Genomic DNA, 111,864 nt, shown 5'->3' on the forward strand with positions numbered 1-111,864 from the left:
GGCGCTACTGCGGGTCGGCGCCTACGTCGCTCCGTGGTGAGTTCCGTACGGCATGCCGTTCCTGGCTGTCGGCCCAGCCGGGTTCGGCGGCCATGACGACGAAGCGGTGGATCGCCGCGAACGCCTCCTTCTCGTCGGCCACGTCGGCGACCGTCGGCCAGGCCTCCAGCAACCGGCCGCGGTAGAGGTCGAACGCGGTGCGCAGCTGCTCGCCGTACTCCTCGGCCGCGCTCAGCGACAGCCGGTAGAACGCGTACGCCACGACGCATCCGAGGGCCAGCACCCCCAGGAACAGCTCCGGGCCCTGCCTGGTCACCAGCAGCGTGCCCGCTGAAACGACCGTGGCCGCCGTCGCCTGGAAGGACACCACCAGCGGGAACTCGTAGGCGATGATGTACTCCTCGTACTCGCGCTGGAACTGCTCGGGCAGCATGGGGAACAGGCGCGGCCAGAAGATGATCGGATCGATCTGGTAGCGGGCCCGCGGGTAGCTCTCCGCGGCGAGCAGCACGTTGCCCAGCCGGGTCGGCATGAGCCGGTCCTCGTCCTCGCCGGTGGGGTACCTGTAGTAGACGTTCGCGTCCCGCTCGGCCATCGTCTCCATGCGGTCGGTGTGCCAGCGGATCCCCGGCGTGCGCCGCCCCATCACCCTGACCAGCGGGTACCCCTCGAAGAGGCGCACGATCCCGCGCCACTGGCTGGCCACCGCGGCCGCCACGAACCACACGGCCGCGAGGTAGGCGAGGACGGCCAGCACCTTGCTCGCCAGGTCGAGCGCCTTCCACCAGGACGACACCGCGGCGAACGACGACACGGACGCCACGACGACGGCGCCTGCCGCGGTGCAGAAGACCAGGGTGGGCAGCAGCGCGTTGAAGACGAACCGCCGGGTGAACAGGCCCGTGACGTGCTGGAAGAAGGAGTCGATCATGCCAGGCGGTCTCCGTCCCGATACTCCCTGACCTTGGCGCCGAACCCGGTGCACGGCCCGTGGTCGCGGCACGGGCAGCGATGCGGGATCCGCGTCCTGGGCACGGCGTGCCTGCAGACCTCGCAGTAGACCGTGATGCCCTGGCCGCGCACGTCCCCAGGCGGGCGCGCGCTACCTGGGCTCATCGATGACCTCACCGCCGGGGGAATGTAGTCCGATGATCGCTCCGGCTGTGGGGGTCCGCAATACCGGAGTGACTGGGGTTACAGTCGGAGGGTGACCGTCATCGAGGAAGGCGCCAAGAAGTCCGGTGTCCTCTGGCTCGGCCTTGACCGGCCGCGGCTGGCGTGGCACACGTGGCACGAGGGCGCGATCTACGTCGTCACCGGTCCCGGCGAGCAGCAACTGCCGGGCCTGGCCGAGCGTGACACCGTCGAGGTGACGCTGCGCAGCAAGGACAACGGGGCCAGGCTGGTCGTCTTTCCCGCTCGCGTCGAGGTCGTCGACCAGGCTTCCGCTCAGGAAGCGGTCGCAGCGCTGGCGAAGGACCGGCTCAACGCGCCCACCGGCCTGCCCGAGCGCTGGGCGGCCGAGGCGACCGTACTCAGACTGACACCGGCTGCCTGACCTCGTCCTCCTCGATGGCCTTCGCCCGGCCTGTCGCGGTCTGGGCGAGCAGCGCGCCGGTCAGCACGGTCAGCCCGCCAACCACCTGGAAGAACCCCAGGGTCTCCCCCACCAGCGCCCACGCGATGACCGCCCCGGCGATGACCTCCAGCGTCGCCACCGTGGCGCCCACGGCGGCCGACAGCCTGCGCACCGCCGTGACCCCCAGGATGTAGGCGAGGACGGTCGCCACCACGATCATCCACAGGAACGCGCCGACCACGGGCAGCGTGTGCCCGCCGAGCGTCGCGCTCGTGCCGAACACCTCCCACGGCATGTCCCACGGCCGCGCGAACGGCACCAGCAGGACGGCGGCGCCGACCAGCCCCCAGGCGATGAGCCCCAGCGGGTCGATCTCGTCGCCGAAGGAGTCGCTGAGCAGGAAGTAGGCGGCGCAGCAGGCACCGGCGACCAGGCCGAGCGCCAGCCCGAGCGGGTCGATGCGCAGCCCCTGCCAGAACTCGACCACGACGCCGAGCCCGACGAACGCGGTCACCGCGCCGACGAAGGCCGAGCGCGGCAGCCGTACCTTCCTGACGAACCGCACCCAGAAGACCACCATCACCGGAGCGGTGAACTCCAGCAGCAGCGCGATCCCGACGGGGAGCCTGGTGATGGCGATGAAGTAGACGGACTGCACCCCGGCGACGGCCACCAGGGCGTACAGGGCGAAGAACCCCAGCTTGCCGCGCGGGATGCGCAACGCCTTCGGCCGGACGACGACCAGCACGGAAAGCAGGAGCACCCCGGCGCCCGCCATCCGCAACCACACCGACTCAAGCGGCGCAAGCCCCGCCTGATTCAGAAATTTCGCCATCGGCCCGGAAAAGGCGAAACACCACGAGGACACGAAGGCGATCGCCAGTCCCGCATATCTCATGCCAACACCATCCACGTAATGACCGTCTAGTGAGTTTGATACTGACATGTCACGCCGGTCCCCCGCAATGGGGACATCGCACCGCTAGTCTCGCCTCGTGAGGATCTTCGTGGCCCGGCTGGCGGGAACCCCGGTGTTCGACCCGGCCGGAGACCAGATCGGCCGCGTCAGGGACGTGGTCGCCGGGCTGCGTCCCGGCCGCCCGCCGCGCGTGCACGGCATGGTCCTGGAAGTGCAGCCGCGCAGGCGCGTCTTCCTCCCCATCACCAGGATCAGCCGCATCGAGGCCGGGTCCGTGGTGTTCACCGGGCGGCTCAACCTGCGCAGGTTCGAGCAGCGCGCCACCGAGACACTCGCCATCGGCCAGATGCTCGACCTCAAGGTGATGGTCGACGGCGAGAGCATGACCGTCTACGACCTGGCCATGGAGGACGTCAACCCGTCCGAGTGGGCGATCACCAAGGTCGCCGTGCACCGGGGCAGGCGGCGCGAGGCCAGGACGGCCGACTGGAGCGAGGTGTCCGGCTTCGACGTGCTGCAGCCCGACCAGGGCGCCGCCGGGCTGATCGCCGCGTTCGAGTCGATGCGCGCCGCCGACCTCGCCAGCGCCATCCACGACCTGCCGCCAAAGCGCCGCGTCGAGGTGGCCGCCGCCCTCGACGACGAACGGCTGGCCGACGTGCTGGAGGAGCTGCCCTTCCCCGACCAGATGGGCATCCTGAGCACGCTCGTCCCTGAACGCGCCGCCGACGTCCTGGAGGAGATGGGCCCGGACGACGCGGCCGACCTGCTGCAGGACCTGCCGCCCGAGGAGGCCGCCCGGCTGCTCGCCCTGATGGAGCCGCAGGAGGCCGACCCGGTGCGCCGCCTGCTCACCTACGGCGAGGACACCGCGGGCGGCATCATGACCAGCGAGCCGGTGATCCTGCCGCCCAGCGCCACCGTCGCCGAGGCGCTCGCGCATATCAGGCAGCGCGACCTCTCCCCGGCCGTCGCGGCGCAGGTGTACGTGACGCGGGCGCCGACCGAGACGCCCACGGGCAAGTTCCTCGGCGTCACGCACTTCCAGCGCCTGCTGCGCGAGCCGCCGCACACGCTGCTCGGGGCGGTCATCGACGGCTCGATCGACGCCATCAAGCCCGAGCTCGCGCTGCGCGGGGTCACCTCGTTCCTGGCCACCTACAACCTGGTCGCCGCGCCGGTCGTCGACGAGCTCGGCAGGCTCGTCGGCGCCGTCACCGTCGACGACGTGCTCGACCACCTGCTGCCCGACGACTGGCGAGAGGCAACCGATGGCGCTTGACCGCCTGGACCAACCGCGCGACCTGCGACGGACGTTCCGCCCGCACTACGACCCCGAGGCGTTCGGGCGGCTGTCCGAGCGCATCGCGCGTTTCCTGGGTACGGCCCGCTTCCTGGTGTACATGACCGGGTTCGTCGCGGTGTGGATCGTCTGGAACATCTTCGCGCCGACCGCCATGAAGTTCGATCCTTACCCGTTCATCTTCCTCACGCTCATGCTGTCGCTGCAGGCGTCGTACGCGGCGCCGCTGATCCTGCTCGCGCAGAACAGGCAGGACGACAGGGACCGGGTGCAGTACGAGCAGGACCGGCTGGCCAGCGAGCGCATCCAGGCCTCGACGGAGTACCTGACCCGCGAGATCGCCGGGCTGCGCATCGCGCTCGGCGACGTGGTCACCCGCGACTACCTGCGCTCCGAGCTGCAGAAGCTTCTGGACGAGCGGTAATGGCCAGGGCTCGGCTGCCGTGGATGCTGGTGGTGCCCGCCGTGCTCGGCGTGGCCTTCCTGGTGCTCCCGCTCGCCGGGCTGCTGGTGCGCGCCCCCTGGTCCACCCTTCTGGTACGGCTGGCGGAACCGCAGGTCCTGGAGGCGCTCCGCCTGTCCCTGGTGACGGCGACGGTCGCCACGGTGGTGTGCCTGCTGTTCGGGGTGCCGCTGGCGTGGTTGCTGGCCAGGGTGACCTTTCCCGGGCGGCGCGTGGTCAGGGCGCTGGTGACCGTACCGCTGGTGTTGCCGCCTGTGGTCGGGGGTGTGGCGCTGCTGCTGGTGTTCGGGCGGCGCGGGCTCATCGGGGAGTGGCTGGGCTTCTCGCTGCCGTTCACGACGGCCGGGGTGATCGTGGCCGAGGCGTTCGTGGCGATGCCGTTCCTGGTGATCAGCGTCGAGGGGGCGCTCAGGGCTTCCGACCAGCGTTTCGAGGAGGCGGCTGCCACGCTGGGCGCGTCGCGCTGGACGATCTTCCGGCGGGTCACGCTGCCGCTCATCGCGCCGGGCGTCGTGGCGGGGGCGGTCCTGTGCTGGGCGCGGGCGCTGGGCGAGTTCGGGGCCACCATCACCTTCGCCGGGAACTTCCCGGGCAAGACCCAGACGATGCCGCTGGCCGTCTACCTCGCGCTGGAGACGGAACCCGAGGCGGCCATCGTGCTCAGCCTCGTCCTGCTGGCCGTCTCGGTGGTCATCCTGGCCAGCCTGCGCGACCGGTGGATCTCATGACCGAGCTCATCAATAGGAACAGCCCCCTTCTGGACGCCCACATCGTCGTCAGGAGGGCGGCCTTCACCCTCGACCTGTCGCTCCAGGTGGCGGCCGGGGAGGTCGTGGCGCTCCTCGGGCCCAACGGCGCGGGCAAGACCACCGCTCTCCGCGCCCTGGCCGGGCTCACCTCGTCCGAGGGCACGCTCGCCCTCCACGGTGAGCCCCTCCACCTGGTGCCCGCGGAGAGTCGCCCGATCGGCATGGTCTTCCAGGACTACCTGCTCTTCCCGCACCTGTCCGCGCTCGACAACGTCGCCTTCGGACCCCGCTGCCGTGGAGCGAACAAGGCCGACGCCCGCCGTACGGCTCTCGCCTGGCTGGAACGCGTCGGGCTCGGTTCCCAGGCCGCTTCCAAGCCCAGGCAGCTGTCCGGCGGGCAGGCGCAGCGGGTGGCCCTGGCGCGGGCGCTGGCCGTGGATCCCACGCTGCTGCTCCTGGACGAGCCTCTGGCCGCCCTGGACGCGCATACCCGTCTGGAGGTCCGGTCGCAGCTGCGCAGGCACCTGGCGGACTTCTCGGGCGCCACCGTGCTGGTCACCCACGACCCGCTGGACGCCATGGTGCTGGCCGACCGCCTCGTGGTGATCGAGGGCGGCGCGGTGGTGCAGCAGGGCACTCCGGCCGAGGTCGCCCGCCACCCGCGCACGGACTACGTGGCCAGGCTGGTCGGTCTGAACCTTTACCGGGGGCTCGCGTCGGGGCATCAGGTGGGGGTGGGCGAGCTGTCCTTCTCCACCGCGGAAACGCTGGACGGCCCTGCCTTCGTCGCCTTCCCTCCGTCGGCGGTCGCCCTTTACCGCACCCGGCCGGACGGGACTCCGCGCAACCTGTGGCAGGCCACGATCGAGGGCCTGGAACGGCACGGCGACAACATCCGCATCCACCTCGAAGGGCCCATCACCGCTTACGCCGACGTCACCCCGGTGGCCGTCGCCGACCTCGACCTGGCCCCCGGCCAGCAGATCTGGGCCTCCGTCAAAGCCACAGAAACCCACGCATACCCCGCCTAGCGGATCCACAGAACACCCATTCCGTTAGGCGCCAAAGCGCTCCTAACAGAATGACTTCCCCCACACAAGAAGACCCTTTTGTGGGGTTGTTAGAGGAGCTTGGCCAGCATGGCGCGGCAGCGTTCGATGTCCGCGGTATCCAGGGAGTCGAGGAACTGGGTCCTGATGCCGCGCAGGTACGTGGGCGTCGCCTCGGCCAGCCGGTCCACGCCCGCGTCCGTCAGCACCGCGAAGAGCCCGCGGGCGTCGCTGGCGCACGCCTCCCGCTCCACCAGCCCGTCGCGCTGCAACCGGTCGATGAGCCGCGTCAGCCCGCTCCTGGACAGCAGCACCCGGTCCGCCAGATCGTTCATCCGCAACCGCCGCTCGGGCGCCTCGGCCAGCTGCAGCAGCACGTCGTAGGATGCCAGGGGCAGATCGTGACCCAGGAGCAACTCCGCCTCCAGGTGCCTGGTGATCCGTACCTGCGCTCGCTGCAACATCCGCCAGACCACCAGCTCCTCGGTGGACAGGCCCTCACCGCTCAGAACAGTCACCCAGTAACCTTAGAACGTTGCACACACATCTAAATAGACTGCTCCGCATAGCATGGATCGAAAGCCGGGCCTCCGCCCGCAACACATAATGGACTAAGGAGGGACGGCACCCCCCGTCGCACGACGGCGTGCCGAGACTTCGATGGCACCTACCCAGGACCAGGTGACGGCCGCTCTGGCGACCGTGAACGACCCAGAGATCCGCCGTCCCATCACTGACCTCGACATGGTCAAAAGTGTGGACATCGCCGACGACGGCGCGGTGCGCGTCGACATCTTCCTCACGGTTGCCGGCTGTCCACTCAAAGACAAGATCACCAGCGACGTCACCAACGCCGTCTCCGCGCTCGACGGCGTGACGAGCGTCAAGGTCGTCCTCGACGTCATGAGCCAGGAGCAGCGCAAGGACCTCCAGACCAAGCTGCGCGGCAACCGGGCCCCGGAGAAGGAGATCCCCTTCAACCAGCCCGGCTCGCTGACCCGCATCTTCGCGGTCGCCAGCGGCAAGGGCGGCGTCGGCAAGTCCTCCGTCACGGTGAACCTCGCGGCGGCCATGGCGGCCAGCGGCCTCAAGGTGGGCGTCGTCGACGCCGACATCTACGGCCACAGCATCCCGCGCATGCTCGGCGCCGCCGAACGGCCGACCAAGGTCGAGGACATGATCATGCCGCCGGTGGCGCATGACATCAAGGTCATCTCGGTCGGCATGTTCAAGCCGGAGGGCAACTCGGCGGTCGTCTGGCGCGGGCCGATGCTCGACAGGGCTCTGCACCAGTTCCTGGCCGACGTCTACTGGGGCGACCTCGACGTCCTGCTGCTCGACCTGCCGCCGGGCACCGGCGACATCGCCATCTCGGTGGCGCAGCGGCTGCCCGGCGCGGAGATCCTCGTGGTCACCACGCCGCAGCAGGCCGCTGCCGAGGTGGCCGAGCGGGCGGGGTCCATCGCCGCGCAGACGCACCAGCAGATCGCCGGTGTCATCGAGAACATGTCGTGGCTGCCGTGCCCGCACTGCGACGAGCGGATCAGCGTGTTCGGCGAGGGCGGCGGCCAGTCGGTGGCCGACGCGCTGACCAGGACGCTGGGGACGCGGGTGCCGCTGCTCGGGCAGGTGCCGATCGACCTGCGGCTGCGGGAGGGCGGCGACGAGGGCAAGCCCCTGGTCCTCTCCGACCCCGAGTCTCCGGCGGCGGCCGAGCTGCTCAACATCGCGGCCGGCCTCTCCAAGCGCAACAGCAGCATGAAGGGCCTCCAACTGGGCCTCTCACCAGCAGGACGCTAAAGAGAAAAGGGCCCGCTGTGATGACAGCGGGCCCTTTTTCTGTACGCCTAAGTGGCTTCCGGGTCGTATGGGGGGATCTCGCCGTAGCCGAGCTCTTCGATCGGCTCGTCCAGCGCCGCCGCGGCACCTACCGGGGAAGCCGTGTGGTCCTGGCTGTTCCAGGCCTCGTCCACGTCGTCGATCAGGTGCTTGCGCACGAAGTTCTTCGGGTTGAGGTCCGCCGGGTCGAAGTCGGCGAACTCCGGGCCAAGCCCCGCGCGCAGGTCGTCCCTCGCGCTGTTGGCCATCCGCCGCAGGTTCCGCAGCGTCTTGCCGGCCTGAGCCGCCGCCTGGGGCAGCTTCTCAGGGCCGAAGACCAGTAGCGCGAGGATCACCAGCGCCACGATCTCCATCCAGCCGAGTCCGAACACCGTGAGCTCCTACCGCAGTCCTGACGCGCCGGGGACAACCCCGGTCACTCCCAGACTAAGGGTTCGTACGGCCATTATGACCGTGTGGGGGTCGGCGTGGCCTGGTCCTCTGCGACGACCGTCAGGCTCGTCGTCTTCTCCTGGCCGCCCCGCGAGTACTTGATATTGATCTTGGAGCCCGGGTTCTTGCTGCGGACCAGCGCGATCAGCTCGACGCCGTCCTGCAGGCGCAGGCCGTCCATCTCGAGGATCACGTCGCCCGCCTTGAGCCCCGCCTTGGCGGCCGGGCCGTCGGCGTCCACCGGCTGGCGGCCCTGCGCCGCCTCGGTGGCGATCTTCACGCCCTGGCCCTTGTACTCGGTGTCGAGCACGATGCCGATCTTCGGCTTCTTGGCCTTGCCGGTGGTGACGATCTCCTCGGTGACCCGCCTGGTCTGGTTGACCGGGATCGCGAAGCCCAGGCCGATGCTGCCGCTCTGGCTGCCCATCGACTTGCTCAGCGTGGCGATCGCGGAGTTGACGCCGACCACCTCGCCCTTGCCGTTGACCAGCGGGCCGCCCGAGTTGCCCGGGTTGATGGCAGCGTCGGTCTGGATGGCGCTGATGTAGGCCTGCTCCTCCTGCTGCTGCCCGCTCTCGTCACCGGCGACCACCGGGCGGTTGAGCGAGCTCACGATGCCGGTGGTGACCGTGCCGGTCAGGCCCAGCGGCGAGCCGATCGCGATCACCGGGTCGCCCACGACCACCTGGTCGGAGTTGCCCAGGACGATCTCCGGCGTGCCGAAGGTCTCCTCCGGCTTGACGACGGCCAGGTCGGAGCTGGGGTCGCGGCCGACGATGCGGCCGTTGGTGCTCTTGCGGTTGTTGAACAGGATGCGGATCTCGCCACCCTTGGCCGCCATCGCGACCACGTGGTTGTTGGTGACGATGTAGCCGCCCTTGATCAGGAAGCCCGAGCCCGTGGCACCTTCAAGGCCGGAGCCCACCTCCAGCGACACGACGCTGGGCAGGACGCGAGCGGCGACCATGGCCACCGAGGTCGAGTCCCTGGTGACGCTGCCGGTCGGGGCGGGGCCGAGGCTGTAGGCCGGGTCGGTGTCCGAGCCCGACCTGGTGAGCAGGAACGTGCCGAAGCTGCCGAGCGCCGAGGCGACGAGCGCGATGATGACGGCGAGCGCGACCAGCAGGCCGGTGCTCGGCCCGCGCCGCGGGGCCTCCGCCGCCATGCCGCCAGGACCGGGCGGCGGCGGAGGTGGAGCCCACCCGGCGCCCATGCCGGAGGCCTGCTGCGGTGGCGGCGGCAACTGCGGCGGGCCGTACGGGGCTGTGGCGTTGTACGGCGGGGCAGGCGAGCCGGCGTCGGAGGCGAAGTAGGCCTGCGGGCGGCCGGACGGGTCGCCCCAGGAAGACGTGGGACTGGCGAACGACGGAACGCCGCCTTCTGGAGTGGTGTCGGAACGCCAGACAAGCTGCTCGTCCGATACCTCCGCTACGGGGCCCTGCTCACCGGCGGGCAGGAACTCCGGCCGCTCAGACGGCTCTGGAAGGTCCGACGGCGTGCGTCCATCAGTGGGGCGCGTCTCGTCGGTCATCTAGTTCTCACCACTCCTTGCTCGGACACCGCAATCCTGGCGCGAGCGGCATACGAGGGATGTAAAGGCTTTCTAAGCCCAAAATAGCCAGTCCCGGAACCCAGATCGTATGCCCACGGTGCGACCCGCTAAGCCATGTCCATACGAGTATCCCAGGCCCGGGACCCAAAGGCGGCGGCAACCCCCTACGGCGAGGAAGAGGGTGCCACGGTGCCCTGCACGTGCTCGAACAGCTCCACCGGCGGAGGCGACGGCGCCTGGTTCTGCCCCGTGGCCACGAAGAAGGTGCCGAGCGCCACGGCGGCGGACACGACGCCCACCGCGACGACGGTCGTCCGCCGCCTACGCCCACGGCCTGGACCAGCGGTGCCATGGTCCCTGCGCGGGCGGTTGTCCAAAGGGGCGATGCTGTGCGGCCCCGGGATGGGCACCCCCCCGAACGTGTGAGGGAAAGGCCGCTCCCGCGGCGGCATCGGCCCGCCGGGCTCGGACATCCGGAGCAACGACATGGTCAGATCGGCCGGCATCGCGGGGCCGTCGAGCGACCGCAGGCGCGACTTCAGCGCCCGCATCGACTCGACCTCCGCCCTGCAGTCGGCGCAGAAGGTCAGGTGTGCAAGTGCCCGCTCGCGCTCGTGATGGTTCAGCTCACCGTCGACGAGCGCGGAAACGCGTTCTCCAAGATGCGACATATCAGACTTCCTCCCCACGGATTGAGGTCGGGGGGAGTTCAGGGTTGCGGGGGGCCCGATGGTCGAGCGCCTCTCGCAACTGCGCCCGGCCACGGTGAATCCGGCTTCGGACCGTACCCAGCTTCACGCCGAGCGTGGCCGCGATCTCCTCGTACGACAGGCCTTCGATGTCACACAACACGACGGCCGCCCTGAACTCGGGCGCCAGCGCGTCGAGCGCCGCCTGGATGTCAGGCTCGAGATGCGCGTCATCCCATGCCTGCTGGGGCGACGGCTCACGCCCGCGCAACCGCTCTGCCGCGTCGTCGGCCAGGCCCTCGAACCTGATGCGCTGCCTGCGCCGCGCCATGTCGAGGAACAGGTTCGTCGTGATCCTGTGCAGCCAACCCTCGAAAGTGCCAGGCGTGTAGCTCGACAGCGACCTGAAGACCCGGACGAAGACCTCCTGGGTCAGGTCTTCCGCATCGTGGATGTTCCCGGTCAGCCGGTAGGCCAGCCGGTAAACGCGTGCGGAGTGAGTCCGCACCACTTCCTCCCAAGTGGGAGGAGTCCACGTCGACACCTGGTGGTCGCTTTCGTCCACCAAGTCTCCTCTCATTGGGACCACCGCTACCGCCATAGTGCCTGGTTTCGTCCCTTCGTGCGCACTGCCTACCTTGAGGACGGCAAAGCCCGTTTAAACCTGCAACGCGTTGAGCGCGAGCAGAGTTCCCGAGAGGGCGTGTCTCCCCTAGGCTGCGATCGGTGACCAATTGCACGGAAGTGGGAGGGAGCGGCCGATGACCACTCCGGTAGAGGCCACTCTGGCCTATGCGGAGCAGTTCCATCACGAGGATGAGATTCTGCACGCGGCGCGGCTGCGCGGCCAGGAGATGGGCGCTCCGCCCATCCTTCCCGGGGGCGGTGCCGCCCTGTGCTTCCTCGCCACGGCGGTGAACGCCCGGTCGGTCGTGGAGATCGGCACGGGGTGCGGGGTTTCGGGCTTGTGGCTGCTGCGCGGGATGCGGCCCGACGGGACGCTGACCAGCGTGGACGTGGAGCCTGAGCACCAGCGGATGGCTCGGCAGACGTTCGCGGACGCGGGGTTCTCCGGGTCGCGGATCCGGTTGATCGTGGGGCGGGCGCTGGACGTGCTGCCGCGGTTGTCGGACGGCGGGTACGACCTGGTGTTCGCGGACGGGGCGAAGCAGGAGTACGCGGACTATCTCGCTGAGTCCGTACGGCTGCTCCGGGTCGGGGGCATCGTCGCTTTCGACAACGCCCTGTGGCACAACCGCGTCGCCGACCCCACGCAGCGGGACCCGGACACGGTGACGATCCGCGAGCTGGGGAAGCTGGTGCAGGCGGACGACCGGTTGCGGCCGCTGATGATCCCGCTGGGCGACGGCCTGCTCTGCGCCATCAAGACCACCAACTAACCCACACCCACCCAAGAACCCCCACAAACGGCGTTTCCCCCCGTTAGGGGACCTCTCCCCCGCTGGGGGACCTCTCCCCCGCTGGGGGACCTCTCCCCCGCTGGGGGACCTCTCCCCCGCTGGGGGACCTCTCCCCCGCTGGGGGACCTCTCCCCCGTTGAGGGACCTCTCCCCCGTTGAGGGACCTCTCCCCCGTTGGGGTTTGTCTTCCTGGGTTTTCAGGGGGTTTGGGTGAGCCATTCCAGGAGGACTCGGACGCCGAAGCCGGTCGCGCCCTTGGTGAGGATGCCGTCGTCGACCGTGCTGCGACCCACCCCCGCGATGTCCAGATGCGCCCAAGGCCGCTTACCGGCGAACTCGCGCAGGAACAGCGCCGCCGTAATAGAGCCGGCCCCGTAAGTGGAACCCGCCTCCACGTTCGCCAGATCCGCCACCGACGACTTCAACGCAGGCGTGTAGTCGTCGATCAAGGGCATCCGCCACAACCGGTCGTCACTCGCCTGCCCAGCCGCCACCAGCTCCTCAGCCAGCGCGTCAGAAGAGGCGTAAACCGCCCCGACATGACGCCCCAACGCCACCGTGACAGCCCCGGTCAGCGTAGCGATGTCCACCACCGCGTCGGGATCGAGCACAGCGTCCGCATAGGCCAGCGCGTCAGCCAGCACCAACCGCCCCTCGGCGTCGGTGTTGAGCACCTCGACAGTTCGCCCGCCAAAGTGCGTGATCACGTCGCTCGGCCGCTGCGCACTCCCGGAAGGCATGTTCTCCGCAGCCGCGATCAACCCCGTGACCTTCACCGGCGCCCCGAGCCGAGCCAGCGCCGCGATGACCGCGATCACCACCGCCCCGCCCGCCATGTCCGTCTTCTGGGTCTTCATGTTCTCGGTCGGCTTCAGCGACAACCCGCCGGAGTCGAACGTGATCCCCTTGCCCACCAGCACCACATGCTTCGTGGCCCCGGAAGGCGCATAGGACAGCTGGATCAGCCGAGGCGGGTTCACCGAACCCCGCCCGACCGCCAGGATGCCGCCGAACCCGTCGCCGGCCAGCGCCTCCTCGTCCCACACGCGCACCGGCACCCCGTGCTCAGCCGCCCGCTCGGCCAGCCAGGCCGGGTTCTTGACCGAGGCGGGCGTGTTGGCCAGGTCCCTGGCGAGCGCGACCGCCTGGGCGACCGTCTCGCCCCGCCGTACCGGAGCCTCGTCCCCACCGACCAGGACCAGCTCGCGGACGGACAGCTTGCCCGGCGCGCCGATCTTGAAGGTGTAGGCGGCCAGCAGAGCGGCCTCCACGAAGGCGGAGGACGAGCCGGACGGCAGCACGACGGTCAGTGACTGACGGCCCCTGGCCCTGCGGGTGAGCGCGGCGGCCGCCTTACGAAGGGCGCGCGGCGAGGAGTCGCCCACGCCGTACAGCAACACCCGGCCCACCGCGTCACCGCGGACGACGGGCACCTCGACGATCTCGCCCGCCTCCCCCTTCGCCTCGTAGTGGGCGAAGAGCGCGGCGACGGGCACGGGCAGGTCGGCTGCGAGCTGCGGGTCGAGTTCCGGGCTGTACGGCACGGCAAGCAGCTCGGCGTCGTGCGGCGCCGCTGCGACCACGGAGACGGTGGTCTCGATGGGCACGGGGAGTCATCCCTTCAAATGTGAGTGAGCGAAGCGAGTAAGCCGATGAACACAGCATCGCTCCGCGAGTATGAAGGGTGAGCGTCCAGCGAGGCCCTTCATACTCGCGGCCTCGGCGTGCGCGCCGAGGCCGTCGATCAAGTATGTGTTCGTGGGCCTCAGCCGACGACGTTCTTCAACGCCTCGCCGAGCGCCTTCGCCTCGTCGGCAGAGATCTCCACGACGAGCCGGCCGCCACCTTCCAGGGGGACCCGCATGACAATGCCGCGCCCTTCCTTCGTGACTTCGAGCGGACCATCGCCGGTCCGCGGCTTCATCGCCGCCATGCGTGCATCCCTTCCTGCCTGGGGCTCCCGCGGCCCGGCAATTCCGACCGCCCGTGAGGGTGGCCGACGCATTCACGTCTTCTGTGATGTCCTATTCTCCCGCATAGAGGGCCCTGATGGGTAACGATCTCCTCCCAGAATGCGTTGTCGAGGGTCGCGAAGGCGGCCAAACTGGTCCTCGTGAACGCACGCGCCGCGCTGTTCGACCTCTACGGGGACCACCTTCGTTCCCGTGGTGGAAGGGCGACGGTGGCCGCCCTGGTGAGGCTGCTCGCGCCCCTGGAAATCGCCGCTCCAGCCGTGCGTACAGCCGTTTCGCGCATGGTCAGGCAGGGCTGGCTGGACCCGATCCGGCTGCCCCAGGGAGCGGGTTATGGCCTGACTCCGAAGTGCGTCAGACGGTTGGACGAGGCGGCACTGAGAATTTACCGAGCTGGGACGATCGAGTGGGCCGGCCACTGGCATCTGATCGTTTTCGAGCCGGTCAGGGACCGTCCGAAACGGGAGCGGCTGAGGGCCGATCTGGCCTTCCTGGGGTACGCGCCGCTGTCGGAGACGACGTGGGTCGGCCCGCGTTCCTCGGTGGAGCTCGACAACCTGCTGGGGGCGGAGAACGTTCCAGCGGACCGGTTCGACGCGACCCTGGAGGGCGACCCGTGCGAGCTGGTGGCCAGGGCGTGGGATCTGGTCGCGATCGGGCAGGCCTACGAGCAGTGGCTGGCCGACGCGATGGAGCTCGTGGGGGCTCTGCCCGAGCGGGCCCCGGGCGATCAGGTGTTCGCCACCAGGAGCAGACTTGTTCACGGCTGGCGCAATTTCCTGTTCCGCGACCCAGGCCTGCCGAACGCGCTGCTGCCGCCAGGCTGGCCGGGTGAGAAGGCCAGAGCGTACTTCGAACAGGAGGCCGCCCGCCTGCTGCCCGCGGCGGCCGCCTTCGTCGACCGCAATCTCTACGAGGAGCGCCAGTGATCCGCTATGACGTGACGGACGCCGTCACCACCATCACTCTCGACCGTCCTGACGCGATGAACTCGCTGACGGTCGAGGTCAAGGCCGCGCTGCTGGAGGCGCTGCGGCGCGCGGCCGCCGACGAGACGATCCGCGCGGTGTTGCTGACCGGCTCAGGCCGGGCCTTCTGCGCCGGGCAGGACCTGCGCGAGCACGCGGAGAACCTGGAGGCGGGGCGCGGGCTGGCGGGAACGGTCCGCGAGCACTACAACCCGATCGTCGAGCTGATCACCACGATGGCCAAGCCGGTCATCGCCGCGGTCAACGGAGTCGCGGCGGGCGCGGGCGCGTCGCTGGCCTTCGCCTGCGACCTGCGGCTGGCCTCCGAGAGGGCGAAGTTCGCGATGGCCTTCTCCGGAATCGGCCTGGCACCGGACTCCGGCGCGTCGTGGACGCTGCAGCGCCTGGTCGGCCCGGCCCGCGCGACCGAGCTGCTGATCCTGGGCGAGCCGCTCGACGCCGCCCGCGCGCTGGAGCTGGGCGTGGTCTCCCGGGTGGTCCCGGCCGACGAGCTGCTCAAGACGGCGCACGAGCTGGCCGTACGGCTGGCGCAGGGCCCGACGCAGGCCTACGCGGCGACCAAGCGGGCGATCGCCTACGCGGCCACGCATTCGCTGACGGACTCGCTGGAGGTGGAGGCCAGGCTGCAGGACTCGCTGGCGGCGACCGGCGACCACCTCAACGCCACCCGGGCGTTCCTGTCCAAGAAGGCGCCGGTGTTCACCGGCAAGTGACGCCCTTCGACGGCGTGCGCCTGCGGGCCGCGTCCCTGCTGCGTTCCGGGGCCTCCCCCGGGCCGACGTATCCGCCAGGATCGAGTACGGCGTGCCGTACGGCCAGGGGGTGTGACGAGATCACCGACGCCTACCGGCGGCTCTGCTCGCTGGCGGTCACCGGGGGCGCGGTGGGCGAGGTCCTGGACGGGCTGGAGGCGCTGCACGGGGTCTACCACGAGGGCGCGGACGGCGCGGGCAACTGGTGGCACTGGGTGATCGGCGCGCCGATGGCGCTGCTGGAGACGTGCGTGCTCGTCCACGACCACCTGGCCCCCGACCGGCTGGCCGCCTATTTGCGCGCGGTGGACCGGTTCTGCCCCGAGCCGGAGGGAACCGGGGCCAACCTCGCGGACAAGGCGGCGATCGTCGCCCTGAGCGGCGTGCTCGGCGGGGACGCGGACCGCGTCGCGGGGGCCAGGGACGCGCTGTCCGCCCTGTTCCCCTACGTGACCAGCGGTGATGGCTTCTACGCCGACGGCTCGTTCATCCAGCACGACAACCTCCCCTACGCGGGCTCGTACGGCATAGCCCTGCTGACCTCCCTGGGCTGGACCCGCGCCCTGCTGGCCGGTTCGCCCTGGGAGATCACCGACCCTGGCCTGCGCAACGTGACCGAGGCCGTGGAGCGCGGTTTCCTGCCGTTCGTCCACAAGGGCCTGATGATGGCCCCGGTGCGCGGCCGGGCGATCTCCCGCGAGACCACCACGGACGCCGACGCGGGCCGCGACCTGGCCAAGGCGGTCGCGCTCCTCGTCGACCACCCCTCGGAGCCCGCGCTGGGCTGCCGCGTCTACGCGGCCCAGGACCGGGTGGTGCACCGGCGGCCGGGCTGGACGTTCGCGCTCAGCCTGTCGTCACGGCGCATCGCCCGCTACGAGTGCATCAACGGCGAGAACCTGCGCGCCTGGCACACGGCCGACGGAATGACGTACCTGTACGACGACGACCTCGGCCACTACGTGGATGGCTACTGGCCGACGGTCGACCCGTGCCTGCTGCCCGGCACGACCGTGTCCACGGCGCCGCACGAGCACCCCGGTCCGGGACCCGCTGGTGGATGGGCAGGCGGAGCCGTACTCGACGGGTGTGGGGTGGCCGGGCTGGAGCTGGCCGGTCCAGGGCCGACCGGGCGCAAGGCGTGGTTCTTCCTCGACGACGCCGTCGTCGCGCTGGGCGCGGGCATCAGCGGCCCGGGGCGGGTGGTCACCGTCGTCGAGAACCGCAAGACGGGCGCGCCGCTCACCCTGGGCGACGGGTGGGCGCACCTGGAGACCGTCGGAGGCTACGCGTTCCTCGACGGGCGGCCGCGGGCGTTCAGCGGCGAGCGGACGGGGAGCTGGCGGGACATCAACGCGGGCGACGAGCTGAACCGCGGCTCGACCACCCCGCTGACCAGGCACTACACCACGCTGCTCCTTGAGCACGACGCCACCTACGCCTACGCGATCCTGCCGGGACTGCGTCCCGAGCAGTGGCCGGGCGTCGAGATCGTGGCGAACACGCCAGAGGTGCAGGCGATCAGGGCGGGCGACCTGTTCGCCGCCATGGTCTGGGACCCCGAGCCGCGCGCGCAGCTCAGCCGCGCGCCACACACCCCTCGATATGGTCGTTGACCAGGCCGATCGCCTGCATGAGCGCATAGGCGGTGGTCGGCCCGACGAAGCGGAAGCCGTTCTTCTTCAGCTCCTTGGCCAGCGCCTTGGAGCCCGGCGTGATCGCCGGGACGTCGGCCATCGTCTTCGGCACCGGCGAGTCCGGGTCGTGGAAGCGCCAGACCAGCTCGTCGAGGGAGACCTCCTGGGCCGCCTTCGCGTTGTGGATGGTCGCCTCGATCTTGGCCCGGTTGCGCACGATGCCCTCGTCGGCGAGCAGCCGCTCGACGTCGGCCTCGGTGTAGGCGGCGACCTTCGCGATGGAGAAGCCGTCGAAGGCCTTCCTGAAGTTCTCGCGCTTGCGCAGGATCGTGATCCACGACAACCCCGACTGGAACGCCTCCAGCGCGACCCGCTCGAAGACCCGGTCGTCGCCGTGGACGGGACGGCCCCACTCCTCGTCGTGATAGGCGATGTAGAGCGGGGTCATCGTGCCCCACGAGCAACGGATCACCTCCGTCACTCGGGCTCCTCGGTCTTCAGCTCGACGCCCTTGGAGTCGACGGTCATCGTCTCCACGATCTCCTCCTCCAGCACCAGCGGCTGTTCCGGAGCCTCGGGCTCGTGCTCGGTGCGCGGGCCGCCGTTCGGGCCCGCGTAGACCTCCTGGCGCGCCTGCAACCGGCTCGCGAGCAGCTCGGAGACGCGTTGCTCCAGCACGGCGATCCTGGTGTCCCGCGCGCTCAGCGCGGTGGCCGCCCGGCGCAGCGTCTCGTCGACGCTCGCCGTGTGATAGCCGACCAGGTTGACCGGAAGCTGCAGCGCCATGAAGTCGGCCGCCGCGAGCTGCCCGGGTTCAGGCAGGTTGAGCGGCGGCACGTCGGGCGGGAACTCGGTCAGTTCACCGCCCCTGCCGAGGGAGACCAAGACCACGCAGGTGAGGATCGCCAGCGCGGCGATGGCGAGTACGACCAGCACATTGGCATCGTACTCATACGATTGCGACATGAGTCCCGCACTTGTCTCACCCGGCGCGCCCTCGACGCTCGCATGGACAGAGGCGCACTCGCCCGCCGAGGCCAGGACGCTGGTGCAGGACGGGGCTACCGTGCTGGTCAGCCTGCCACCGCAGCTCGACGCCGCCCTCGCGGCCGCGGCGATATACCGCTGGGAAGGTGTGACGGTATTCGTCACCGAACATACCGATCAGGTACGGCTGGCGCTGGACATGGCCGACTCGCTCGCCGGGCGCCGCCCGCCCGCGCTCACCCGGCGCGGCCTCGCCTGACGGAGCGACGCGAACGCGGTCAGCAGGAGCAGCCCAGCCCCGATGAGGGCGCTCTCCGTCAAACCGGCCGTGAACGACCCGAACACCGCGACCGCCAGCCCCGCTCCCGCCTGCCTGATGGCGTTGAACAGCCCGCCGGCCAGCCCGGCCCGCTCGGGCTCGACGCTGTCGAGCAGCACGGCCGTCAGGGTCGGTACGGCCAGCCCGCCGCCCACGCCGATCGGGATCATGAGCAGAGCCAGAACCGGCGTGTCGCGGCCCACGAGCACCATACCGAGCAGGCCCGCCATCATCGCGACCTGCCCGGCGACGATGGGCACCCGGTTGCCGAAGCGGGCGGCGATCCTGGAGCTGAGCAGGTTCGCCGTGGTGATGAACAGCGTCATCGGCACGAACATCAGCCCGGCGGCCAGCGGCGACATCCCCTTGACCTGCTGGAAGTAGAGGCCGAGCAGGAACACCATCCCGTAGAAGCCGACGTTCAGCGCGAAACCTGCGGCGATCGAGGTGGTGACGGCGCGCGACCGGAAGAGCGACAGCGGCACCACCGGCCGGGCGACGCGCGACTCGACGAGCACGAACGCCGCGCCCGCCGCCATCGCGACCACGGCGGCGAGTACGTTCCGCTCGATCACCGCGAAGGTCAGCGCGGCCAGGGCGACGGTCGCCGTCACCTGTCCCGGCAGGTCGAGCGGCGCCGCCCTGCGCTCCGAGGCAGGGGTACGGCGGAGCAGCCACCAGGCCAGCGCGCCGACGGGCACGTTGATCAGGAAGATCCCGCGCCAGCTCCACACGTCGGTCAGCAGGCCACCGGCGACCGGTCCAGCGGCGACGGCCGCCGCTCCGCCGGCCGTCCAGATGGAGATCGCCCTGGCGCGCTTGGCCGGGTCCGTGTAGGCCTGCCGTACCAGAGCAAGAGAGGCAGGCATGGTCAGAGCGGCCGCCGCGCCCTGCACGACGCGGGCGGCCACCAGCAGGGGCAGCGTGGGGGCGAGGCCGCAGGCCACGGACGCAAGGGTGAAGGCGGCCAGTCCGATGGCGAACGCGCGGCTGGCGCCGATCCGGTCGGACAGCGCGCCGGCCGAGAGCATCAGCGCGGCGAACATCAAGGTGTAGCCGTCGACCACCCATTGCAGCCAGGTCATGCCGCCTTGGAGGCCGGCGCCTATGGCGTCGAGGCCGATGTTGACGGCTGAGGCGTCCAGGATGATCAGGAAGAAGCCGAGCAGTGCGGCGATCAGGGTTCTGCGCATGGGATCGATCATTTGCTCGGGCTCGTGGCGGTGCCAGGGCGGGACACACCCCCCCACATTTCCCGACATTTAGGAATACTGGCTGCATGACGGACAGTACGGAGCTTGGGCGGTATCTGCGGGCGCGGCGGGAGCGGGTCAAGCCTGCCGACGTGGGACTTCCCGCTGGTACGGGACTCCGGCGGACGCCCGGGTTGCGGCGGGAGGAACTGGCCAGCCTGGCGGGGGTGAGCACCGACTACTACACGCGGCTGGAGCGGGGGCGGGAGGCGCATCCGAGCGCTGCCGTGCTGGACGCGCTGGCCAGGGTGTTGTTGCTGGACTCGGCGGAGACCGCTTATCTGCATACCTTGGTCGCGTCGCGGGTGTCGCCCGTACGACTGTCGCGGACGGTGCGGCCTACGGCGTTGTTGTTGCTGGAGAGCCTGCGGCCCAATCCGGCCTATGTGGTGAGCAGGACCAACGATCTGCTGGCTGCCAACCCGGGTGGGCTGGGGTTGCTGCCCGGGCTCGCCGACTGGCCTCCTCTCGAGCGGAACATCACGCGGTACGTGTTCCTGCATCCTGCGGCTCGGACGTTGTGGGAGGACTGGGAGCAGTTGGCTGTCGGTACGGTGGCCCATCTGCGTGCTGTGGCGGGGGCGGATCCTTCCGCGCCGGATCTGACGGCGTTGGTGGGTGAGTTGCTGGTGAAGAGCGAGGAGTTCGGGCGGTTGTGGGGGCGGTACGACGTCCGGCCGCGTAGTTCGGGGTCCAAGGCTTATCGGCATCCGGTGGTGGGGCGGATGCGGTTGGAGTACGAGGCGATGCCGTTGACGGACGCGGACGGGCAGCGGTTGATCGCGTACGTCGCCACGCCGGGGACGCCGGACCACGACGCGATGACCCTCCTCGACCTGGTCACCGTACCGACGCGGGACCCCCGGGAAGACCACGCCAACCACCCACCCACCGCATGACCCCCCATCCCACTGCGTGATCTTGTCACCCCACTGTGTGTCCTTGTCACCTCACAAGGACCATCCACCGCACGACCTCGCCACCCCACAAGACCCCCCGCTCGCGACCATCCGCCCCTTGGGGCCGCCCGACCCCCAAAGCCCGCACGGGGCGGGCGACCCTCAGGAGCCGCGGGCCCCTACCACCCCGCGACACACCCCTTTGGCCACACAGCGACGACATCACGTTGTGAGCGTTGTGGGGTTGTGGGGTTGAGAGAGGTGTGAGCGTTGAGAGAGGTGTGAGCGTTGTGGGGGTTGAGAGGGGTGTGGGGGTCAGGGGGTGGATTCGGTCAGGTCGGTGGCTGATGGGGTGAGGTGCGGGGCCTTGGACTCCAGGTGGGCGACGGCCTCGTCGAGCGTGCTGGTCCACGCGATCCCGTCGTACACGTTGGCCCTCGTGAACCCCGCCTCGTACATGTCGTCGATCAACTGCCGCAACGGCGCGTAAAGACCCCACGGGTCCAGGATCACCAGCGGACGGTCGTGGACGCCGAGGACCCGCGCGGTCCAGATCTCGAAGAGCTCCTCCAGCGTCCCGATCCCCCCGGGCAGCACGAGAAACGCGTCGGACCGCGCGTCCATGACGCCCTTACGCTCCCGCATGTCGGATGTAACGATCAGCTCGTCCGACTCCGTGTCGGCGATCTCGATGTCCACCAGCACCTGCGGGATCACCCCGATGGTCCGCCCACCGGCAGCCCTGGCCGCCCTGGTGACCGCGCCCATGCACGACACCGTGGCCCCGCCGCTCACCAGGGTGTGACCGCGCCCGGCGAGCTCGGCGCCGACCTGGGCGGCGAGGTCCAGGTACTTGGGGTCGATCTTCTGGCTGGAAGCGCAATACACACAGACATTCACGAAAAATCAGCTTATTGCGGCTCCACTTGGTGCTTCGAGGCGGCCTCCTGCTCCTCGCGTCGCGCCTTGTCCGCATCGACGATGATCCGTACGGCTTCGCCGACGTCGTCGGTCAGGTGGATCAGATCGAGGTCCTGCGGCGAGATCTTGCCGGAGCCGAGCAGCGAGCTCTTGATCCAGTCGACCATCCCACCCCAGAACTCGGTCCCCATCAGCACGACGGGGAACGAGGTGACCTTGCGCGTCTGCACCAGCGTGAGCGCCTCGAACAGCTCGTCCAGCGTGCCGAACCCGCCCGGCAGCGTGATGAACCCGCACGAGTACTTGACGAACATCGTCTTGCGCACGAAGAAGTAGCGGAACTCGATGCCGAGGTCCACGTACTCGTTCATCTGCTGCTCGAACGGCAGCTCGATGCCCAGCCCCACCGAGATCCCGTCGGCCTCGACCGCCCCGCGGTTGCCCGCCTCCATGACGCCGGGCCCACCGCCGGTGATCACCGCGTAGCCCGCCTCCGCCAGCGCCCTGCCGAGCTCGACGCCGAGCTGGTACTCCGGCGAGTCCACCTTGGTACGCGCCGAGCCGAACACGGTCACCGCGGGAGGCAGCTCGGCCAGCGCGCCGAAGCCCTCCACGAACTCCGCCTGGATCCGCAGCACCCGCCACGGATCCATGTGCACCCAGTCGGCCGGGCCCTGGCGGTCGAGCAGGCGCTGGTCGTGGGTGGACTTCGGCACCATGCTGCCGCGCACGACAGCCTGCCCCTGGCGCCGTTCTGGTCGTGTCTGTTTCATATGGATCACGCTAGTGCGCTTTGGCACCGCGCGCCTGACCATGGCCGGTGGCGTCGTGACCGTCACCGGCCATGGCGGCTTGTCGATCACTACTCGGTGAAGTCGGGTGCGGTCCAGACGAAGTCAGGTGCGTTCCACGTGAAGTCTCTGCGCATGTGATCACCTCCGTCCCACTGCGGTGCCTACGCCGCTCAGCATCCGCAGCACGGCCATATGCGCCCTATATTCGATCTTGACCACCGCGAAAGCGCAGGTCGGAGCGCAGGGGAACACGCGCTAAAGAATCTTGAAAAAGTTCCTGGAAACTAGGGAACCGAATTTCCACGAGCTTGCGTCTAACCGGCGAGGGTGCTGCTCGGGACTGAAAGTGGCTCTCCCCGCCAAATGGCCGGCGAGGAGAGCCACTTTCACGTATGTCAGCCCTTCAACCAGGCGAGCATCGCCGATTCGCTTTCCGCGATCTTGGTCAGCGACACGTACTCCCCCTGCTGGTGCGCGAGGTTCGGATCGCCCGGCCCGTAGTTCACCGCCGGAATCCCCAGTGTGGAGAACCGCGCCACGTCCGTCCACCCCAGCTTCGCCCTCGGCGTACCACCCACGGCCGCCGCGAACGCGGCGGCCACCGGATCGGTCAGCCCGGGACGCGCGGCGGGAGCGCCGTCGGTGAAGGCCACCTCGAACCCGGCGAACACCTCGCGCACGTGCTCCTCCGCCTGCTCCAGCGAAAGGTCGGGGGCGAAGCGGTAGTTGACGCTCACCACGCACGCGTCGGGGATCACGTTGCCCGCCACCCCGCCGCGCACCCCGACCGCGTTGAGCCCCTCGTGGTATTCCAGCCCGTCGACCACCGGCCTGCGCGCCTCGTAGGCGTTGAGCCTGGCCAGCACCGGCTCGATGCCGTGGATCGCGTTGACGCCCAGCCACGACCTGGCGCTGTGCGCCCGCTTGCCGGACACGCTGACGTCCGCGCGCAGCGTGCCCTGGCAGCCGCCCTCGATCACGCCGTCCGTCGGCTCCATGAGCACGGCGAAGTCGGCGTGCAGCCACTCGGCGTGGTCGCGGGCGAGCCTGGTCAGGGCGTTGCGCTCGGCCTCGACCTCCTCGCAGTCGTAGAAGACGTAGGTGACGTCGCGGTTGGGCTCGGGGACCGTGGCGGCGAGCTTGAGCGCGACGGCGACGCCCGCCTTCATGTCGGACGTGCCGCAGCCGTACAGCAGGTCGCCCTCCACCCGGCTGGGCAGGTTGTCCGCGACGGGCACGGTGTCGAGGTGCCCGGCGATCAGCACGCGTTCCGGCCTGCCGAGGAAGGTGCGGGCGATGACCGTCTCGCCGGACCGCTCCACCTTGAGGTGCTTCTGGGCGGTCAGCGCCTCCTCGACCGCGTCGGCCAGGGCCCGCTCGTCGCCGCTCACCGATTCGATGTCCACGATGCGCGCGGTCAGCGCGCCGACGTCCTGGGTCAGGTCGAGCATCAGGCATTCACTCCATGTTCGCGCAGCACGTCGTTGAGCGCTGCCTTGTCGTGCCGCTGACCGGGGTCGAGGCGCTTGAGCACCAGCACGCACGGCAGGCCGTACGTGCCGCCCGGGAACTCCTTCTGCCGCGTGCCGCCCACGGCGACGCACCAGTCGGGGATGCGGCCCCTGCTCAGTTCCTCGCCGGTCTGCACGTCGATCACCGGGATCGACGCGGAAAGGATCGTTCCCGCGCCCACGACGGCGCCGCGGCCCACCCGCGCGCCCTCGACGATCATCGCGCGGCTGCCGATGAGCGCGTCGTCCTCGATCACGACGGGCACCGCGTTCGGCGGTTCGAGCACGCCGCCGATGCCGGCCCCACCCGACAGATGGACATTTTTCCCGATCTGGGCGCATGAGCCGACCGTCGCCCAGGTGTCGATCATCGTGCCCGCGTCGACGAACGCCCCGATGTTGGTGAACGACGGCATCAGCACCACCCCGGGGGCCAGGTAGGCGCCCCAGCGGGCGATCGCCCCCGGCACCACGCGGACCCCTTCGAAGGTCGTCTTCAACGGCATGCGGTCGTGGTGCTGGAAGTCGCCCACCTGCGACCTCGCCATCCCGAGCACCTTGAAACTGAGCAGGATCGCCCGCTTGGCGCGCTCGTCGACCACCACCTCGTCGCCCTCTACCCGGGCGACCCTGGCCCGGCCCGCGTCGAGCTGGTCGATCGCGCCGACCACGACGCTCCGCGCCTCCGCGTCGCCGGGCGACAGGTCGGCGCGCCGCTCCCACAACGTGTCGATCGCGGCGGGGAGCGGGCTGGTGAAGGACTGGCTCATGGCCACGAAGCCTAGTGGGCCGGGTAGGTTCTTCAGAGTGCGTCTGCGCTTGTCCCGCGTGGCCTTGACGATCACGGCCATAGTCGTCGTCCTCGGTGTGGCTATCGCCGTGGGCCTCTACAACCTGCTCAAACGGGCCGAACCGTTCACCGCGGTGACGGCCGGCTGCACCGTGAGCACGCCCACGGGCAACCTCGACCTCGGCGTCGAGCAGGCCCAGGTCGCCGCCACGATCGCGGCCGTCGGCGCGCGCAGGAAGCTGCCGGAACGTGCCATCGTCATCGCGTACGCCACGGCCATCCAGGAGTCGAAGCTCTCCAACCTCGACTACGGCGACCGCGACTCGGTGGGCGTCTTCCAGCAGCGGCCGTCCCAGGGGTGGGGCAAGCCCGCGCAGCTGATGGACCCGGTCTACGCGACCAACAAGTTCTTCGCCGCGCTGGTCAAGGTCAAGAACTACCGCAAGCTCCCGCTGGAGGAGGCGGCGCAGGCCGTCCAGCGCTCCGCCGGGGGCTACGCCTATGCCGCGCACGAGGGCGACGCCAAGATCCTCGCCGCGGCCTTCACCGGCCGCGTCCCGAAGTCCGTGCACTGCCGCTACCCGCCGCCCAGGACCACGCCGACGCCCGCGCCCAAGGCGCAGACCGACGAGGCCAGGAAGCAGCTCAGGCGGGCTCTGGGCGACACGTCGATCGTGACGCAGAAGCGGGGATGGCTGGTGGCGTCGTGGTCGGTGGCGCACGCCCAGAAGTACGGCCTGCGCCGGGTGGGCTTCAACGGCGCCGCCTGGTCGGCCGACACGCCGCGCTCCGACGAGTGGAAGGCCGACCCCAAGGCGGGCGACTCAGCGGTCGAGCTGTCCTAGGCCTGGCGGGTGGGCAGGATCACGATCTGGCGCAGGTTGACGTGGCGCGGGCGGCTGGTGACGTAGCCGACCAGGTCGGCGATCTCGTCGGCCGACAGGGCGCCGATGGCGTCGACCATCTGGCCGAGCTGGCCCTGGAGTCCGTCGTTGTCGATGTGCCCGCCGAGCTCGGTGTCGGTCAGGCCGGGCTCGATGTTGGTCACCCGGACGTCGCGCGGGCCGTACTCGCTGCGCAGTGAGGCGGACAGGTGGGTCAGCGCCGCCTTGGTCGCGCCGTACACCGCGTAGTTGGGGAACGTCACGTGCGCGCCGATCGAGGAGATGTTCACCAGATCGGCGGTACGGCCCGCGGCGGCGGCCTCGACCAGGTCCGCGCCGAACGCCCCGATCACCCGGAGCGCGCCGGTGACGTTGGTGTCGATCATCCGCACCCACTCGTCCTCCCGGCCGTCGTCGATCGGGTTGGGCAACATGACCCCCGCGCTGTTGACCACGAGGTCCACCGGTCCGAACGCGTCGTGCACCTGCCGGACGGCATTGTCCACGCTCTCCCTGGAGGTCACGTCGGCGGTGACCGGCAGCGCCCGGTCGCCCAGCTCCTCGGCCAGCTCCCCCAGCCTGTCCGTACGGCGAGCCAGCAGCGCCACGCGGTCGCCCTGCTTGACGAGGTGGCGCGCGATCGCCTCGCCCATACCGCTGGCGGCGCCGGTGATGACTGCAGTCCTGTTCGACATGGTGTTTCTCCCGTTTCTTGGTGATGTCGTCAAGCTTGCCCGGCCTGGTGGCGGCCACCCAGGGCAGAGCTTTTCCTGGGTCCGGCAGTACTACCTTTAGGGACATGGATGGCGAATTGGGGGAGTTCCTCCGGTCACGGCGGGCGCGGATCAGGCCCTCCGACGTGGGCCTGAAGGACTACGGCCGCCGACGGGTCCCGGGGTTGCGGCGCGAGGAGGTGGCGCAGCTCGCCGGGGTGAGCGTCGACTACTACATCCGCCTGGAACAGGGCCGGGGACAGCACGTCTCCGACGCCATCCTGGACGCGGTCGCCAACGTCCTGCGCCTGGACCCGACGGAACGCGACCACCTGCGCAACCTGGTCCGCCCGTCGGTCCTGTCCCCGTCCAGCGGATCGGTACGCGAGGGCGTCAGGACGATGCTGGCCGGCATGGGCCCGGCCTTCGTCCTGGGCCGGCGCATGGACGTGCTCGCCTGGAACGCCGCCATGGACGCCGTCACCGGCCTGTCCGGCCTCCCCTCCCCCAACATGGCGAGACTGACCTTCCTGGACCCCGCCGCCCGCACGCTGTATCGGGACTGGGCCACGGTGGCCGCGGAAACGGTCGCCCACCTGCGCCTGGACGCGGGCCGCCACCCCGGCGACCCGTTGATGGAGGAGCTGGTGGACGAGCTGTCGGCGGACCCGACGTTCACGGCGCTGTGGTCCGAGCACCAGGTGAAGGCGAAGACGTACGGCGTGAAGCGGCTCCGTCACCCGGTGCTGGGCGATCTCGACGTGGGCTACGAGACCATGGAACTGCCCGGGGACCAGGACCAGCTGGTGGTCGTGTACACGGCGCCACCCGGCTCGGAAACCGCCGCCAAGCTCCACCGCCTCACCCAGCCCCTCGCGGTGTGACCCGTCGTTGACGAGATCACTCGGCGCCGGGCACGCTGGGGGCCGCCATGCGTGCCACGGGGGCTGTAAATGATGAAATTTGGTGTTCTGGGGCCGTTGATCGTGGAGCGAGATGGCGTTCCCGTTCCGATCCGTGCCGCCATGCTGCGCCGCCTGCTCGCCGTACTGCTGTGTGAAGCCGGACGGCCGGTGCCGGTCAGCACGGTGATGGACACGCTGTGGGAGGCGGGCCAGCCGCCGACCGCGCGCAAGACCCTCCAGGTGTACGTGCACCGCCTCCGGCAGGAGCTCGACCGGGAGGATCGGATCTCCTACGGACCTGCCGGATACGCGCTGGCGGTCGAGCCCCACGAGCTGGATGTCCTGCGGTTCGCCGAGCTGGCCGCCGAGGCGAGAGCGGCCGCCTCGCCCACCGGGGCGGCCGGGTTGTTCCACGAGGCGCTCGGGCTCTGGCGCGGGCCCGCCTACGCCGACATCCAGGCCGGGCACCTGGTCCAGGACGAGGTCCGCCGGCTCACCGAGCAGCGGCTGCTGGTCCACGAGGAGGGCATCGCGGTCGACCTGAGCCTGGGACGGCACGCCCAGCTGGTGCCCGGCCTGCGCGACCTCGCCGAGGCGCACCCCTACCGCGAGGGCTTACGCGCCCAGCTCATGCTCGCCCTCTACCGCAGCGACCGGCAGAGCGAGGCGCTGGAGGTGTTCCGCCAGACCCGCGCCCTGCTCGTGGACCAGCTCGGCGTCGAGCCGGGACCCGAGCTGCGCCGCCTCAACGAGGCGATCCTCCGCGCCGAGGACGACCTGGCGCCCCCCGCCAGGGACTCCGGCCCGGTGGACGACGACGTCTGCCCCTATCGCGGTCTGGTCTCCTTCCAGCCCGAGGACAGCACCTGGTTCTTCGGCCGCTCCCAGCTCGTCGCCGACCTGCTGGAGCGGATCGAGCGCCGGTCGGTGGTGGCCGTGTTCGGCGCGTCGGGCAGCGGCAAGTCCTCGCTGCTCCGCGCCGGGCTGGTGGCGGGGATCGACGAGGACCGCTGGCAGACCCTGCTGCTGACGCCGACGGAGCACCCGATGGAGGCGCTGTCGGCCGAGGTCGAGAAGGCGACGGGCCGCGATCTCGAGGAGATCGGCGCCGGGGTCCTGCTGGTGGTGGACCAGTTCGAGGAGATCTTCACGCTCTGCGCTGACTCCGGCGAGCGGGACGGGTTCATCGAGACCCTCCTGGGCATGGCCGGACGGGGCGCCACCGTGGTCCTCGGGGTCAGGGCGGACTTCCTGGCCCATCTCACCAGGCACCCCGAGCTGGTGGCCGCCCTCGGCGACGGCCAGCTCCTGGTCGGGCCCCCGTCCCCCACGGACGTCAGGGAGATCATCGTACGGCCGGCTGTACGCGCCGGGCTCACCGTCGAGCCCGACCTCCTGGCCACGCTGCTCGCCGACACCGGCGGCCACCCCGGAGCCCTCCCCCTGCTCTCGCACGCGCTGCTGGAGACCTGGCGGAGCCGTACGGGAAGAGCTCTGACCCTGGCCGGCTACTACGAGACCGGCGGGGTGCGCGGGGCTATCGCCAAGACGGCCGAGCGGGTGCACGCGGGCCTCGACGAGGACGGGCAGGAGGAGCTCAAGGCGATCTTCCTCAGGCTGACCGCGCTGGGCGAGGGCACCGAGGACACCCGGCGCCCGATCGACAGCCTGGAGCTGGAGGGGCTCGTCCACTCCGAGGTGCTGGACAGGCTGGTGGAGGCGCGGCTGGTGGTGCTGGGCGACAGCCGCGTCGAGGTGGCCCACGAGGCCCTGATCCGGGCCTGGCCCCGGCTGCGGCGCTGGCTCAGCGAGGACCGGGAGGAGCTGCTGGCGCACCGGCGGCTGAGCGCGGCCAGCCGTACCTGGGAGGAGCTCGGCCGCGACGACGGAGTGCTGTACCGGGGAGCCCAGCTGCAGGCCTCGCGCACCCTGCGGCAGCCGCTCAACCAGCTGGAGCAGGAGTTCGTGGGCGCCAGCCGGGAGCAGGAGGAGCGCGAGCGGGCCTCGGCGGTGCGCCGCCAGCGGGTCAGGAACCGGCTGCTCGTCGGCCTCGCCGCCGTCTCGGTGCTGGCCGCGGCAGGTGGCGGCGTCGCCGTACAGGAATGGCAGGAGGCGCTGCGCCGGCAGACCGTCGAGCAGGCCCACCAGCTCTCCATGACCGCCCGGTCGCTCCTGGCCACCGACCCCGACCTGGCCGGGCTGCTGGCGATCGAGGGCTACCGGATGCACGCCGACACCGACACCGAGGGCGGCGTCCTGAGCACCGCCGCCGCGGCCAGCCGGCGCACCACGCTCAACGCGGGCGGGCCCGGCGTGAACGGCATCGCGTTCAGCCCTGACGGGAAGCTCCTGGCGGCGGCCGACAGCGAGGCCGTGGTGAGCCTGTGGGACCCGCGCACCGGCGCCCGGGTGGCCCGCCTGCCCGAGCACAGCGTCCACCTGGGCAAGGAGGTGAAGCTCCTCTACGCCAAGCGGGTCGTGTTCAGCCCGGACGGCCGCCTGCTGGCGTCGCTGGCCAAGGAGCCCGCGCTCGGGCCGAGCTTCGCCTCGCTCGTGGTGTGGGACGTGCGGACCAGGAAGCCGGTCCTCCAGAAGGCGTTCCCCAAGGCCGCCAACGGCATGGCGTTCAGCGGCACCGCTGTGGCGGTGGCCCTGGCTGACGGCACGACCCAGCTCTGGGACCTGGCCACGGGCACCAGCAGGACGCAGCCCGTCCCGGGCGGCAGCTCGATGGCGTTCAGCCCCGGCGGGGCACTGCTGGTCTCCGTCGACCCCGCCGACAGGTCGCCGGTGATCTGGGAGAACGGCAGGCGCCGCGCGACCGTCCCCGCGAAGAACGTGCACACCGTCGCCTTCGACGCGGCGACGGGGGCGCTGGTCACCGCGTCGTTCAGGGAGGGTGTGCGGTTCTGGACGGTGGACCACGAGGGGGTACGGCCCCGCTCCCGGCTGCCCGAGACCTCCACGCTCGCCTGGGACGTCTCCGAGCCCGTCAACGACCGCATCGCCGTAGCCGACGAGAACGGGAACGTCACCATCTGGGACGCCCAGCGCGGCACCCCGCTGGAGACCTTCCACGACCGTGACCGGGTGGAGACCCTCGCCCTCGCGCTCAGCCCTGACGGCCAGACCCTGGCCTCCACCGGCCTGGGCAGGACCATCACCGTCAGGAACCGCGCCACCCCGCCGTTCGCCGGGCACAGCGGAGCCGTGAACGACATCGAGACCAGCCAGGACGGCACCCTGGTCGCCACAGCGGGCAGCGACACCACCGTGCGGCTCTGGGACCAGTACGGTCACCCGGTCGCCACCCTGGCCGACCACCCCGACCAGGTCCAGGCCATCGCGTTCAGCCCCGACGGGGCGCGCCTGGCCGCACTCACCCGCGACCACACGGTGGTCCTCTGGGACGTACGGCTGCGCCGCAGGATCGCCGCCACGACCATCGAGGGGGTGGGGGCCTCGACCGACATCGCCTTCCGCCCGGACGGCCAGAGCATCACGGTGGCCTCGACCGTGCGCATGCAGTTCGCCGTCGGTCCGGACGGCAAGCTGCGGGCCGTGCCGTTCGCCAACGCGGCTGCCCTGGCCAGCGCGCTGGTCTACCACCCGGACGGGCGCACCCTGTACTCCACCAGCCCCTCCGGCGGTCTCCTCGCCTGGGACCTGGCGGGCGACCGGGAGATCTATCGCAACCGTCAGCACCAGGGGTCGGTGCAGGACGTGGCCATCAGCCCGGACGGCCGCCTGCTGGCCACGGCAGGGTCGGACCGGACGGCCATCCTCTGGGACTCCGCCTCCGGCAAGCCCCTGGCCAGGTTCGCCGGCCACTCCGCGTCGCTGGAGGTGGTGGCGTTCAGCCGGGACGGGCTGCGGCTGGCCACGGCGGGGGCCGACCACACGATCGTGGTGTGGGACGTGCGGAGCAGGCAGCGGCTGGCGACCCTGACCGGCCACGACGCCCGCATCCAGGGTTTGGCCTTCACCGCCGACGGGGCGTTGATCTCCGGCTCCGACGATCACCGGGTGATCAGGTGGTCGCTGGCGCCCGAGGCGGCGGTGGCCAAGATCTGCGACGAGGTGGCCCGCGACCTGACACCGGCCGAGAAGGCCGCCTACCTGCCTGCTGGCAGAAAACCCGGCGACGCCGGTGGGTGTCCCCCGCGATAATCGCCGACGTGGAAAACGTCGAGGTCGTCGTCGCGCACAACGAGCGCGCGACTCTGCGGGTCGGTGAGGTGTTCCTGAAGGTCGACTCCGACCAGGGGCGCCTCGACGTCGAGGTCGAGGCGATGGCCATGGCGCCGATCCCGACCCCGGAGGTCCTCTGGCGCAAACCACCCGTGCTCGCCATCGCAGCCGTCCCTGGCACGGCACTGGGCCGGCTGGGCGAGCCGTCGACCGCGTCACCTGCGGCGTGGGCGGCGGCGGGCGCTGCCGTACGGAAGCTGCACGACGCTCCCCTGCCGCCCTGGCCCGGTCCCAGCCTCGAGGAGATCACCGCGCGCCTCGACAGCGAATGCGAGCTGCTCATCACGAGCGGCGCCCTTCCCGCCGACCTGGTCACGCGCAACCGGGAGATCGCCGAGGCGGCGCTGCGTCCGTGGCGGCCGGTGTTCACGCACGGCGACCTGCAGATCACCCACGTGTTCGTCGACGGGGACTCGGTCACCGGCGTGATCGACTGGTCCGAGGCGAGCCGGGGGGACGCCATGTTCGACCTCGCGATCCTGACGCTCGGCCACGAGGAGCGCCTTGACGACCTGCTGGCCGGGTACGGCACTGACGTCGACCTGGACGTGATCCGCGCGTGGTGGTCGCTGCGCAGCCTGGTGGCGGTGCGGTGGCTGATCGAGCACGGCTTCGACCCGTCGCTGCCGGGGTGCGAGGTCGACGTGCTGAGATCGCAGCTGGTCCGCTAAAGAGACTCCCAGTACACCTCGACCCGGTAGCCGTCCGGGTCGAGGCATTTGAAGCTGAACAGCGTGGGTTCGTCGCACTCCTCGACGATCTCCACCCCGTCTGCCCGCAGCCGCTCCAGCATCTCGCCTGCCTCTTCCCTGGTCTCGCAGGCGAACCCGAAGTGGAGGAAATCCGGAGCCTTCCCATGCTCGGGATCGGGGTGAAGCGCCAGATCGAACCCGTCACCACTCCGGATGATCAGCGTGTCATCGGGGTATTCTGTGGCTTTTCCTACGGCGAAGCCGAAGTATTTCGCGTAGAAGGCGCGCGACAGCTCCCGATCCCGCACCGGAAGCCCGAGGTGTCTGAACCGCATGTCGCCACGCTAATGACGCGAAATCCAGGACTCCACCGTCGCTGCGGCGATGATTTCGATGCGGCGTCCGTAGGCCTGGTGCCCATCAGCCACGAAACTGCCGTTCACGACCGGCAAACCGCTGAAGGCTGCGCGGAAGCTGTCGGGAGATCCACTGGTCGGGAGCGGCGCGTAGGGCGCCAGCGGGGCTGGGTCGTAGCCTGACTGGGCCTTGTGGTTGTTGCGTGCGACCTGGTGTGCGGCCACGCGAAGGAGCGCGTCGAGACCCTGGTCTACGTAGAGCTGCAGTTGGCGGAACTGGCCGTCGAGGTATTTCCCGTGGGCGTGGGAAGAATGCTGCAGAAGGTAGGCGCAGACGACCGGCGCGTGCCATTGGTACATCTGCGGATCGGACTGCTCTTCGGCGAGAATCGCGTGGTAGTAGTCCACACACAGACCCAGCGGCCCGGCCATCGCACCGCAGTCGCACTCACCTGTGTCGAGACCATCTGCCATGACCAGCAACATAGGCGGCCGTCACCAGCCGTGTCGACGAGGTTTCCACGCAGCCATACGCCCCGCGTTCGCACTGCTGCGCCCATTGATGGGCAACGACCCCATCAGGCGCGCTCCCGACAAAGGTGCGTGAACCCGGCAATTGTCTGCGCACGGTCCGTCGGGATCCGTGTCGACGACACCGCGGGGCGCAAGAAGTCCCCGGCGAGGGGCGGGGCCGTGTCTTCTCCGGGAGCGGCCCGGCGTCTCGGGGCCGGGAGGCCGCCCGGCTGAGGTCTCGGCCCCCCAATAAGACCAGCGCGAAGCGCGGAGGCCCATGCTGTGCAGGACCCCAGATCTCCGCTATGTCGAAATTATGGTGATGGAGCCAGGCGGGAGCGGTTGGGCGTAGGCGGCGGTCCACATGGTGCCGTGGACGCGTTCGAAAGACAGCAACCGGCCGTCCGCCGCGCGGTAATCCGCGAAATCCAGCAACCCCCGGTCCGGATGCCCCGTGTCGCCCTCCGACTTGAAAGCCGCCGTCCCCCGGTCAATCGGGAAGAACTCCACGCCCTCCATGATGAGCATGCTCTTCGCCGGCACCATCCCCTGCGTAGGCACGTCGTTCCACAACAACACCTCCAGGTGCGGCGGATCCCCCGTAGCCAGGCCGAGCCGTACCTCCACCGACAGCCACTTGTACCGCCGGCTCCCGTCATCCAGCAGATACTCGGTCCACTGCTGCCCCTGACAGGAGACATGCATGGCCCCGAGCACGCGGGAACCCGCTCCGTGCACCTCTATCCGGTCCCCGACCTTGATGGTCCTGGGGTCGGCGTAGTCGGACCCGACATGGCCTGCCGCGCTCACCCGCTCCTGCATCGGCACCTCGACGAGAGCCGGCGGCGGCGCGGTGGCGCGGCGGCGCTCGGTCTTCCTGTCCTGCCGCATGGTGGCGAAGAACGCGCCCAGAAGCAGGACGACCGTGGCGATGCTCAGTCCGAGTACGACCACGGAGGTCATGCTCATATTTGGCTCGCTTCGCTCGCAGTCGCAAACGCTGAGGGGAGGATCCTAGTGGAGGCGGCGCACGGCCGCATCGATGCGTTCGTCGGTGGCCGTCAGGGCGATCCGGACATGCCTCTCACCTGCGACTCCGTAAAAATCGCCCGGCGCGGCCAAAATCCCGATTTCGGAAAGGCTGCCTACCTGATCCCAGCAGTTCTCCCCGTTCGACGCCCACAGGTACAGCCCGGCCGTCGAGTGCTCGATCCGCCAGCCCGCCCGCTCCAGCGCCGGACGCAACACGGCCCTGCGCGCCGCGTAACGCTCGCGCTGCTCCTTGGCGTGCGCGTCGTCGGCCAGCGCGGCCGCCATGGCCGACTGCACCGGCTGCGGCATCAGCATGCCCGCGTGCTTGCGTATCTCCAGCAGCCGCTTGACCAGAGCAGGATCGCCCGTGACGAACCCGGCCCGATAGCCCGCCAGGTTGGACCGTTTCGACAGCGAATGTACGGCCAGCAGCCCCTCATGCGACCCCCCGCACACGTCGGGATGCAGGATCGAGACGGGCTCCGCCTCCCACCCGAGCTCGATGTAGCACTCGTCGGAGGCCACGATCGCCCCGCGCTCGCGCGCCCAGGCGACCACCTTGCGCAGGTGTTCCGCCGGCAGTACCCGGCCCGTCGGGTTCGACGGCGAGTTGACCCAGACCAGGTCGACCGGCGCCGGCCCCAGGGTGAGGAGCCCGTCGGCCGCGACGGCCGAGGCTCCGGCCAGGCGCGCGCCCACGTCGTAGGTGGGGTAGGCGAGCGAGGGGAAGACCACGCTGGTCGAGCCCAGGTAGGTGGGCAGCCAGGCGATGAACTCCTTGGTGCCGAGGACCGGCAGCACGTCGTTCTGGTCGACGGAGACGCCGTGCCGGCGCGCCAGCCATCCGGCCGCCGCCGTACGCAGGGCTGGGGTGCCGTGCGTCAGGGGGTAGCCGGGGCTGTCCGCGGCGGCGACGAGCGCGTCCTGGACGACCCGGGGTACGGAGTCCACCGGCGTCCCCACGGACAGGTCGACGATCCCGTCAGGGTGCGCGAGAGCGCGCTCCTTGTACGGCGTCAGCCTGTCCCAGGGGAAGTCGGGCAGCTTGTGCGCCAAAGGTCAGTGGTCCTCGGCCTGCGGCGGCAGCGCTGCCACTACCGGGTGGTCCTTGTCGATCTTGCCGACCTTCGAGGCGCCGCCGGGCGAGCCCAGGTCCTCGAAGAAGTCCACGTTGGCCTTGTAGTAGTCCTTCCACTGCTCGGGAAGGTCGTCCTCGTAGAAAATGGCCTCAACCGGACAGACCGGTTCGCATGCGCCGCAGTCCACGCACTCGTCGGGGTGGATGTAAAGCATGCGCTCGCCCTCGTAGATGCAATCGACGGGGCACTCCTCGATGCACGCCTTGTCCAGGACGTCCACGCAAGGCTGCGCGATGACGTAGGTCACCTCGAGCTCCTTCTTCTCCGCACCATGGCACGACTTCGACCGCGGTTTGCTACGCCCTAGTATTCACGTGTCCGCCAAGTGTCCGGAACGGAGGGTGGCAAACTCGTGGCCGCACGGCTGGTGATCGCCATCACGAACTCGGACATAGGGTCCCGCATCACGACAAGGCGAAGAGTGCCAGAAGGCTTCCGTGACGCGGTGGGGATTCTCGAATCGTGGGACGGCGGCGTGCTCGTTGTCCGTAAACGGGACGGCACGATTGTGGAAATCCCCGAAGAGTCGCTGGTGGCGGCAAAGGTAGTACCAGCGAGTATCTAGATCGTGACTGAACGTAGTGAAGGAACAAAAAAGCACAGCACCGTGGTCACCGTGACTCCGGAGGAGTCACGGTGACCGTACGTACCTGCGCCGCAATAGCCGCCGCCCTCCTTGCCAGCGCCGGATGTGGCGCATCGCCAACAGAAGAGGCGAAACCTCTTCCGCCGGTCAACGCGAAGGCCGCCTCCATGAAGGACGGCTTCACGACCATGGAACGGCTCGCCGAGACCGCGAAGAAGGAGGGCTCGCTCAACCTGATCGCGCTCCCCCGCGACTGGGTCAACTACGGCGAGATCATCGACACCTTCGCCTCCCGCTACGGCATCAAGGTCAACGAGCTCGAACCCGCCGCGAGCAGCCAGCGCGAGATCGACGCCGCGGCCCAGCTCAAGCCGGACGCCTTCGACCTCAGCCTCGACGTGGCGCTGGACAACACGGCGAAGTTCGCGCCGTACAAGGTCGAGGGCTGGCAGGACCTGCCCGACCACGTCAAGGACCACAACGGCGGCTGGTACGCGGGCTACGGCGGCTACATGTCGATCGGCTACGACCCGCGCAAGGGCGCCGCGCCGGCCTCCTTCGCCGACCTGGCCAAGCCCGGATACACCGTCGCCCTCGCCGGCAGCCCGCTGGACACCGCCGCCGCCTTCGACGGCGTGATGGCCGCCTCGCTGCACAAGGGCTCTCCTGACGTACGACAGGGCGTCGCGCTCTTCGCGAAACTCAAGAAGGCAGGCCAGCTCACGGACGCGCCGAAGGCCAGCGTGGTGGTCGACTGGGACTACGTGAACGCCGACCGCGCCGCCAAGGACCCCGAGGCCTGGAAGGTGACGATCCCGCGCGACGCGCCGCTCGGCGCCTTCTACGTGCAGGCGATCAGCAAGGACGCGCCGCACCCCGCCGCCGCGCGGCTGTGGGAGGAGTTCCTGTTCTCGGACGAGGGCCAGAACCTGCTGCAGAAGGGCTACGCGCGGCCGGCGCGCGGCGAGGCGATGCTGATGAAGGGCACGCTCGACACCGAGCAGGCGGCGAAGCTCCCTGTTGCTCCCGGCCCGCCGGTTCTGCTCACGATTCCGCAGACGGACAGCGCGAAGTCGTACCTGAAGAAAGAATGGGCAGAAGCAATCGGGTGAGACGCATGTGACCTGATATGTCGTAGAGACATTCAGCATCTAAAGTGGGCAGACATGCGGCCACGGGGGCCCGATGTCTCAGAATGTGAGCTGATTGTCTTGCTATATGACACAGCGAGCTTAGTGCGATGGAATCATCGCGCCTACGACTCCAGCTTCGGCTATGTGTCCGCCCAGGGTGCGCCCCTGGTGGACCTGCTCGACCCGCGGCCGGGAGAGAGGGTTCTCGATCTCGGCTGCGGCACGGGGGTGCTGACCGGCGAGATCGCCGCGCGCGGTGCGCATGTGCTGGGAATCGACGGTTCTTCCGCGATGATCGAGAAGGCGATCGCCCAGCATCCCGGCCTCGACTTCATCATCGGCGACGGCCATGACTTCTCCGTCGCGCAGTCCTTCGACGCCGTTTTCTCCAATGCCGCGCTGCACTGGATGAGCCGCGATCCCGAGATGGTGATCGCCAACGTGCGCGAGGCGCTGCTGCCCGGGGGGCGTTTTGTGGCGGAAATGGGTGGCTCGGGCAACTGCGCGGAACTCACCGCCGCGATGTCGACCGCCTGGCGCGAGTACGGCCTGCGCGAACCGGAAATGCCTTGGTATTTCCCGACCCCGGCGGAATATGCGCATCGTCTGGAGCAGGGGGGATTCGTGGTCAGGATCCTCGAATACTTCGACCGCCCCACCCCGCTCGACGAGTGCCCGCGCGGGGCCGCTGACTGGGTACGGATGTTCGCAGGTAGCCTGCTTGCGGGGTTGCCGCCCGAGATCGTCGACCCGCTCCTGCATCGCGTCAACGAGCTGGCCGCTCCCGCGCTGCGCCGGGAGACGGGTTGGATGGCCGACTACGTACGTCTACGCTTCGCCGCTGTTCGGCGCTGATGCGTAGTCCATGATGCGTAGGGCCGTTTTGCCAGACTATGGTCTGTTCCGTGGGCGGCGAGAAGCGAGCCGTGACCGCGGCGTGAGGGGCTGGTGAACGGAACGGGATGAACTTCTGCCTGAGCGACCTCGTACCACCGCTGAGGTGGAGCGATGCGTCCACGATCACGCTATTGACGGGGCAGCCCGAGCTGCCTGAGGCCTGGTGGCGCAGCCTGCCGATGCCTCACGTGCTCGCGGCGATCGGGCCCGAGTCTCTGGGCGAGCTCCTTACCGAGATCGCGCTGGAGCACTGGCCCGCCGCGTCGGTGGGGGACGTGTTGCCCGCGTTGCACGTGCTCGACCCGGACGACGCGGACGAGCCCCACGTGGCCATCGCGATCGACCGGGCCGGGTCGTGGGCGGGGCTGTTGCGGCTGACGAGCCGGGAACTGGTGGACGCGCCGTTCATCCAGGCTCGTCCCGTGCTCAACACGCTGTTCGCTGCCGTTCTCGTACGGCTGGCGCCGGACCTGCGCGCGGCCGCCGCCCCGGTGGCGGTTCCCGTGGAAGAGCCCCAGGACGCACAAAACCTGGAGCTCCAGCCCGAGCCGCTGCCCGAACCGGAGCCCGAGCCCATCCCAGAGCCGGAGCCGGAGCCGGTTCCTGAACCGGAGCCCGAGCCCGAGCCGGAACCCGAGCCCGAGCCGGTTCCTGAACCGGAGCCTGAGCCCGAGCCTGAGCCGGTTCCCGAGCCCGAGCCTGAGCCGGTTCCCGAGCCCGAGCCTGAGCCGGTTCCCGAACCGGAGCCCGAGCCCGAGCCCGTCCCTGAGCCGGTCGTCGAGGCTGTTCCCGAACCGCAGCGGCCCGCCGGGCTGCCCGAGCTGATCGAGTCCGCCTTCGCCGGGCTCGACGACAAGAGCTGGGCCGTCGCGCAGAACCGGGTCTTCACCGACGCGCCGTCCGCCGTGGAGGAGCTGGCCAAGCTGTTCGCCGTCTCCCCCAGCGAGATCGCCGGGGTCGAGGCCGAGCTGCGCGCCAGGCTCCAGGCGTGGCTGTCCAGCCACGAGGCGGCGCCGTACCGCGAGCACCTCGACGAGCTGCGCAAGACGATCGGCGTCGCCCCGCCCAAGGACGTGCTGATCGGCGCGGCCGACTGGCACCGCGGCGAGATCCGCGCCCTGGACGTGCCCGCGTGGCAGTTCGTCCTGGCGACCCTGCCCGCGCAGAAGGTCCAGGAGCCCTACCCGCCGCAGAAGGCGCAGGAGCCGCCGCCGCGGAAGGAGCCCTATCCTCCGGCGGCGCCGCCGTTCCCGCAGCCCGCCCCGCCGTTCCCGCCCTTCGGGGGCGCGCAGGAGGACCCGCCGGCAGGACCGCCGATGTTCGGCGCGTTCCAGCCCGCGCAGCCCCAGCCGCAGGCGCAGAACGGCCCGCCCAAGGAGGGCAAGCTCAAGGACGTCTCCCAGACCAGGCGCTGCTTCCGCCAGCCGGACGGCCGCTGGTGGCTCCGCGTCGACGTCACCGCCGAGCAACTGAGCGGCGGCGAGTGCCCGCTGCCTAGTGGTTTCGCCGCATATCTCGGACTGACACCCGGTGAGAGCCGTACCGTCAGGAGTGCGGCGGGCGAGCTGACCATGAGCTGGCACGGCAGGCCCGCGCTGGAGTCGGTCAACAGGTTGCTGGCCGACGTCGGTGCGAAGGAGGGCGGTCACCTGTTCCTCACCCTGTCGGACGAGGGTGTCCTGCGCGCCAGGCACCTGCCGTCAGCCTCGCCGGACGCGCCGCCGATCACCAGGGCGCTGCGCCTGGTGGGCTACACCGCTCCAGGCGGTACGGCCGACCAGGCGGCCAGGGTGATCGCCACGAGAATCGGCATGACGGGGCCGATCGGACTGCCAGAGCTCCAGACCAGGCTCCGCGAGCGCGGAGACCGCGACCTGCTCGCCCTGCTGGACTGATCGCCGTGCCGCGGCTCGCGATCGGCCCGCAGCTCCCCATGGAGCTCAGCGCACTGGCCTCGCCGGTGCGCAGGGACGTCGTGGTCGCGCTGCGCCGGTTCCTGGCCAACGCCCCCGGCGGCCCGCACCCCGAGCGGGTCAGGGGCGGTCGCGATCCGCGTGTGGCGACGTTGCGTCTGGTCGAGGGGTTCAGGGCGGTCGTCGTACGTCAGCGCGACGTCTATTGGGCGGTCACCGTGCTGGAGGACGCCGAGGCGTGGTCCTATGCGCAGCGGCACCGCTACACGGTCAACCCGGTCATCGGCGTCGTCGAGGAGTGGGACGCGGAGTCGCTGGAGCGGGTGGAGCCCGCGTTGCGCAGGTCGGCGGGCGCCACGCGGCTGTTCGACCCGATCTGCGACGGCGACCTGCTCGCCCTGGGCATCGACGTGCGCGCGCTGCCCCTGGTCCGGCACATCACCACGGAAGCCGACGTGGAGGCGCTGGAGCCACTGCTGCCGCCGACGCAATACCGGCCGCTGGCCGTACTGGCTCGTGACGGGTCGCTGTCTGAGGCCTGGCGCGAGCTGGACGCGTGCCGGGCCGTCGAGGCGCCGTCCGGGCCGGTGAACCCGGACGACCTGCACGCCGCGCTGCGGCGCAGCCCGGACCTGGCGGTCTTCACGCCCGGTAAGGACGAGCTCGACCGGGTGCTGAACGCGCCCGGCTGGTGCACGTTCCTGCATCCCGCGCAGCACCGCCTGGCCAGGACGGACCGTTACGACTTCCCCGTGCTGGTGACGGGCGGCGCGGGCACCGGCAAGACGCTCGTCGCCCTGCACAGGGCCGCCCGCCTGGCCGAGCGCGGCCTGGGGCCGGTATTGCTGGTGACGCTCACCCAGAGCCTCAGCAACGACCTGTCGTCCAGGCTCGACACGCTGATCACCGACGAGGTGACGCGCAAGCGCATCGAGGTCGGCAACGTCGACCGGCTGGCCATGCGCATCGTGGCGGACGCCGAGGGCCGCCAGCCCGCGCTCGTCGGCCCGGGGGCGCGCAGCCTGGCCGAGCTGACGACCGAGGCGCTGCGCCTGCTCAGCAGGGACACCGGCGATCTGCTCGACGACCTCGGGCCGGGGCGCAAGCCGTACAGGCACATCGTGGTCGACGAGGGGCAGGACGTCAGCCCCGCGCAGTGGCGGCTCTTGCGGGCTGCGGCTCCGCGCGAGCACAACGACCTGTTCATCGTCGGCGACCCGCACCAGCGGGTCACCGACACGCGCGTCACGCTGGGCGCGGTCGGCATTCCGGCGGAGCAGCACACGCTGATGACCTCCTACCGGCTGCCGCACGAGATCCTTTCCTTCGGCGTACGGCTGCGCGGCGGCGGACCGGCCAACGGGCTGGTGAAGGGGTTCTGGGAGCTGTACGGCCTGCGCGCCACGCATCACGGCGAGCGCCCGATGGTGCGGTCGTACGACACGCCGGAGGCCGAACTTTCCGGGCTGGCGCAGACGGTCCAGTGGTGGCTGGAGGACGGCGTGCCAGCGGCCGAGATCGCCGTGGCGGCCCGCACGCAGCCCCTGGTCCGCAGGGCGCGCGAGGCGCTGGCCGGGGCCGACGTGCTCATCACCACGTTCGCCGGTCTCAAAGGGCTGGAGTTCGAACGCGTCGCGCTCGTGGGAGTGACGGAGGGTGTCGTGCCGGAAACACCTCCAGACGATCCGGGACAGCGTGCGCACGCCTTACAACGCGAGCGCAGCATCCTGTACGTGGCCTGCACCCGGGCGCGTTCTCTGCTCTACATCTCACACACCGGGAGGGCCTCCCCCTTTCTTTACGTCTGATCACATAGTCTGAACTGCGGATATCTCTCCCTTTTGCCGGTTGGACCCCAATGAACCTCAGCCTGAGTGACCTGGCGCCACCCCTGCGCTGGACCTCCCCTGGCCAGATTGCGCCGATCGCGGACGACCAACAGCTGCCAGAAGCCTGGTGGCAGGCCATTCCGCTCGACCGCGCCTGCGCCATCGTCGGCACGCAGCGGGTCGCGGCACACCTCACCGACCTCGCCGTCGCCCTCTGGGGACACCTGCAACTGGGCGACATCCTGCCGCTGCTGAGGTTCTCCGACCCGGCCGAGGCCGAGAGCACGCCTGAGACGCTCGGCCGCGACGTGGTGGCCAAGCTGTTCAGCGGCGTGCTCGACCGCCTGCTGGAGCCGGCTGAGGAGCGCCAGAGCACGCCTGTGCAGGCAGCCAGGCCCGACCGGCCGCTGCCCGAGGTGATCGACGAGGTGTTCGCCGCGCTCGACGACCGGCAGCGGGCGATCGCCCGCGACCGCCTTTACGCGGGGCAGCGGGCCACCTTGGACGAGCTGGCGCAGCGATTCTCCGTGACGCGCGAGCGGATCAGGCAGATCGAGCGCGACCTGCGCGACCACGTGGAGGCCTGGCTGTCCGGGCCGGGGGCCGTGCAGCTCATGGCACATGTGACGTGGTTGCGCGCGAGGCTCGGCTCCGCCGTACCGGCTGACGACCTCGCCGCCGCGGTGCCCTGGCACCGCGAGGAGCTGAGGACGCTCGGGATCCCGGCCTGGCGGTTCGTGCGGACGTTGCTGACCGGCTACGAGCAGGCCGACGGCTGGCTCGTCTCCGGCGGGGCGGACGAGCTGCGCGAGAAGACGCGGCAGCTGTTCACCGACGGGCCCAGGCCGATCGGCGAGGCCGTGTCGATGGTGGCGCAGCTCGGCGTGCGCGAGGACGTGGCCGAGCGCTGGCTGCTCGACGTGCCGCAGCTGCGCGTGCTCGACCAGCACGTGGTGCCGTGGCCGCGCAGCATCAACGAGAAGGCCGAGGCGGTGCTCGCCGTGTCGGGAGAACCGCTGACCCCCGAGGAAATCCAGGAGCGCATCGGCGAGGACTACAGCCTCGTCGGGATACGCAACCAGCTCACGGCGGACGACAGGTTCCGCAGGATCGACCGCAACAAGTACGGGCTGACCAGGTGGGGCGGCGACGAGTACCTGGGCATCAGGGAGATGATCGTCCGCGAGATCGAGCGGGCCGGCGGCGAGGCGTCGGTGAGCACGATCGTCACCAACCTGACGGCGCGCTACGACGTCAGCGAGAGCTCGGTGCGCGCCTATGCGGGCGGACCGGGCTTCGAGCGCACGCAGCGCGGCTGGGTCAGGGTGGCGGGCACGTCCCCGGCCGAGCCGTACTCGCCGCGCAAGGACGTCTCGGAGACCCGCAGGAGCTTCCGCAGCCGCGACGGGCGCTGGTGGCACCGGGTGGACGTCAACGCCGAGCACCTGCGCGGGTCGGGTTCGCCCCTGCCGACCGGGTTCGCGGCCTATCTGGGCATGGCGCCTGGAGGGCAGCTGACCGCGTCGTCGCCCTCGGGCGACGTGGTGATCAGCTGGCACAACCAGCCGACGATGGGGTCGATACGCAACACGCTGGCCGACTTCAACGCCAAGGACGGCGACCACGTCTTCCTGACCGTCTCCGACGGGGGCGAGCTGCTGACCCGCTACCTGCCGGCCGCCGCGCCGGGACTGCCGCCGCTGAGCAGGGCGCTGCACCTGATCGGCTACACCGCCCCCGTGGGGTCGGAGGCCGAGGGGCTGCGGCTCATCGGGGCGCGGATCGGGCTGCCGGACACGGTGACGCCCGAAGAGGTGGTGACCCGGCTGCGCGAGCGGGGCGACAGGGACATATTGGGCTTCCTTGGGGAGTGAGATGCTGCGGATCCAGGACCTCGCGTCGGCACGGGCCCGGCGGATGTACGCCAGCGGGGACCTGCGGGCGTACCTGCTGTCCGACCTGGTCCGCAGGGTCCTGGAGCGGCACAAGGTGCGCATGGTCGTGTACCAGGACGCGCTGTGTCCCGACGCGGGAGCGCTGAACCTGCGCCCGCCGGAGCACGTCGGCCCGCCGCCCGCCGTGGACGTCACCATCGGCTCGGTGTCCTTCGACGAGCCGATCATCCCCGTGCGCGAGATCGTGGACGCCGGTCTCGATCCGCTCGCCGTACGGCTGGTGTTTCTGGAGCATCACTACCGGGATCCTCTGGTTCTGGATTGGGACGCCCTTCGCGATGCCCACCAAGCGCTTGTTTTGTGGCGGACGCAGGTGGCGCGGTGGGCGGAGTCGGCGTCCAAGCCCATGCACGACGGATATGTACGGCGGGCGGAGGCGGCCTTCGACGACGACCTGCACACGCCGACCGCGCTGCGCGCCCTTCGCGAGCTGGAGCAGGACGCCTCGGTCGAGCCGGGGTCGAAGTTCGAGTCGTTCCTCCATCTCGACCACGTCCTGGCGCTCGACCTGTCGGTGGACATCGGCCGGAACTAGTTATCCACAGGCTGGTCAACGCACTCCCACCCGACTGCCAAACTAGGTCGCGTGAAGCTTCGCCCCTACGCCTGGATGCCCCGTCCCCTGCGCTGGCTGGCGCGCCTCCTCACCGTGCTGGTGGCGCTCGCGGTCGTGCTCGCCGCCGTCGGCGTGTGGACGGTGCGGCAGTCGTTCCCGCAGGTCGACGGGTCGTTGCGGGTGGCGGGGCTGACCGGGCCGGTCGACGTCCTGCGCGACAGGTCGGGCATCCCGCACATCTACGCGGACACGCCGGAAGATCTGTGGGTGGCCCAGGGCTACGTGCACGCGCAGGACCGCTTCTGGGAGATGGACTTCCGCCGCCACGTCACCTCAGGGCGGCTGTCCGAGCTGTTCGGCTCGGCCACGCTGGAGGAGGACAAAGCCATCCGCACGATGGGTTGGCGCAGTGTGGCCGAGCGCGAGTTGCCCGAGCTTACCGACAAGACGCGGCGCTTTCTCGATTCCTACGCCAAGGGCGTCAACGCCTGGCTCACCGCCAACCCGGACGCCTCGGCGCGCAGCCTCGAATACTCGGTGCTGAAGCTGCAGAACGGCGGCTACAAGCCGGAGCCGTGGACCGCGCTCGACTCGGTCTCCTGGCTGAAGGCGATGGCGTGGGACCTCCGCTCCAACCTCGAGGACGAGATCGACCGCTCGCTGGCCGCCACCACGCTGCCGCGCGAGCGGGTCGACCAGCTCTACCCCGGCTATCCCTTCGACCGGCACGAGCCGATCGTCACCCAGGGCGCGATCGCCAAGGGCCGCTTCGACGAGAAGGGCGAGCCGCAGCAGCAGGGCGCGGCCGCGCTCACCCGGGCCGCGGAGACGCTGGGCCGGGTGCCCGCGATGCTCGGCACGGAGGAGCACGACGGCATCGGCTCCAACTCCTGGGTGGTCTCGGGCAAGCACACGGTCAGCGGCAAGCCGCTGCTGGCCAACGACCCGCACCTGTCGGCGCAGATGCCCTCGGTCTGGTACCAGGCGGGGCTGCACTGCCGGGTCAAGTCGGACGCCTGCCCCTACGACGTCACCGGCTTCACCTTCTCCGGCGTGCCCGGCGTGATCATCGGGCACAACGACCGCGTCGCGTGGGGCTTCACCAACCTCGGGCCCGACGTCGCCGACCTGTTCCTGGAGCAGGTCAAGGGCGACACCTACCTCTACAAGGACGAGTGGCTGCCGCTGCAGACCAGGCGCGAGACCATCAAGGTCGCCGGCGGCCAGCCCGTCACCCTCGACGTGCGGGCCACCAGGCACGGGCCGCTGGTGAGCGGTGTCATGTCGAGCGTGCAGCCGAGCGGCGAGGCCAACGCCGTGGCGTTGCGCTGGACGGCGCTAGACCCGGGCACGGCGGCTGACGCGATCTTCGAGCTGAACACGGCGTCCGACTGGCACGAGTTCCGCGCCGCCGCCTCGCTGTTCGACGTCCCGGCGCAGAACCTCGTCTACGCCGACGTGGACGGCGCGATCGGCTACCAGGCGCCGGGGCGCATCCCGGTGCGCGAGAAGGGCGACGGCACCTGGCCGGTGCCTGGCTGGACCGGCGAGTACGAGTGGAAGGCGGCGCCGATCCCCTTCGACCTGCTCCCCTCGGTGAGCGACCCGGCCTCGGGCTACATCGCGACGGCCAACAACGCCGTGATCGACCCGGCGCGCTACCAGCCGCTTTTGACCAAGGACTGGTCGTACGGCTACCGCAGCCAGCGCATCCTCGACCGGCTGTCCCAGGAGACCAGGAAGGGCAAGGTCGACGCGGACACGATGGCCCGCATCCAGGCCGACGACCACAACGGGCTGGCCGAGTTCCTCGTGCCCATCCTCCTCAAGGTCTCCCTGGCCGGGCCGAGCACCTCGGCCCGCGACCTGCTGCGCACGTGGGACGGTTCCCAGGGCCTCGACTCGGCGCCCGCCGCCTACTTCAACGCCGTGTGGCGTCACCTGCTCAAGGTCACCTTCGACGACGACCTGCCGGAGGCGGCCAGGCCCAGCGGTGGTGACCGGTGGTACGAGGTGATCCGCTCCCTGCCAGCGGACGACCCGTTCTGGGACGACGTCACGACCAAGGGCGTGGTGGAGCACCGTGACGACATGCTGCGCCAGGCGATGGCGTCTGCGCATCAGGAGCTGTCCGACTTGCTGGGCCCGGACGTGAAGGCGTGGCGCTGGGGCGACCTCCACCAACTGACCTTGACGAACGGCACCTTCGGCACGTCAGGCATCGCCCCCATCGAAGCCCTGTTCAACCGGGGCCCCCTGCCGGTTCCCGGCAACAAGGACGCCGTGAACGCGACGGGCTGGAACATCCAGAAGACATATGCGATCACCTCGGTCCCGTCGATGCGCATGATCGTCGACCTTGGTGACCTGGACAAGTCCCGCTGGATCAACCTGACGGGCGCGTCAGGCCACGCCTTCAACACGAACTACTGGGACCAGGCGTCGTTGTGGTCCCAGGGCCAAACCCTCCCGATGCTCACCTCAGCCGCTGCCATCAAACAAGCCACCACCAACACCCTCACCCTCCACCCCACCACCACCCCCTAACCCCAGGCCCTCCCAACCGCCCCCGCCTCTCCCGACCTCCTGACTGCCCTGGCCTGGGCCACGCCGCCCACTCCCCTTGGCGCCAGCTAAGCCACACCACAGCCCGCCCCGATGGCACCGCCCGTACCACCTCCGCGGCCGCCTGAAGCGCCCCACGCTCCGAGCCCACAGGCCCGCGTCAGCCGCCCTCAGCCCCTGACGGTCAGGCAAGACTCAGGCCCAAAGCGCCCAGCCCGCCAATCACCAAGATCGACCAGCGCCACCAACCTCTCAGCGCCGAGAGGACCCCTTACCAAGCCGCCCCATCCCCTCGGCGCAACCGTCGGCCCCTGCCGCACCCTCGCGCCAAGCCCCTGAGGCTCTCTGTGTGACATCACGCTGATGCCCCGCGATCCCGCCCCCCGCCCCCCGCCCCTGCCCCTGCCCCTGCCACACCGTGCCGCTCGCCGATGCACGGCTGCCTCAACTACGCCCTTGCTGCGTATCCGTCCAACACCCCGCGCTGACCTGCGGCGGCGCTGTGTTGTCTGCTCGGGGGCAGGTGGTCTATGGGGTGATGGTGCGGGATTCGCCGATGGCGAGGTCCCAGAGGTCGGGGCGGTTGAGCCCGCGGGACACCCATTCGGCCCGGGTCAGCTCCACCGGCTCCAGCAACGGCTCCCCCGACAGCACGAACGTCCCCCAGTGCATCGTCGCCATCCGCCGAGCCCCCACGTCCAGGCACGCCTGCACCGCCTCCGCCGGATTCACGTGCGCGTGCTTCATGAACCAGTGCGGCTCGTAAGCCCCCACCGGCATCAACGCCAGATCCAGCCCCGCATACCGCTCGCCGATCTGCGCCAGCCGTTCCCCATACGCCGTGTCCCCCGCGAAATACACCGACTCGCCGATCACCCAGCCGCCCCACAGCGTCTTGCAGGTGTCCCAGATGCTGCGCCGACTCCAGTGATGCGCGGGTACGAAGTCGAACCGCACCTCCCCCACCGACGCCGACTCCCACCAGTCGAGCTCCACCACCTCGCGGAACCGCCGCCGCGTGAACCACGGCTTCAACCGGGCGGGCACGAAGATCGGCGTGTCCTTGGGCAGTCGGCGGATCGTCGGGGCGTCCAGGTGGTCGTAGTGGTTGTGGCTGATCACGACGGCGTCGATCCTGGGCAGATCGCTCCAGGCGACTCCGGGAGGCGTCAGGCGCTGCCGTACTCCGGGGATCTTGCGCGACCACACCGGGTCGGTCAGGATCGTGAGGCCCTTGATCTGGACGACGTAGGTGGCGTGGCCCACCCAGGTGACCACGGTCTCACCGGTGGCGGCGCGCGGCAGGCCGCCGCCGCGCAGCACGGGGATCTGGTCGGCGTCCCCGATGTCAGGACGGAACCCACCGTGCCAGGCGACGCTGAGCAGCTCTTTGAACTCCGGCAGCGGCGCGGTGAGCCGGTCCCTGAACGTGTCAGGCCATCGCCTGGGTGGCGCCTGCGGGTGCGTGGTCTGCGACATGTCGGGTCCCCTGCCCTCTGTTACGGATCACTCACCCCTGGCTCTACCCGCCCTCCACCTGGGGTACGACCATTTCCACACCACCCCTTCACGCGCCCGCTCACCTTCAGGAACACCAGCCACGCTCCACCGCCTGTGCTCGCCTGTACGCCAAGGACCAGGTGACTCCCCGCCTCAAGTCCCGGCACGCGGCAGCGGGGGGCGTGACGCGATGTCGTTTCAGGCGCGCGCACAAGCGCACACACCTTGGGCAAACGCCCACTCGTCCACGCCCGCAGGTGCACGCCCTGGGCGAGCGCCCACTCGCACGCACGGTCACACGCAGACCTTGGGCAAGCGCCCACTCATATGCACGGCCACATGCAGGCCTTGGGCAAGTGCCCATTCGTATGCATCGACAGGTGGACCCGAGAGGACATGGTCAGAGCGACAGGCCAGGGGTTACTTGGGGGTGGGGCGCCAGCGTGGGGGGACGCGGGGGTAGCCGCCGTCCTCCAGGTTCGCGAGCCGTTCGAAAGGGTTGTAAGAAGCCTGGTTTCCGCAGATCAGCACCGATACGAGCATGGCCACCAAATACAGGGGCAGCATCGGGAGGCCCACGCACCACGCCCACTGGGTGGCGTGCCGGGCCTCGTGAGTGATGAGGCGATCGTCGAGTTGGAGGTGTTTGGTCACGACCACGTTGCCGACAGTGAAGGCCCCGGCGATGGGGAAGGGGTAGCGGTAGCCGTACGCGATGACCAGGCCGTCAGGCCCGGGAGCGCGTCGCGCTCCGCCTACCGCAGCGATCAGCAGGCCGAGCGGGGTGGAGAGGTTGACGAAGTTCGCCACCCGCCGGATCCGGAAGCGCCTGTTCACACGTCCCAGTATTGACCAATCTTGACAACTCGGAATAATGATCCCCGTCCTGAAATCTCCCACAAGAGCAGGATCATGCGATTCATCATTCTGGCTGCGCTGGTCTGCACCATGGCGCTCGCCACACTCGGCGGTCTGGCCGTGACAACGAGCCCGACCGCAGCCGACAATCCACTCCCCAACCATCTGGCGGCCCCCGTCGCCACCCCCGTCACATCCTCCTCGACGACGCCCTCGCCCACAGCGGCGAAATACACCGCCACCACGAAGGTCGTGAAAAAGAAGGGCGTTTCCTACCTGGAGGTCTCCGTCAAGTACGGCGGAGCAGCCCGATTCACCGTGAAGCAGAAGGTGTGCAAGGGCACGTCATGCAAGACGGCCGCCGCCGAACTCCCCGTGACCACGGGAGCGGGCAACGCGTCGAAGAAGCTGGGCAAGGGTTCGTACAAGACCAAGGGCAAGCCGTCGGTCAGCCTGAAGGTGCTGCCGTGGCCCACCAAGACGGTGACGACGACAGCGACCCCCTCGGCGACGACCACGGTCACGACCGGCGCCACGGTGACGCAGTCCGCCGCGCCCGCTGCGACGGTGACGGTCCAGAGTACGGTGACCGCCACGGCCACCGTGTCCACGACGGCAACGGTGACGGCCCCGGCGGCCACGGTCACGGTCACGGCGACCCCCACGGTCACCGTCACGTGCACCCCACCCGCTGCCCTCGCCCCGACGGCCACCCCCACGGTGACCCCCAGCACGCCCGCGGCCACCGACCCGTCGGACCCGTCCACCGTCACGGACCCGGCCGCCGCGCCGGCCACTCCGGAACCCACGGCGGCTCCCGCCTCGACCCCGGACCCGGCTGCGACGACTCCACCGGCGAACGCGGTGCCGGTGGCGACCTGCGTGCCGGACGACTCCACGTGCGAGACGCCTGACCCGGGTGTCACGGACACCGCCAGCCCATCCCCGTCCGACGACCCCTGCACCACCCCGACCACCCAGTAGAACGGCACGACCTTTTTCCGGCCGCGTCCCCCGCACAACAGGGGGCCGCGGCCGCTCCTTTTTCGGGGCCTGTTGGGAGGCACCTGCGGGACCGAATCCGGCGAGAAGGGCCTGCTCACGGCGGACTTGTCGTGGCGGCCTTGTGGCGGCCTTGTCGTGGCGAGTGTGGCTCCACTCGCGGCGTAGAGGGTCTCGGACGCGAGGGTCTCCGCAGGCGGGGTCCTCCGCGGGCGTAGGCCCCGGGCGCAGGAGCCGGGCGCAGGAGCCGGGCGCAGGAGCCGGGCGCAGGAGCCGGGCGCAGGAGCCGGGCGTAGGGGTCGGGCGTGGGATGCGGCCCTGGGTCTCCGTCCCCGGGCGTGGGATGCGGCCCTGGGTCTCCGTCCCCGGGCGTGGGATGCGGCCCTGGGTCTCCGTCCCCGGGCGTGGACTCCCCGAGGTTAGGGTCCCAGGCGTGGAGACCCTCGTGTGGTGGTGATCTTCGTGACGGGGGGTGCTGGTGGCGGGGGTGTGGGGTTTCCGCTTGGGGAGGGTGGGAGGTCTCGGGGTTCTGCGCGCCGATGTTGCGGCGGGTCGTCGGCGCGCCCGCGTGCTAATGGGGCACAGGCGGTCACGGGCGACGGCGGGTGGGGTGTTGCTGGCGGGAGCCGTACCCCTAAGAGCTACCGGGAAGGGTGGCCGCGGAGGAGCCAGGAGGTGCCGGAGCTCGGGGAGAGGAGGAAGGCGGCGACGATGGCTGCCATCCCGCCGTAAAGGTAGATCACCCCGGCCAGATCGCCCTGAATGACGAGGTCGCCGGCGGCCAGCTTCATCGACAGGACCATCGACACCACCAGCCAGCCGATGGCCAGGCACGTGGCGGCGAGCTTGGTGCGCATCAGGCGTCCGGCGCCCAGGCACAGAACGAACAGGGCGATGACCCAGGCGATGGCGGAGATGGGGACATCTCCGACGTACCAGTCCTGAGAGAAACCGCCGATCACGCCTACGACCATCCCGAGGACGAACAGCATCCCGTAGGCGGCCCCGCCCAGGGCGGCTTCGAGCTGGCTGTTCCTGTGGTGCGCCATTCCCTGGGTGGCGCTGTGGAAGACCCCGCCCGGTGGCATGTCACCCCAGGACATACCGCCGCTATCCGCTGCAGAAGGGCCATCGGGTGCGGGCGTGGGGGAACCGGGTGGGGTGTCCTGGCGGGGTGGTTCCATGGTGGTCGAGGTTAGTGGATGCCCGCGAAAAGATCGTTCTCGCGCACCTGCGGCTCGCCGATGCCTCCTGCTTCCATCGGCGCCCCGACCACGGCAGGCCCGCGAACCCCGTGGTGCAGGATGTAATGCTCCACCCCCATCGCCTCCTGCCCGATGTTGTTCGACAGCGCGAACCACGGGTCGTCAACCGCGATCTGGGTGGCGTGGGCGCGCATGGCGTCGAGCTTCTGCTCCACGTACGGCCGGGCGTCGATCTCCGTCGTCACCACGTCGTCCGAGCAGCCGAACGGCATGTCGTCGACGTCCTCGATCTGGAACTCCACCTCCGCCTCCCGCAGCGCCTCCGCCTGGCGGCGCATCACGGACCTGGGAACGGCTGTGTAGTAGAACTTGGCGATCTGCCACGGTTCGCCGTCGCCGAAGCCGGGGGTGGCGGCGAGCTCGTAGGCGCGCATGGAGACGCGGTGGGCCTGGATGTGGTCGGGGTGACCGTAGAAGCCGTTCTCGTCGTAGGTGACGAGCACCTGGGGACGTAGTTCGCGGATCACCTTGACCAGCTCACCGGCGGCTTCGTCGAGGTCGGCCTGCCAGAAGGCGTTGGGACGGTCGTTGGACGCGACGCCCATCATCCCGGAGTCGCGCCAGCGGCCTGGGGCGCCGAGGAAGCGGTGGTCGGTTACGCCGAGGATCTTGCACGCTTCCGCCAGCTCGCCTATGCGGTGCTGGCCGAGGGTGTCGTCCTGGTCTGCGGCGAGGTGGGCGAGGTCGGGCGGGATGACCTCGCCTTCCTCGCCGAGGGTGCAGGTGACCAGGGTGACCTGGGCCCCTTCGGCGACGTATTTGGCCATGGTGGCGCCGCAGCCGATCGACTCGTCGTCGGGGTGGGCGTGCACGAGCAACAACCGTCGGTCAGACATAGACATGAGGGTATTGCACGGTCTTTCTTGGGGCTTTTGGTGGTACGGCTGGCGCCAGGGGATCGCTACTCGCCGTCGTGGGTTTCCGTGCTCGGGGTCATGGCACTCAGTCGGACGTGGTTGCTCGTCGCTACATCGGCGCGTTGAGCGGCTGGGGCTCCACGCGGGTTGCTTGCCGGGGGCCGCGCGGGGGCTGGTTGCTGGGGGCCGTGCGTGTTGCGCCGGGCTCCACCGCACACCGTCTCGCCGCACCGGCGCTGGGGAGGTGGTGCGCGGGTGGTCGTCTGCTCGACGGCTTCCCTTGGGGTGGGTGTAGCGGCCATCGATGGGCGGGTGGGTGGCTTGGGGAGGGGTGGTGGGCGTTGGGGGGTGGTGGGTTGTGTGGGGCTGTGTGGGCGGGCTGGCAGGATTGGGGGTATGAGTGAGAGCTTCCCGCGACTGCTGGCCAGGACCCGCCGGTTCTCCCTGGGTGTTCCCCGGGGATTCACCATCGCCCCCGATGGCCGCCGTGTCGTCTTCCTGCGTACCCAGTCCGGCACCGACCCCGTCACCTGCCTCTGGGAGCTCGACACCACCAACCACGTCGAACGGCTCGTCGTCGATCCTCGTGCCCTGGATGCCGATGACGAAAATCTGCCGCCTGAGGAAAAGGCTCGCAGGGAGCGGAGTCGGGAGCAGGCGGGTGGGGTGGTGGGCTACACGACGGACTCGGCGGTCAGCAGGGCGGTGTTCGCGCTGTCCGGTGGGCTCTATCTGACAGAGCTGGCTGCTGGAGAGACTCGCAAGATCCCCACTGACCCTGGGGTGATTGATCCGCGTATATCGCCGGACGGGCGGAAGGTTGCTTACGTGCAGGGGGGCAGCCTCCATGTGTACGACCTCGAAACCGACCAGGGCACCACGCTGGCTGAGCCTGAGAGTGACACCGTCACCTACGGTCTCGCCGAGTTCATCGCCTCCGAGGAGATGGACCGCATGCGTGGCTACTGGTGGTCCCCCGACAGCGACCGCCTCCTGGTCGAGCGCGCCGACGAGGCCCCCGTGCAGACCTGGCACATCGCCGACCCGGCCAACCCCGCCAAACCGGCCGCCGACCAGCGCTACCCCGCAGCGGGCACGCCCAACGCGACCACCGAACTGTTCGTCCTCGGCCTGGACGGCAGCAGGACGGCCGTGCCGTACGAGCAGGAATATCTGACCACCGCCGACTGGGACGCCCACGCGCTGTCGATCGTCACCATGTCGCGCGACCAGAAGAGCCTCAAGCTGTTCACCGTCGACCCGGAGACGGGCGCGAGCACGCTGGTCAGGGAGGACACCGACCCAGCGTGGGTGGACGTCTTCACGGGCGTCCCCGGCCACCTCGACGACGGCTCGCTCGTCTGGATCGCGGCGGAGAACCACGGCTACCGGCTGATCGTCGGCGACACCCCGGTCACCCCGCCCACGCTGCAGGTGCGCGACGTGCTCGACGTGGACGGCGACACCGTGCTGTTCAGGGCGAGCGGCGACCCCACCGAGATCCAGCTCTGGACCTGGGACGGCACCTCGCTCATGCCCGTCTCCACCCAGTCAGGCGTCTACTCCGGCCGCCTCAGGGGCGGCGTCGGCGTGCTGACCGAGCAGAGCCTGGAGAAGGAGGGCGTCTCCACCACGGTCGTCCTGCCGAGCGGCATGACCATCCCGATCCCGTCGCGGGCCGAACGTCCCGGCCTCGACCTGCGGGTCTCGGTCGGCCGCGCGGGCACCCGCGACCTGTCGACGGCCGTGGTCTTCCCGTCGTGGCACGAGCAGGGCTCGCGGAAGCTGCCCGTCCTCATGGACCCGTACGGCGGGCCGCACGGCCAGCTCGTCCAGCAGCGTTATGGGGCGTACCTGACCAGCCAGTGGTTCGCCGAGCAGGGCTTCGCGGTGATCGTCGCCGACGGCCGCGGCACCCCTGGGCGAGGCCCGGACTTCGACCGCGCCGTGCTCAACGACCTGGCCGACCCGCCGCTGGAGGACCAGATCGACGCGCTCCAGGGGGTGGCTCAGCAATATCCGGACGACCTCGACCTGTCCAAGGTGGCCATCCGCGGCTGGTCGTTCGGCGGGTTCCTGGCGGCGCTGGCCGTGCTGCGCCGTCCGGACGTGTTCCACGCGGCGGTGGCCGGGGCGCCGGTGACCGACTGGCGGCTGTACGACACGTGCTACACCGAGCGGTATCTCGGGCACCCGGACGAGCAGCCCGAGGTCTATGACCAGTCGTCGCTGTTCGCCGACGCGGCGAAGCTGGAGCGGCCGCTGCTGCTCATCCACGGGCTCGCGGACGACAACGTGGTGGCGGCGCACACCCTGCGGCTGAGCTCGGCGCTGCTCGCCGCCGGGCGGCCGCACAGCGTGCTGCCGCTGTCGGGGGTGACGCACATGACGCCGCAGGAGGTCGTGGCGGAGAACCTGCTGCTCCTCCAGGTGGACTTCCTGAAGAAGTCCCTGGGCCTGTAAGCCCAAAACCCCTACGACCCTTGAGGTAAGGACCTCAAGGGTCGTAGGGGCCCTCAGGGACTCCAAAGCCCCGAACGGGGTCAGCGGGAGGTCGAGGTCGGGGTGCCGTGCCAGCTCGACCACAGGGCGGCGTAGGAGCCCCCGGCCGCGACCAGCTCGTCGTGCGACCCCAGCTCGCTGATCCGCCCGTCCTCCACGACCGCGACCCGGTCCGCGTCGTGCGCCGTGTAGAGGCGGTGCGCGATCGCGATGACCGTACGCCCCTCAAGGACGGCAGCCAGCGACCGCTCCAGGTTGCGCGCCGCCCGAGGGTCGATCAGCGAGGTCGCCTCGTCGAGCACCAGCGTGTGCGGGTCGGCCAGCACCAACCGCGCCAACGCCAACTGCTGCGCCTGAGCGGGCGAGACCGCCTCCCCGCCCGACCCCACCACGGTCGAGAGACCCAACGGCAGCGCCGTGATCCACTCCAGCGCGTCCACCGCCGCCAACGCCTTCGACACGTCGTCAGCCGATGCGGAAGGCCGAGCGATCAGCACGTTCTCCAGCACGGTCCCGCGGAAGATGTGATGCTCCTGCGTCACCAGCGCCACATGCCCGCGCAACGCGTCCAGAGGCAGGTCGACCAGCGGAACCCCGCCCACGGTCACCTCTCCGGTGCGCGGCCCGTGGATGCCCGCCAGCAGCCGCCCGAGCGTCGACTTCCCGGCCCCCGACGGCCCGACCATGGCCAGCCGCTCCCCCGGCGCGACCCTCAGCGACACGTCGTGCAGCACGTCACGCCCCTCCCGGTAGGCGAACCGCACGCCGGAGACCGCGAGCTCCTCCCCGGACGGCACGGCCGTACCCGGAGTGCGGTCGTCGGGCACGTTGGCCACGCCCAGCAGGCGCGCCATCGCCGCCCCGCCGACCTGCAGTTCGTCGATCCACATGAGGAACCGGTCGAGCGGGTCCACGAGCTGCTGCGCGTAGAGCGTGGCGGCGACGACCTGCGCGATCGCCACCCAGCCGTTGATGTAGAACAGCCCACCGGCCAGCAGCGTCGCCGTGATCGGGATGACGTAGCCCAGCTCGACGGCCGGGAACCAGCGCGTGCGCAGCCCGAGGGTGTAACGCTCGGCCGCCCACGAGCCGCCGATGTCGCCGTCGGTGCGGGCGTGCCGCCGCGACTGCAGCCCCAGGGCCTCGATGGTCCTGGCGCCCTCGACGGTCTCGGCGAGCCCTTCTGTCATCTCGGAGTAGGCGGCGTTCTCCCGCAGGTACCCGTCGCGGGCGCGCTTGAGGTACCAGCGGGTCGAGATCCACAGGATCGGCGCGGCCAGCAGCATGGGAGCCGCGAGCAGCGGCCCGACGAGCAGCAGCGCGCCCACGCTGATGGTGAACGTGACGACCGCGATCAGCGTCTCGGGTACGGCGTGCCGTACGGTCCGCGACAGGGAGTCGACGTCGCGGGAGGTCCTGGTGATCAGGTCGCCGGAACCGGCCCGCTCGATCGTGGACAGCGGCAGCCCGAGCACCCGGTCGACGAACTCCTCGCGCAGCTCGGCGAGCACCTTCTCGCCCAGCCGCGCCGAGGCGAGCACGGCATAACGCACGAGTACGGCCTGCAGCACCAGGAACGCCCCGATGCCCAGCGCCACGAGCGGCACGTTCACCGCCACGTGGTTCTGCACGTTCGCGACCAGGTCCCCCAGCAGGCGGGGTACGGCCAGCCCCGTCGCGGCGGCCAGGCCGTGCAGGGCCAGGGCCACGGTGAGCTCGCGGGGGTACTTCAGCGTCAGCCGGCGCGCGTAAGCACGCACCTGGGCCTCGTCGGCCACCGGCAGGATCTCTTTCGCCATCAGTCCTCCCCTCTGGTCACGGTCGCCCGGTATCCGGGCTCGAAGTCGAGCAGGTCCCGGTGCGTGCCTTCCGCGCACACCTTGCCCTGGTCGACGTAGACGACGTGCTCGGCGCGGTCGAGCACGAGCGGGCTGGTCGTGCAGATCAGCGTGGTCCGCCCGGACCGCGCCTTGGCCAGCCGTTCCGCGATGCGCGCCTCGCTGTGGGCGTCGACGGCGCTGGTCGGCTCGACCAGGATGAGCACCTCCGGGTCGGTGACGAGCGCCCTGGCCAGCCGCAGCCGCTGCTGCTGCCCGCCGGAGAACTCGCGCCCCGCCTCTGCCACCCAGGCGTCGAGCCCTTCGGGCAGCGACTCGACGATGTCCTCAGCACAGGCGGCGTGGAGCGCGGGGTCGAGATCGGTGCCAGTGCCGCGCACGTCCAGCTCGTCGCGCAGCTTGCCGGTGAACAGCCGCGCGTTGTTGTCCGCCACCAGGATGCGCGAGCGCACCTCGGCGACGGGCAGGTCGCCCAGCGGAACATCGCCGAAGGTCACGTCGCCCTCGGCGTAGAGGCCGAGCCGGTCGGCGATCGCGATGGCCTCGTCCGGCGAGGTGGCCGCGATCGCGGTGAGCGCGCCCGGCTGCAGCGTGACCCCGCTGTAGGCGTCGCGCAGCACGCCGCCCGGCGACGTGGCGGTGCCGCCGGTGATCTCCGGCTGGATCGACAGGATGCGGACGACCCGCTTGGCCGCGACGTGGCCCTTGGTCAGCTTGTCCGCCGCCTCGGTGAGCGTGCGGAGCGGGCCGATCAGGAAGACCGCGTAGCCGTAGAAGGCGACGAGCTGCCCGGTGGTGATCTGGCCGCCGATCGCGAAGGAGGCGCCGAGCCCGGTGACGGCCGCGATGAGCAGGCCGGGCAGCAGGATCTGCGCGCCTTCGAGGAGCGACTCGACCCCGGCGACGCGCACCCCGGCGTGCCGTACGCGCTGGGACTCCTCGCGGTAGCGGTCGGCGAACACCTGCTCGCCGCCGATGCCGCGCAGGACCCGCAGGCCCGCCACGATGTCCGCGGCCCGCGTGGACAGGTCGCCCTGCAGGTCGCGGTGGGCGTGCTGGCGCTTGTGCAGCGGCTTGAGCAGCGGCCCGACGGCCACGGCCATGACCGGGACGCCGACGAGCACCATCAGGCCGAGCGGCAGCGAGGTGGCGATCAGGATCCACGTCACCAGGGCGATCGCGAAGACCGCTCCGGTGCCGCGCAGCAGGATGTCCATGGAGTTGCCGATGTGCGCGATGTCGGAGTTGCCGACGCTGACCACCTCGCCGGTCGACAGCCGCTTGGGCAGCGTCGCGCCCAGCTTCGTGGCGTGGCGGGTGGTCACCTGGACCGTGCGGTAGGCGGCGGCCAGCCAGTTGTAGACGGCCATGCGGTGGCGCATGATCCCGGCGTAGGCCTGGATCAGCCCGAGCGCGAGCAGCGCGCCCGACCAGATCAGGAGGGAGCGGGTGTCCTTGCCGGTGACGGCGTCGATGCCCTTGCCGAGCACCGCCGGGACGAGCGCCTGCCCGAGCCACCAGACGATCGCGAAGCCGATGCCCGTCGTCAGGGCACGCGACTGACTGCGCGCGTTCCACCACAGGTAGCGAAGGGGACCGCGCGCATCCGGAGTGCCAGGGTCGGCCTGGGGGAGAGAGCGCATAGAACGTCAAGAGTGACAAGCGACGCGCTGACCAGGCAAACCATTTTAGGAGCGGAAGGCGCGGGCCGTGTAGAGCAGGGCGGCACCCGCGGTCAGGGCCAGCAGCAGGTAGCCGATCGTGTAGGCGCCGGTCGCGGTGTAGACGGCGCCCATGACGAGCGGCGGGAAGTAGCCGCCCAGCCCGCCCGCCGCGCCGACCAGGCCGGTGACCGTACCGACCCTGGACGGTTCGACGACCTTGGCGACCAGCGCGAAGACGCCGCCCGTCCCGAGGCCGAGGAAGAACGCCATGGCCACGAAGCTGACCCCGGCCGCGACCTCCAGCGGCGGGTTGAAGCTCAGCACGATCGCCATGAGGACGGTGCCCGCGAACGAGGTCAGCAGCACCCGCACCGGGCCGACCCGGTCGGACAGGATGCCGCCGAGCGGCCTGGCGACCACGGCCGCGATCGAGAACCCGGCGGTCCGCATGCCCGCCTCGGTCTGGGCGAACGCGTACACGTTCTGCAGCAACGTCGGCAGGTAGGTGGAGAACGCCACGAACCCCCCGAAGGCCACCGCGTAGAGGAACGCGCACTGCCAGGTCGCCTTGATCTTCATCGCCTCGCGCATACGCGGCAGCGCCGGAGCCGTCGACGGCTGCCACGAAGGCGCGTTCTTGCTGGCCACCAGCATGATCACGCCCATGGCCGCCAGCGCGACCGCCATCAGCACGTGCGTGGCCGACCGCCCGAGCGCCTCGACCAGGCGCGGGGTGAAGAAGGCCGACAGCGCCGTGCCGCCCATGCCCGCGCCGAACACGCCAGTGGCGAAACCGCGCCTGGCCGGTTCGTACCAGGCGTTGACGAACGGCACGCCGACCGCGAACGACGTGCCGCCGATGCCGAGCACGAACCCCCAGAACAGCAGCGAGCCGTACGAGGACGACCAGCCGACGAACAGCACGGGCACGATCGTGGCGAAGCAGATGACGGCGAACATCAGCCTGCCGCCGAACTTGTCGGCGAGCACGCCCACCGGGATCCTGCCGAGCGACCCGACCAGCACCGGGATGGCCACCAGCATCGAGGTCTGCGTCGGCGACAGGTGCAGCAGCTTGCTGTAACTGCCGGACAGCGGACCGATCAGGTTCCACGCCCAGAACGTGATCGCGAAGGCGGCGGTGGCGAGCACCAGGTTTCGCGACTGCATATCACCCTGTGTAACAGATCGTCACATAATGCGATGAAGCCGGGGGGCATGAGTGGGCGACCGGGGGTGCCCGACTGCGGCAAGATAGCTCCCCATGGGGCACCTGCGGCACGGCTACACCAACAGCACGATCGGTGACGGCTTCTTTGTCGTGAAGTGTTACGAGGGCCCCGGCGCCGAGGCCAGGCTCAAGACCGAGCGCACGATGTTGCGCCGCTACAAGGGCAGGCTGCCGGTGCCCGCGCTGGTCAGGGAGAGCGGCTCCAGCCTGACCACCAGGTTCGTCACCGGCGAGCACGGCCAGGACCTGATCGAGGAGGGCCGCGCAGCCGAGGTGCTGGCCGCCTGCGGGCGGCTGCTGCAGCGCATCCAGTCGATGCCGGCGCGCAGCGGGAAGGTGCTGGTGCACGGCGACTTCGGGCCGCAGAACCTGCTCCTGGAGCCGGAGACGCTGCTCGACTGGGAGTGGGCGCACCTGGGCGATCCGGTGGAGGATCTGGCGTGGTGCGAGTGGATCGTCAGGACCCATCATCCCGAGCACGTTGCGGCTCTGCCGTACCTCTTCGAGGCCTATGGCGGCGAGGTGCCCGCTTGGGCTGACCGTCAGGCGGCGATGCTGGCCAGGTGCGAGGAGCTGGCCGACTTCTGCGGCAGGTGGGAGCCGGGCGGTCCCGGCGAGAAGGAGTGGCGGGCCAGGATCGAGGCCACGGCTAGCTGGGCAGCGTGACCAGCCGGGTGATGCACGGCAGCGCCCGCGCCGCCGCGCTCGCCAGCTCGGCGGCCGAAGGCAGGGCCACGACGCAGGCCCTGCCCCCGGCCAGCTCGATGAGCGCCTCCAGGTCCTCGACCTCGCGGGCCAGGCAGTAGGGGGCGATGTTCCCGCTGCCGCCGCAGCCCCTGCGGTCGTAGCGGTAGACGGTGAAGCGGGTGGCGAGCAGCGTCGCCAGTGGCTCGGACTCGCCGACCAGGACGATCGGCGGCCCGTCGCCGAGCCGTTCGAACGCGATCGTGGTCCCGTCGTAGGAGGTCAGCGTGTTCATCGGGGGCCGAACATCCCGCTCGGGTCGTAGGCGCGCTTCACCTCGGCCAGGCGGCGGAAGTTGTCGGCGGTGAAAGCCGTGTGGATCCTGGACGGGTCGGCCAGGAAGTTGAGGAACGTGGCGCCGACGCCGCGTGGCATGTCCTCGGTGGCCTCGTTGACGATGACGGAGTAGGGAACCGAGCGGTGTCCGGCGGGTCCGCCCGGATTGGCCATGGCGCCGCCCCAGTGCCTGATCTCCACGGTCGCCCTGGAGCCGGTGCGCATGAGCGCCTCGTCGGGCAGGTCGTGGTAGAAGTCCAGGTAGCGCGCGGGGGTGCCGCCCATGGCCGCGTCCGCGTACTCCATCGTGGTCAGGCCGGGGCCGACGAGCTTCTCCGCCTCGGCCGCGCCGCCCGCGTAGAGCACCTTCATCCACACCGAGTCCGGCGTGATCATCAGCGCGGTGGACAGGGCGTCGGGGGCGTTCTCGGTCAGCCTGCGGTAGGTGGCCAGCGCGGTCTCCCTGTCCAGGGTGATGACCCCGGCCTGGACCTCGCGCACCGGGTAGAGGCGGAACTCCAGCGAGGTGACGATGCCGAAGCCGCCACCGCCGCCGCGCAGCGCCCAGAACAGGTCGGCGTTCTCCTCCTCGCTCGCCCGGACCTGCCTGCCGTCCGCCAGGACGACCTGGGCGCTCAGCACGCTGTCCGCGGCGAAGCCGTACCGGCGCGAGAGCCAGCCGACGCCGCCGCCCAGGGTGAAGCCGGTGACGCCGACGTCGCGGGAGGAGCCGGACAGCGGGGCCAGGCCGTACTTCCTGGCCTCGTCGAGCACCCGGCCCCAGCGGGCGCCTGGGCCGACCGTGGCGGTGCGGCGCAGGGGGTCGACGCGCACCGAGTCCATACAGGTGGTGCGCAGCAGGATGCCCTCGGCCGCGGTGTGGGTGCCGTGGCCGGTGGCCTGGACGGCCAGCGCCAGCCCGCAGTCGGCGGCGGCCAGGACGGCGGTGCGGACGTCGGCCGCGCCGGCCGCCTCGATCACCATCACGGGGTGCGCGTCGACCGCGGGGTTGAGCGAGCCGCGCCGCTCGTCGTAGCCGGTCTCGCCGGGCAGGTGGACGGTTCCGCCGCTGAGGCGGGGCAGGTTCATCAGGTGGTTGCTCATGACTCAAGGCTGGCCTGACCAGCCTGTACGGACATCCGTGGTCGCCACGGATTCACCACTGATTGACTACGATGTCCGGGTGGTGTCGGAACGGGAAGCGCAGGTCCTCGAGGCGCTCGGCGCCCATCTCACGAACGCCGAGATCGCCAGGAAGTTCCACATCTCGGTGCGGACGGTGGAGAGCCACGTCTCGTCCCTGCTGCGCAAGTACGGCGTGCCCGACCGCCGCGCCCTCGCGGGGCTGGCGGCGGACGCCCCTCCCGCGCCCGGCGACCTGGTGGGCGTCCCGGCGGCCAGGACCACCTTCGTCGGCCGCGCCGAGGAGCGCGCGGCGATCGAGGCGGCCTTCGAGAGCTCCCGGCTGGTGACCCTGCTCGGGCCCGGCGGCGTCGGCAAGACCAGGCTGGCAGCCACCGCCGCCCCCTCCCTGGGGTACGGCGGGGCCTTCGTGGACCTCGTACCGGTCCGCGACGGGTTCGTGGCCCAGGCGGTGGCAGCCGTGCTGGGCGTGACGGAGCGGGCGGCTCAGCCCCTGGAGTCGGCCATCGTGGAGCGGCTCGGCAGGGACCGGGTGCTCCTCGTCCTGGACAACTGCGAGCACGTGCTCGACGCCGTCGCCGGGTTCGCCGACCGCGTCCTTTCCGCCTGCCCGGGGACCAGGATCCTGGTGACCAGCCGCGAGCGGCTGGCCGTACCCGGTGAGCGGGTCGTGCCCGTGTCTCCCCTGCCGCTGTCCTCGGACGCCGAGGCGCTGTTCCTGGATCGGGCGACCGCCGCCGACCCCGCGTTCTCGGCGCCTGACGAGGTGCTCGTCGCCCTGTGCGCCAGGCTCGACGGGATGCCGCTGGCCATCGAGCTGGCCGCGGCACGCAGCGCCACGCTGGGCGCCGACGGGCTGCTGAGCGCGCTCGACGACTCCCTGCGGCTGCTGGCCGGCGGCAGGGGCGGCGACGAGCGGCACCGCTCGCTGCGCGCCGTGCTCGGCTGGAGCCACGACCTGCTCGACGCCGAGGAGCAGGCGCTGTTCCGCCGCCTCGGGATGTTCGTCGGCACCTTCGACCTCGACGCCGTCACCGCCGTGGCCGCCGACGGCGACCGGATGGCGGCCATCGACGTGCTCGGCAGGCTGGTGGACAAGAGCCTGGTGGCCTACCGCGGCAGGTGGCGGCTGCTGGAGACGGTCCGCGCCTTCGCCCTCGACCAGCTGGAGGCCTCCGGCGAGGCGCCCGAGGTGCGCGAGCGCTACGTGCGCTGGGCGAACGACACGGCCGCCGCGATGACGGACGGCTTCGACGCCGTGGGCGACGACCTGCGCGCCGCCCTGGCGCTCGCGCCCTCGCACGGGCTGGCCCGCTCCCTGGCCGTGCTGACCTACCGGCGCAGGTTCGTGATGGAGTCCATCGACCACTACCGGCAGGCGGCCGCGCTCGCGCCGGACCCGGCGGAGTCGGCGCAGGACTACCGCAAGGCCGCGGCGTGCGCGCTGGCGATCGCCCAGGCCGGGGTGTCCTTCGAGCTCTACGAGGCGGCTGCCGAGCAGGCGCGGCTGGCCGGTGACGGCGACATGGTCGCGATCTCGCTGTCCGCAGCCGTCACCACCGCGACCCGGCATCGGGGCTTCGGCATGGGAGAGCCCGTGCCGTACGCGAAGCTGGCGTCGATGGTCGACGAGGCCAGGGCCGCGGGCGACCAGGACGACGCCACGGTGGCCGCCTACGTGGCCGTCGCGGCCGCCTGGAACGCGGCCTGCGCGGTCGTCACGCCCGACCCCGCGTTCGCGCTGGCGGCGGTCGAGGCGGCGCGCGCCGCCGGTGACGACGTGCTGATCAGCTGCGCCCTCGACGCGGTCCTGTCGGCCGAGGCCTCGGCTGGACGGCTGGCCGAGGCGTACCGGCTGGCCGGGGAACGCTTCGCCCTGCTGCGCTGCTTCGACAGGGACGAGCCGCGCGCCGGGATCGAGATCGTCGACGCCTTCCACACGTCCTCGACGTACGCGATGGCCGTCGGCGACCTGCCTGAGGCGGTCTCGGTGTCCACCATGGTCCAGCGCGACGACCTCGTCGGGAGCAACCCGGCGCTGGCGACGAGCAAGCTGGTGCCACCGCTGGTGCTGACCGGCGACTTCGACGAGGCTCTCCGCTACGCCGCCATGACCTGGAACCACAAGGAGCGGGCCGAGCGGTGGATGGCCCCGACCGCGTGCGCCGCCGCGCTGGCCTACGGGCTGCTCGGCGACCAGGAGCTGTCCGCCTCGTGGCGCGAGCGCGCCGACGCGATCTTCGCCCCTGGCGGCCTGGCGGCCATGCCCAACATGGCGCCCATGGCGGCCTTCACCGACGCCCGCGTCGCCCTGCAGAACGGGTCGTTCGAGAACGCGGCCGAGCTGGTGGAGCGGGCCTTCGCCGACTTCCTGCCCGGGTGGTTCGTCAGATACGCCCGGCCCGCCGGGGCCGAGCTGGCCATCGCCGCCGGGCTGCCCGACGCGGCGGAACGGCTGGCCGCCGCTCTTCCCGACGGCGAGGACAACCTGTGGGCGGCGGCGTGCCTGTCCCGCTGCCGCGGCAGGCTGTACGGCGACGCGGCGGAGCTCCGCGCCTCCGCCGAGGCGTTCGACCGCATCGGCGCGACGTTCGAGCGCGACTACACGCTCAGCGTGGCCACCGCGATCGCGCCAGGCTCGGTCCCCACCTCGGCGGCGACGGATCCGTCCGGCGCCCAGATCGCCGACCGCCCGGCCGCGACGTCGAACCCGCCGCCCGTCGACCCGGCGTAGCTCGCGGTCACCACCCACACGCCGTGGTCGGCGATGACCCGCTGGGCCCGCTCGACCTGCACGTGCGCCCGGTCGTCCGTCTCCAGAACGCTCGCCACGTAGGCGTCGATGCCCAGCGCGGCCGTGGCGGCCGCGTGCTCGGGGAAGCGGGTGTCCCGGCAGATGGCCAGCCCGAGCCGCCGGCCGTCCACCTCCAGCACGCCTGGCTTGTCGCCGTTGACGAACCGCAGGCCCTCGGTGCCGTCGTCCACGTACATCTTGCGGTAGACCACCCTGGCGCCCTCGCCGTCCACGGCCAGCGTCCCGATGCAGGGCCCCTCGACGGGCGCCCCGGCCAGGGCGACGGCCCCCGTCTCCGCGCACGCCTCCACCAGCGGCCCCAGCCGGGGATCCGCCGGATCCAGCACGGGGGCGTCGAGCTCGTACCCGGTCAGGGAGAGCTCGGGGAACACCACCACCCTGGCCCCCGACCGTCTCACCGCCTCGGCGTGCGTGACGGCGTTGGCCGCCACGTCGTAGGCGACGATCAGGGGCTGGGCGGCGGCAATGCGCATGAGGGACCTATGCCTTCAGGTAGTCCGCATTCATCCGGGCGATCGTATCGAGCGGGATTCCCTTGGGGCACACCGCGGTGCACTCGCCGGTGTTGGTGCAGCCGCCGAAGCCCTCGGCGTCCATCTGGTCCACCATCGACTTGGCCCGCGCGAGCCGTTCCGGCTGGCCCTGCGGCAGCAGCGACAGGTGGGTGATCTTCGCGGCGGTGAACAGCGAGGCCGAGCCGTTCGGGCAGGCGGCCACGCACGCGCCGCAGCCGATGCAGGTGGCGGCGTCGAACGCGTCGTCGGCGTCCTCCTTGCGCACCGGCACGCTGTGCGCGTCGGGGGCGGAGCCGGCCGGGACGGAGACGAAGCCGCCGGCCTGGATGATGCGGTCGAAGGCGCTGCGGTCGACGACCAGGTCCTTCACCACCGGGAACGGCGCCGCGCGCCAGGGCTCGATGGTGACGGTCGCGCCGTCCTCGAAGTGGCGCATGTGGAGCTGGCAGGTGGTGGTGGCCACCTGCTCGCCGTGGGCGACGCCGTTGATGACCATGCCGCACATGCCGCAGATGCCCTCGCGGCAGTCGTGGTCGAAGGCGATCGGGTCGTCGCCGGCGAGGATCAGGCCCTCGTTGACGACGTCGAGCATCTCCAGGAACGACATGTCCGGCGAGACGTCCTTGGCCAGATATTTCACCATCTTGCCGGGAACGTCGGGACCGCTCTGCCGCCAGACCTTGAGTGTCAGGTTCATGCCCGGGGCTCCTTCGCTGCGCTCAGTCGCCCAAAAACCCGGGCATGAACGATGTTCACGTGTCTGTTGGTTCGCTCGCTACGCTCACTCACTTGTAGCTCCGCTGGCTCATCTTGACGTAGTCGTACTCGAGCGGTTCCTTGTGCAGCACGGGCTCGCGGTCCGGGGTCCACTCCCAGGCGGACACGTGCGCGAAGTGCTCGTCGTCGCGCAGCGCCTCGCCCTCGGCGTCCTGCGACTCGGCGCGGAAGTGCCCGCCGCACGACTCGGTACGCACCAGGGCGTCCAGGCACATGAGCTCGGCCAGGTCGAAGAAGTCGGCGACCCGCCCGGCCTTCTCCAGCGTCTGGTTGAGCTCCTCCGCCTCGCCGGAGACCTTGACGTTGCGCCAGAACTCCTCGCGCAGCGACGGGATGAGCTCCAGGGCCTTGCGCAGCGACTCCTCGGTGCGCTCCATGCCGCAGTAGTCCCACATGATCTTGCCGAGCTCCCGGTGGAAGGAGTCCGGGGTGCGGGTGCCGTTGACCGACAGCAGCCTGTCGATCTTCTGCCTGACCTTGATCTCGGCCTCGGCGATCGCCTCGTCGTCGACCTCGCCGTACGGGCCGTTGGCCAGGTAGTCGCCGATCGTCGTCGGAAGCACGAAATATCCGTCGGCGAGGCCCTGCATCAGCGCCGAGGCGCCCAGGCGGTTGGCGCCGTGGTCGGAGAAGTTCGCCTCACCCACGACGAACAGGCCGGGGATCGTGGACTGCAGGTCGTAGTCCACCCACAGGCCGCCCATCGTGTAGTGCACGGCGGGGTAGATGCGCATCGGCTGGGTGTAGGGGTCCTCGCCGGTGATGCGCTCGTACATCTCGAAGAGGTTGCCGTACTTCGCTGCGACGGCGTCGCGGCCGAGGCGGCCGATCGCGTCGCGGAAGTCCAGGTAGACGCCCAGCCCGCCGGGGCCGACGCCGCGGCCCTCGTCGCAGACGTTCTTGGCGGCGCGCGAGGCGATGTCGCGCGGGACCAGGTTCCCGAAGGCCGGGTAGATGCGCTCCAGGTAGTAGTCGCGCTCCTCGTCGGGGATGTCGCCGGGCGCGCGGTCGTCGCCGCCCTTGACCGGCACCCAGACGCGGCCGTCGTTGCGCAGCGACTCCGACATCAGCGTCAGCTTCGACTGGTACTCGCCGGAGACCGGGATGCAGGTCGGGTGGATCTGCGTGTAGCAGGGGTTGGCGAAGTACGCGCCGCGCTCGTGCGCGCGCCAGATCGCCGTGGTGTTGCAGCCCTTGGCGTTCGTGGACAGGAAGAACACGTTGCCGTAGCCGCCGGAGGCGAGGACGACGGCGTCCGCCAGGTGCCGCTCGATCTCGCCGGTGACCATGTCGCGCACGATGATGCCGCGGGCCCTGCCGTCCGAGACGATGAGGTCGAGCATCTCGTGGCGGGTGAACATCTCCACGGTCCCGGCCTTGATCTGCCGCTCCAGCGCCTGGTAGGCGCCCAGGAGGAGCTGCTGGCCCGTCTGGCCGCGGGCGTAGAAGGTGCGCGAGACCTGCGCGCCGCCGAAGGAGCGGGTGTCGAGCAGGCCACCGTACTCGCGGGCGAACGGCACGCCCTGCGCGACGGCCTGGTCGATGATGTTCACCGAGACCTGCGCCAGGCGGTAGACGTTCGACTCGCGGGCGCGGAAGTCGCCGCCCTTGACCGTGTCGTAGAACAGCCGGTAGATCGAGTCGCCGTCGCCTCGGTAGTTCTTGGCCGCGTTGATGCCGCCCTGCGCCGCGATCGAGTGCGCGCGCCTGGGTGAGTCCTGGTAGCAGAAGGACTTGACGTTGTAGCCCAGCTCGCCCAGGGTCGCGGCGGCCGAGCCGCCGGCCAGGCCGGTGCCGACCACGATGACGTTGAGCTTGCGCTTGTTGGCCGGGTTGACCAGCTTGGCGCTGAACTTCCGCTTCTCCCAGCGCTCCTCGATCGGGCCTTCTGGAGCCTTGCCGTCGCGGATCTCCGCGCCCTCTGAGTACTTCACTTGCCGAATCCGATCATGATGGCGATGGGCGGGGCCAGGAAGCCGAGGACCAGCACGGCAGAGACGCCGCCCGCGATGAGCTTGAGCAGCTTCTGGCGGCCCTTGGCCCAGCCGAGCGTCTGGAAGCCGCTCCAGAGGCCGTGCCGCAGGTGCAGGCCGACCATGATCAGGGCGATCACGTAGATGAGCGTGACCCACCAGCGCTCGGGCTGGAACCCGGCGATCATGCGGTCGGCCGGCGAGGAGTCGAAGCCCTTGGGGTTGACGACGCCGAAGGTGAGGTCGAGCAGGTGCCAGACGAGGTAGAGCGCGATCGTCACGCCGCCCCAGCGCATGATGTGGGTGGTGTACCCCTGCGCCTGCGACTTCTTCGCGACGTACTTCACCGGGCGGGCCCGGCCCGCGCGGCGCGCGAGCGAGATGGCGGCCCACATGTGCAGGACGACGCTCGCGACGAGGATGGCCTCGAGGACGGTCAGCACCGTCCGGTAGGGCACGAAGGGCTCCAGCAGCGTGCGCAGCCAGTGCGCGTACTCGTTGAACGACTCGTTGCCGAAGAAGATCTTGAGGTTGCCGAGCATGTGCAGGGCAAGGAAACCCACCATGATGGCGCCCGTGACGGCCATCACGACCTTCTTGCCGTTCGAGGAGCCCAGGAACCCGCCGGTCCTCTTGGGCGTTGGTGCCTTGACGGGGGCACTCTTCTGGCGGGAGGTCACCGGCGCGGTGGCGGCTCCGCGCTCAATCGTGGCTGTCACGTCTTCCGACGGTAGATATCCCGTCTTCATCCGTCCAAGTCATCACCGCTCTGGTTTCCATAGCCATAGGCTATTAACCTAGATTTGTACGGCTATCGCGGTTGATCGGGGCCGCTCCGTGCGATCAAAATCACAGGACCTCCATGCAGTTGCAGCAGCTCGCCTACTTCGTCGCGGTCGCGGAGACCAGGCACTTCACCCAGGCGGCCGAGCGGATGCGGGTCGCGCAGCCGTCCCTCAGCAAGCAGATCAAGGCTCTGGAGACCGAGCTCGGCGCGCCGCTGTTCTCCAGGGCGCGCGGCAACGTGACGCTGACCCCGGCGGGCGAGGCGCTGCTCCCCCTGGCGCGCCGGATGCTCGCCGACGCCGACACGGCCCGCCAGGAGGTGGCCGAGCTCGCCGGGCTGCGCAGGGGCCGCGTACGACTGGGCGCGACGCCGTCGCTCTGCGCCGGGCTGCTGGCCGACGCGCTCGCCCGCTTCCACCGCGACTACCCGGGCATCGAGCTGCTGGTCGAGGAGGGCGGCTCGCGCGATCTGGTGCGTACGCTGGCGCGCGGCCAGCTCGACCTGTCACTGATCATCCTGCCGCTGCAGAGCGACGACCCGTCGCTGGTGACCGAGGAGATCCTGCGGGAGAACCTCGTGGTGGTCTCGCCGTCGCACGAGCGGCCGCGCAAGCCGTACCTCAGGATCGAGGACCTGCGTGGGCGGCCGATGGTGATGTTCCGCCGCGGCTACGACCTGCGCGAGGCCACGCTCACCGCGTGCAGGCAGGCCGGGTTCGAGCCGCGCTTCGCCGTCGAGGGCGGCGAGATGGACGCGGTCCTGCGCTTCGTGGAGGCGGGGCTGGGCGTGGCCGTGGTGCCCTCGATGGTGCTGGACGGCAGGCCGGGCCTCGCCGGCACCCCGCTGGCCCCTCCGGGCCTGCGCAGGTCCATCGCGCTCGCCCACCGCAAGGACGTCGAACCGACCCGGGCGGCCCAGGCGTTCCGGGCGACACTGCTGTTCTTCCTGGCCGAAGCCGCGCACGAGGCGACTCTCCCGCAGGGGGTTGAGCTGATCGTCCCTTACGTGTAGACAATGGGGCTCGATACGTCCTAACCCCAAGAGGTCACGTGTGACGGCGACTCTGTCTGTGACGTTGACACTGCTCCTCATCGAGGACGACGACGGCGACGCCTTCATCGTCCAGGACCTGCTGGAGCAGGCTGAAGCGCCGCCCAAGGTGACCAGGGCGCGCAACCTCGCCGAGGCCAGGGCCAAGCTCAACGCCGACATCCAGATCGTGCTGTGCGACCTGTCGATGCCCGACGCGTCCGGCCTGGAGGCGCCCGAGCTGGTGGTGGAGCTGGCGCCGCAGGCGGCCGTGCTGGTCCTGACCGGCAACAGGGACGTGCGCGCCGGCGTCGCGGCCGTCCAGGCGGGAGCTCAGGACTACCTGGTCAAGCAGGACATCACCGCGCCCCTCCTGGCCAGGTCCATCAGGTACGCCATGGAGCGCAAGCGGGCCGACCTGGCCCACCACCGGCTCATCGAGGCCGACCTGCTCGCCCAGGAGAACTCCCGCCTGGAGCACGGGCTGCTGCCCGTCGCGCTCTTACGCACCCAGGCGCTGGAGCACACCACCCGCTACCTGCCAGGCAGGCAGCAGACGCTGCTCGCCGGGGACTTCTTCGACACCGTGGAGGCGCCGGACGGCTCCATCCACGTGGTCGTGGGCGACGTGTGCGGGCACGGCCCGGACGAGGCCGCCCTGGGGGTCGCGATGCGGATCGCCTGGCGGACCCTGGTGCTGGCCGGGCACACCGGCGACGACCTGCTGCGTACCCTGGACGCGCTCCTGCGGGTGGAGCGTAAGGCTCCGGAGATCTTCACCACGCTGTGCATCGCCACCATCACCCCGGACCTGCAGCGGGCGCTGATGCGGGTGGTCGGCCACCCACCGCCGCTGATCGTGCGCGACGGGGTGGTCGAGACGGTGCCCGACGCGCCCTCCGGGCCGCCGCTGGGCATCTTTCCCGACGAGGAGTGGCGGACTATCGAGGTCCAGCTCGGGCAGGACTGGTCCATGCTGCTCTACACGGACGGCCTGATAGAGGCGACGGTGGACGGGCACGAACTGGGCGCTGACGGACTGGTCGAGCTGGTCAGGGAACACGGCTCGATCGACCTGGACCACCTGATCGGCCACGTCGACTCCTTCACCGACGACCTCGCCGCCGTGTTGATCAGGAGGAGACCGTGAATCTCAGCCCCCTGCCACCGGCCAAGGAGCCGCAGGGGCTCGGGCGGCTGCCCGTGGCCCGGTGGTTCGTCCTGGCGGGGGTCGCGACCACCGTGGCGTTCCTGATCGCGGCGGGCATCTCGCTCGCGATGATCATCCAGATCGGCAACCTGACCCCGCGTCCCGAGGTCGCGGAGCAGGTGAACCGGCTGGGCTACGCGCTCGGCGCGGTCTTGGCCGTTGTGGTGCTGGGCGGGGTCGGGTTGTGGCTGATCATCCGCTACGCCGTACTCCGCCCGATCGGGCAGCTGGCCGCCCAGGTGAACGCTGTGGCGGCGGGCGACTTCGACCGTCCGCTGGGCGTGGACCGTCCTGCCGAGCTCGCCGAGCTGTCCAGCCACATCGACTCCATGCGCCGGCGCATCGTCAGCAGCATGCGCTCGGCCGAGGACCAGGCCGACGAGCTGCGCAGGTCGAACGGCGAGCTGGAGCAGTTCGCCTACGTCGCCAGCCACGACCTCCAGGAGCCGCTGCGCAAGGTCGCCAGCTTCACCCAGATGCTGGAGCAGAGGTACGGTGACCAGCTCGACGAGCGCGCCAAGCAGTACATCGCCTACGCCGTCGACGGCGCCAAGCGCATGCAGGCGCTGATCAACGACCTGCTCGACTTCTCCAGGGTCGGCCGGATCACCGGCGAGCGATCGGTGACCAACTCGGGCGAGGCGCTGCGCGCGGCCCTGCTGAACCTGTCCGCGGCCGTCGAGGACACCGGCGCGGTGGTCACCTGGGACGACCTGCCGGTCGTCATCGGCAACAAGCTGCAGCTCACCCAGCTGTTCCAGAACCTGATCGAGAACTCGGTGAAGTTCCGCTCCGACCTGCCGCCGCGCATCCACATCGGCGCCAAGCGGGTGGGCGAGATGTGGGAGCTGAGCTGCTCGGACAACGGCATCGGGGTGGCGGGCAAGTACGCCGACCGCATCTTCCTGATCTTCCAGCGCCTGCACGCCCGCGACGTGTATCCCGGCACCGGCATCGGCCTGGCCCTCTGCAGGAAGATCGTCGAGTACCACGGCGGCCTGCTGTGGCTGGACGCCGAGGCCGAGGGTCCTGGGGCGACGTTCCGCTGGACCCTTCCCGCTGGAGACTCCTGATGAACGACTGGCGCCCGATCGAGGTCCTCCTGGTCGAGGACGACAAGGGTGACATCTTGCTCACCCGCGAGGCCTTCGACCTGAACAAGGTCAAGAACCGGCTGCACGTGGTGTGCGACGGCGAGCAGGCGATGGCGTTCCTGCGGCAGGAGGGCGAGTACGCGGAGGCGCCGCGTCCGGACTTGATCCTTCTCGACCTGAACCTCCCAAGAATGGATGGAATGGAGGTATTACAGGAGGTCAAGGCGGATTCTTCGCTTCTGAGCATTCCGGTGGTCATTCTGACCACGTCGGAGGCCGAGGAGGACATCCTTCGCAGCTACCACCTGCACGCCAATGCATATGTCTCGAAACCTGTGGATTTCGAGCAATTCATCCGGATTGTCCGGCAAATTGATGATTTCTTCGTCAGCGTGGTCCGGCTGCCGCGTCTCGACAGGCGGACGTGACAGGAATCACAGCTGGTCAACGAAAAAGTGAGTGACCCTTCTCACACAATGGGATGCCGTCGTCGTAACGTATCCCCCACCAACGCGCCAGAACCGAGCGCCCAGCGAACGACCCGGACCCATCGGATGAGATCAGAGGGTCCGCGGGAGGTGGAGAGGTCCGCAATGACCCAGACGACCCCGGAGAGCCCCGTCAGGAGACAGCGCGCCCAGATCACGGTGCGCACGCTCCGTACGGATAGATGGTGGCTGGCCCCGCTGCTGACATTCCTGGGGCTCAGCTCGTTCCTTGTTTATGGCGTATGGGCGATCTTCAATAGCTATTACTACGTGCCGTCGGCCGAGTACATCGCCCCGTTCTCCTCGCCCTGCCTGGCGACGTCCTGTCCCGAGGGGGCGCGCTTCCTCGGCCTGGCCCCCTTCGGCGACTGGTACACCCTGCCGCCCGGCCTGCTCATCCTCGGGCTGCCCGGCGGGTTCCGGCTGACCTGCTACTACTACCGCAAGTCCTACTACCGCTCCTTCTGGCTGTCGCCGCCCGCGTGCGCGGTGCAGGAGCCGCACGGCAAGTACACCGGCGAGACGCGCTTCCCGCTGATCATGCAGAACATCCACCGCTACTTCTTCTACGCGGCGATCGTCATCGGCCTCATCCTGGCCTACGACGCCGTCCTGGCGCTGATCCACAAGCCGCTCGGACTCGGCACCTGGATCCTGATCGTCAACGCGGTGCTGATCAACCTGTACTCGGCGTCGTGCCACTCCTGCCGCCACATCACGGCGGGACGGCTCAACCACTTCTCGCGGCACCCGGTGCGCTACAAGGCCTGGACGATCGTCTCCAAGCTGAACGCCAAGCACCAGCCGCTGGCCTGGGCGTCGATGTTCTCGGTCATGATCGCCGACCTGTACGTCCGGCTGGTCGCCATGGACGTCATCACCTTCTCGTTCGCATAAGGATCTATTTCAGTGGAAATCGAACGTCACGACTACGACGTCGTTGTCATCGGAGCGGGCGGAGCGGGGCTAAGGGCGGCGATCGAGGCGCGCCAGCAGGGCAAGCGCACGGCGATCGTCTGCAAGTCCCTGTTCGGCAAGGCGCACACCGTCATGGCGGAGGGCGGCGCGGCGGCCGCCATGGGCAACGTCAACAGCGACGACAACTGGATGGTGCACTTCCGCGACACCATGCGCGGCGGCAAGTTCCTCAACAACTGGCGCATGGCCGAGCTGCACGCCAAGGAGGCCCCGGACCGGGTCTGGGAGCTGGAGGCGTGGGGCGCGCTGTTCGACCGCACCAAGGACGGCAAGATCTCCCAGCGCAACTTCGGCGGGCACGAGTACCCGCGGCTGGCGCACGTGGGTGACCGTACCGGGCTTGAGCTGATCCGCACGCTGCAGCAGCGCGTGGTCGCCCTGCAGCAGGAGGACTACGAGACGCACGGCGACCACGAGGCCTACATCAAGGTCTTCGCCGAGTGCACGGTCACCCGGCTGCTCAAGGACGGCGACCGGATCTCCGGTGCATTCGGCTACTGGCGCGAGACGGGGAACTTCATCCTGTTCGACGCGCCCGCGGTCGTGCTGGCCACCGGGGGCATCGGCAAGTCCTACGTGGTGACCTCCAACTCCTGGGAGTACACCGGTGACGGGCACGCGCTGGCCCTGCTGGCCGGGGCTTCGCTGATCAACATGGAGTTCATCCAGTTCCACCCGACCGGGATGGTCTGGCCGCCCTCGGTGCGCGGCATCCTCGTCACCGAGTCGGTCCGCGGTGACGGCGGCGTCCTGCGCAACTCGCTGGGCGAGCGGTTCATGTTCAACTACATCCCCGAGGTGTTCAAGGACAAGTACGCCACCAGCGAGGAGGAGGGCGACCGTTGGTACACCGACCAGGCCAACAACCGCCGTCCCCCGGAGCTGCTGCCGCGCGACGAGGTCGCCCGCGCGATCAACGCCGAGGTGAAGGCGGGGCGCGGATCGCCGCAGGGCGGCGTTTTCCTCGACGTGTCGACGCGACTGCCAGCAGCCGAGATCATCAAGCGGCTGCCGTCGATGCACCACCAGTTCAAGGAACTGGCCGACGTCGACATCACCACCGAGCCGATGCAGGTGGGCCCGACGTGCCACTACATCATGGGCGGCGTCGAGGTCGACGCCGACACGGGCGCGGCAGCCGTACCCGGGCTGTTCGCGGCCGGTGAGGTGTCCGGCGGCATGCACGGCTCCAACCGGCTGGGCGGCAACTCCCTGTCCGACCTGCTGGTCTTCGGCCGTCGCGCCGGAGCGGGCGCGGCTGCCTACCTGGACTCCCTTCCTGCCCGTCCCACCGTCTCGGCCGAGTCGATCGAGGAGGCTCACGCCGAGGCCCTCGCCCCGCTGGAGCGGACCGGCGAGAACCCGTACGAAGTGCACCACGAGCTGCAGCGCACGATGAACGAGCTCGTCGGCATCATCCGCAAGTCGGAAGAGGTCGCCGAAGCGCTGGAAGTGGTGGAGAAGCTCAAGGAGCGGGTGCAGATGGTCGGCGCGGCCGGCACGCGCATCTACAACCCAGGCTGGCACCTCGCGCTCGACCTGCGCAACATGCTGCTGGTGTCGGAGTGCGTGGCGCGCGCCGCGCTCCTTCGCGAGGAGAGCCGGGGCGGGCACACCCGCGACGACTTCCCGACCATGAACGCCGAATGGCGCCGCAAGCTCCTCGTCTGCTCCACCTCGCCCGACGGCTCGGCCATCACCGTGGAGGAGAAGCAGCAGGTGCCGATGCGCCAGGACCTCTTCGACCTGTTCGAGACGGGCGAGCTGAAGAAGTACCTCACCGAGGAAGAGATGGACAGATGAGTTACAAGGCGAAGTTCAAGGTCTGGCGCGGTGAGGGCGGCGAGGGCAAGCTCGAGGACTTCACCGTCGAGGTGAACGAGGGCGAGGTCGTCCTCGACATCATCCACAGGCTGCAGGCCACCCAGGCGCCCGACCTGGCCGTACGGTGGAACTGCAAGGCGGGCAAGTGCGGCTCGTGCTCGATGGAGATCAACGGCAAGCCTCGGCTGGGCTGTATGACGCGCATGTCGACATTCAACGAGGAAGAGACGATCACCGTCACGCCCATGCGGACGTTCCCGGTCATCAAGGACCTCGTGTGCGACGTGTCCTTCAACTACCAGAAGGCGCGCGAGATCCCGTCCTTCACGCCGCCCGCCGATGTGCGGCCGGGTGAGTACCGGATGAAGCAGGTCGACGTCGAGCGGTCGCAGGAGTTCCGCAAGTGCATCGAGTGCTTCATGTGCAACAACGTCTGCCACGTCATCCGCGACCACGAGGAGAACAAGCCCGCGTTCGCCGGGCCGCGGTTCCTCATGCGGATCGCTGAGCTGGACATGCATCCTTACGACGTGGTGGACCGCAAGGACGCCGCGCAGAAGGAGCACGGGCTGGGGATGTGCAACATCACCAAGTGCTGCACCGAGGTGTGTCCGGAGCACATCAAGATCACGGACAACGCGCTGATCCCGATGAAGGAGCGCGTGGTGGACCGTAAGTACGACCCGCTGGTGTGGCTGGGCAACAAGATCTTCCGCCGCCCGAGCTAGCCGTTCCTCCGCAGAAGCGCCGTCGTTCCGCGACGGCGCTTCTCGCGTCTATCGGGGAAGCGCTTTTCCGGGAAGCGCCTTTTCCTGGGAAGCGCCTGACGTTGCGTCGTTACGGCGAGCAGCCCGTGAGCCCTCACGACTGGCCATGACAGGCGGAAACCAGCGTCGGCGGGTGGCTGTCCGCTGGCTCCGCCGTACGAGAAGAAGGGGTTAAGGGTTTTTGCGCCAGATGGTGCGCTTGGTGGGGCGTGGGGCTTCGAGGGTGGGGTTCTGCGGCAGCGGGTGGACGACCGTCGGGCCCTCCTCCTGCCACGGCAGCTCGTCGCCCAGCTCGGCCGCGGACGCCGGGCTCAGCGGCGCCTCCACCGTCGGGTCGTACGGCGCGCCGGCCCCGTGCGGGAGCCCGTGCTCCTCCTCAGGCACCGGCGGCACCAGCGGCTCGAACGGGTCCCGGTAGGCGGGCTGCTCCGCCGACGACTCGAACTGGTCCGGCTCCAGCACCACGGGCTCCTGTGGCGTCTCGTAGACCGGCTCAGGCTGCTGATAGACCGGGGCGTACTGCACGGGCCCGCTCGGATACGTCTGGATCGGCACGAAGCTGATGATGGGCGCGTAAGCCGTACCCCCCGGATAACCGGGAGCAGCCATGGCCGCCGTCGCATACCCGGGCCCAGCAGGGTAGCCGGGCGGCATCGGAGCGGCCGCCTCGGGCTGCTGCGGGCCCGCCCTGCGCACCGCCGCCGCGTGGGCCAGCCTGCGCAGCCGTCCCTCGAAGATCAGCACCGCGAACAGCGCCAGCAGCACCAGGATCAGCGCCGGGATGCTCAGCTGCTTGGTCAGCGTCGACTGGTCGAACTCGTCCTGCGCCTTGTGCATCTCCAACTGCACCGGCTCGGTCTCCGAGGCCGTGGTGTCGGTGGTGGGCTGCGTCGTCGGGGTGTCGTTCACCGTCGGCAGCGCCACCTCGGGCTCCGGCGTCGTCGGCGCGGGAGTCGACACCGGCACGCTCGGCGCGGTGGAGATCGGCTGCGGGTTCTGGGTGATCGTGGGCGCCTGGGTGGGCGTCGGCGCATCCGTCTTGGTGGGGGTGGGTTTCGGGGTCTTCGTCTTCTTCGGCGTGGGCGTCACGGTGATCGTCGTGACCGCCTCGGTCGGCGAGATCGTCGGCAGGGTGGTGGTCACCGTGACCGTCGCCTCCGGCGGGTCACAGGTCTCGCCCGCGTCGCAGGGGTCGACGCCCGGGTCCGCCCACGCACTGGCCCCCAGCAGGGGTACGGCTGCCGCCACCGCGGTCCCGCTCAGCGCGAGCGACAGGAGCATGGCGGACACGGCCGTCACTCGCCTGGCTGCCACCTGTACCCTCCGTCGCAGTCCCGGAACCATGGTCAAGGGAATACTAGTCGGGTAAAAGTAACAGTAAAGTCCGAATTACGGCACAGCTTGCGACCTTCTCTGGATTCGCACCCTCTGAGCCTTGACCACACCCCACAGAGCGGCCAGGAGTACGGCGATGCCCATCCCGGCCAGCGGCAGGCCTCGCACGCCTGTGAGCATGTTCAGCGGTTCGTCCCTGACGCTCTTCCTGTTGGCGATCGCCAGCTGGCGTGGGAGTGGAGCGCCCATGGGCTGGGCGGACGGGGAGGGGGTGGCGGTGGAGGGGGCGGCTTGCGGGAGGCGCAGCTGGGGATCGTTCCACAGCCCTTGCACCTGCCCGGCCTCGGCCAGCCCGGCGGAGGGCGACGGGGTCGCGCCGACGGCCGGGTCGGCGGCGGGCTGCTCGCTGACGTCGCTCGCACCAAGGTCGGAGGGGAACCCTTCCGGCGGACCTTCCAGTTCCTGCTCCCCTCCCCCCTCTTCGAAGCCACCCATGTCCTGGCCACTCACATCCTGGCCACCCATGTCCTGCCCGGACGCGTCTTGACCCTGCACGTCTTGACCTTGCATGTCCTGACCTTGCGCGTCCTGCCCACCCGGGTCCTGCCCCCGCGTGTCCTGCCCACCCGGGTCTTGGCCTCGCGTGTCCTGCCCGCCCACGTCCTGGCCCCGCGTGTCCTGGTGCTGCGCTCCCTGACCCGGCGTGTCCTGACCCCGCGTGTCCTGATCCCGCGTGTCTTGGCGGCCATCGGAGCCCCCGACGTCGGAGCCACTCGCGTCAGGCCCGCCACTCTCCGGACCACCCACGGAAAGGCCACCATCCTCAGCCCCGCCCGGCTCCTGCGCGCCGCTCGCCACTTCCTGAGGCTCCTGCTCCACCCCGAACCCCACAGGCGGCTCAGGCGGACTCCCGGCCGAAGCCTCAGGCGCCCCCTCAGCAGGCACCCGCAACCCCTGAACAACCGTCCGAGCCCCGACCGGCGTGGTCTGCGCCTTGGTAACCGTCTGCTCCGCCTCACCAGCCACCCGCCGCACCTTGGCGACAGCAGCCAGCGTCACTTCCTCCACACCTTTGGGCACAGTGAGCCGAACATCCACCGTGTGCTCCCCGGACACCGCCCCCAGCGTGCAAACCTCCGCCCCCGCCGGCTCAGCCACCGTAGTGACCACCGAAGAAGGCCCCACCCCCGGCGCCAACGTCCCATCCGGCTCCGGCTCCGGCCCCACACTCACGCCACCAGCACCCGACACAACACCCGCGCCACCAGCACCCGGCACAACACCCGCGCCACCGACCGCAGCCCCGGCGGATCCCACGCCCACCCCATCCACGCCCGGCAGAGCGACCGCACCACCCGGCGCAGCGGCGACACCGCCAGCCACAACCCCAACAGACCCCACGCCACTCGTGCCGGGGGCTCCAAGCGCTGCCATCGCCACATCCCCAGCGGTAGCCGCCTGGCCTTCCCCTACGCTCCCCTGAGCCCCGGGGTTCGCACCCTCGCCCCGACCCACCGGACCCGCGACCTCCCCACGAACCGCCGGACCCGCACCCTCTCCCCGAGCCGCGGCCTCGCCGCGAACCGCCGGACCTGCACCCTCGCCCCGAGCCACCGGGCCTGCGGCCTCGCCGCGGATCGCGGGGCCTGCGGGTGCGCTGCCGAGGGCAGGGCTCTGGGCTCCTGAGGCCACAACGCCTGAGACGGTCGGCGGGATGCGGATCGGGGACCAGCCGACAGGCGACGGCTTCAGCACCGACGCGAAGAGGCTGGGCCGGGCGGAGGTCCAGGACACGCCGCTCAAAGGAGACGGTGAAGGTGTGGGCGTCGCCGTACCAGGTGGGGAGGCCGTGCAGGTGACCTCCGACAGCGCCTCAGCCGGGTTCGCGGCCACGGCGAGGCGGGCCTCGTCGGCCACCGCCTCCAGCCGTACCCGGAACCGCAGCACGTCCCCCGTGCGCGCCCACATGCTCGGGTCAGGGTCATCGATGCGATCGAATACCAACCCGACCTGAGCATCCTCGGCCACCGCTGACGTGGTCGAGGTGGTCGCCAGAATCAGCGCGCCGGCCCCCACGGCCGCCGCCATCCAACCAGCCACTGCGTCATCCCCCGATCGACGCACGACACATTACGCCTAGTATTCGTTATGTCACACAGAGCAGCGTCTTAACCCTCTTCGAGCAAATCCGCTACGGCACGCATGACCGGAAGATCCCCACCCAGCCACGCCACGTCGTAGTACTCCCCCGGCCCCAGCCACCTCAACGCCATGTGCTCCTTGGCATGCGGCACCCCGGAGACGATGGTGGCCATCCAGACCCGCAGCACATACCCGGGCGACAGCGGCCAGTCCCCACCGACCCGCGCGCCCACCTCGACCTCGACGCCGAGCTCTTCCTGACATTCCCTGACAAGCGCCTGCTGATCGCTCTCGCCCGGATCGACCTTGCCACCGGGAAACTCCCAGCCTCCGGCCAGGGACGGCGGTTCGGCGCGCTGGGCCGCCAGCACCCTGCCCTCGGACACGATCACCGCCGCGACCACAACAATGCTCATCAACCCTCCTCAACCCAGAACCACTATGCCCCGCCCACCCCAACCCACTTCCCCCACACCCCACCACCCAAGAGGCCAACCCACACACGCACCCCAACCACCCAGGGCGGCCTACTTGCCCCACACACGCACCCTCACCTCCCGGGGGCCACCCACACACGCGCCCTCACCCCGTGGGGAAGCCTGGCCACACGCGCCCTCACCTCGTGGGGAGGCCTGGCCACACGCGCCCTCACCCCGTGGGGAAGCCTGGCCACACGCGCCCTCACCTCGTGGGGAGGCCTGGCCACACGCACCTCACCACCCCGGGACCCGCCGCCTCCAAACGCACCTCACCTCCCCCCGCGGCCTGGCTACACACCCCGCCGCTCGCCCTTCTCCACAGTGGCGTCCCACCTCAGGCCGCGCCCCTGCCACCCGGCCGCTCCAGTGACCCCTCCCAGGAGACGCCGCCCCACTCGCCCGCTTCCCGCCACCGCGCCCTGAGCCACCCCCGCTCTACGGCACCCCGGCCCTGGGACCTCGAGCCACGCAAGGCGGCCCCAAGCCTCAGCCCGCCCATGGTGGGCGTTCTCACACCCTCCGCCCTGCGAGCCCTTCCTCTCCGGGCGGGTCGTCCGCCCTATGACCCTTGCCTCCGACGCCGCAGCACATCCACGCGATGCCCAGTCTCGCTGGCTGGGCCGTACGGTGGCCTGGACGGGGGTGGTCAAAGCGGTGAATTCTGCAACTTCTTCAGCTGCTCCACCACATCAGGGTTCTGCAACGGCCGCGTGAACCCCACGATCCCGTCCCGCACCAGGTAGCTGGTCACCTTGATCGGCCCGCACAACCGGCACCGCGCCTCCACCATCTTCCCCTTTTTCACCACCAACCCGACATGCCCGGGATTGTCCGGCCCCGTCCCCGGTCCCGCGTTGAAGAACACCAGGTCCCCCGGCTGCTCCGACCCCGCGGGCACCTTCACCCCGAACGGCCACTGCCCGAACGTCGTGCGCGGGATCGACAGCCCGGCACTCCGATAAGCCATGTAGATGATCCCCGAACAGTCATAAGCGTCCGGCCCCGTCCCACCCCAGAGGTACGGCTTGCCCCGCTGCGCCAGCGCGTACGCCAGAATCTTCCCCACCACATCGCTGGGCGCCGCCTCCACCAGCGGCTCGTCGCACGAGTCGTCCGCCTGCGGCGGCACCTTGACCTCGCCGTCCTTGGCGTATTTCTTCGCGATCGCCTCGACCTGATCCACGTACCACCACGCGCGGTTGTACACGAACAGCGCCTGGCGCACGTTCTCCGGCGCCCCGTTGCGCTTCAGCATCTTGGCCGCGCCGAGGATCGCGTCCGCCGGGTTGTAGACGTCGGCGATCCCGTCGTCGTCACCGTCGGACGCGTAGCCGTTGACCTTCTCCGTCATCGGGATCTGCGCCTTGCCGCCCCACGTGCTGATGAGGAACTGCATCGGCCCGGCGGCGCCCGCGTAGTTGGTCCCGCTCTGCACCCCGGCCATCGTGGAGCGCCCGTGGTCGCTCTCCCGCTTGCCGACCGCGGCCAGGATCGTCCACTGCACGCCGATCTTCTTGCCGTGCTTCTTGTACAGCTCCAGGTAGTTGGGCGGGATGTCGGAGGTGGCGTTGTCCGAGGCGTCCTGGACCTGCGTCGAGCCGTCCTCGCAGTCGGGCAGGTCGCCGCCGCCGAGGAAGGAGGGGATCGAGCTCATCAACATGGGGGACATGATCAACGCGATGAGGACGAACCCGGCGATACCGATCGCCAGGGCGATGCGCATGGGGGGAAATCGGTTCACCCTGCTGGGTCACCGTCCTGACCCTCTTTGGCGAGCTGCAGGTCGAAGACGCGCCAGTCCGACCCCATCTGGGTCAGCGTGACCGCGTACTCCTCCGCCTTCGTCGACGAGCCGCTCTTCGCGGTGATCTGCTGCGTACCGACGACGACGAAGACCACCGACGTCTTGTCGACCTGCCTGATCTCCTTCATCTTCGCCGTCGCCTTGGAGACGACCTGGTCGTCCCTGTTCTGCTGTACGGTGCCCGGCGACGTGATGGACCTGGTGAGGGCGTCGCCGAGATCGCCGGTGGTGAACACCTTGACCCGGGACGCGTAGGCGGCGGGATCCTCGTCGAAGCGGAACGTCCCGTAGGCGGCGGTGAACCGCTCGGCCAGGTCGGCAGCTGCGGCGAGCTGCTGCTTGGTCATGGGGAGGTAGGCGTAGACGTCGAAGGGCGCGGCGCTGGCGGTGGCCAGGGGCTTGCTCGGGCTGGGCGCCGCCGTCGCCGCCGGGGCCTCGCTCGTGGTACGGCTGGCCGGTGGTGGCGCCGTTGTCTGCTCACCGGAGCTGGGCTTCATCATCGTCAGGTAGATCCCGACCGCTGCCAGGATTATCACCACGACGGCGAAGACCACACCCCGCCTGTCACCCGCCTGCGCCATCACGCGTCCCCGCCGGAGTAGGGCCGACGCATCCCACGCCCGCCTGCACCATCACGATCCCCCACCTACAACGCCACCCACCGGAGGGTGACGGCACTCCCACATGCGCCGTGACGGATTCACGTTCGCGGCGGAGTGACCGCACGCGTACGCCCCGACGGACGCGCGCTCCGAACGAAGCACGCACACCCTGGCGGAGGCGCGTGTCAGACGCACCGTCCACATCCCGGCGTCCGCACCCTCCGGACGGAAGGTCTGCACACAGGCGCGCACCCTGGCGGATGCGCGCTCCGGACGGAAGGTCCGCACGTACGCGCGCACCCTGGCGGACGCGCACTCCGGGCGAGATGTCCGCACGCACGCGCCCACCCAGGCGGACGCGCGCTCCGGGCGCAAGGGCAGCGTGGAGTGGGCCTTGGCGCGGCTTCACGGCTGGGCGCGCCATCGCTAGTCCTTGTCGGAGTTGGGCTTGAGCCAGAACGGGACCGGGGGGTCGTCGCCGCCGCGGCCGTTGCCTGGGCGGCTGGGGAGCCACAGGGGTGGGGGTTCTGCGGAACGTGCCTGAGGGACGTCGGCGTTACGACTCCCACCGCCACCCGACCCACCCCGGCCACCGCCTCCGAACAGCCCGCCGCCCGACCCGCCCGAGCCTCGCGACCCACCGGAGTCACGAGATCCACCGGATCCACCACGCCCGCCGAAGATACCTCCACCCGATCCGCGGCCGCCGCCGCTGCTGCCACCGGAGCCGCCGCTGCCGCCGCCGAAGAGGCTGCCGCCGGAGCCGCGGGAGCCGCCCGAGCCGGAGCCACGCGAGCCACCAGAGCCAGAGCTTCGCGAGCCACCGGAGCCTGAGCTACGCGAGCCACTGGACCCGCCCGAGCCCGAGCCGCCAGAACCGCCCGGGGCCCAGCCGCCGCCTGAGCGGCCGCCGAACCAACCGCCGCCGCGCGTACCGCTGGCACCCACCCGGGGGCTGCCAGACGACCCACTGCGCGAACCACCAGAACCGCCGCGCGAGCCGCCAGATCCGCCCGAGCCACCAGACCCGCCGGATGCGGTGCGCGGGCCGCCCGAGCCGCTCAGCACGCCTGAGCCGGACGTCCCCGCCCCTGCCGCCCCCGCCGGACGGCTGCCGGAGCGGGTCGGGGCGGACCCGGTGCCGCTGAGGTTGAGTGGTGGTGCGGCGCCCGTCCGAGGAGAAGGCGCAGGCCGGCCACCAGGCTTACCCCCCTGCTGGTCGGTGTTGAGAGGCGCCGGCGTGACAGGTACCCGGGTGCCCGACGGCGTGCCAGGCGTGGCCCCGTCCTCCCCCCGAGCCAACCCCTGCGCCACCGTCGCAGCCGCCGCCCCAGCCCCACCCATCGCCGCAGCCTGCAGCAACGGCTCGGCCTTCCGCATACCCCAACGCCCGACCCGCGCCCCGGCCACTGGCGGCAACACGTTCGCCGCCCGCTCCAGCGTCGGCGAGCTGGCCGCGTCGCCCAGCATCCGGGTGGCCAGCGTGTGCCCGTTCATCGACGAGAACAGGTGCTGGAACGGTCGCCGGTAGAAGAACACCGCGATCGTCAGCAAAGCCATGAACAGGATCTGCATCCCCCACGGCATGGACGTCGAGATGATCAGCGCATAGCCGTAGATGAGCACGCCGAGCACGAGGGCCAGCACGGCCTGCCGCAGCAGCGTGCCGATGAGCATCTCCACCCACCGCATCGCGATGATCCGCCCGGTCCCCGGGTGCACGCCGATGAGCAGGAAGATCGGCCCCATGATCAGCAGCAGCAGGAACCCGACCTTGAGCACCAGCAGCGACACCGCCACCAGGAAGATCAGCACCCCGGCGACCATCGCGGCCATCAGCGCGCCGATCGCGACGCCCAGCCTGGTCGTCCAGTCCTTGCCCTGCACCAGGTAGTAGTGCGAGTCGCCCTTGAGCTTGTTGACCATCTCTTCGTACTTGGCCTGGTGGGCGCCGCTGTTGGGCACCTGGCCCGCCTGCTCGGCCACGCTGATCGACTGCGTCTCGAGCATGGGACGCCCGAAGTCCTGGACGATGTGCGCCTTGGGGTCGGCGGTGCCGAACTGCCCGACCAGCCACGGCTTGCAGACGAGCGTGGACCACAGCGCGTCGGCGTTCTGGTCGACGCCTGCCGTACCGACATGTCCGTAACCGCCGGGTTCGATGGCGCTGCCGTTCGGCCCTGGCAGGCAGGAGGCGCCGCCCGCGCCCGGCAGGCCGGAGAAGGCGGAGTTGACGATCTCGCCGGTCTTGTCGGTCACCACCTTGCCCAGGCCGGTGAAGTCGCCCGGCCTGCTGAAGAACCAGGTCGCCACGGTGACCGCGAGCACCATCCAGATGACGCCCTCGGCCGTGGTCGTGGCGCGCTTGCGCAGCAGGCCGTACCACGCGAGCCAGATCGCGCCGAGGATCACGATCGGCCGGAGATAGGGCCAGTACATGGCGTTGGACAGGTTGGTGACGATGTCGTCGACCACGTCCTTGATGGACTGCAGCGGACCCTCGGTCGCCGCCGCCTGGTACGTGGTGATCGTCAGCCGGTCGAGCGCCTTGGCCCAGGAGAAGATCGTGTTGGCCCACGCGTTGCCCAGCACGGCCGCGATGTCGTCGCAGCCGAGCTCGTTCGTGTGCCAGAACAGCCCGGCGTTGCCGAACTCGGCGTAGTTGGTCGTCGGCGAGCCCTGCTGCGGGTTGGGCGCGGCGAGCAGCCCGTCGACCCCGGCGCCGACGACCTCGGGGGCGAGGTCGGGCGACAGGTCACAGGGCGCGGCAGCCGCTGGTTGGAACGCCGTGGTCACGATGGGTACGGCGAGCAAGGCGACGATGAACACCAGGGCCAGCATCAGCCGCCTGCGAAGCCTCATGACCGCACCTCCTGCGCTCTGCCCACTCCCCCTTGATGATCATGCCCGTTCTCGCCGGGTTTGTCGTGCGTCGGGTTCGTGTCGAGCCACCGGAGCAGCTCCTCGGAGATCAGGTCTACTCCGATGCGCCCGGCCCTGCCATCGAGATCACGGAAAATGCATTCCCCGTTGCCCAGGGAGCGAAGAACGGCCCTGTGTTCTTCAGATCCGTCTACCCCCAGCAGGGCCATCACATGATCGACTTCGACCCGCTCGGTCGACCGGAAGGCGAACACCGACGACAGGCAGTTGGTCACCTGCTCGTTCAGCAGGTCGCCCGCGTTCTGTGAGACGAGCACCAGCGCGGTGTTGCGCGAGCGGCCCATCCTGCTCACCTCGGGCACCAGCTTGGCCCCCTCGGGCGTCGAGGTGATCGCCCACGCCTCGTCCAGGAAGATCGCCTTCGGCGCCCGCCGGTCGAGCCCGTTCATCAGCCTGCGGGCGAACTGTGACACCAGGTAGAGCAGCGCCACGGACAGCCGCTGCTCGTAGGAGTAGTCGTCGCGCCCGGTCGCCACGTCCGGCAGGGTCAGACCGCCGAGGGTGAACACGGTCGTCCAGCCCTCACTGTCGATCTGGTCGCCGCCCGACGGGTCGAAGCAGAGCGTGGCCAGGTGCATCTCCGACATCGAGCGCAGGACCGCGCCGAGGTTCTTGGAAGCGGCGTCCTCCGCCTGCTCCAGGAAGTCGACCACCTTGCCGAGCGACGGGTCTGGCGCGTTGGAGACCGCGGCGACCGCCTGGATCATCGCGGACTCGCGCTCCTCCGACATGCGCGGCAGCAGCAGCCGCAGGGTCTCGGTGGCCATCGTCTTCTTCGCCGCGATGTCGTCGCCGAAGGAGAACGGGTCGAGCAGGCCGGGAGCGGCCGAGCCCAGCGGGATGATGCGCGCCTTGCGGCCCCGCTTCTGCAGCAGCTGCACCAGCGACTCGGCGTCGCCCTTCGGGTCGATCACCGCCACGGTGACCCCGCGCAGCGCCATCTGGTAGATCATCAGCAGCGCCAGGGTCGTCTTGCCGCCGCCAGGCTCGCCGGTCACCGCGATGGCCGTCGGCCGGTTGCGGCTGGCGGCGACCAGCGGGTCGAAGTGGACGATGCTGCGCGCCCTGCCGACGGTCTCCCCGATGTACGGCCCGAGCCAGCCTGAAGCGCCGTCGTCGAGCCGGTCGCCCAGGTCGACGGTGGCCGTCGCCATGCCGCCCGCGATCGTGCGCAACGGCTGGCGCTGGGCGTAGGCGTTGACCCGCACCTTCTCGCCGGGCAGCGCCTCGCAGAACAGCGAGAACTGGTCGCCGGTGGAGTTGACGATGTCGATGCCCATGTCGCGGTAGTGCTCCACGACCGCCTCGACGCGCTGGACGCAGATCTCCTCCGTCGGCGCGGACACGATCAGGCGGTGCCAGCCGTACACGAAGGGCAGGCGTTCCTTGGTGATGCCGTGCTCCAGCATGCGCGCGGCGTCGATCTGCTCGGCCAGCGCGATCGGCGCCTCGGCGCCCGCCTCGCGGATGTGGATGTCCATGTCGCGGGCGTGCGCGAGCTTGCGCGCGACGTCCTTGGACGCCTTGACCGGCGGGATCAGCCGCATCCTGCTGGAAATCTCCACAGGGAAGGGCAGCTGGTCGGCGAAGTGCATCCACGGCTCGCCGTCAGGGAACGGCATCAGGTCGGGGAAGCGGGCGAACGACAGGTGCGCGACGTAGGAGTCGCCCTGCGGCTGCTCGATCCGCAGCAGCGACCTGCCGTTGTGGATCTGCCCCTCGACCAGCGACTCGATCTCGCCCCTGCCCCAGCGCCGCTTCGCGCTCGCCGACGGCGGCGGATCGCCGAGCGAGGCGGTCGCCGCATGCTGGAACAGCCAGGCGATCTCGGTGGAGGTGGCGTGCCTGGCGTAGAGGGCGCTGGAGGCCAGGGCCCTGCCGAGCCGTTCCGCCTGCTCGGCCCACTTGGTGATCTCGGACTCCGGCACGTGGTCGTCGTCGAGGCCGAGCGCCTTCTCGCTGCGCTGGTAGAAGCCGAACAGCTGGGACAGCACCCCGGCGCCGAGCTGGCGGCCGCGCGGGCCCAGCCGTACCCCGAGATAGACCTCCTTGGACCAGAAGTCCTTCGCCCAGACGTGCCGGTACATCTCCTCCAGGTAGTCACGCCAGCCAGGCCCCTCGTCCGAGGTGCCGTTGAGCGCCATCGCCCACTCGGCCGCCGGGTAGGTGCGGTGCGCCACGCGCAGGTGCACCTCGGCGTCCGGCATCCGGATCGCGGCCAGCGCGATCGTGACGTTGGTGGCCAGCGCCTCGCGCTCTTCCGGGGTGACGAACTCATAGCTGACCGTTGGAAGCCGGAAATATGCCCACGCGGAGGTGTCCGTGAGCAGGATGCGGTCGTCGAAGTATCTGACCGCAAGTCGGTTGTGTGCCCGAGAAGCCCTACTCACTTAGCGCTCACCGATTCTCGTGCCCGGGGGGTCACTCGCCAACTCCTCCTCGCTCGGCCGTACGGCTTGCGCCGCCGCGAAGCCCGCCACCACGACCCCGGCCAGGGCCAGGTAGGCCCTGCGCCCGGCGGCGCGCAACTGACCTGGATCCACGGGCTCGGCCGCGGCCAGTTCGTCCTCCCAGGGCACTCTCACGATCGCCCTGCACCTGCCGCGCGCCACGGCCTCCGCCTGCTCGACGTCGGCCATGCTGCGCCTGCTCACCCCGTTGACCACCATCACCGCACGCCTGCGCAGGTCAGCGCAGCCGTGCCCGTCGAGCCACTCGTACGTCATCGCCACAGCTTCGGAAGCATCCTCGCTCGCCGGGACGACGAGCACGAGCTGATCCGCGTACGGCAGAATCCGCGCCGCCAGAGCAGCGGCCGGGTCTATGACGGCGAGCTTGTAGTGCCTGTCGAGCAGGTGCATCGCCTGTCCCATGCGCTGCTCGGAGAAGAGGGATCGGTCGGCCAGGCGCTGCTCGGCGCCCGCCTCCGTGTCCGCGCCGATCACCTCCAGGCCGCTCGGGGTGCGCGTGGTATAGGCGCGCATCGTCAGGTAGCCGCTGACTCGGTCGAGCCCGGACAGCAGCGAGGTCAGCGTCTCGGGCGAGTCGGCCTTGATGCGGCTGGTCAGGGTGTGGCCGCCGGTGTTGGCGTCGACGGCGAGCACCCGGTCGTCGCGGTAGTGGGCGAGGGTGTGGCCGAGCATGAGCGCCGTCGTGCTCTGGCCCGCGCCGCCGGTGCAGCCCAGGACGACGATCCTCCGGCTGCCGCCGAACACCGCTCTGGCCCTGGCCTCGTCGATCTCGGAACCGTCGCCGCGCACGCTGCCACCGCCGACGACGACCTGCGCGATGCGGCGCCAGCCGCCGGAGTCACGTCCGACGACGGACTCCACCCTGCGCACCCTGCCGTCGCCCGGCCTGGGGACGGGGACGTCGGGGGTCTGGGTGTCGGGCAGCGGCGGGGGGACGGCGGGGGGACGGGCGGCCTTGACCGGGGGGCGCGGGAGGGGCTTGGCGGGTACGGCAGGCACACCCTTGGCGGGCTTCCCAGCGGGGCTGGCCTGGGTGGGCTTGGCGGGTACGGCGGTGCTGCCCTGGGTCGGGTCCTTCTGCGGCCAGATGTGCTGCTCGGGCTGCGGGGCCGGGGTGCCCTGGCGTGGCGGCTGTCCCCGGCGGTGCTGCACCCGGGCCTCGTCCACGGCAGGGGGCTCCACGGCCTCGAGGGTGGATGGCGCTGGGGTGGCCTCAGTGATGGCCGCGCCTGGCTCAGGGGTGAGCGTGGCCTCACTCGCGGGCGTCGCGGCAACGGGGGCCGCCTCAACAACCGCAGGCGTGGCTGGGGTCACCTCGATGGCAGCAGGCGTGGGCGTGGCCGCCTCACTGACCGTCGCCTCGATGGCCGCAGGCGTAGTGGTGGCCGGGGTCGTCTCGATGGCCGCGGGGGTTGCGGGGGCGGTCTGGGCGGTGGCGGCCAGCTTGCGCAGGCGGCGCAGGGCTTCTGTGTCGATGGGCTTTGCCGGCGTGGGCCCAGCCTGTACGGCGGGCGTCTCCACGGGCACATCCGCCGGGGCCACGGGCTCGACACGACGCTCGGGCTCGACCTGCAGCACAGGCTCGGCCTGCCGTACAGGCTCGGGCTGACGGACAGGCTCGGGCTGGCGGACGGTGGGGTTCGGGGGTGGGGTGGCAGCGCGGACGGGCTCCACCACGAGGTCCTGGGTTTTCACCTGTGGAAGGGCCGCAGTGCCCAAGGCAGGAGCGGCGCCTCGGCGGATCGGGGGTGTCTCGGCCACCGGGGCCTGCGCGGCCGCGGCCGCGGCCGCCGCCACAGCGGGTTGCACCGTGCGCACCCCAGGAGCAGCCTTGCGACCCCTCTTACGCTCCGCCGTACGCGACTTGACGCGCACCGTAGCAGGCGAGACCCGCCAAACCCGCCCAGAGAACGTGATCGTCTCAGGCTCGGCGACCGGCGCCATCCTGGCCCACGTGCGCGGCTCCCCCAGGTACCGCAGCTGCGACTCCATCAGCTCCGTCAGCCGCTTGTTCTCGATCACCGGACGCGTGGACAACCACGTCACGATCCCCGGCGGCACCAGGTAAAGGACGTGCCAGGGCATCGCGATCGGCACCCCGACCACGTAGAGCAGCAGCGACCACGGGGCGAGCACGCCGACGAACACGCCGATCCAGACGATGGGCAGCGGCATCGGCAGCCGTAGGTCGTACAGCTTGTAGAGCCGCTTCTCGATTCGCCAGATATTGGTATACGTAGGCAGGTCCACGCGGTCCTCCTCTCCACCCTCGCTCGCTCTCGTTCAATGACCGCCCAGGCCGGGTCTCAACCCCTCATTTGATGCCCAACGCTCCCGCGATCGCCTTCGCCGTCACCTCGATGACGTTGGGAACGTAGAAGATCACGCCGATCGCCACAGCCAGAATCAGAAATTGCACGAATCTCGTGATCTCCCGCGTGAAGAGGAAGAAGAGCGCGACCACGGAGACCACCACGAGGAAGAGCGGGGCGAAGAAGGCGCGCAGGAAGTCGGCGAGGCCCGCCGTGTTGACCCCGGTGGGGTTGGGTGAGGGCGTGGCCAGCTCTATCAGGTGAAGCACTACGGTCTTAAGGATCACTTCTCGTCCTCCCGGGGGGTACCGATCAGCAGCGCGGTCGTACGTCTATCCAACGGCCCGACCGGCTCCGCGGATGTCAACGACGAACCATCTGGCGCCCTGCTTCTCGACGGTGATGCGGTAGGCCTGCTCCAGGCGGCCGTCGACCGCCTTGGCGTCCGCACCCGTTGGCTGGGCCGAAGGCACCGCGCCCGAGGGCACGCCCCACACCACCACGGCCTGGATCTCTCTGGTGGAACCCCCCACGGGAACCACGAGCTTCTTGAGCTCGACGAAGCTGAACGCCCCGCCGAAGCCCGGCACGCTCTTGCCGTCGGCGACGTAGAGCCTCAGCGCGTTCGTGTCGCCCTCGCCGTACGCCTTGAGGAACCCTTCGAGCTGCGTGCGCAGCTCGGCCGCCACGGCGTCGTCGGTCTCCGGCGCGACCACCTGCGGCGCGTCGGCCGGCGCGGGAGCGGGCAGCAGCGCGGGACGCCCTGAGACCACGAACTTCCCGTCCTTGGTGTAGACCGGCACGGACAGCAGCAGCCTGCGCCCGCTCGACTGGAACGCCACGGTGACGACGGCGTTCTGCTGGTCGACGATCTCGATGTCGTACGGCACGATCGCCGCTGCGCCCATGGTGCCGTAACCGTCCCAGCCGAACTGGTCGTCGGCGTCCTCGGGCAGGTAGGGCGCCAGTTTGGCGGCCCTGTTCTGCGCGTTGGCCGCGTCGAAACTCAGATAGACCCCGGCGAACTGCGCGGCGAATGCCGACGCGCGCGCCGACGGGAATCCCTCACCGGCCGGTGTCACGCCATTGGGCGTTGGATCGGCGGACTGGGTAAATCGCTCGAAAGGTGCACGAATCCCATTAAAAAGGATGACGACGATAAGTGCCCAGAGAATGGCGCGGCCCGTCCAGACGAGCCACCGGCCGCCCCCGCCCGACCAGCGACCGCGGCGCGGCCTGCGCGCGGGCGGCTGGTCGAAGTCAGGCGAATCCGGGTACGCCGAAAGCTCGGGGTCGCCAGCGATCCGAGGACCTTGCTGGACGGTGGACCTTCGAGCCATCACGCCTCCGCTCGCGCCGTCCCCCCGGCTGGCGCGGTGTCGTCCTAGTCGATCGCTGTCACCCGTGGTGAAGGTGCTACCTTACCGGTCCCTGCAATTGTTCCAGGAAAGCCACGCCCATGCTGCAGGCATCGCCGTGCGGGGGCAAACCGAGTCTGCATGACGCCATGGAATGACAGAAGGCGTCCGCTTCGTTGCGAATTGGTATTTGGCCTGGCCAGACGGTTGGAACGTTACCCTGCGGCCAGGGATTGGTGTCCAAAGAGCGCAGGGACTGTCCCGAGCTGCGCATTTGGTATAAGACACCTCAGGCCGCACACCCCTCAGGGGCATGCGGCCTGGTGAACGGCAACGTCAGGCGGGCTCCGGCCCGTCCACGGCGTGCAGTCTGCGCCGGGAGTTGAGATCGACCACGCTCGGCGGGCTCACGTGGTCAAGGCGGCCACGGAGGTCGGCGAGCATCGACGCGGGCGTGCGCCGCCCGAGCCTCCTGAGGACTTCCTCGCGCTCGTCCACTTTTCTGCGGAGATAGTCTTCCCTGTCCACTCGCAGGCCGTACATGAGCTCGACCCTGAGCAGGGCGAGCTCCTCCTCGAGGCTGATGCCGACGAGCGTGGGTACGGCTGGACGCCGCTTGCGAAGTATCCGACTGATCATGGTGCCCTCCCGATTCAGCGTGAGCGCCGTGATGATTCGACGCGCGGGAGGCGAAAGTGGTTGACGCGGCAGTTGTCCCGGTATCAGACGTTGAATCGGAACTCGACCACGTCGCCGTCGCGCATGACGTAGTCCTTGCCCTCGATCCTGGCCTTGCCTGCGGACCTGGCGCTGGCGATCGAACCGGCCTCGACCAGGTCGGCGAACGAGACGACCTCGGCCTTGATGAAGCCGCGCTGGAAGTCGGTGTGGATCACGCCGGCCGCCTCGGGGGCGGTGGCGCCCTTGCGGATCGTCCAGGCCCTGGTCTCCTTGGGACCCGCCGTCAGGTAGGTCTGCAGGCCGAGCGTCTCGAACCCGACGCGGGCCAGCTGGGCCAGCCCGGACTCCTCCTGACCGACGGACTGCAGCAGCTCCAGCGCCTCCTCGTCGGAGAGCTCGACCAGCTCGGACTCGATCTTGGCGTCGAGGAAGACCGCCTCGGCCGGGGCGACCAGCTCGGAGAGCTGGGCCCGCAGCGCGGTGTCGGTGAGCTCGTCGGCGTCGAGGTTGAAGGCGTAGAGGAACGGCTTGGCCGTCAGCAGGTGCAGCTCGCGCAGCTCGGAGCGGTCGAGACCGCTCTCGAAGATGGTCTTGCCGGTCTCCAGGACCTTGGCCGCCGCCTCAGCCGCTTCCAGCGCGGCCTTCTTGTCCTTGTTCGTCCGCGCCTCCTTCTGCAGGCGCGGGATGGCCTTCTCCACCGTCTGCAGGTCGGCGTAGATCAGCTCGGTGTTGATCGTCTCGATGTCGCGCTTGGGCGAGATGTCGCCGTCCACGTGGGTCACGTCGGGGTCGTTGAACACCCGGATGACCTGGCAGATCGCGTCGGTGTCGCGGATGTTGGCGAGGAACTGGTTGCCCCTGCCCTGCCCCTCGGAGGCGCCGCGCACGAGGCCGGCGATGTCGACGAACTCGACCTTCGCCGGGAGGATCTTGGCGGAGCCGAAGATCTCGGCGAGCGTCGCCAGGCGGTCGTCGGGAACGCCCACGATGCCCACGTTGGGCTCGATGGTGGCGAACGGGTAGTTCGCCGCCAGGGCGTTGCCCGTCTTGGTCAGCGCGTTGAAAAGCGTGGACTTGCCGACGTTGGGCAGGCCGACGATGCCGATGGAGAGACTCATGCGCCCGACTCCGTCGGGCGCATGAGTCTAAGACTGCTGTGTTTACTGGTTCGCTCGCTTCGCTCCCTCACGTATAGCGAGTTTAGTGCTCTAGCAGACGTAGACAGGTCACTGGACGGAACGCCCCGGACGCCTTGAGGTAACGGTTGGCACTCTTAGGGCACATGGCAGGACTTTTCCCGAAGGACGTCACCCGCGCCCATGCCCGATGAGACCGGCAGTCAACTCGTGAAATTTCCGATTTGGGGACCACCTCGTCGCGCAGCCTCGCCACGCACGAACCCCGCGCAAGCACCTGGCCACCCTCCCCCAGGCACGCCACCCCGCTGGAAACCTTCAGCACGTCGAGGGTGCCTCCGGGGCAGGTCGCCGGGGATCTGACGACCGCGACGGCTCTGCCGTACCAGCCTGGGGTCGCGCAGGAGCGCTCGCGGCCGTCCAGGGCGAGGCAGTCGCCCGCCCTGAGCACCCCGCCGCCCCTGCCGGGGTCCCCGGGGTGCGGGTCGAGGTCGTTGCGTGTGCAGGCCGTACGGCCCGAGCTGATGCGTACGACGTCGTCGGTGTCGTCGGGGCAGCCGCCCAGCCCCGGCGGGTCGGCGGCGATGGCGGTGACCTCGGCGTCGCCGCCGTTGCACGCGACCAGCTCGACCCGCGCGCCCGCCTGGCGCACGCAGGCGCCAGGCGCCCAGAGCAGCGTCTTGCGGGAGACGGGCACGGACGGCGGCGCGGTGACCCGTCCAGCTATGACCGTTCCGGCCGCCGCGATCGCGACGATGGCCACCGCCACGGTCACGACGAGCGACAGCAGCATCCTCGATCCCGTAGCCATAGCGATACTCTCGGTGACAGAGATGTAGCGCACAAGCGGAATGGCCCAGGCGTGTCGGGAAGACCCACGCAGAATGCCCTGCAATCATCGATGGAGTGGATGTCGTCTCGCTTCTCATCGGCCTGGCTGCCGGAGTGGCCATCGGGTTCCTCCTGGCAAGAACGCGGTCGGCGGTGCGGGTGGCCGAGGCCGACGCGCGCGCCAAATCCGCCGAGGACAAGCTCGTCTACGTCGAACAACAGCTGGCGGAACGGTTCCAGGCCCTGTCCACCCGGGCGCTCGACGTCAACAACATCCGCTTCCTGGAGCTCGCCGAGACCCGCCTGGCCGCCAGCCGCGCCGAGGCCACCGGCGACCTCGACCAGCGCAAGCAGGCCGTGGAACACCTGGTGGAGCCGCTGCGCGACGCGCTGGCCAGGGTGGAGGCCCAGCTGCGCGACACCGAGTCCGGCCAGCGCGCCGCCCGCGCCGAGCTCGCCAAGCAGATGGAGTTCGTCCGCCAGAGCAACAACGAGCTGCGCACCCAGACCACCTCGCTGGTGCGCGCGCTGCAGCGGCCGGAGGCCCGCGGCAGGTGGGGCGAGCTGCAGCTGCGCCGGGTGGCGGAGATCGCCGGGATGCAGCGCTTCTGCGACTTCGACGAGCAGGTGGTCGAGGGGGCGATGCGGCCCGACATGGTGATCAGGCTGGCCGGGGGCAAGAACATCATCGTCGACTCCAAGGTGTCGCTCGCCGCGTACCTGGAGGCGGCGGAGGCGGGCGACGAGACGCTGGCGACCGTACGGCTCGACGCCCACGCCAGGCACGTGCGCCAGCACGTCGACCAGCTCGCCGCCAAGGCCTACTGGCAGGGGTTCAGCCCCACGCCGGAGTTCGTGGTGCTGTTCATCCCCGGCGAGGCGTTCCTGGCGCCCGCGCTGGAGCGGGACCCGTCGCTGCTGGAGTACGCGATGACCAAACGGGTGCACATCGCCACGCCGACCACGCTCATCACGATGCTCCGCACCGCGCACTACGCCTGGCAGCAGGCCGCGCTGAGCGAGAACGCGCGCGCCGTCTTCGAGCTGGGCAAGGAGCTCTACGAGCGGCTCTCGTCGCTCGGGCGCAACGTCGAGTCGCTGGGCAAGTCGCTGTCGCGCGCGGTCGAGTCGTACAACAAGACGGTCGGGTCGCTGGAGACCCGCGTCCTGGTGACGGCGCGCAAACTACACGATCTCGGTGTGGTCGACGGCGAACTGGACGCGCCGGAGATGCTCGAAGGGCTGCCCAGGCCGCTCGCCTCCCCTGAACTGCTGGAAACCTCGTCTCTGATTTCCCATGTGAACGGTAAGTTGGCGAGCGGGGGTGGATGAACATGAGCGGAAAGACCCGGCGGTCGGCGATCAAGCTGACCTCCCGCGGCGCGATCGCGCTCGCCTTGCTGTCCGCCCTGGCGGGATACGTCCTGTCCGCCATGTTCGGGATGCCTTTGCTGGTCGGTGCGGCCTTCCTGGCGGGGAGCCTGACCGGGGTGCTCCTGGTCAACCAGCGGGAGCTGCTGTCGCTGGTGGTGACGCCGCCGCTGGTGTTCTTCGCTGCCACGTTCGTGGTCCAGTTCGGCTCCGCGCTGACGGCGCGGTCGTTCCTGCAGTCGCTGGCCGTCGGGCTCTACACGGCGCTGTCGGCCGGGGCGCCCTGGCTGTTCGCCGGGTCGGCGCTGGTGCTGGCGGTGGCCTGGCGGCGCGGGCTGCGGGAGAACGTCCGGGAGTTGCGCGAGGAGCTGCGCATCGGCGCGCCGGACATCCCCAAGCCGCGGACCAGCTCGTTCGCGCCTGAGCCCGAGGGCTATTTCGAGCCACGGCTGTACGGCACGCCCCGGGTCGAGGACTGATGCACTTATCCAGGCGGCTGGCGGACGAGATGGTCGTCTGCTGCTTCGTGGTGCTGGTGGTCACCGGGGCGTTCCTGGCGTTCTTCTACCGGGCGGGTGGCACGCCCGTGGTGTACGGCGGGCCGTTCGCGCCGCTGCTCGGCATCGAGATGAGCCAGGCGTACGCGTCGACCATGCGGATCAGCTTCGAGGTGCGCGGCGGGCTGCTCATCCGGCACCTGCACGCGTGGTCGGCACTGCTGCTCGGTGCGGGCGTGCTGCTGCGCGCGGCCCTCACCTGGCGCTGGGCCCTGCTGCTCGTCTTGGTAGGAACCGGGCTCCTCACCGGCTGGCGCCTGACCGACGGCGATGACGCGGGCTGGTGGTACGGCGGGCACCTGGTGGTGGCGGTCGGAGTCCTGGGCCTGTTGCTGCCCGGCGTACGGCCCGGCCTGCGCCTGATCGCGGGGCTGGGGATCGGCCTGGTGGTGCTGGCCCTGTATTTCCCCCTCAACCAGATCTGGCTGTACGGCCCGGCTCGCTGAGCGGCTCTGGGGCGTAGTGGTGGAACACAATGGTCGCCATGGACGAGAACATTAGGGACGAAGCGTGGTGGAAGCGACAATCCGCCGCGCATGGGGAGTGGTGGAAGAAGCGGGCGGCGGGGCAGCAGGAGGAGTCCCTGCGCCAGAACAACATGATGTACGGCGGCTTGATCGGCATCGGAGTCGTGCTGGTGCAGCCGTTCCTCACGCCCGGGACCGCTCCCCTCGACCTTTCCGCCCAGATCTGCGTGGTCGCGTTTGCGTTGGCCATCCCGCTGTTGTCTGCTCTGTTGTTGTTGAACCGGCACGAGACGTATCGGCGGCGCGCGACGAGCTCGGCTGTCGTGATGGTGGCGCAGCAGGGGGCGCTGGCGTTGGGGTTCGTGGGGGTGGTGGCGGGGTTCTGGCACATCATGACGATCGCCGGGATCGCGATCCTGGTTGGCGCGGCGGTGGGGCTGGGGGTGCATGGGGCGGGTTATGTGCGCGTGGAGGAGGAAGACGCCCAGGCCACGCCGGGCGCGGAACAACCACCTGAGATGTAGACCCCGCTGATGTCCATGCCGAGCTCAAGCCAGGTATGGCGGCGCAGGACCCCTGTCAGAGTGGGCGGAGCACGCAACCCACCTCGTGTCCCTCGCCCCGTGCAGTGGGCGGGACATCCGGGCTCGGCCTGGGAAGCGCGCACGGGTGGGTGGGGGTCCGGGGGCTCGGGAGGCTCTGCCCCCAAAGAAGGGAAGCTCGGGGCTAATCAGCACGCTCTTGCGCAGGCCCATTGCGTGCGCCAGGCCCCTTCTCGGGTGAGTCGGGGCCGTGTGGGTGGGTTAGTTGGCGCGGAGGTTCTTGCGGAGTTCGTGCGGGAGCGCGAACCGCATGCTCTCCTTCACCGACTCGACCTCCTGCACGTCGTCGAACCCGTGCTTCGCCAGCCGTGCCAGCACCTCGTCCACCAGCTCCTCAGGCACCGAAGCTCCGCTGGTCACCCCCACCGTGGTGACCCCTTCGAGCCACTCGTCGCGGATGTCGGCCGCGTAGTCGACCAGATAAGCCGCATCGGCCCCATGGTCCTTCGCCACCTCCACCAGCCGCTTGGAGTTCGACGAGTTCTCCGAGCCGACCACGATCACCAGCTGCGACTCCGCCGCGATCTCCTTCACCGCGACCTGCCGGTTCTGGGTGGCGTAGCAGATGTCGTCGCTCGGCGGGTCGAGCAGCGTCGGGAACCGGTCCTTGAGTCGCTTGACCGTTTCGATGGTCTCGTCCACCGACAGGGTGGTCTGCGAGAGCCACACCAGCTTGTCGGGGTCCTTCACCTGGATGCGGTCGACCGAGTCGAGGCCGTCCACGAGCTGGATGTGCTCGGGCGCCTCGCCGGCCGTACCCTCGACCTCTTCGTGGCCTTCATGACCGATGAGCAGGATGTCGTAGTCCTGGTTGGCGAAGCGCTTGGCCTCGTTGTGCACCTTGGTGACCAGCGGGCACGTCGCGTCGATCGTGCGCAGCTGCCGCTGGGCGGCCTCGTCGTGTACGGCGGGCGATACGCCGTGCGCCGAGAACACCACGATCTCGCCCTCGGGCACCTCCTCCGTCTCCTCGACGAAGATGGCTCCACGGGCCTCGAGCGTCTTGACGACGTGGGTGTTGTGGACGATCTGCTTGCGCACGTAGATGGGCGCGCCGTACTGCTCCAAAGCCTTCTCGACCGCCTCCACGGCGCGATCGACTCCGGCACAGTAGCCGCGCGGCTTGGCTACGAGTACTCGTCGGGCGGTGGGGGTCTTCGGCTCCATGCTTCATATGCTACGTGGAGCGGCAAAGCGGCCCGCTCGCGCATGGCACCGAGCGTTTGCCAGACTGGCCGTCCCGAACAGGACCTCCCAGGGAGTCGGCATGTCCCTCAGCGACGTGATACGCAGCATCGCTAAAACCATGACAGACAAGGACGAGCTCAAGGCGAAGGCCAAGGACCTTCCGCTGCTCGTGATCCAGACCACGCTCAGCGCGGCCGGGCAGGCTCTGCTGCTCGCCGACCGGGTGAAGAACTCCATCAAGGGGCTGGCCGGCAGGGACGAGGAGGAGACGACCGAGTCCAAGCCGTCGGCAGCGGAGCAGGTGGCCGCCGCCGAGCCGGAGGAGAAGCCCGCGCGCCGGGAGCCCGTCATCTTCGCGCCCAGGCCCTCGACCAGCGACGTCGAGTCGAACGGCGCAGCCAAGACGAAGCCGGAACCCGTCATCTTCGCCCCCAAGCCGGCCGCCGCCGAGCCGGTCACCCCTGAGCCGGTCGCCACTAAGCCGGTCAGCGATGAGCCCGTCGCCTCGGCCGAGCCGGTCGCCGCCCCCGAGCCGGTCACCGCCCCCGAGCCCGTCGCCGCCCCCGAGCCCGTGAGCGTCGAGGCCGTGGGCACCGTACCCGACAGCGCCGAGCCCGCCGCCAAGCCCAAGCCCAAGGCCGCCCCCAAGCCCAAGCCGAAGGCGGAAGCCAAGCCCAAGGCCGCGCCCAAGCCCAGGGCGACCAAGGCCGCCAAGCCCGTCGAAGTCGTCGAAGCCGGTTCCAACGGCCTGGTCGAGCCGCTCCCCGGCTACTCCGACCTCACCGTCGCCTCCCTGCGCGCCAGGCTGCGTGGCAAGTCCGCCGACCAGATCAACGAGCTCCTCGCCTACGAGCAGGCCACCCAGGCCCGCGAAGAAGTCATCAGGATGTACGAGAACCGCCTGGCCAAGCTGGCCGCCGAGTAAACGTCGGCCACGCCCCGTAGGCTGCCGCCATGAGCGCCAAGACCACGCCGGAAAACCCCCTGCCGGTCCGCACGGTCCTGCAGATGGTCGGTGGCTGGATCGCCAAGCTCGGCACGGTCTGGGTCGAGGGGCAGATCACCGACCTCAGCGCGCGCGGCGGCACCGTGTTCCTCACCCTGCGCGACCCCGTCGCCAACGTGTCCGCCAGGGTGACGGCGCCGCGCAACGTCTACGAGGCCACCGTGCCCCGCCCGGTCGACGGCGCCCGGGTCGTGGTGCACGTCAAGCCCGATTTCTGGGTCAACCGCGGCTCGTTCGCCCTGACCGCGCTGGAGATCCGTCCCGTCGGCGTGGGCGAGCTGCTGGCCAGGCTCGAACGGCTGCGCCAGGTGATGGCGTCGGAAGGGCTGTTCAACGCCGACAGGAAGCGCAGGCTGCCGTTCCTGCCTGGCACGATCGGGCTGGTCTGCGGGCGCGACTCGGCGGCCGAGCGCGACGTGCTGGAGAACGCCAGGCGCCGCTGGCCGGCCGTACGTTTCAAGGTCGAGGAGGTGGCCGTCCAGGGGCCGTACGCGGTCACCGAGGTCACCGAGGCCGTGCAGAAGCTCGACGCGGATCGCGAGGTCGACGTCATCGTCATCGCGCGCGGCGGTGGCTCGCTGGAGGATCTGCTGCCTTTCTCGGACGAGTCGCTGGTGCGGGCCGTGGCGGCGTGCCGTACTCCGGTGGTCAGCGCGATCGGGCACGAGCAGGACAGTCCGCTGCTCGACCTGGTCGCCGACGTACGCGCCTCGACGCCCACGGACGCGGCCAAGAAGGTCGTGCCCGACGTGGGCGAGCAGCTCACGCTGGTGCGGCAGCTGCGCGACCGGGGGCGGCGGGTGGTCGGTGGGTGGCTGGAGCGGGAGCTGTCGTGGCTGACCTCGGTACGCTCGCGGCCGTCGCTGGCGGATCCGGTCCGTGAGCTGGAACGGCGGGCCGAGCAGGTGGACGCGTTGCGCGACCGGACTCGGCGGTCGCTGGGGACCTCGATCGACCGGGCTGAGGACTCTTTGAGCCATTTGCGCGCCCAGTTGGTGGCGCTTTCTCCGGCGGCGACGTTGGAGCGGGGGTATGCGATCGTGCAGCGCCCTGAGGGCGAGGTGGTACGGCGAGCGGCCGACATCGCGCCGGGAGACTTGCTGACGATCCGCCTCACGGACGACCGTCTGACGGTGCGCACCGAGTCCCCCGACGACGCCGCACCGGCCAAGAAGGCACGCAAACCCAGCAAGCCACGCAAGAAGCCCGCGGACGAGGACGCCCTCCCCCTCCTCCCGGACCCCACCGAAGACCCCTGACCCTTCGTGTGGGACCGCTTCCAAAGGACCTCAGCCCCCTTGGTGCCCCCCGACACTGCGAAGCGGCCGTCTCTGAAGGACCTCAGCCTCTGGATGGGCCGAGGTCCCTATAAGCACGGGCACCCACTACGGAGGCTGGGCAAGACGCGAGCGGGGCTCAAGCCTGCACGGAGCGCGGCGTTACGGGTGGGGGGCGGTCCAGGTGAGGCCCGGGTAGCGGGAGGTGAAGCCGTAGGAGCGGTACAGGGGCTCGCCGTCCGAGGTGGCGTGGAGGTCGACCCTCGTGACGCCACGGGCCGCGTACCAGGACATCAGCGCGTCCAGGATGGCTCTGCCGTACCCCCTGCGGCGGTGGGGCGGGGCGGTGGTCATGCCCAGGATGTAGCCGAAGCGTCCGTCGGGCAGGCCGGGGCCGGGGAAGCGGTGGAAGACGAAGCCGATGCCGCACGCGGCCAGCGTGCCGTCGGGAGCGTCGATGACCAGCACGGCCACGTCGTCGTCGCCCAGCCTGGCGGTCAGTTCCGTGGCGTAGGCGTCCTGCCAGCCGTCCTCGGGAGGGTGCGTGTCGGCGGCCATCCGGGCGGCGAGGATCTCGCGGAGCCGTACCAGCTCGGGGATGTCGGCTATGGTCGCGTTGCGTATGGACACGGGCGCTCTCCTCGGCGGGCCAGGACGCGATTGTCGGTCCCTGACCCTAGGGTGGTGCGCGTGGCAGATGACAAGGCACCCTCATATGAGCAGGCCCGCGAGGAGCTGACCGAGGTGGTGCGTCGGCTGGAGACCGGCGGGCTCACGCTGGAGCAGTCGATCGAGCTGTGGGAGCGCGGGGAGAAGCTGGCTGCGATCTGCGAGGAGTGGCTGCAGGGGGCTCGGGTGAAGCTGGCCGCCGCGATGGCCCGCCGCTCGGACCCCACCGAACAGCCGGGCGCGGACACCCCGTTCTAGCCCGTCCACCACACTGTGGGTCCGCCTTCCGACCCACGCATGCAAGCGCCTGAAGGCCGCCATGCGGGCCCGCCCAGAGCGGCTCAAGGCCTCGAGTGGCTCAAGGCCTGGTGTGGCTTGGGCCTTGTGTGGCTTGGGCCTTGTGTGGCTTGGGCCTTGTGTGGCTTGGGCCTTGTGCGGGCGTGGGCCCCAGGCCGCCATTCCGGAGCGAGGCGGGCGGCATTGGCCCAGAGGCTTTGGACCGCCCGACGCGGAGCGCCTCTCGCGGGCTCAGGGCGGGCGTTACGGCGCAGGGGCGGGCGCTGCGGGGGCTCGGGGCTGGGCGGGTGCCGTGCGAGCCCGGTGCGCAGCCGCCGGGTGTGAAGCCGTACATCGTGGCGTGGCGTGAGGCCGCCCGACGTGGCGGGCGTGAGGCCGTGCAACGTCGCGACCGCGTGGCCGTACGACGGGGTCGGTGTGGCGGGCCGGTGGTGGGCCGTACGGCTGTGGGGTCAGGAGCGGTTGAGGACGACGACCGGGATGTGGCGGGTCGTCTTGGCCTGGTACTCGGCGAAACCCGGGGCGATCTCCACCATGCGGGCGTAAAGCTCGTCCCGCTCCGTCCCCTCCACCACAGCCGCCTTCACCTCGAACGTCTCGGTGCCGACCTCCGCCGTCGCCGTCGGGTGGGCGTTGAGGTTGTGGTACCAAGCCGGGTGGTGGTCGGCGCCACCGTTCGAGGCGATGATCACGTAGCGGTCGCCGTCCGGGAGGAACATGACCGGGCTCGTGGTGGGGTTGCCGCTCTTGGCGCCCGTGGTGGTGAGGAGCACGAGGTTCGCGCCCTCGAACATGCCGCCCACCTTGCCGCCGTTCGCGCGGAACTCTTCGATGACCTGTGCGTTGAAACCGTCTGCCATGACCTCTACTCCTTAACCGGAAAGCTCTCCGCTTATACTAAACGGAGGAACCTCCGTTTACAAGCAGGAGCGTATGCTCGTGGGTCGGGAGCCACCATGGGAGAACGCGAGCCGCTACCGCTGATCGGCCAGCGGCCGCCGGAGCGCGCCGACGCGGCGCGCAACCGGCAGAAGATCGTCGACGTGGCCGCACGCCTTCTGGCGACCTGCGGTCCTACGCGCCTGTCGCTGGACGAGGTGGCGCGCGAGGCCGGGGTGGGCGTGGGTACGGTGTACCGGCGGTTCGGCGATCGCGCCGGCCTGGCGTACGCGTTGCTCGACGAGCGGGAGCGGCGCTTCCAGGAGGCGTACATGACGGGCCCGCCGCCGATGGGGCCCGGCGCTCCGGCGGTGGATCGGATCACGGCGTTCCTGCACGCGATGGTCGACTACACGCTGGAGCTGCAGGACATCTTCCGGCTGCTGGAGGAGGGCAAGCCGAAGAGCCGCTTCAACGGGCCTTACCGGGTGCGGCGCACGCATCTGGCGGTGCTGGTGGCGCAGGTACGGCCGGGTGGGGACGCGCATTTCCTGGCCGATGCGCTGCTGGCTCCGTTGACGGCGAGCCTGCTCGACTTCCAGCTCAACGAGATGGGCATGACGACCGACGCGGTGAAAGCAGGCCTGACCGACCTGGTCACCGCGCTGGCCATCCGCTGACAGGCCACCGCACCCAGAACGCAGATGGAGAGGCGAAGAAGGGGTCGGGCTGAGGACCTCAGGGGTTAAGGGCCCCGGGGGGCGGTCTGGGTCAGGCGGTTTCGCGAGGGGGCAGCCAGCGGTAGTCGTGCCCGCCGTCCTCGCTCAGCCACGCGTTGACGCTCCCCAACCCCCGCTCGTTGAGCTGCCCGTCGTGAATACCGAAGGCGCGCGAAGCCTTCACCGCCTTGAGGAAGTCGATCGCCTCGTGCAGCTTCAACCACCCACCCTGCATGGGCACGCACAGCGTCTCCACCGGCACGGGAGGCACGAAGACCGAGTCCCCCGGGTGGTAAAGGGCGTCCTCCACCAGGTAACCGAGGTTCGCGCACGACGGCTGCTCCTCGTAGATGAACGCGTGCTCCCCGCCGAAGGCACGGACACGGAACCCACCGGCGGTGAACTCCTCCCCCACGGAAACAGCCGTGAAGGGGAAGTCCGGCAGGTCAGCCCCGGCAGGCGCGTAGACAGGCACCCCGGAAACCCGCGTCACGTCGACGTGGTCGGCGTGCTCGTGCGTCACCAGGACGGCGTCGGCCCCGTCCCAAGCCTCGGGCTCCGTCCACGCACCAGGATCGATGACCAGGACGCGGCCCTCATGCTCGATCCGCACACACGCATGGGTATATTTCGTGATCCTCACGTGGACAAGCAAACCAGATTGCCCTCGGAGTCGTGGAACGCCGCCATCCGCACCTCCGCCCCCGGCGTACCGAAGGTGCCGTCGTCGGTGAAGATCAGGTGCGGCTCCTCCACGAAGACCACGCCGAGCGCCTTGAGCCGCGCCACCTCCCCCTCCAGGTCGTCTGCCGCGAGATAGAGCAGCGCGGACGGCGCGCTCTTCTCCAGCATCAGCCGAACCCCGCCAAGGTCGAAGAAGACCAACCCCGGCGGATCAAAGGTCGCGATGTGCCGAAGTTTCAGGACATCGCGGTAGAACGCGGTTGCCCTCGTGAGATCGTCCGCGTGCTGTGCCACCTGCCTCAGGCTCATGGCACGACTGTAGGAGTCAGCTCGTCGGCTTGGACAGTTCCTTCAACGACGAGGCCAGCGTGGCCAGCTCCGGCCAGTCGGCCGTACCCGTGACGATCAACGTCACCCCCGGCAGCGTACGCACCAGAGTCCGCTGGTTCTTGTCCTCGCGGAACCGCTTCTCCCACGGCTGCCCGTCGATCTGCTGCGTACCGATCACCTTGTCGCTGTTGGCGATCCGGCTCGCGAACCCGGCCGCGGGCTGCTCTGCGCTCTGCACGAACATCGCGTGCTCGCGAGACGCCGTGGCGTACCCGAGGTAGAGCGTCGGAGAGCCGTCGGCGCCCTTGACGATCCGGTTGCTGTTCGGGATCCAGCCGCTCGGATCCTGCGCAGGCTCCCAGATCTTGTACGTGACGTCCCTGTTGAAGTTGGCGACCGTGATCGTGTACTCGCGCCTGGGGATGTGTTCTTCCCTGCTCTGCGGCGTGACCAGCAGGAAGAGCACCGCCGCGACCACGCAGACGCCGAGCGCCACCGCGTAGCCGTAGAAACCTTGAGTGAACCGTCGCACGTTTGGCGAGGTTACCCGCTCACCTGGCCGCCCTGCGCAGCGACCGGCTGGATCTGGCCGATGATGGCGAGCACGTCCTCGGCCAGCTGGCGGTCGCCGGACAGCACGACCTCCGACACGGCGGCGGCGAGGGCGCCGGTCACGACCACGACGAGCGCGCCCTCCTCCTCGAACAGCGCCGCGTTGCGCTTGGCCCACGTGCGCAGCCGATCGCGCATGACGACCTCGAACCCGGGCGGCCCGTCGCCGCGCAGGAACAGCGCCGCCAGCTCGCGCTCCTCCAGGCAACCGTCGAGGTAGGCGCGGGCGGCGCTGATGAACACCTTCATCGGATCGCTCTCGCCCGAGGCGCGCGACTCGCGGGCGGCCAGCTTGGTGCGCTGCCACTGCCTCGACTGGAACTCCTCGAACAGCGTGAGGTAGAGGTCGGCTTTGCCGGAGAAGTGGTGGTAGAGGCTCCCGACGCTTGCCTCGGCCCTCGACACGACGTCCGTGACACCGGCCTCGGCGAAACCCTTGGAGACGAAGACCTCGCGAGCTGCGGTCAGGAGAGCGGTACGCGTCGCCGCGCCCCGCACTGTCACCGGCTGTTCCACATCGCTGCTCATGGTGGGCACATTATCCTCCGCTGGCCGGGGAGAAGGGGACAACTACCATCGAGACAGTTGTCCACGAGGAGGCCTCACCATCATGTCCGATCAGACGTCTGTCCCCGCCGAACTCGCCACGGGCGAACACGCCCCTGATCGCAACCTCGCCATGGAGCTCGTTCGCGTGACGGAAGCCGCAGCGATGGCCGCCGCCCGATGGGTGGGCAGGGGCGACAAGAACGGCGCCGACGGCGCGGCCGTGAACGCCATGCGGCAGTTGATCAACACGGTGTCCATGAACGGCGTGGTGGTGATCGGGGAGGGCGAGAAGGACCACGCGCCCATGCTGTTCAACGGCGAACGCGTCGGGGACGGCAGCGGTCCGGAGTGCGACGTGGCCGTGGACCCGATCGACGGGACCCGGTTGACCGCGCTGGGCATGCCTGACGCGGTGTCGGTGATCGCGGTGAGCGAGCGCGGGTCGATGTACGACCCGTCGGCCGTCTTTTACATGGAGAAGCTGGTGACCGGGCCGGAGGCGGCCGACGTGGTCGACATCAACGCGCCCGTGGCGGCCAACATCGCGGCGGTGGCGAAGGCCAAGGGGTCGTCCGCGTCCGACGTGACCGTGGTCATCCTGGACCGGCCGCGCCACGAGCAGCTGGTCAAGGAGGTCAGGGAGACGGGGGCGCGGATCAAGTTCATCACCGACGGCGACGTGGCCGGCGCGATCATGGCGGCGCGCGCGGGGACCGGCATCGACCTGATGCTCGGGATCGGCGGCACGCCGGAGGGCATCGTCGCGGCGTGCGCGCTCAAGTGCATGGGCGGGGTGATCCAGGGCAAGCTGTGGCCGCAGGACGACGCGGAGCGGCGGCGGGCGTTGGAGGCCGGGCACGATCTGGACCGGGTGTTGCACACCAACGATCTGGTCACGTCGGACGACGTGTTCTTCGCGGCTACGGGGATCACGCAGGGGGAGCTCATGCAGGGGGTGCGGTTCCGGGGCGGGGTGGCGGTGACGCACTCGCTGGTGATGCGGGGGCGGTCGGGGACGATCCGGAAGGTGGAGAGCGAGCATCAGTTGTGGAAGCTTCGTGCTTATAGCGCGATCAACTTCGACACTGCGGGGTGAGTTGGCTGAGGGACCTCTCCCCGTAAGGGGCTGAGGTCCCTCAGGGTCAACCGCTCTGTGGGGTGGCTGGGGTCCTTTGAGAAGAAGGGCCTGTTAGGGGGTCCCTGAGAAGAAGAGCCCTCACGGGGCTGGGGTCCTTTAGAAGGCAGGGCCTAAAAGGCTTGGGTACGGCGGGGCCGGGGGATGGCCTGGGTGGGGGCGGGGCTGGGGGCTGTCCAGGGGCACGGTCGGCCGGTGGGCGTGGCTGGGCGCCGTTACGGCCGGGGCGTCAGGGCGGGTCAGCGGCGGCGTTTGCGCCGGGGAGGCTCCTTGACCTTGATCTCGCCGATCAGGTTCGAGGTGTGGACCTCGATGACCGGGGCGTCAGGCGCGGTGAGCTGCTTGGTCAGGCGGATCGTCTTGTCCTTCGAGACCCGGATCACCTCCAACCCCTCAGGCACCCAGATCTCCAACCCCCCGAACACGATCGTCGCGTTGATGATGATCCGCCGGTTCTGCAGGATCGCGTCCCGAAGGTCCAGCTTGGTGGTTCCGAACATCGCCGTCACCCCGAGCTCGGCGGGCACCACCCACCGCCCCCCGCGCTGCTGCTGCTTGAAGATGGCCGACACCGGCCGGTCGTCCAGCTGCAGAGGCTGCTGGTCGGCGGGAAGCAGGTCGGCCGTCAGGGAGGCGAGCTCCCCCAGCGTCCGGGCACCGTACACGACCCCCAGGCGCTCCTCCAGCTCGACGATGCTGATGCGGCCGTCGGCGTGGGCGTCCTGGAGCACCTGCGCGATGCGCTCGCGGTCGTCGTCGGAGGCCCGCAACTCGTGCGGCTGCGGCTGGTCGCCGCTCCTGGGTCGGCGGGCCGACTGCCACTCCTCGGCCAGCCGTTCACCGACTTCTGCCAGCCGAGGGAGCCATGACTCCGGACGTTCCTTCACACCTCCGACGATATCCGGTGTATCTGCAGAAAGCCCGGACTAACCACGGAGGCTTGCGAACTGCTCGTCCGTAAGGGCGATCCGCGTGGCGGCCATGTTCTCCTCGAGGTGGGAGAGGGACGTGGTGCCGGGGATGGGAACCATGACGGGCGAGCGGCGCAGCAGCCAGGCGAGCGCGACCTGCGCTGGCGTGGCGTCGAGCTCCTTGGCGAGCACCGCGAGCGGCCCGTCCTGCGCGGCATGGTCGCCGGTGGCGATGGGGAAGAACGGGAAGAACTCGATGCCGTGCCGGTCGGCGTAATCGACGACGTCCTCGTGCTGGCGGTCGCGCAGGTTGTAGAGGTTCTGCACGGCGGCGATCGGCGCCACCGTGGCCGCCTCTTCAAGCTGCGCCACGCTCACCTCGGACAGGCCGATGCGGCCGATCTTGCCTTCGTCCTGGAGCTGCTTCAAAGCGCCCACCTGCTCGACCAGCGGCACGTTGGGGTCCACCCGGTGCAGGAAGAACAGGTCGATCCGGTCGAGGCGGAGGCGGCGCAGGCTGACCTCGGCCTGCTGACGCAAATACTCGGGACGGCCGAGCGGCACCCATTCCGCCGCGCTGGGCCTGGTCACTCCGGCCTTGGTGGCGATCACCAGATCGTCCCGATAGGGGTGCAACGCCTCGGCGATCAGCTCCTCGTTCAGCCCGAGCGAGTAGGCGTCGGACGTGTCGATCACCTGCACGCCCAGCTCCACCGCGCGCCGCAGGACGGCGATCGCGTTGTCACGGTCAGCCGGTCCCGCCCAGATGTCGGCGTCCGCCAGTCGCATGGCGCCGAACCCGATCCTGTTGAAGTACGTCATGGTGAACCCTCAAGTGGATGGGCCCAGGCTTTGTTCCTGATGGAACAGAAGCCGACAAGTGACCGTTGTCACAGGCATGCATCGGGTGGGGCTTGCGGCGGTCGGCGTCGGGATCGTGGTGGTCATCGGGCTGGACTTCGCCTCCCTGGACACGGTCAACCCGCTGCACAGGACCATCAGCGAGCACGGTCTGGGCGCCTACGGCTGGGTCTTCGGGCTCGGCGTGGCCGTCCTCGCGGCCGGTTCTGCGGCGATCGGCGTGACGCTGGCCCGCACCCGGCTCGCCGGGGCGGTGGGGACGATCGCGATGATGGTGTGGAGCGTCGGGCTGTTCATGGCCGCCACCTTCCCCAAGGCCAACTGGGCCGTGGGCCCGAGCATGAGCGGCTACGTCCACAGGACCGCCAGCGTCGTGGCCTTCCTCGCGCTGCCGCTGGCCGCGCTCGTCATCGCCAGGCCGTGGCGGCACAAGGAGGGCAGGCGCCCAGCGCTGGCCGCCTTCTGTCTGGGCCTCGGGTCGCTGGCGTGGGTGGCGGGCATCGCCGCCGTGATCTTCCTGGCCGACCGGCCGTGGTGGCAGGTCATGCCGCTGGGCCTGGTGGAGCGCGGGCTGGCGGTCACGGAGATCGCAGCGCTGATCGCCCTGGGAGCGCTGGCCGGTCAGGGGCGGAGAGTGGCGATCAGGTCGTCGATGTAGCCGCGGAAGACGGCGGCCATGTCGACCTGCTCGGGGTCGATGAGCCACTGGGTCTGCAGGCCGTCCATCATCGCGATCAGCCGGTCGGCGTGCGCCTCGGCGTCCAGGTCGGTACGGAACTCCCCCGCCTCGGCGCCCCTGCGCAGCGCGCCCGCCACCTCCGAGCGCAGCCGCCGGTACCGCTCCTTGGCCCAGGTGTGGCCGGGATGGTCGGCGGTGACCGCCTCGCCGCTGATCACCGAGAAGAGCTGGACCAGGCCGGGGATGCGCGCGTTGTGCTCCACCACGTCGGCCAGCGACCGCAGCATGGCGATCCCGTGCTGGTCGCCGTAGTTGAAGCGCTCCAGATCGAGCTGGTCGCGGTAGTCGAGCACCGCGATGAGCAACCGCTCCTTGCTCCTGAAGTGGTGGAGTACCCCGGCCTGGGAGAGCTCGGCCCGCTCCGCGATGCGCGCGAGCGACGTGCCGCGGTAGCCGTTCTCCGCGAACTCCTGGATCGCGATGGCCAGAATGCGCTCGCGCCGCGCGTCGCCGGACGCGTATCCCCGCCGTTTCACGCACGTCACCCTAACAGGTAACACAATGACAACAAACCTACCAAGCACTCAGTGCGACAGCTTAGAGTCCGTGCCCATGAACCGTCCCCGATGGGCACTCGCCTACGGCCTCGGACTGCTGCTCGCCGGGGCCGTCAGCGGGCTCCTCATCCTCACCCCCTTCACCCGGAGCTTCGACGCCGCCTGGCGCGAGGCGATGCTCGCCACCCGCAACGACGCCCTCACCGCCGTCTCGCACGCGCTCAACCTGGCGGGCGGACCGGCCAGCCTGGTCATCACGCTGGCGCTGCTCGCCTGGTGGCTCGCGACGGGACGCCGCTGGGGAGCGTTGTTCCTGTTCGCCACGGTGCTCGCCACGACCGTGCTCACCCAGGGCGTCAAGCACCTGGTGCTGCGCCCGCGGCCGGCCGACCCGATGGTCACCGTCGACACCGGCTCGTTCCCCTCCGGCCACGTCGTCACCACGGTCGCGCTCTGCCTCGTCGTCGTCGCGGTGATGGTCTCGACGCGCCTGCGCGCCGGGCTCGTCACCACGGCGGTGGTGACGCTGCTGATGATCTGGGACAGGACCTACGTCAGCGCCCACTGGTTCAGCGACACGATCGGCGGCGCGCTCCTGGGTGGTGGCACTACGTTGGTGTTGTGGTGGGGCTTCGCTCCGCTCCTGGAAAAGGACAACCTCCGGCGTCTGGCGAAACAGCAAGTAAAGCCACTAACCTGACGACCCCTCATGTTTTTCTTTCCTCTTCGAGGAGGTCGCCATGCCGACCCCGCGTGACCGCCAGGCGCGTATGGCCACGTTCGTGGTCTATGCCGTGCAGGGCCTCTCCTTCGCCACGCTGCTCACCCAGGTGGCGGCGCTGCAGACCAAGCACCACCTCGACGAGGGAACGCTGACGCTGATCCTGCTGGTCGTGCCGGTCATCGCCGGGGTCGGCAGCGTGGGCGCCGGATCGCTGTCCGCGCGGCACGGCAGCCGCTGGCTGCTCCGGTTCGCGCAGCCGCTCGTGGCGCTGGCCGTGGTGGCAGCCGGGTTCGCGCCGAACCTGCCGCTGTTCGTCGCGGCTGTGGCGGTGTTCGGCCTGGGCGTCGGCGGGGTCGACGCCGGGATGAACATGCAGGGCGTGGCGGTGGAGCGGCGCTACCAGACGCCGGTGCTGAACGGTTTCCACGCGTTGTGGAGCGTCGCCAGCCTCCTGGGCGCGCTGTGGATGTCGTTCGCCGGCGACCGGATCGACGTGGAGATCCGGATGGCCGTCCCGATGCTGCTGGCCGTCGCCGGGTCGCTCTACGCGGCGCCGAAGCTCTACTCCATCGCCGAGGAGCAGGTCGAGTCGGCGGAGACGGCCGTCAAGAAGCGCTTCCCGTGGGGCCCGATCATCCCGCTCTGCCTGGCGATGGGCTTCCTGTACGTCGGGGACGCGGCGGTCTCCAACTTCAGCACCGTCTACATGAAGGACATCCTGCTCGCCAACGCCTCGGTCATCCCGCTCGCCTACGCCGCCTACCAGGCGACCACGCTGGTCGTGCGCCTCGCCGGCGACGTCGCGGTCAGGAGGTACGGCCCGGCCGCCATCGTGCGCATCGGCGGCGCGATCGCGACGCTCGGCTTCCTCGGCGTGGTGCTGGCCCAGACACAGCCGCTGGCCATCATCGCCTTCGGCCTGACCGGCGTCGGCCTGTCGGTGGTCGCGCCGCAGTCGTTCTCGGCCGCCGGGCGCCTGGACCCGGAGGGCACGGGCATCGCGATCGCCCGGGTCAACCTGTTCAACTACGTGGGCTTCATCGTGGGCGCGGCGGCCGTCGGCTTCCTCGCCGACAGCTTCGACATGCGCATCGCCTTCGCCGCGCCCCTGGTGCTGGCCGCGGGCATCATCGTGCTCGCCCGCGGCTTCCAGCCGTCCGCCAAGGTCTACACGTAGGGCTTCTGCTCCTTCTTCGCCTCGACGTACGCCTCGTAATGCTCGGAACCCTCGGCCACCGGCACGTCCCACCAGGCGCCGGAGCCGGGGGCGTCGCCGCCGGGCTCCGTCTCCACGTAGACGACCGTGGTGCGGGTCGCCTCGCGCGCCTTCACCAGCGCCGCGCGCAGCGAGTCGCGGTCGGCGCAGCGCAGCACGTCGGCGCCGAGCGACGCGGCGTTGGCCGCCAGGTCGATCGGCAGGTGCGCGCCGTCGAGCTCCCCTGTGGTGCTGCGCATGCGGTAGGCCGTACCCAGCCTGGCAGCGCCCACGGACTCGGACAGGTTGCCGATCGAGGCGAAGCCGTGGTTGTTGACCAGCACGATGACCAGCTTCACGCCCTCCTGGACCGAGGTCGCGATCTCCTGGGCGAGCATCAGGTAGGAACCATCGCCGACCAGGACGAAGACCTCGCGTTCAGGTGCGGCCAGCTTCACGCCGAGCCCGCCCGCGATCTCGTAGCCCATGCAGGAGTAGCCGTACTCGACGTGGTAGCCCTTGGGGTCGCGCGCCTTCCACAGCCTGTGGAGATCGCCGGGCATCGACCCGGCCGCGTTGACCACGACGTCGGTGGGCGCCATGGCCGCCTGCACGTCCTCCAGCA

At 70.0% G+C, this 111,864-nt stretch carries 109 protein-coding genes and 1 pseudogene (2 of these 110 cut by a window edge); 49 read left to right on the forward strand and 61 right to left on the reverse strand.

Going from position 1 to position 111,864, the window contains the following annotated elements; translation table 11 throughout:
• Positions 1-40, forward strand: partial view of an SAF domain-containing protein gene (locus ACIBG8_RS47275; RefSeq protein WP_397349876.1) — the end only. 566 nt of this gene lie to the left of the window's left edge; only the last 40 of its 606 coding nucleotides appear in the window; its start codon lies off the left edge, out of view; the stop codon is at positions 38-40.
• Here the strand turns inward: ACIBG8_RS47275 and ACIBG8_RS47280 are convergent.
• Together ACIBG8_RS47280 and ACIBG8_RS47285 are read right to left on the reverse strand one after the other, a co-directional pair.
• Positions 5-931, reverse strand: a complete 927-nt coding sequence (locus ACIBG8_RS47280) for a hypothetical protein (RefSeq protein WP_397349877.1) — start codon at positions 929-931, stop codon at positions 5-7. The two genes, ACIBG8_RS47275 and ACIBG8_RS47280, sit on opposite strands and share 36 nt — an antisense overlap.
• Positions 928-1,116 carry a hypothetical protein gene (locus tag ACIBG8_RS47285; protein WP_397349878.1) on the reverse strand — a complete coding sequence of 63 codons (189 nt, stop codon included), beginning with the start codon at positions 1,114-1,116 and terminating at the stop codon, positions 928-930. Before ACIBG8_RS47285 ends, ACIBG8_RS47280 begins: the two co-directional genes overlap by 4 nt.
• 91 nt (positions 1,117-1,207) lie before the next feature.
• On the opposite strand from ACIBG8_RS47285, the gene ACIBG8_RS47290 reads away from it, so the two are divergent.
• A complete protein-coding gene (locus ACIBG8_RS47290) occupies positions 1,208-1,558 on the forward strand; it encodes a hypothetical protein (RefSeq protein ID WP_397349879.1) in 351 nt (116 codons plus the stop codon).
• Here the strand turns inward: ACIBG8_RS47290 and ACIBG8_RS47295 are convergent.
• Entirely contained in the window at positions 1,536-2,477 is a 942-nt protein-coding gene (locus tag ACIBG8_RS47295; protein WP_397349880.1) for an EamA family transporter, read from the reverse strand. The genes ACIBG8_RS47290 and ACIBG8_RS47295 overlap by 23 nt on opposite strands.
• A 97-nt stretch (positions 2,478-2,574) precedes the next feature.
• Here ACIBG8_RS47295 and ACIBG8_RS47300 point away from each other — a divergent pair, with 97 nt between their 5' ends.
• Genes ACIBG8_RS47300 through ACIBG8_RS47315 form a run of 4 tightly spaced genes read left to right on the forward strand, consistent with a single transcriptional unit; the run spans position 2,575 to position 6,044 of the window.
• Positions 2,575-3,780, forward strand: a complete 1,206-nt coding sequence (locus ACIBG8_RS47300; protein ID WP_397349881.1) for a magnesium transporter MgtE N-terminal domain-containing protein — start codon at positions 2,575-2,577, stop codon at positions 3,778-3,780.
• Positions 3,770-4,225 carry a DUF1003 domain-containing protein gene (locus ACIBG8_RS47305; protein WP_397349882.1) on the forward strand — a complete coding sequence of 152 codons (456 nt, stop codon included), beginning with the start codon at positions 3,770-3,772 and terminating at the stop codon, positions 4,223-4,225. The genes ACIBG8_RS47300 and ACIBG8_RS47305 overlap by 11 nt, the downstream gene beginning before the upstream one ends.
• Complete coding sequence (gene modB, locus ACIBG8_RS47310; RefSeq protein WP_397349883.1) at positions 4,225-4,992, forward strand: molybdate ABC transporter permease subunit; 768 nt, start codon at positions 4,225-4,227, stop codon at positions 4,990-4,992. Before ACIBG8_RS47305 ends, modB begins: the two co-directional genes overlap by 1 nt.
• Positions 4,989-6,044 carry an ABC transporter ATP-binding protein gene (locus ACIBG8_RS47315; protein WP_397349884.1) on the forward strand — a complete coding sequence of 352 codons (1,056 nt, stop codon included), beginning with the start codon at positions 4,989-4,991 and terminating at the stop codon, positions 6,042-6,044. Before modB ends, ACIBG8_RS47315 begins: the two co-directional genes overlap by 4 nt.
• 89 nt (positions 6,045-6,133) lie before the next feature.
• Here ACIBG8_RS47315 and ACIBG8_RS47320 read toward each other — a convergent pair whose 3' ends face one another.
• Positions 6,134-6,580, reverse strand: coding sequence for a MarR family winged helix-turn-helix transcriptional regulator (locus ACIBG8_RS47320; RefSeq protein ID WP_397349885.1), 447 nt, complete (start codon positions 6,578-6,580; stop codon positions 6,134-6,136).
• 142 nt (positions 6,581-6,722) lie between these two features.
• On the opposite strand from ACIBG8_RS47320, the gene ACIBG8_RS47325 reads away from it, so the two are divergent.
• Positions 6,723-7,862, forward strand: a complete 1,140-nt coding sequence (locus ACIBG8_RS47325; RefSeq protein WP_397349886.1) for an Mrp/NBP35 family ATP-binding protein — start codon at positions 6,723-6,725, stop codon at positions 7,860-7,862.
• Between the two features lie 47 nt (positions 7,863-7,909).
• Here ACIBG8_RS47325 and ACIBG8_RS47330 read toward each other — a convergent pair whose 3' ends face one another.
• From ACIBG8_RS47330 to sigE, 4 genes are all read right to left on the reverse strand, one after another.
• The gene (locus tag ACIBG8_RS47330) at positions 7,910-8,272 is read right to left on the reverse strand and encodes a sec-independent translocase (protein ID WP_397349887.1); all 363 of its coding nucleotides are present in this window, start codon (positions 8,270-8,272) and stop codon (positions 7,910-7,912) included.
• Between the two features lie 74 nt (positions 8,273-8,346).
• Complete coding sequence (locus ACIBG8_RS47335; protein WP_397349888.1) at positions 8,347-9,864, reverse strand: S1C family serine protease; 1,518 nt, start codon at positions 9,862-9,864, stop codon at positions 8,347-8,349.
• Positions 9,865-10,049: 185 nt separating this feature from the next.
• Positions 10,050-10,556: an anti-sigma factor family protein gene (locus ACIBG8_RS47340; RefSeq protein ID WP_397349890.1), complete on the reverse strand. Its 507-nt coding sequence runs from the start codon at positions 10,554-10,556 to the stop codon at positions 10,050-10,052.
• A 1-nt stretch (position 10,557) separates the two neighbouring features.
• Entirely contained in the window at positions 10,558-11,154 is a 597-nt protein-coding gene (sigE, locus tag ACIBG8_RS47345) for an RNA polymerase sigma factor SigE (protein WP_397349891.1), read from the reverse strand.
• Between the two features lie 181 nt (positions 11,155-11,335).
• Between sigE and ACIBG8_RS47350 the strand changes: the two genes are divergently transcribed.
• Positions 11,336-11,974 (forward strand): O-methyltransferase, encoded by a 639-nt coding sequence (locus ACIBG8_RS47350; RefSeq protein ID WP_397349892.1) that lies wholly within the window; start codon positions 11,336-11,338, stop codon positions 11,972-11,974.
• A gap of 218 nt (positions 11,975-12,192) precedes the next feature.
• On the opposite strand, the gene ACIBG8_RS47355 is transcribed toward ACIBG8_RS47350, so the two are convergent.
• A complete protein-coding gene (locus ACIBG8_RS47355) occupies positions 12,193-13,602 on the reverse strand; it encodes a leucyl aminopeptidase (RefSeq protein ID WP_397349893.1) in 1,410 nt (469 codons plus the stop codon).
• A 158-nt stretch (positions 13,603-13,760) separates the two neighbouring features.
• Positions 13,761-13,928, reverse strand: coding sequence for a DUF3117 domain-containing protein (locus tag ACIBG8_RS47360; protein ID WP_020545024.1), 168 nt, complete (start codon positions 13,926-13,928; stop codon positions 13,761-13,763).
• A 180-nt stretch (positions 13,929-14,108) separates the two neighbouring features.
• On the opposite strand from ACIBG8_RS47360, the gene ACIBG8_RS47365 reads away from it, so the two are divergent.
• Genes ACIBG8_RS47365 through ACIBG8_RS47375 form a run of 3 tightly spaced genes read left to right on the forward strand, consistent with a single transcriptional unit; the run spans position 14,109 to position 17,325 of the window.
• A complete protein-coding gene (locus ACIBG8_RS47365; protein ID WP_397349894.1) occupies positions 14,109-14,897 on the forward strand; it encodes a PaaX family transcriptional regulator C-terminal domain-containing protein in 789 nt (262 codons plus the stop codon).
• A complete protein-coding gene (locus ACIBG8_RS47370) occupies positions 14,894-15,670 on the forward strand; it encodes an enoyl-CoA hydratase-related protein (protein ID WP_397349895.1) in 777 nt (258 codons plus the stop codon). Before ACIBG8_RS47365 ends, ACIBG8_RS47370 begins: the two co-directional genes overlap by 4 nt.
• Positions 15,667-17,325 carry a polysaccharide lyase 8 family protein gene (locus ACIBG8_RS47375; protein WP_397349896.1) on the forward strand — a complete coding sequence of 553 codons (1,659 nt, stop codon included), beginning with the start codon at positions 15,667-15,669 and terminating at the stop codon, positions 17,323-17,325. Before ACIBG8_RS47370 ends, ACIBG8_RS47375 begins: the two co-directional genes overlap by 4 nt.
• Here the strand turns inward: ACIBG8_RS47375 and ACIBG8_RS47380 are convergent.
• Together ACIBG8_RS47380 and ACIBG8_RS47385 are read right to left on the reverse strand one after the other, a co-directional pair.
• The gene (locus ACIBG8_RS47380) at positions 17,288-17,794 is read right to left on the reverse strand and encodes a DNA-3-methyladenine glycosylase I (protein WP_397350462.1); all 507 of its coding nucleotides are present in this window, start codon (positions 17,792-17,794) and stop codon (positions 17,288-17,290) included. The two genes, ACIBG8_RS47375 and ACIBG8_RS47380, sit on opposite strands and share 38 nt — an antisense overlap.
• Positions 17,795-17,823: 29 nt before the next feature.
• Positions 17,824-18,282, reverse strand: coding sequence for a hypothetical protein (locus ACIBG8_RS47385; RefSeq protein WP_397349897.1), 459 nt, complete (start codon positions 18,280-18,282; stop codon positions 17,824-17,826).
• 28 nt (positions 18,283-18,310) lie between these two features.
• Between ACIBG8_RS47385 and ACIBG8_RS47390 the strand changes: the two genes are divergently transcribed.
• On the forward strand, positions 18,311-18,592 hold the full coding sequence (locus ACIBG8_RS47390) for a hypothetical protein (protein ID WP_397349898.1): 282 nt from the start codon (positions 18,311-18,313) through the stop codon (positions 18,590-18,592).
• Here the strand turns inward: ACIBG8_RS47390 and ACIBG8_RS47395 are convergent.
• Positions 18,511-19,845: an MFS transporter gene (locus ACIBG8_RS47395; RefSeq protein ID WP_397349899.1), complete on the reverse strand. Its 1,335-nt coding sequence runs from the start codon at positions 19,843-19,845 to the stop codon at positions 18,511-18,513. The genes ACIBG8_RS47390 and ACIBG8_RS47395 overlap by 82 nt on opposite strands.
• Before the next feature lie 86 nt (positions 19,846-19,931).
• On the opposite strand from ACIBG8_RS47395, the gene ACIBG8_RS47400 reads away from it, so the two are divergent.
• Positions 19,932-20,804 (forward strand): helix-turn-helix transcriptional regulator, encoded by an 873-nt coding sequence (locus ACIBG8_RS47400; protein ID WP_397349900.1) that lies wholly within the window; start codon positions 19,932-19,934, stop codon positions 20,802-20,804.
• Between the two features lie 315 nt (positions 20,805-21,119).
• On the opposite strand, the gene ACIBG8_RS47405 is transcribed toward ACIBG8_RS47400, so the two are convergent.
• The 4 genes from ACIBG8_RS47405 to ACIBG8_RS47420 all read right to left on the reverse strand — a co-directional run bounded on the left by ACIBG8_RS47405 (position 21,120) and on the right by ACIBG8_RS47420 (position 24,800).
• A complete protein-coding gene (locus tag ACIBG8_RS47405; RefSeq protein WP_397349901.1) occupies positions 21,120-21,704 on the reverse strand; it encodes a TIGR00730 family Rossman fold protein in 585 nt (194 codons plus the stop codon).
• A gap of 11 nt (positions 21,705-21,715) precedes the next feature.
• Positions 21,716-22,498, reverse strand: coding sequence for a TIGR00730 family Rossman fold protein (locus ACIBG8_RS47410; RefSeq protein ID WP_397349902.1), 783 nt, complete (start codon positions 22,496-22,498; stop codon positions 21,716-21,718).
• 416 nt (positions 22,499-22,914) lie between these two features.
• Positions 22,915-23,970: a succinyl-diaminopimelate desuccinylase gene (gene dapE / locus ACIBG8_RS47415; protein WP_397349903.1), complete on the reverse strand. Its 1,056-nt coding sequence runs from the start codon at positions 23,968-23,970 to the stop codon at positions 22,915-22,917.
• On the reverse strand, positions 23,970-24,800 hold the full coding sequence (locus tag ACIBG8_RS47420) for a 2,3,4,5-tetrahydropyridine-2,6-dicarboxylate N-succinyltransferase (RefSeq protein WP_397349904.1): 831 nt from the start codon (positions 24,798-24,800) through the stop codon (positions 23,970-23,972). The genes dapE and ACIBG8_RS47420 overlap by 1 nt, the downstream gene beginning before the upstream one ends.
• 37 nt (positions 24,801-24,837) lie before the next feature.
• Between ACIBG8_RS47420 and ACIBG8_RS47425 the strand changes: the two genes are divergently transcribed.
• Positions 24,838-25,665 (forward strand): hypothetical protein, encoded by an 828-nt coding sequence (locus ACIBG8_RS47425; RefSeq protein WP_397349905.1) that lies wholly within the window; start codon positions 24,838-24,840, stop codon positions 25,663-25,665.
• Here the strand turns inward: ACIBG8_RS47425 and ACIBG8_RS47430 are convergent.
• Positions 25,662-26,399 carry an SDR family oxidoreductase gene (locus ACIBG8_RS47430; protein WP_397349906.1) on the reverse strand — a complete coding sequence of 246 codons (738 nt, stop codon included), beginning with the start codon at positions 26,397-26,399 and terminating at the stop codon, positions 25,662-25,664. The genes ACIBG8_RS47425 and ACIBG8_RS47430 overlap by 4 nt on opposite strands.
• Positions 26,400-26,503: 104 nt before the next feature.
• Between ACIBG8_RS47430 and ACIBG8_RS47435 the strand changes: the two genes are divergently transcribed.
• From ACIBG8_RS47435 to ACIBG8_RS47445, 3 genes are all read left to right on the forward strand, one after another.
• Entirely contained in the window at positions 26,504-27,301 is a 798-nt protein-coding gene (locus tag ACIBG8_RS47435; RefSeq protein ID WP_397349907.1) for a helix-turn-helix transcriptional regulator, read from the forward strand.
• Between the two features lie 102 nt (positions 27,302-27,403).
• Positions 27,404-31,492, forward strand: coding sequence for a BTAD domain-containing putative transcriptional regulator (locus ACIBG8_RS47440; RefSeq protein ID WP_397350463.1), 4,089 nt, complete (start codon positions 27,404-27,406; stop codon positions 31,490-31,492).
• An 8-nt stretch (positions 31,493-31,500) separates the two neighbouring features.
• On the forward strand, positions 31,501-32,244 hold the full coding sequence (locus ACIBG8_RS47445) for a phosphotransferase family protein (RefSeq protein WP_397349908.1): 744 nt from the start codon (positions 31,501-31,503) through the stop codon (positions 32,242-32,244).
• On the opposite strand, the gene ACIBG8_RS47450 is transcribed toward ACIBG8_RS47445, so the two are convergent.
• From ACIBG8_RS47450 to fdxA, 5 genes are all read right to left on the reverse strand, one after another.
• Positions 32,241-32,600 (reverse strand): VOC family protein, encoded by a 360-nt coding sequence (locus ACIBG8_RS47450; RefSeq protein WP_397349909.1) that lies wholly within the window; start codon positions 32,598-32,600, stop codon positions 32,241-32,243. The genes ACIBG8_RS47445 and ACIBG8_RS47450 overlap by 4 nt on opposite strands.
• Before the next feature lie 9 nt (positions 32,601-32,609).
• The gene (locus tag ACIBG8_RS47455) at positions 32,610-33,095 is read right to left on the reverse strand and encodes a DUF5946 family protein (protein WP_397349910.1); all 486 of its coding nucleotides are present in this window, start codon (positions 33,093-33,095) and stop codon (positions 32,610-32,612) included.
• A gap of 342 nt (positions 33,096-33,437) precedes the next feature.
• Positions 33,438-34,103: a DUF4178 domain-containing protein gene (locus ACIBG8_RS47460; RefSeq protein ID WP_397349911.1), complete on the reverse strand. Its 666-nt coding sequence runs from the start codon at positions 34,101-34,103 to the stop codon at positions 33,438-33,440.
• A gap of 45 nt (positions 34,104-34,148) precedes the next feature.
• The gene (gene dapC / locus ACIBG8_RS47465; RefSeq protein ID WP_397349912.1) at positions 34,149-35,222 is read right to left on the reverse strand and encodes a succinyldiaminopimelate transaminase; all 1,074 of its coding nucleotides are present in this window, start codon (positions 35,220-35,222) and stop codon (positions 34,149-34,151) included.
• 3 nt (positions 35,223-35,225) lie between these two features.
• Positions 35,226-35,552, reverse strand: coding sequence for a ferredoxin (gene fdxA, locus ACIBG8_RS47470; RefSeq protein ID WP_305923991.1), 327 nt, complete (start codon positions 35,550-35,552; stop codon positions 35,226-35,228).
• Between the two features lie 105 nt (positions 35,553-35,657).
• Between fdxA and ACIBG8_RS47475 the strand changes: the two genes are divergently transcribed.
• From ACIBG8_RS47475 to ACIBG8_RS47510, 8 genes are all read left to right on the forward strand, one after another.
• Positions 35,658-35,870, forward strand: a complete 213-nt coding sequence (locus tag ACIBG8_RS47475; protein WP_397349913.1) for a hypothetical protein — start codon at positions 35,658-35,660, stop codon at positions 35,868-35,870.
• A gap of 71 nt (positions 35,871-35,941) precedes the next feature.
• Positions 35,942-37,003 carry an ABC transporter substrate-binding protein gene (locus ACIBG8_RS47480; RefSeq protein WP_397349914.1) on the forward strand — a complete coding sequence of 354 codons (1,062 nt, stop codon included), beginning with the start codon at positions 35,942-35,944 and terminating at the stop codon, positions 37,001-37,003.
• 189 nt (positions 37,004-37,192) lie between these two features.
• Entirely contained in the window at positions 37,193-37,879 is a 687-nt protein-coding gene (locus ACIBG8_RS47485; RefSeq protein WP_397349915.1) for a class I SAM-dependent methyltransferase, read from the forward strand.
• A 173-nt stretch (positions 37,880-38,052) separates the two neighbouring features.
• Positions 38,053-39,816: a hypothetical protein gene (locus ACIBG8_RS47490; protein WP_397349916.1), complete on the forward strand. Its 1,764-nt coding sequence runs from the start codon at positions 38,053-38,055 to the stop codon at positions 39,814-39,816.
• Positions 39,817-39,821: 5 nt separating this feature from the next.
• Positions 39,822-41,642, forward strand: coding sequence for a UvrD-helicase domain-containing protein (locus tag ACIBG8_RS47495; RefSeq protein WP_397349917.1), 1,821 nt, complete (start codon positions 39,822-39,824; stop codon positions 41,640-41,642).
• Positions 41,643-41,692: 50 nt separating this feature from the next.
• Positions 41,693-43,537 (forward strand): sigma factor-like helix-turn-helix DNA-binding protein, encoded by a 1,845-nt coding sequence (locus ACIBG8_RS47500; protein WP_397349918.1) that lies wholly within the window; start codon positions 41,693-41,695, stop codon positions 43,535-43,537.
• Between the two features lies 1 nt (position 43,538).
• Positions 43,539-44,153 (forward strand): hypothetical protein, encoded by a 615-nt coding sequence (locus ACIBG8_RS47505; RefSeq protein WP_397349919.1) that lies wholly within the window; start codon positions 43,539-43,541, stop codon positions 44,151-44,153.
• A gap of 75 nt (positions 44,154-44,228) precedes the next feature.
• On the forward strand, positions 44,229-46,721 hold the full coding sequence (locus ACIBG8_RS47510) for a penicillin acylase family protein (RefSeq protein ID WP_397350464.1): 2,493 nt from the start codon (positions 44,229-44,231) through the stop codon (positions 46,719-46,721).
• Positions 46,722-47,267: 546 nt separating this feature from the next.
• On the opposite strand, the gene ACIBG8_RS47515 is transcribed toward ACIBG8_RS47510, so the two are convergent.
• Both ACIBG8_RS47515 and ACIBG8_RS47520 read right to left on the reverse strand, forming a co-directional pair.
• Positions 47,268-48,218 carry an MBL fold metallo-hydrolase gene (locus ACIBG8_RS47515; RefSeq protein WP_397349920.1) on the reverse strand — a complete coding sequence of 317 codons (951 nt, stop codon included), beginning with the start codon at positions 48,216-48,218 and terminating at the stop codon, positions 47,268-47,270.
• 441 nt (positions 48,219-48,659) lie between these two features.
• A complete protein-coding gene (locus ACIBG8_RS47520; protein ID WP_397349921.1) occupies positions 48,660-49,076 on the reverse strand; it encodes a hypothetical protein in 417 nt (138 codons plus the stop codon).
• Between the two features lie 75 nt (positions 49,077-49,151).
• On the opposite strand from ACIBG8_RS47520, the gene ACIBG8_RS47525 reads away from it, so the two are divergent.
• A complete protein-coding gene (locus ACIBG8_RS47525; RefSeq protein ID WP_397349922.1) occupies positions 49,152-50,081 on the forward strand; it encodes a hypothetical protein in 930 nt (309 codons plus the stop codon).
• A gap of 659 nt (positions 50,082-50,740) precedes the next feature.
• On the opposite strand, the gene ACIBG8_RS47530 is transcribed toward ACIBG8_RS47525, so the two are convergent.
• Both ACIBG8_RS47530 and mshB read right to left on the reverse strand, forming a co-directional pair.
• Positions 50,741-51,202 (reverse strand): DUF6113 family protein, encoded by a 462-nt coding sequence (locus tag ACIBG8_RS47530; RefSeq protein WP_397349923.1) that lies wholly within the window; start codon positions 51,200-51,202, stop codon positions 50,741-50,743.
• 92 nt (positions 51,203-51,294) lie between these two features.
• Entirely contained in the window at positions 51,295-52,200 is a 906-nt protein-coding gene (gene mshB, locus ACIBG8_RS47535; RefSeq protein ID WP_397349924.1) for an N-acetyl-1-D-myo-inositol-2-amino-2-deoxy-alpha-D-glucopyranoside deacetylase, read from the reverse strand.
• A gap of 417 nt (positions 52,201-52,617) precedes the next feature.
• Between mshB and ACIBG8_RS47540 the strand changes: the two genes are divergently transcribed.
• Positions 52,618-54,684 (forward strand): prolyl oligopeptidase family serine peptidase, encoded by a 2,067-nt coding sequence (locus ACIBG8_RS47540; protein WP_397349925.1) that lies wholly within the window; start codon positions 52,618-52,620, stop codon positions 54,682-54,684.
• Positions 54,685-54,764: 80 nt separating this feature from the next.
• Here ACIBG8_RS47540 and ACIBG8_RS47545 read toward each other — a convergent pair whose 3' ends face one another.
• From ACIBG8_RS47545 to ACIBG8_RS47555, 3 genes are read right to left on the reverse strand one after another with little or no spacing between them, the layout of a single operon-like run.
• Positions 54,765-56,522: an ABC transporter ATP-binding protein gene (locus ACIBG8_RS47545; protein WP_397349926.1), complete on the reverse strand. Its 1,758-nt coding sequence runs from the start codon at positions 56,520-56,522 to the stop codon at positions 54,765-54,767.
• Positions 56,522-58,204, reverse strand: coding sequence for an ABC transporter ATP-binding protein (locus tag ACIBG8_RS47550; protein WP_397349927.1), 1,683 nt, complete (start codon positions 58,202-58,204; stop codon positions 56,522-56,524). The genes ACIBG8_RS47545 and ACIBG8_RS47550 overlap by 1 nt, the downstream gene beginning before the upstream one ends.
• Positions 58,205-58,249: 45 nt before the next feature.
• Positions 58,250-59,395, reverse strand: a complete 1,146-nt coding sequence (locus ACIBG8_RS47555) for a nitrate/nitrite transporter (protein WP_397349928.1) — start codon at positions 59,393-59,395, stop codon at positions 58,250-58,252.
• 94 nt (positions 59,396-59,489) lie between these two features.
• Here ACIBG8_RS47555 and ACIBG8_RS47560 point away from each other — a divergent pair, with 94 nt between their 5' ends.
• Positions 59,490-60,122, forward strand: coding sequence for a phosphotransferase (locus tag ACIBG8_RS47560; RefSeq protein WP_397349930.1), 633 nt, complete (start codon positions 59,490-59,492; stop codon positions 60,120-60,122).
• Here the strand turns inward: ACIBG8_RS47560 and ACIBG8_RS47565 are convergent.
• Entirely contained in the window at positions 60,106-60,435 is a 330-nt protein-coding gene (locus tag ACIBG8_RS47565) for an alpha/beta fold hydrolase (RefSeq protein ID WP_397349931.1), read from the reverse strand. The genes ACIBG8_RS47560 and ACIBG8_RS47565 overlap by 17 nt on opposite strands.
• Positions 60,432-61,580: an FAD-binding oxidoreductase gene (locus tag ACIBG8_RS47570; protein WP_397349933.1), complete on the reverse strand. Its 1,149-nt coding sequence runs from the start codon at positions 61,578-61,580 to the stop codon at positions 60,432-60,434. The genes ACIBG8_RS47565 and ACIBG8_RS47570 overlap by 4 nt, the downstream gene beginning before the upstream one ends.
• On the opposite strand from ACIBG8_RS47570, the pseudogene ACIBG8_RS47575 reads away from it, so the two are divergent.
• Positions 61,579-61,809 (forward strand): annotated as a pseudogene (locus tag ACIBG8_RS47575) (response regulator transcription factor); the annotation flags it as partial. The gene ACIBG8_RS47570 and the pseudogene ACIBG8_RS47575 overlap by 2 nt on opposite strands.
• A 2,411-nt stretch (positions 61,810-64,220) precedes the next feature.
• On the opposite strand, the gene ACIBG8_RS47580 reads toward ACIBG8_RS47575, so the two are convergent.
• The 4 genes from ACIBG8_RS47580 to ACIBG8_RS47595 form a co-directional block, all read right to left on the reverse strand.
• Entirely contained in the window at positions 64,221-64,907 is a 687-nt protein-coding gene (locus tag ACIBG8_RS47580; protein ID WP_397349934.1) for a carbon-nitrogen hydrolase family protein, read from the reverse strand.
• A gap of 7 nt (positions 64,908-64,914) precedes the next feature.
• The gene (locus ACIBG8_RS47585; protein ID WP_397349935.1) at positions 64,915-65,646 is read right to left on the reverse strand and encodes a succinate dehydrogenase/fumarate reductase iron-sulfur subunit; all 732 of its coding nucleotides are present in this window, start codon (positions 65,644-65,646) and stop codon (positions 64,915-64,917) included.
• A gap of 88 nt (positions 65,647-65,734) precedes the next feature.
• Positions 65,735-67,660 (reverse strand): fumarate reductase/succinate dehydrogenase flavoprotein subunit, encoded by a 1,926-nt coding sequence (locus ACIBG8_RS47590; RefSeq protein WP_397349936.1) that lies wholly within the window; start codon positions 67,658-67,660, stop codon positions 65,735-65,737.
• Positions 67,657-68,418 carry a succinate dehydrogenase cytochrome b subunit gene (locus ACIBG8_RS47595; protein WP_397349937.1) on the reverse strand — a complete coding sequence of 254 codons (762 nt, stop codon included), beginning with the start codon at positions 68,416-68,418 and terminating at the stop codon, positions 67,657-67,659. The genes ACIBG8_RS47590 and ACIBG8_RS47595 overlap by 4 nt, the downstream gene beginning before the upstream one ends.
• A gap of 143 nt (positions 68,419-68,561) precedes the next feature.
• Here ACIBG8_RS47595 and ACIBG8_RS47600 point away from each other — a divergent pair, with 143 nt between their 5' ends.
• The 7 genes from ACIBG8_RS47600 (at position 68,562) to ACIBG8_RS47630 (ending at position 75,837) form a co-directional block, all read left to right on the forward strand.
• Positions 68,562-69,497 carry a LysR family transcriptional regulator gene (locus ACIBG8_RS47600; RefSeq protein WP_397349938.1) on the forward strand — a complete coding sequence of 312 codons (936 nt, stop codon included), beginning with the start codon at positions 68,562-68,564 and terminating at the stop codon, positions 69,495-69,497.
• A 58-nt stretch (positions 69,498-69,555) separates the two neighbouring features.
• Complete coding sequence (locus ACIBG8_RS47605) at positions 69,556-70,665, forward strand: PP2C family protein-serine/threonine phosphatase (RefSeq protein WP_397349939.1); 1,110 nt, start codon at positions 69,556-69,558, stop codon at positions 70,663-70,665.
• Positions 70,662-71,798 (forward strand): ATP-binding protein, encoded by a 1,137-nt coding sequence (locus tag ACIBG8_RS47610; protein ID WP_397349940.1) that lies wholly within the window; start codon positions 70,662-70,664, stop codon positions 71,796-71,798. The genes ACIBG8_RS47605 and ACIBG8_RS47610 overlap by 4 nt, the downstream gene beginning before the upstream one ends.
• Positions 71,798-72,247 (forward strand): response regulator, encoded by a 450-nt coding sequence (locus ACIBG8_RS47615; RefSeq protein WP_397349941.1) that lies wholly within the window; start codon positions 71,798-71,800, stop codon positions 72,245-72,247. The genes ACIBG8_RS47610 and ACIBG8_RS47615 overlap by 1 nt, the downstream gene beginning before the upstream one ends.
• 165 nt (positions 72,248-72,412) lie before the next feature.
• Positions 72,413-73,204: a hypothetical protein gene (locus ACIBG8_RS47620; RefSeq protein ID WP_397349942.1), complete on the forward strand. Its 792-nt coding sequence runs from the start codon at positions 72,413-72,415 to the stop codon at positions 73,202-73,204.
• Positions 73,205-73,216: 12 nt separating this feature from the next.
• Entirely contained in the window at positions 73,217-75,088 is a 1,872-nt protein-coding gene (locus tag ACIBG8_RS47625; protein ID WP_397349943.1) for a fumarate reductase/succinate dehydrogenase flavoprotein subunit, read from the forward strand.
• Positions 75,085-75,837, forward strand: coding sequence for a succinate dehydrogenase/fumarate reductase iron-sulfur subunit (locus ACIBG8_RS47630; RefSeq protein WP_397349944.1), 753 nt, complete (start codon positions 75,085-75,087; stop codon positions 75,835-75,837). The genes ACIBG8_RS47625 and ACIBG8_RS47630 overlap by 4 nt, the downstream gene beginning before the upstream one ends.
• A gap of 210 nt (positions 75,838-76,047) precedes the next feature.
• Here ACIBG8_RS47630 and ACIBG8_RS47635 read toward each other — a convergent pair whose 3' ends face one another.
• The 3 genes from ACIBG8_RS47635 to ACIBG8_RS47645 all read right to left on the reverse strand — a co-directional run bounded on the left by ACIBG8_RS47635 (position 76,048) and on the right by ACIBG8_RS47645 (position 78,617).
• Complete coding sequence (locus ACIBG8_RS47635) at positions 76,048-77,190, reverse strand: hypothetical protein (protein ID WP_397349945.1); 1,143 nt, start codon at positions 77,188-77,190, stop codon at positions 76,048-76,050.
• A 75-nt stretch (positions 77,191-77,265) separates the two neighbouring features.
• Positions 77,266-77,766 (reverse strand): hypothetical protein, encoded by a 501-nt coding sequence (locus ACIBG8_RS47640; RefSeq protein WP_397349946.1) that lies wholly within the window; start codon positions 77,764-77,766, stop codon positions 77,266-77,268.
• A gap of 674 nt (positions 77,767-78,440) precedes the next feature.
• On the reverse strand, positions 78,441-78,617 hold the full coding sequence (locus tag ACIBG8_RS47645) for a hypothetical protein (RefSeq protein WP_397349947.1): 177 nt from the start codon (positions 78,615-78,617) through the stop codon (positions 78,441-78,443).
• 308 nt (positions 78,618-78,925) lie between these two features.
• On the opposite strand from ACIBG8_RS47645, the gene ACIBG8_RS47650 reads away from it, so the two are divergent.
• On the forward strand, positions 78,926-79,225 hold the full coding sequence (locus tag ACIBG8_RS47650) for a hypothetical protein (RefSeq protein ID WP_397349948.1): 300 nt from the start codon (positions 78,926-78,928) through the stop codon (positions 79,223-79,225).
• Positions 79,226-79,379: 154 nt separating this feature from the next.
• Here the strand turns inward: ACIBG8_RS47650 and ACIBG8_RS47655 are convergent, their stop codons facing one another.
• From ACIBG8_RS47655 to ACIBG8_RS47705, 11 genes are all read right to left on the reverse strand, one after another.
• Positions 79,380-79,769 (reverse strand): (deoxy)nucleoside triphosphate pyrophosphohydrolase, encoded by a 390-nt coding sequence (locus tag ACIBG8_RS47655; protein WP_397349949.1) that lies wholly within the window; start codon positions 79,767-79,769, stop codon positions 79,380-79,382.
• Between the two features lie 709 nt (positions 79,770-80,478).
• Positions 80,479-81,555, reverse strand: coding sequence for an NlpC/P60 family protein (locus tag ACIBG8_RS47660; RefSeq protein WP_397349950.1), 1,077 nt, complete (start codon positions 81,553-81,555; stop codon positions 80,479-80,481).
• Between the two features lie 14 nt (positions 81,556-81,569).
• Entirely contained in the window at positions 81,570-82,217 is a 648-nt protein-coding gene (locus ACIBG8_RS47665) for a hypothetical protein (RefSeq protein WP_397349951.1), read from the reverse strand.
• A gap of 447 nt (positions 82,218-82,664) precedes the next feature.
• Complete coding sequence (locus ACIBG8_RS47670; RefSeq protein ID WP_397349952.1) at positions 82,665-85,100, reverse strand: type IV secretion system protein; 2,436 nt, start codon at positions 85,098-85,100, stop codon at positions 82,665-82,667.
• Positions 85,097-87,571 (reverse strand): ATP-binding protein, encoded by a 2,475-nt coding sequence (locus ACIBG8_RS47675; RefSeq protein ID WP_397349953.1) that lies wholly within the window; start codon positions 87,569-87,571, stop codon positions 85,097-85,099. The genes ACIBG8_RS47670 and ACIBG8_RS47675 overlap by 4 nt, the downstream gene beginning before the upstream one ends.
• Entirely contained in the window at positions 87,572-89,902 is a 2,331-nt protein-coding gene (locus ACIBG8_RS47680; protein ID WP_397349954.1) for a TcpE family conjugal transfer membrane protein, read from the reverse strand.
• A gap of 64 nt (positions 89,903-89,966) precedes the next feature.
• Positions 89,967-90,251, reverse strand: coding sequence for a hypothetical protein (locus ACIBG8_RS47685; protein WP_397349955.1), 285 nt, complete (start codon positions 90,249-90,251; stop codon positions 89,967-89,969).
• 45 nt (positions 90,252-90,296) lie between these two features.
• Positions 90,297-91,046, reverse strand: a complete 750-nt coding sequence (locus ACIBG8_RS47690) for a conjugal transfer protein (protein ID WP_397349956.1) — start codon at positions 91,044-91,046, stop codon at positions 90,297-90,299.
• 612 nt (positions 91,047-91,658) lie between these two features.
• Positions 91,659-91,961: a hypothetical protein gene (locus ACIBG8_RS47695; RefSeq protein ID WP_397349957.1), complete on the reverse strand. Its 303-nt coding sequence runs from the start codon at positions 91,959-91,961 to the stop codon at positions 91,659-91,661.
• An 83-nt stretch (positions 91,962-92,044) separates the two neighbouring features.
• Positions 92,045-93,121 carry a redox-regulated ATPase YchF gene (ychF, locus tag ACIBG8_RS47700; RefSeq protein ID WP_397349958.1) on the reverse strand — a complete coding sequence of 359 codons (1,077 nt, stop codon included), beginning with the start codon at positions 93,119-93,121 and terminating at the stop codon, positions 92,045-92,047.
• An 82-nt stretch (positions 93,122-93,203) separates the two neighbouring features.
• A complete protein-coding gene (locus tag ACIBG8_RS47705; RefSeq protein ID WP_397349959.1) occupies positions 93,204-93,950 on the reverse strand; it encodes a hypothetical protein in 747 nt (248 codons plus the stop codon).
• Between the two features lie 86 nt (positions 93,951-94,036).
• On the opposite strand from ACIBG8_RS47705, the gene rmuC reads away from it, so the two are divergent.
• From rmuC to ACIBG8_RS47725, 4 genes are read left to right on the forward strand one after another with little or no spacing between them, the layout of a single operon-like run.
• A complete protein-coding gene (rmuC, locus tag ACIBG8_RS47710; protein WP_397350465.1) occupies positions 94,037-95,302 on the forward strand; it encodes a DNA recombination protein RmuC in 1,266 nt (421 codons plus the stop codon).
• A gap of 2 nt (positions 95,303-95,304) precedes the next feature.
• Entirely contained in the window at positions 95,305-95,820 is a 516-nt protein-coding gene (locus ACIBG8_RS47715; RefSeq protein ID WP_397349960.1) for a DUF6542 domain-containing protein, read from the forward strand.
• The gene (locus tag ACIBG8_RS47720; protein ID WP_397349961.1) at positions 95,820-96,344 is read left to right on the forward strand and encodes a hypothetical protein; all 525 of its coding nucleotides are present in this window, start codon (positions 95,820-95,822) and stop codon (positions 96,342-96,344) included. The genes ACIBG8_RS47715 and ACIBG8_RS47720 overlap by 1 nt, the downstream gene beginning before the upstream one ends.
• 38 nt (positions 96,345-96,382) lie before the next feature.
• Positions 96,383-96,889: a hypothetical protein gene (locus ACIBG8_RS47725; protein WP_397349962.1), complete on the forward strand. Its 507-nt coding sequence runs from the start codon at positions 96,383-96,385 to the stop codon at positions 96,887-96,889.
• 279 nt (positions 96,890-97,168) lie between these two features.
• Here the strand turns inward: ACIBG8_RS47725 and ACIBG8_RS47730 are convergent, their stop codons facing one another.
• Complete coding sequence (locus ACIBG8_RS47730; protein ID WP_397349963.1) at positions 97,169-98,134, reverse strand: 4-hydroxy-3-methylbut-2-enyl diphosphate reductase; 966 nt, start codon at positions 98,132-98,134, stop codon at positions 97,169-97,171.
• 139 nt (positions 98,135-98,273) lie between these two features.
• Between ACIBG8_RS47730 and ACIBG8_RS47735 the strand changes: the two genes are divergently transcribed.
• Together ACIBG8_RS47735 and xseA are read left to right on the forward strand one after the other, a co-directional pair.
• Complete coding sequence (locus ACIBG8_RS47735) at positions 98,274-99,080, forward strand: hypothetical protein (protein WP_397349964.1); 807 nt, start codon at positions 98,274-98,276, stop codon at positions 99,078-99,080.
• Positions 99,081-99,109: 29 nt separating this feature from the next.
• Positions 99,110-100,420 (forward strand): exodeoxyribonuclease VII large subunit, encoded by a 1,311-nt coding sequence (xseA, locus tag ACIBG8_RS47740; protein WP_397349965.1) that lies wholly within the window; start codon positions 99,110-99,112, stop codon positions 100,418-100,420.
• A 180-nt stretch (positions 100,421-100,600) separates the two neighbouring features.
• On the opposite strand, the gene ACIBG8_RS47745 is transcribed toward xseA, so the two are convergent.
• The gene (locus ACIBG8_RS47745; RefSeq protein WP_397349966.1) at positions 100,601-101,068 is read right to left on the reverse strand and encodes a GNAT family N-acetyltransferase; all 468 of its coding nucleotides are present in this window, start codon (positions 101,066-101,068) and stop codon (positions 100,601-100,603) included.
• Between the two features lie 60 nt (positions 101,069-101,128).
• Between ACIBG8_RS47745 and ACIBG8_RS47750 the strand changes: the two genes are divergently transcribed.
• Positions 101,129-101,365, forward strand: a complete 237-nt coding sequence (locus tag ACIBG8_RS47750; RefSeq protein WP_397349967.1) for an exodeoxyribonuclease VII small subunit — start codon at positions 101,129-101,131, stop codon at positions 101,363-101,365.
• Between the two features lie 491 nt (positions 101,366-101,856).
• Here ACIBG8_RS47750 and ACIBG8_RS47755 read toward each other — a convergent pair whose 3' ends face one another.
• Positions 101,857-102,264: a nitroreductase family deazaflavin-dependent oxidoreductase gene (locus ACIBG8_RS47755; protein ID WP_397349968.1), complete on the reverse strand. Its 408-nt coding sequence runs from the start codon at positions 102,262-102,264 to the stop codon at positions 101,857-101,859.
• A 96-nt stretch (positions 102,265-102,360) separates the two neighbouring features.
• Here ACIBG8_RS47755 and ACIBG8_RS47760 point away from each other — a divergent pair, with 96 nt between their 5' ends.
• A complete protein-coding gene (locus ACIBG8_RS47760; protein ID WP_397349969.1) occupies positions 102,361-102,963 on the forward strand; it encodes a TetR/AcrR family transcriptional regulator in 603 nt (200 codons plus the stop codon).
• A 91-nt stretch (positions 102,964-103,054) separates the two neighbouring features.
• Here ACIBG8_RS47760 and ACIBG8_RS47765 read toward each other — a convergent pair whose 3' ends face one another.
• The 4 genes from ACIBG8_RS47765 to ACIBG8_RS47780 are packed head-to-tail and all read right to left on the reverse strand — an operon-like array spanning position 103,055 to position 105,156.
• Positions 103,055-103,645 (reverse strand): MBL fold metallo-hydrolase, encoded by a 591-nt coding sequence (locus ACIBG8_RS47765; protein WP_397349971.1) that lies wholly within the window; start codon positions 103,643-103,645, stop codon positions 103,055-103,057.
• Positions 103,642-103,995, reverse strand: a complete 354-nt coding sequence (locus ACIBG8_RS47770) for a VOC family protein (protein WP_397349972.1) — start codon at positions 103,993-103,995, stop codon at positions 103,642-103,644. The genes ACIBG8_RS47765 and ACIBG8_RS47770 overlap by 4 nt, the downstream gene beginning before the upstream one ends.
• Before the next feature lie 16 nt (positions 103,996-104,011).
• Positions 104,012-104,548 carry a DUF4245 domain-containing protein gene (locus ACIBG8_RS47775; protein ID WP_397349973.1) on the reverse strand — a complete coding sequence of 179 codons (537 nt, stop codon included), beginning with the start codon at positions 104,546-104,548 and terminating at the stop codon, positions 104,012-104,014.
• 11 nt (positions 104,549-104,559) lie between these two features.
• Positions 104,560-105,156 (reverse strand): TetR/AcrR family transcriptional regulator, encoded by a 597-nt coding sequence (locus ACIBG8_RS47780; RefSeq protein ID WP_397349974.1) that lies wholly within the window; start codon positions 105,154-105,156, stop codon positions 104,560-104,562.
• 82 nt (positions 105,157-105,238) lie between these two features.
• On the opposite strand from ACIBG8_RS47780, the gene glpX reads away from it, so the two are divergent.
• Positions 105,239-106,273: a class II fructose-bisphosphatase gene (gene glpX / locus ACIBG8_RS47785; protein ID WP_397349975.1), complete on the forward strand. Its 1,035-nt coding sequence runs from the start codon at positions 105,239-105,241 to the stop codon at positions 106,271-106,273.
• 278 nt (positions 106,274-106,551) lie between these two features.
• On the opposite strand, the gene ACIBG8_RS47790 is transcribed toward glpX, so the two are convergent.
• Both ACIBG8_RS47790 and ACIBG8_RS47795 read right to left on the reverse strand, forming a co-directional pair.
• Positions 106,552-107,199, reverse strand: a complete 648-nt coding sequence (locus ACIBG8_RS47790; protein WP_397349976.1) for a DUF1707 domain-containing protein — start codon at positions 107,197-107,199, stop codon at positions 106,552-106,554.
• A gap of 39 nt (positions 107,200-107,238) precedes the next feature.
• Positions 107,239-108,045, reverse strand: coding sequence for an aldo/keto reductase (locus tag ACIBG8_RS47795; RefSeq protein ID WP_397349977.1), 807 nt, complete (start codon positions 108,043-108,045; stop codon positions 107,239-107,241).
• Positions 108,046-108,103: 58 nt separating this feature from the next.
• On the opposite strand from ACIBG8_RS47795, the gene ACIBG8_RS47800 reads away from it, so the two are divergent.
• A complete protein-coding gene (locus ACIBG8_RS47800) occupies positions 108,104-108,742 on the forward strand; it encodes a DUF998 domain-containing protein (protein WP_397349978.1) in 639 nt (212 codons plus the stop codon).
• Here the strand turns inward: ACIBG8_RS47800 and ACIBG8_RS47805 are convergent.
• Positions 108,706-109,299, reverse strand: coding sequence for a TetR/AcrR family transcriptional regulator (locus ACIBG8_RS47805; RefSeq protein WP_397349979.1), 594 nt, complete (start codon positions 109,297-109,299; stop codon positions 108,706-108,708). The two genes, ACIBG8_RS47800 and ACIBG8_RS47805, sit on opposite strands and share 37 nt — an antisense overlap.
• Positions 109,300-109,375: 76 nt before the next feature.
• On the opposite strand from ACIBG8_RS47805, the gene ACIBG8_RS47810 reads away from it, so the two are divergent.
• Positions 109,376-110,020: a phosphatase PAP2 family protein gene (locus ACIBG8_RS47810; RefSeq protein ID WP_397349980.1), complete on the forward strand. Its 645-nt coding sequence runs from the start codon at positions 109,376-109,378 to the stop codon at positions 110,018-110,020.
• Positions 110,021-110,060: 40 nt separating this feature from the next.
• Positions 110,061-111,221: an MFS transporter gene (locus ACIBG8_RS47815; protein ID WP_397349981.1), complete on the forward strand. Its 1,161-nt coding sequence runs from the start codon at positions 110,061-110,063 to the stop codon at positions 111,219-111,221.
• Here ACIBG8_RS47815 and iolD read toward each other — a convergent pair.
• Positions 111,212-111,864 carry the end of a 3D-(3,5/4)-trihydroxycyclohexane-1,2-dione acylhydrolase (decyclizing) gene (iolD, locus tag ACIBG8_RS47820; RefSeq protein WP_397349982.1) on the reverse strand. The gene runs 1,150 nt beyond the window's last position, so the window shows 653 of its 1,803 coding nt (coding positions 1,151-1,803); its start codon lies off the right edge, out of view — the gene reads right to left on this strand; its stop codon occupies positions 111,212-111,214. The genes ACIBG8_RS47815 and iolD overlap by 10 nt on opposite strands.

Source organism: Nonomuraea sp. NPDC050556, assembly GCF_044457355.1.
Classification (GTDB): domain Bacteria; phylum Actinomycetota; class Actinomycetes; order Streptosporangiales; family Streptosporangiaceae; genus Nonomuraea.

Coding starts and splice junctions, on each gene's coding strand:
- ACIBG8_RS47280 (WP_397349877.1), bottom strand. CDS start 931: ATGATCGACTCCTTCTTCCAGCACGTCACGGGCCTGTTCACCCGGCGG.
- ACIBG8_RS47285 (WP_397349878.1), bottom strand. CDS start 1,116: ATGAGCCCAGGTAGCGCGCGCCCGCCTGGGGACGTGCGCGGCCAGGGC.
- ACIBG8_RS47295 (WP_397349880.1), bottom strand. CDS start 2,477: ATGAGATATGCGGGACTGGCGATCGCCTTCGTGTCCTCGTGGTGTTTC.
- ACIBG8_RS47305 (WP_397349882.1), top strand. CDS start 3,770: ATGGCGCTTGACCGCCTGGACCAACCGCGCGACCTGCGACGGACGTTC.
- modB (WP_397349883.1), top strand. CDS start 4,225: ATGGCCAGGGCTCGGCTGCCGTGGATGCTGGTGGTGCCCGCCGTGCTC.
- ACIBG8_RS47315 (WP_397349884.1), top strand. CDS start 4,989: ATGACCGAGCTCATCAATAGGAACAGCCCCCTTCTGGACGCCCACATC.
- ACIBG8_RS47325 (WP_397349886.1), top strand. CDS start 6,723: ATGGCACCTACCCAGGACCAGGTGACGGCCGCTCTGGCGACCGTGAAC.
- ACIBG8_RS47335 (WP_397349888.1), bottom strand. CDS start 9,864: ATGACCGACGAGACGCGCCCCACTGATGGACGCACGCCGTCGGACCTT.
- ACIBG8_RS47340 (WP_397349890.1), bottom strand. CDS start 10,556: ATGTCGCATCTTGGAGAACGCGTTTCCGCGCTCGTCGACGGTGAGCTG.
- sigE (WP_397349891.1), bottom strand. CDS start 11,154: ATGAGAGGAGACTTGGTGGACGAAAGCGACCACCAGGTGTCGACGTGG.
- ACIBG8_RS47350 (WP_397349892.1), top strand. CDS start 11,336: ATGACCACTCCGGTAGAGGCCACTCTGGCCTATGCGGAGCAGTTCCAT.
- ACIBG8_RS47360 (WP_020545024.1), bottom strand. CDS start 13,928: ATGGCGGCGATGAAGCCGCGGACCGGCGATGGTCCGCTCGAAGTCACG.
- ACIBG8_RS47380 (WP_397350462.1), bottom strand. CDS start 17,794: ATGACCCCGCTCTACATCGCCTATCACGACGAGGAGTGGGGCCGTCCC.
- ACIBG8_RS47390 (WP_397349898.1), top strand. CDS start 18,311: ATGAGTCCCGCACTTGTCTCACCCGGCGCGCCCTCGACGCTCGCATGG.
- ACIBG8_RS47395 (WP_397349899.1), bottom strand. CDS start 19,845: ATGCGCAGAACCCTGATCGCCGCACTGCTCGGCTTCTTCCTGATCATC.
- ACIBG8_RS47400 (WP_397349900.1), top strand. CDS start 19,932: ATGACGGACAGTACGGAGCTTGGGCGGTATCTGCGGGCGCGGCGGGAG.
- ACIBG8_RS47410 (WP_397349902.1), bottom strand. CDS start 22,498: ATGAAACAGACACGACCAGAACGGCGCCAGGGGCAGGCTGTCGTGCGC.
- dapE (WP_397349903.1), bottom strand. CDS start 23,970: ATGCTCGACCTGACCCAGGACGTCGGCGCGCTGACCGCGCGCATCGTG.
- ACIBG8_RS47420 (WP_397349904.1), bottom strand. CDS start 24,800: ATGAGCCAGTCCTTCACCAGCCCGCTCCCCGCCGCGATCGACACGTTG.
- ACIBG8_RS47430 (WP_397349906.1), bottom strand. CDS start 26,399: ATGTCGAACAGGACTGCAGTCATCACCGGCGCCGCCAGCGGTATGGGC.
- ACIBG8_RS47435 (WP_397349907.1), top strand. CDS start 26,504: ATGGATGGCGAATTGGGGGAGTTCCTCCGGTCACGGCGGGCGCGGATC.
- ACIBG8_RS47450 (WP_397349909.1), bottom strand. CDS start 32,600: ATGCGGTTCAGACACCTCGGGCTTCCGGTGCGGGATCGGGAGCTGTCG.
- ACIBG8_RS47455 (WP_397349910.1), bottom strand. CDS start 33,095: ATGGCAGATGGTCTCGACACAGGTGAGTGCGACTGCGGTGCGATGGCC.
- ACIBG8_RS47460 (WP_397349911.1), bottom strand. CDS start 34,103: ATGAGCATGACCTCCGTGGTCGTACTCGGACTGAGCATCGCCACGGTC.
- ACIBG8_RS47500 (WP_397349918.1), top strand. CDS start 41,693: ATGAACCTCAGCCTGAGTGACCTGGCGCCACCCCTGCGCTGGACCTCC.
- ACIBG8_RS47505 (WP_397349919.1), top strand. CDS start 43,539: ATGCTGCGGATCCAGGACCTCGCGTCGGCACGGGCCCGGCGGATGTAC.
- ACIBG8_RS47510 (WP_397350464.1), top strand. CDS start 44,229: ATGCCCCGTCCCCTGCGCTGGCTGGCGCGCCTCCTCACCGTGCTGGTG.
- ACIBG8_RS47515 (WP_397349920.1), bottom strand. CDS start 48,218: ATGTCGCAGACCACGCACCCGCAGGCGCCACCCAGGCGATGGCCTGAC.
- ACIBG8_RS47525 (WP_397349922.1), top strand. CDS start 49,152: ATGCGATTCATCATTCTGGCTGCGCTGGTCTGCACCATGGCGCTCGCC.
- ACIBG8_RS47530 (WP_397349923.1), bottom strand. CDS start 51,202: ATGTCCTGGGGTGACATGCCACCGGGCGGGGTCTTCCACAGCGCCACC.
- mshB (WP_397349924.1), bottom strand. CDS start 52,200: ATGTCTGACCGACGGTTGTTGCTCGTGCACGCCCACCCCGACGACGAG.
- ACIBG8_RS47540 (WP_397349925.1), top strand. CDS start 52,618: ATGAGTGAGAGCTTCCCGCGACTGCTGGCCAGGACCCGCCGGTTCTCC.
- ACIBG8_RS47545 (WP_397349926.1), bottom strand. CDS start 56,522: ATGGCGAAAGAGATCCTGCCGGTGGCCGACGAGGCCCAGGTGCGTGCT.
- ACIBG8_RS47550 (WP_397349927.1), bottom strand. CDS start 58,204: ATGCGCTCTCTCCCCCAGGCCGACCCTGGCACTCCGGATGCGCGCGGT.
- ACIBG8_RS47555 (WP_397349928.1), bottom strand. CDS start 59,395: ATGCAGTCGCGAAACCTGGTGCTCGCCACCGCCGCCTTCGCGATCACG.
- ACIBG8_RS47560 (WP_397349930.1), top strand. CDS start 59,490: ATGGGGCACCTGCGGCACGGCTACACCAACAGCACGATCGGTGACGGC.
- ACIBG8_RS47565 (WP_397349931.1), bottom strand. CDS start 60,435: ATGAACACGCTGACCTCCTACGACGGGACCACGATCGCGTTCGAACGG.
- ACIBG8_RS47570 (WP_397349933.1), bottom strand. CDS start 61,580: ATGAGCAACCACCTGATGAACCTGCCCCGCCTCAGCGGCGGAACCGTC.
- ACIBG8_RS47580 (WP_397349934.1), bottom strand. CDS start 64,907: ATGCGCATTGCCGCCGCCCAGCCCCTGATCGTCGCCTACGACGTGGCG.
- ACIBG8_RS47585 (WP_397349935.1), bottom strand. CDS start 65,646: ATGAACCTGACACTCAAGGTCTGGCGGCAGAGCGGTCCCGACGTTCCC.
- ACIBG8_RS47600 (WP_397349938.1), top strand. CDS start 68,562: ATGCAGTTGCAGCAGCTCGCCTACTTCGTCGCGGTCGCGGAGACCAGG.
- ACIBG8_RS47615 (WP_397349941.1), top strand. CDS start 71,798: ATGAACGACTGGCGCCCGATCGAGGTCCTCCTGGTCGAGGACGACAAG.
- ACIBG8_RS47620 (WP_397349942.1), top strand. CDS start 72,413: ATGACCCAGACGACCCCGGAGAGCCCCGTCAGGAGACAGCGCGCCCAG.
- ACIBG8_RS47630 (WP_397349944.1), top strand. CDS start 75,085: ATGAGTTACAAGGCGAAGTTCAAGGTCTGGCGCGGTGAGGGCGGCGAG.
- ACIBG8_RS47650 (WP_397349948.1), top strand. CDS start 78,926: ATGCGGATCGGGGACCAGCCGACAGGCGACGGCTTCAGCACCGACGCG.
- ACIBG8_RS47655 (WP_397349949.1), bottom strand. CDS start 79,769: ATGAGCATTGTTGTGGTCGCGGCGGTGATCGTGTCCGAGGGCAGGGTG.
- ACIBG8_RS47660 (WP_397349950.1), bottom strand. CDS start 81,555: ATGCGCATCGCCCTGGCGATCGGTATCGCCGGGTTCGTCCTCATCGCG.
- ACIBG8_RS47665 (WP_397349951.1), bottom strand. CDS start 82,217: ATGGCGCAGGCGGGTGACAGGCGGGGTGTGGTCTTCGCCGTCGTGGTG.
- ACIBG8_RS47670 (WP_397349952.1), bottom strand. CDS start 85,100: ATGAGGCTTCGCAGGCGGCTGATGCTGGCCCTGGTGTTCATCGTCGCC.
- ACIBG8_RS47695 (WP_397349957.1), bottom strand. CDS start 91,961: ATGATCAGTCGGATACTTCGCAAGCGGCGTCCAGCCGTACCCACGCTC.
- ychF (WP_397349958.1), bottom strand. CDS start 93,121: ATGAGTCTCTCCATCGGCATCGTCGGCCTGCCCAACGTCGGCAAGTCC.
- ACIBG8_RS47705 (WP_397349959.1), bottom strand. CDS start 93,950: ATGGCTACGGGATCGAGGATGCTGCTGTCGCTCGTCGTGACCGTGGCG.
- ACIBG8_RS47715 (WP_397349960.1), top strand. CDS start 95,305: ATGAGCGGAAAGACCCGGCGGTCGGCGATCAAGCTGACCTCCCGCGGC.
- ACIBG8_RS47720 (WP_397349961.1), top strand. CDS start 95,820: ATGCACTTATCCAGGCGGCTGGCGGACGAGATGGTCGTCTGCTGCTTC.
- ACIBG8_RS47725 (WP_397349962.1), top strand. CDS start 96,383: ATGGACGAGAACATTAGGGACGAAGCGTGGTGGAAGCGACAATCCGCC.
- ACIBG8_RS47730 (WP_397349963.1), bottom strand. CDS start 98,134: ATGGAGCCGAAGACCCCCACCGCCCGACGAGTACTCGTAGCCAAGCCG.
- ACIBG8_RS47735 (WP_397349964.1), top strand. CDS start 98,274: ATGACAGACAAGGACGAGCTCAAGGCGAAGGCCAAGGACCTTCCGCTG.
- xseA (WP_397349965.1), top strand. CDS start 99,110: ATGAGCGCCAAGACCACGCCGGAAAACCCCCTGCCGGTCCGCACGGTC.
- ACIBG8_RS47755 (WP_397349968.1), bottom strand. CDS start 102,264: ATGGCAGACGGTTTCAACGCACAGGTCATCGAAGAGTTCCGCGCGAAC.
- ACIBG8_RS47760 (WP_397349969.1), top strand. CDS start 102,361: ATGGGAGAACGCGAGCCGCTACCGCTGATCGGCCAGCGGCCGCCGGAG.
- ACIBG8_RS47770 (WP_397349972.1), bottom strand. CDS start 103,995: ATGAGCCTGAGGCAGGTGGCACAGCACGCGGACGATCTCACGAGGGCA.
- ACIBG8_RS47780 (WP_397349974.1), bottom strand. CDS start 105,156: ATGAGCAGCGATGTGGAACAGCCGGTGACAGTGCGGGGCGCGGCGACG.
- glpX (WP_397349975.1), top strand. CDS start 105,239: ATGTCCGATCAGACGTCTGTCCCCGCCGAACTCGCCACGGGCGAACAC.
- ACIBG8_RS47795 (WP_397349977.1), bottom strand. CDS start 108,045: ATGACGTACTTCAACAGGATCGGGTTCGGCGCCATGCGACTGGCGGAC.
- ACIBG8_RS47810 (WP_397349980.1), top strand. CDS start 109,376: ATGAACCGTCCCCGATGGGCACTCGCCTACGGCCTCGGACTGCTGCTC.
- ACIBG8_RS47815 (WP_397349981.1), top strand. CDS start 110,061: ATGCCGACCCCGCGTGACCGCCAGGCGCGTATGGCCACGTTCGTGGTC.